The organism is Burkholderia sp. ABCPW 11, assembly GCF_001523445.1.
Taxonomy (GTDB): Bacteria; Pseudomonadota; Gammaproteobacteria; order Burkholderiales; family Burkholderiaceae; genus Burkholderia.
This window is the reverse complement of sequence record NZ_LOVM01000049.1, coordinates 55,432-169,431: the sequence shown is the minus strand read 5'-3', so window position 1 is coordinate 169,431 and position 114,000 is coordinate 55,432. Positions and strand designations below refer to the sequence as shown.

The following is a 114,000-nucleotide window of genomic DNA, read 5'->3' as shown; positions in this document are numbered from 1 at the left end:
CGGCCTGGCGCTCAGGCCGCGGCGGCGGCCAGTTCGGCGCGCGCGGCGGCGGCCTTGCGGGTCTTGCCGGCCCGCGACGGCGGCTGGCACAGCCCGCACACGAAACCTTGATGCGGATCATGCGCATGCGCGACGAAGTGGCCGCCGCAGCGCGTGCACGGCGTCATCTGCAGCATCCCCGAATCGAAGAAGCGCACCAGCGTCCATGCCCGCGTGAGGCTCAGCGCGGCCTCGTCGCCGGACAGGTTCACGTGCTCCAGATAGAGCCGGTACGCCTTCACGATCGACTGGATCGGCTCGCAGCGGCCGTGGTCCTGCATGAACCGGTAGATGTTGTAGAACAGCGACGAGTGGATGTTCGGCTGCCACGTCATGAACCAGTCGGTCGAGAACGGCAGCATCCCCTTCGGCGGCGACACGCCCTTCAGTTCCTTGTACAGCTTGATCAGACGGTCCCGCGACAGGCTCGTCTCCGCCTCCAGCAGCTGCAGCCGGGCGCCCAGTTCGATCAGTTCGATGGCGAGGGTGATTTCCTTCACCTCGATCACGACGCTTTTGCTTGCCATGGTGATAACCGTCCGCTTGACGTTGTTCGAATGAATAGCCGATACGCTGCCGGCCGGCGCGGCACGCCGGGACAGACGCAAGGCGGGATGGATCAGCGGACGCCTTCGACCTGCTGCCCGGCCATCAGGATGGCCGAGTGGGCGTGCGTGACGACGTCGCTGCGGCCCTTGTCGGCGAGCGACGACAGCAGCGCGTGATCATCGAAGCGGAAGCGGCACAGCATCTGGTTCGACGCAGCCAGCTTCACGGTCTGGGCGAGCGTGAGGTTGGCGAGCACGTCGGCGAGTTCCTGGGAAATGCCCATGCGGAACATGCCCATCGCCTTGTCTTCCCGCAGCAGGCGCTGCGCGAGGAGGAGGTACGACAGGTTGACCTCTTTGATCTCACTGAGCATTTCGCTGGTGGCGCTCATGATTCCCCCGTTAAAAAACTTTGCTTTGGCCGTTCATGTTATGAAAACGTTTGCTCGATCAGTGCGCACCGGGCGCTCAGTCGGCTCGTTTATAGTCTTACAGGGCGAATTTTGGCCAAACGGGATTTATGTCGGTATCAGCGAAGTGGCGTATGCCATGCAGGATTTGTCTGTAAACCGTGTAGGAATTTTTCCGACAAGGCGAATTGAAAGGGACAGTCGGAAAACGGGTTGCAACGCGGATTCGGTTGCGAGGGGTCTAGTGGCCGCCGCGCGCGTGGCGCAAGGCTTGCCGGCAGGGCTGCCGACAATCGGATCGGTAAAAATTATAGTGGTTTTTCACGATAGCGCAACAATAGTTATGGCTGTGGCAATTCACGATTCCGCGCCCTTTTTCTCGGGGTTTTCGCGTATTTCATCGTGTAACAAGCCTTAAGTGTTTGAAAAAACACTCGAACCCCTCAGGGCGATATCGATAATGGACTCGAATGGGCGGCGGCGCGAGCCGTGCCGGCCCGCCCCGCAGCTTGCCGACCGGCGCCCCGCGCACTCCGCCCAAGGCCCGGCCACGCACCGCGTGCGTCGGCAAGTTCCGCAACCTTGTACGGATCCGCACCGGCGCCGTCGCGCCGTCGGATCGACACAGGAGAACACCCATGCGAATTGCCCAGATCGCGCCGCTTTACGAAGCCGTCCCGCCGAAACTCTACGGCGGCACCGAGCGTGTCGTGTCCTACCTCACCGAGGCGCTCGTCGAGCTCGGCCACGACGTGACGCTGTTCGCCAGCGGCGACTCCGTCACGTCGGCCCGCCTCGAGGCGGCGTGGCCGCGCGCGCTGCGGCTCGACCCGTCGGTCCGCGATTCGATGGCGCCCCATATGCGGCTCCTCGAGCAGGTCGCCCGGGTCGCGCACGAATTCGACGTGCTGCACTTCCACCTCGACTACCTGCCGTTCCCGCTGATGTCGCGCCTCGACACGCCGTACGTGACGACGCTGCACGGCCGCCTCGATCTGCCGGAGCTCCAGCCGGTGTTCGATGCGTTCCCGGATTCGCCGGTCGTGTCGATCTCGAACAACCAGCGCAAGCCGCTGCCGCAGGCCGCGTGGGCCGGCACCGTGTACCACGGGCTGCCCGACACGCTGCTCACGCCGCAGCCGGACGTGAAGCCCGAATATCTCGCGTTCCTCGGCCGGATCTGCCCCGAAAAGCGTGTCGACACCGCGATCCGGATCGCCGCGCAAAGCGGGCTGCCGCTGAAGATTGCCGCGAAGGTCGACAAGGCCGACGCGGACTACTTCAAGGAAGTGATCGAGCCGCTGCTCGACCAGGCGCATGTCGAATTCATCGGCGAGATCAACGAAGCGCAAAAGCCGGCGTTCCTGTCCGGCGCGAAGGCGCTGCTGTTCCCGATCGACTGGCCGGAGCCGTTCGGCCTGGTCATGATCGAGGCGATGGCCTGCGGCACGCCGGTCGTCGCGTTCAACCGCGGCTCGGTGCCGGAAGTGATCGAGGACGGCGTGACCGGCTTCATCGTCGAAGACGTGCAGGGCGCGGTCGGCGCGCTGCACCGGATCGACAGCCTGTCGCGCAGCGCGATCCGCGCGCGTTTCGACACGCGTTTCAGCTCGAAGGCAATGGCGCAGCGTTACGTCGAAACTTACGAATCGCTTTGCGCGGCAACCAAGCAACCGGCATTGCGCCGGGTCGCGGGCGCCTGACACGGAAATCCGCGCGGAAAATATTCCGGAAAATCCGCGCCGAAATCGGCGCGCAAAACAAAAGAGCCGCATCGTCGATGCGGCTCTTTCTATTTGGCGGGCGCTCACTCGATCAGGAAACGATCGCGGTTTTTGCCGGCGATCCAATTCGGCGGCTTGCCGCGCCCGCTCCAGGTTGCACCCGACTTCGGATCGCGGTATTTCGGCGGCAGCGGCGCCTTCTTCGGCGGTCGCCCGCGCCGCGCCCGCTCCGCGAAGCCCAGGTCCTGGGCCGTCAGGCCATACTCGGCAATCATTCGCTGGACATCGGCAATCACCGCTGCCACTTCCTGGCGGCGCACGTCGTCCGCCTGGGCCTGCAGATCGGCGATCTGCGCCTTGAGTTTCGCGTATTGAGACATTTTTCGACTCCCCTTTTCGATGATGCGGCCCCGGCGAATCCGGCCGGGACACCAACATCCGTTACGTCGTCCGCACTGCCGCCCTGCCCTTCGAAATAAATGCTGCCATCTTTAACCGAATCGCCTATATCGAGAATGCGGACTTATTCTAATAAAAGGCATTCGTCAGCCATTCAAATTTAACAATCGTTTACCCTCTTGGACCCGATTCATTTCCTATAATCCAGACCAATTCCAGACGACGAAATAAATTCGTTGCGTCGTCCGGGGTCTTCAACCCACTTGAACGAGGTCCTTAGATGAATCTTTCTCAGCGTCTCGCTGCAGAGGTATTCGGCACGTTCTGGCTGGTGCTCGGCGGGTGCGGAAGCGCCGTGCTGGCCGCCGCCTTTCCGGGCCTCGGCATCGGTTTTGCCGGCGTCGCACTCGCCTTCGGCCTGACCGTACTGACGATGGCATTCGCAATCGGCCACATCTCGGGTTGCCACCTGAATCCGGCGGTGAGCGTCGGCCTGACGGTCGCCGGCCGCTTCCCGGCGCGCGATCTCGCGCCGTACATCGTCGCGCAGGTCGTCGGCGCCACGCTCGGCGCGTTCGTGCTGTACCTGATCGCAACCGGCAAGCCGGGTTTCGATGTCGTCGGCAGCGGCTTTGCGACGAACGGCTTCGGCGATCGCTCGCCCGGCCACTACTCGCTCGCCGCATCGTTCATCTGCGAAGTCGTGATGACGGGCTTCTTCCTGTTCGTGATCCTCGGCGCGACCGACAAGCGCGCGCCGGCCGGCTTCGCGCCGATCGCGATCGGGCTGTGCCTGACGCTGATTCACCTGATCTCGATCCCGGTCACCAACACGTCGGTGAACCCGGCGCGCTCGACCGGCCCGGCGCTGTTCGTGGGCGGCGACGCGATCGGCCAGCTCTGGCTGTTCTGGGTCGCGCCGCTGATCGGCGCGGTACTCGCGGGGATCATCTACCCGCTGGTCGCCGGGCGTGACGACGCCGTCGACCTGCTGCCCGCATCAGCTCGCACAAGCGAATAAAACACTACGGGGTCAAGCGAGCAGAGCAGCGAGCCTCACGCTGTCGAAGAACATCGAGGCAGGCAATTTCGACGGGCGCCCCTGGCGCCCGTTTTTCATTTCCGCGCGGAAAACGCGCCCGGCGCGTGCGCTCAGGACGCGACGACGTCGCCTTCGAGCGAGAACAGCGTGCGCAGGTGGCGCGCGACGCCCGCGTCGAAGTTGTTGCCGATCCGCGGGATGTGCGGCAGTCGCGCCACCAGGTCGGGGTTCGCGTTGTTCATCATGAATGCGTGACCGGCGGTTTCGAGCAGGTCGATGTCGTTCATGTTGTCGCCGAACGCGATGCAGTGGCCGGCGTCGATGCCGAGCCGCGCGAGCACCGTGCGCAGCGCGCGCCCCTTCGACACGTTCGCGGTCATCACTTCGAGGCAGTCGGGCAGCGAGTACGTGACGTACAGCGTATCGCCGAACTGCACGCGCATCTGCTCGGCGACGACCGCCAGATCGGCCGGGTCGCCGATATACAGCACCTTCGCGATAGCCGCGCCGTCGTGCGCGGCCATGTCGATCACTTCGTACCGGAAGCCAGAATCCTGGTGGAATTCGAGCAGGTGCGGCGCTTCGCGGTCGATCAGCCAGCCGTCGTTGGTGAACAGGTTGACGATCACGCGGCCGTGCGCGCCGACGACTTCCGGCTGCACGAGGCTGCGCACGACCGCTGCGTCGATGTCCTGCGCGTGGATCGTCGTGTCGTCCGGCGCATGCACGCGCGCGCCGTTCGACGTGATCAGGTACGGCCGGATGCCGAGGACATCGCGAATGCCGGCGACGTCCGCGTAATGGCGCCCCGTGGCGATCACGAACTGCACGCCGTCGCGGTCGAGCCGGCGGACGGTGTCGATCGTGTACGGGTCGAGCTGGTGGTCGCTGTTCAGCAGCGTACCGTCGAGATCGGTGGCGATGACTTTGTACATGGGACGGGGGAGTGGCGCTCGCGGCACGGAGGAAGCGTCATTTTAACGTCGTGCCCGACAGCGCGCCGGACGGTTGCCAGCCCCGCGCCGCCCGAGGCGCTGCTGCGGCGCGGCATCTGCCGCACGCGCCGCTCACCTTGGCCGCCCTCCGCGGCCCCAGCCGACCTAGCTCCCCTAGCTCACCTAGCCGCCCTCCGCGGCCCGCAACGCCTGCAGCGCGAGCCGCAGCGCACCATGAGCAGAATCGTCGAGCGGCGCGCGCAGCCGCGCGGCGTGCCGCACCGGCACGGCCGGCGCGAGCGCGTCCGCCAGCCCGCCGCACAGTGCGACCGGCAGCGCCTGCTGCGGATCGAGCGCGTCGATCATCTTGCCGATCTCGTCGCCGGCTTGCGCGATCAGCGCGCTCGCGACCGGGTGCGCGCGGTGCGCGAACACGATCGGCGCGAGACGCGCGTAGACCGTCTGGTTCGCGTCGCACGACCACTGGACGAGCGCGTCGCGATTCTGCGCGCCCGTTTCCGCAAGGAGTGCGGTGGCGAACGCGTCGCGCGGCACGCGACCGTCGAGTGCCTGTTGCGCATAGGCGAGCGCGCGCAGGCCGAGCCACGCGCCGCTCGCCTCGTCCCCGGACGGAAAACCGAAACCGCCCGCGATCCGGCACGCGCCGGCCGCATCGAGCGCCGCGGCGATGCTGCCGGTGCCGAGCGCGACGATGAGCCCCGGCGCGCCGCCGTGCGCGCCGACGACGGTCGTGTACGCATCGCTCTCGATCGCGAGCGCGCCGAGCGGTGCCCGTGCGCGGAACGCGGCGAGCCACGCCGCGTTGTTGACGCCGGCGAGCCCGCAGCCGAGCGCGCACTGCGACCACTCGAACGCGAGACCGGCCTGCGTGAACGCGTCCGCGCAGGCCGCGCCGATCGACGCCCATGCGCGCTCGATACCGAGGCCGAGCCCCGACGGACCGCCACGCCCCTGCGCCAGCTCGCGCCCGTGCCGGTCTGCCAGCACCGCGCGCGTGCCCGTGCCGCCGCCGTCGATGCCGATCGCAAAAAGTAATGCCGCCATGCCTTCATCCCGCTGATTCGAACAGGCGCCAAGCTTAACCGGATCGGCGCCGCACGCCCATCTGCCGTTCGGCCGGCTATCCCGCCCAAAGGGCTTCCGCTATGCTGGCGCGATCGAATCGACACTGAAGACGAGGCAGACGATGTCGCAGCGGTGCAACTGGGTGAAGACGGAAGCGGACGCTCACTATCACGATACCGAGTGGGGCGTGCCGTCGCACGACGATCGCCACTTGTTCGAAATGCTGATCCTGGAAGGCGCGCAGGCCGGGCTGTCGTGGTCGACGATCCTGAACAAGCGCGCGGGCTATCGCGAAGCATTCGCCGATTTCGACGTCGACGCCGTCGCGCGCTTCACGCCCAAGCGCATCGAGAAATTGCTGGAGAACCCGGGCATCGTGCGCAACCGCGCGAAGGTCGAATCGGCGGTGATCAACGCGCGCGCGGTGCAGCGCATCCGGGAAGAGCACGGGTCGCTCGCCGCGTTCCTGTGGTCGTTCGTCGGCGACACGCCGGTTCAGAATGCGTGGCAGTCGTACCGCGACGCGCCCGCGTCCACCGAACAGTCCGACGCGCTCAGCAAGGCGCTGAAGGCGTACGGCTGCAAGTTCGTCGGCTCGACGATCTGCTATGCGCTGATGCAGGCGACCGGCATGGTCAACGATCACGAAGCCGGCTGCCCTTGCCACGCACGATGCGCGGCGCTCGGCGGCAAGCAGCCGGCACGCCTGCGCCAGGCGGGGTGACGGCGCCGGTGCAAACTCGGTCGGACGCCGCGCCGCCACCCTGCGGCGGTGGCACCGTCCGCCTGCCGCAGGTTACTTGCCGTTCGGCCTTTATCGCGCCGCGCGCGACGACGCCGATACGACCGCCCGCGCGCTTCGCGCAGCTCGCACGCGTGCGCTGCGCTTCTTCACCCAGATGTAGACGCCCGTCACGCTCAGCATCGCGATCACGATGCCGAGCATGCTCACGGCGACACGTCCGGCGACACCGGCGATCCGCCCCGAGTGCAGCGGAAACTGCGCCTGCATGAACAGGTCGCCGGCCGAACCTCGGCCCGGCACCTGCGCCGCGACGGGCTTGCCGGTCACCGCATTCCAGTACAGCCACGCGTTGCCGAGCCCGACGTCGCCATGGTCGTTGCCGGGCGTGAAGAACCCGACCGCGTAAGCGTTCATCGCAGGGGCGAACAGCAGCGCGCCCGGCGGCGCGGCGATCCCCGCGTCGCGGCCGGCCGAGCGCGCGATCTCGACGATCCGCTCGCGCGGCAGCACCGGGCTGCCCGGCGGGGCCGGCGGGAAATGTTCGGGATTCGTGTACGGCGTTTCGGCGAGCGGCGACACCAGCGAGACCAGCGGGCGCACGACGGGCACGGCAAGGTTCATCGAAATCGACGTGACCGCGACGACGAGCAGCAGCCCCCACACCCACACGCCACCCGAGCGGTGCAGGTCGAACACGAGCGGATAGCCGCCGCGCCGCACGCGGAACGCGAACGACTTGCGCCAGCTTTTCAGGTTCGGAAACGCGAGCACGAGCGCGATCAGGCTGTCGATCGCCCACACGATGCCGACGACGCCCATCACCCAGAACCCGAAATTGATCCCGCCGTACACGGGCAGGAACAGCGAGTAGTGCAGCCGGTAGATGAACGGCATCAGGTCGAGCCGCGCGAGCGACGGCGCGCCCCATTCGCGGCGGCCCTGCACCGTGCCGGTCGCGGGATCGACGGCGATCTGGCTGAAACCGAGTGCGTACGGCTGGCCGGTCGCCGGATCGGTACGCGGCATCACGCCCGCCTGCAGCGTGTGCCCCGGTTCGATCGCGAGCGGCAGGTAGGTCACCTGCACGCGCGGATCGGCGGCCTCGATGCGCGCCGCGAGCTCGAGCGGCGCAAGTGGCGCCGCGCCGCTGCGCGCGGTATAGAAATCCGGGTTCAGCGCCGCATCGAGTTCATGGTCCCACGCGATCAGCGCGCCGGTGAGCCCCGCGACGAACAGGAACAGCGCGATGGCGAGCCCGAACCAGCGGTGCAGGCGCACGAGAAACGGTCGCAGGAACGCGTTCATCGCGTGCGCGGCGCAAGAAAAGCGGGCCGGCACGAGCGGCGGCCCCGATTCGACGGGATGCAGTTCATTTCATGGCGAGCGCCGCGCAACGATCATCCGGTCGGGCCCGGCGAGGCCGGATGCCCTTGTACGCGGCATGGAATTGTTGCGCGGTTGGCGGGTTTTGATACGATGCGCGACATTTTAACGCAATGCGAATGATTCTTACTCGCATTTTTACTCGCTCGCCATGACCGTCTGCCTCGCCCGCCCGCCTGTCCGTCCACGCCGCGTGGCCGCCGCCCTCGCCTGCCTTGCCGCGTCGCTCGCGCACGCAGACGATTCGCCCGGCGACGCCGCGGTACTGCCCGCCCTCAACATCACGGCCGCGCATGATTCGCCGCAACACTTGACCGACACGATCTCGACGGGTGCGCTCGGCACCCGCCGCCAGCTCGACACGCCGTTCTCGACGACCATCGTCACGTCGGAAGAGCTCGAGGCCCGCCAGCCGTACAAGCTCGGCGACGTGTTCGCGAACGACGCTTCGGTGTCGGACAACAGCGGCGCCTACAGCGCCTGGGCCAGCTACATGACGGTGCGCGGCATGCAGCTCGACTGGCAGAACGGCTACAAGATCGACGGACTGCCGTTCGTCACGTACGGCATCACGATGCCGTACGAGCAGCTCGATCGCGTCGAACTGCTGAAGGGGCTCGGCGGCTTCCTGTATGGCTTCGTGACGCCGGGCGGCGTCGTCAACTACGTGACGAAGCAGCCGGGCGCCGAACCGGTGCGCAGCGTCGACATCGGTTACCGGAGCACCAACGTGTGGACCGAGCATGTCGATCTCGGCCAGCGCTTCGGGCCCGACCACATGTTCGGCGCGCGGCTGAATGCGACCCACGAGGAAGGCAAGACCTACAACGACGGCAACATCCGCCGCGACAGCGTGTCGCTCGCGCTGCAGGCGAACCTGACGCGCGACCTGTCCGTGTCGTTCGGCGCGCTGTACCAGGACCGCCGCACGACGGGCCAGACGCCGTCGATCTTCACCGGCAGCTATCCGGGCGGCGCGCTGCCCGCGACGATCAGCGGCGGATCGACGAACCTGGGCGGCAAGGACCAGTACCTGAACACGAACCTGCAGCTCTATACGACCGGGCTGCAATACCAGCTCGCGCCCGACTGGCAGCTCGACGTCACGTACAGCTACAGCAAGGCGACGCGCCGGCGTAACGAAAGCACGCTCTACCTGCAGGACGCGGCCGGCAACTACACCGACAGCCGCTACGTCGGCATGGAGGATCACCGCTTCAGCCAGTGGCGCGCGATGGTCGAGGGCAAGGTACGCACGGGCCCGTTCAGCCACCAGATCGTGCTCGGCGCGTCGTGGCAGAAGCAGGCGAACGACTATTCGGCGAACAGCGTGTTCGTGCCGCTCGGCGCCGGCAACCTCTATGCGCCGAATCCGTACCGCTACGAGAGTCCGCACGGTTTCATCCAGTACCGCACGAGCGAGATCGTGCAGAAATCGCTGTTCGCGAGCGACACCGTGCAGTTGACCGAGCGCTGGTCGGTGCTGGCCGGCGTGCGCTACATGAACTACGCGCAGCGCGCGTTCCAGGCGAGCGGCGCCGAGGCCCCCGGCTATCGCCAGAACGGCGTAGCGACGCCGACCTTCGCGGTGATGTTCAAGCTCGCGCCGACGACCACCGCGTACGCGAGCTACGCCGAGTCGCTCGAGCCCGGCAGCCGCGTGAACGACGTCTACGCGAACGCGGGCCAGGTGCTCAAGCCGTTGCGCAGCAAGCAGTACGAGCTGGGGATCAAGAGCGAGCACGCGCGCTGGAGCGCGACGGCCGCGCTGTTCCGCATCGAGCGCAGCGCCGAATACGCGAACGCCGCGAACGTCTACGTGCAGGACGGCGAATCGATCATTCAGGGGATCGAGGTCGGCGCGCGCGCGAAATTCGGCGCGCACTGGAACGCGGGCGTCGACGCGATGCTGCTCGACGCGTGGTACGCGAACGGGATCGGCAACAATGGCAACCGCGTGGCCGGCGCGCCGCGCTTCGTGCTCGCCGGCGACCTCGGCTATGCGGTGCCGGGCGTGCCGGGGCTGACGCTCGGCGTCGACGCGAAATTCACCGGCGCGACGCCGCTGCGCGCGGCCGGCGGTCTCGACGCACCGGGCTTTCTCGTCGTCAACGCGGGCGCGCGTTACCTGACGCGGGTCGGACGGCACGACGTGACGCTGCGCGCATCGATCGACAACGTGTTGAACCGCCGTTACTGGGAATACCAGTACGCGGACTACGTGAAGCCGGGCGACCCGCGCACGGTGAGCCTGAGCGCGAAGATCGATTTCTGAACGCCGCGGCCGGCGGCCGCAACCCGCTGGCCGCAGGGTCTCGCCAGCCGACGGGAACACCCACGCCGCAATGGCCTCGGGATTTTCCCGGCCCGCCAAAGCAAAACGGCGGAGCGGCCTCTTTCGAGGCACACTCCGCCGTTTTGCGGCGAACCGGCAGACGCTCTTAGTGGAGCTTCTTCGGCAGCATCTGGCTGCGCAGACGCTTGTGCAGGCGCTTGACGGCTGCTGCCTTCTTGCGCTTGCGGACTGCGGTCGGCTTTTCGTAAGACTGGCGTTCGCGCAGTTCAGCGATCAGGCCATTTTTTTCGATAGCGCGACGAAAGCGGCGAATCGCCACTTCGAACGGCTCGTTTTCTTTCAGAAGAATCGTCGTCATGTCGTTCCTAAATTGCTTAAACGGTCAAAAACGTAGCGGCCAAGCGCCACGCACCGGCCATCCGAGCGTCCCCACAACAGGCGAAACGAGCGGAAATACGGCCTCGGAGGCCGGAAAAGAGAGGCGGAAAGCACCGCGAGTACGCTTCACAACCGCGTGCAGCGCCGCGTTTGACTGCCAGCAGACATGCCGAAACCGGCAAAGGCGTGACAGAAAATCTCAATTCAGCCCGCCATCATAGCAGGGAATCACAGACAAAACCACCCTTTTGTCGGTCGTGTGTGCACAGCGTCGCGACTGCGTCTCAGCGCCGGTTTCTGCCCCGTTTAACTCGGCGCCGCGCTGCGCCGGTCCGAATTGACAAAGAAGGATAAAAAATCGGGCCGAATCTGCAAGCGCCCCTCAAGTTTTGTTTTGGTACGCCGAAATCCTGCTCTGAGGCGGCCAGCAATGAACGAGTGCTTCCGCCGACGCCAAAACGGCTTTCCAGGGCTTTCGGCTTACACAGGAGATTTTTCCATGCTCGGAATTAACAGCAACATCAACTCGCTGGTTGCACAGCAGAACCTCAACGGCTCGCAAAACGCCCTGTCCCAGGCCATCACGCGCCTGTCGTCGGGCAAGCGCATCAACAGCGCAGCGGACGACGCAGCAGGCCTCGCGATCTCGACCCGGATGCAGACCCAGATCAACGGTCTGAACCAGGGCGTGTCGAACGCCAACGACGGCGTGTCGATGATTCAAACGGCTTCGAGCGCACTGTCGTCGCTGACGAACAGCCTGCAGCGTATCCGCCAGCTGGCCGTCCAGGCGTCGACGGGCACGATGTCCACGACCGACCAGGCAGCACTGCAGCAGGAAGTTTCGCAGCAGATCCAGGAAGTGAACCGTATCGCGTCGCAAACGACGTACAACGGCACGAACATTCTCGACGGCTCGGCAGGCATCGTGTCGTTCCAGGTCGGCGCGAACGTCGGCCAGACGATTTCGCTGGACCTGAGCCAGAGCATGTCGGCTGCGAAGATCGGCGGCGGCTTGGTGCAGAAGGGCCAGACGGTTGGTACGGTAACGGGTCTGTCGCTCGACAACAACGGTGCGTACACCGGTTCGGGCGCAACGATCACCGCGATCAACGTGCTGTCCGACGGTAAGGGTGGCTACACGTTCACCGACCAGAACGGCGGCTCCATCTCGCAAACCGTTGCACAGTCGGTGTTCGGCGCAAACGCAACCACCGGCACCGGCACGGCAGTTGGCAATCTGACGCTGCAGACCGGCGCAACCGGCGCGGGCACCTCCGCGGCACAACAGACGGCAATCACCAACGCGATCAGCCAGATCAACGCCGTCAACAAACCGGCTACCGTGTCGAACCTCGACATCAGCACGGTCAGCGGTGCGAACGTCGCGATGGTGTCGATCGACAACGCGCTGCAGACGGTGAACAACGTGCAGGCGGCACTGGGCGCGGCACAAAACCGTTTCACGGCAATCGCCACGGCGCAGCAGGCAGAATCGACCGACCTGTCGTCGGCACAGTCGCAGATCACCGACGCGAACTTCGCGCAGGAAACCGCGAACATGTCGAAGAACCAGGTGCTGCAGCAAGCAGGCATCTCGGTGCTCGCACAGGCAAACTCGCTGCCGCAGCAGGTCCTGAAGCTCCTGCAGTAATCGCGTAGCAACCCACGGCCGGGCCCCGCGTAACGCGCGGCCCGGCCGCAGTCACTTGGCGCGCGGGGCCTCGCTCCGCCGCCAGGTCTTCATCCAGAATTTCCCGGATCACCCGCCGCACGGAGCAACACGATGTCGACGATCAATTCCGCCGTCACTGCCGCCAACAACTCGGCCAACAGCCAGCTGCAACAGGCTGCCCAATCGATCATCAGCGGTTCGACCGGCAACTCGTCGATGGACGTCAACTCGCTCGTGACGGCACTCGTCAATGCGAAAACCGCCGGTCAGGCCGCCGCGCTCAACGCGCAGCAAAGCAGCGACAACACCCAGATTTCCGCGTACGGCGCGCTGTCGGCCGCACTGAGCGCACTGCAGGCCAGCCTCACGACGCTGTCGAACGGCTCGCTGCAGAACACCTTCACCGCGACCGCGAGCGGCACCGGCCTCACCGCGACCGCGGGCGCCGGCGCGGTGGCCGGCAGCTATTCGGTCGGCGTCACGCAGATCGCGACGTCGCAATCGCTGTCGTCGGCCGCGTTCGGCGCGTCGACCGCGCTCGGCACCGGCACGATGACGCTGTCGCTCGGCAGCCAGTCGTTCACGGTCGACGTGAACAACACCAACAACACGCTGTCCGGCATCGCCGCCGCGATCAACACCGCGACCGGCAACCCGGGCATCGTCGCGTCGGTCGTCAACGGCAGCGACGGCGCGCACCTCGTGCTCAGCTCGACGCCGACCGGCGCGGCGAGCACGATCGGCGTCGCGCTCAGCAACGTCGCGGGCGACAACGGCCTGTCCAGCCTCGGCGTCACGTCGACGGCCAGCACGACGGGCGGCCAATCGACGATCACGTCCGCGAACGGCAGCGCCGCGTGGAAGCAGAGCACGGCCGCGCAGGACGCCGCGTTCACGATCAACGGGATCGCCGGCACGAGCGCGAGCAACACCGTGACGAGCGCGATCACCGGCGTCACGCTGAACCTGACCAGCGCCGCCGTCAGCGCCACGCAGCCGCAAACGTTGACGGTCGCGACCGACACGAAATCCCAGGCCGCCGCGATCAACAACTTCGCGACGCTCTACAACACGCTCGTCACGACGATGGGCTCGCTGTCGAGCTTCACGTCCGGCGCGTCGTCGCAAGGCCCGCTGCTCGGCGACTCGACGCTCAACACGATCAAGAACGCGCTCGCGTCGATCGTCGCGAGCGGCGTGAACACCAACGGCTCGACGGTCAACCTCGCGTCGATCGGCGTCACGCTGCAGGCCGACGGCACGCTGAAGGTCGACAGTACCGCGCTCAACGGCGCGCTGCAGAACAATCCGACGGGCGTCGCGTCCCTGTTCAACTCGACGAACGGGATCGGCGAGCAGTTGACGACGAATATCACGAACTACACGAAGACGAACGGATTGATCGCCGCGCGCACGACCGCGCTCAGCAACGATCTGAAGAACGTCGCCCAGCAGCAGACGACGCTGACGAACTACGCAGCACAGCTGACCACCCAGTACCAGGCGCAGTTCACCGCGCTCAACACGCTGATGGCGACGATGAACACCAACTCGCAATACCTGACCCAGCTGTTCGGCGGCGCGAACAGCGGCGGCGCGCTGGCGAACAACAAGAGCTGACCGCTAGCCGGACAGGAGAGCCCCGATGGAACAGACCGAACTGATCGCCCGGATCGACGCGCTGACCGACTCGATCGAACATGCGGCCACGATGGCAGATTGGGCCGAGGCCGTGCGCCTCGCCGATGCGCGCTGGCAGCTCGTCGCGCTGCTCTCGACCGACCAGCCGCCCGTCGGCATCGCCGCAATCCGCCGCATGCAGGTCAGCAACGACCGCATCTTCGCCGACGCGCAACGCGCGCAGCAGGAGCTGACCGACGAATACCAGGCGGCGATGAGCCGCGTGCAGGCCGTCGGCCAGTACCAGAGCATCGCGAGCCGTTAAGACGCGCCGCGCGGCGTGCTCGACATGCGCGCCGCCCACCCGACAACAAGAACTACGCGCTGATGTGAGGGCGTGCTCGTTCGCCTCCCCGCCCGCCTCGTGCGGGCGTTTTTTTAGGCACTGCCGGCAGCACCGCCCGGCTTGAGCCGACCGGTCAATCGGCCAAACTGACCGGGCTTTTCCCGTCACCTCGCGGCATCGGCGCGACGACCCGCTACCGATAATGGTATCGACCGACTTTCCGCAGATTTCATCATGTTCTCGACCGAACCGCCCGCCTCCGCCGCGCTCACGCCTGAACAGCAGCTTGCGCAGGACATTGCGCTCGTCATGGAGAACGCGCTCGAGCGCCAGCGCAGCGGCGCGTTCGACGACGCCCGGGCGCTGTACGAGGCCATCCTCGACGCGGTGCCCGCGCATGGCGATGCACATTACAACCTCGCGGTGCTGATGGTCGATACGGGCCGGGCGGCCGACGCGGTGCCGCATTTCGAAGCCGCCATCGGCGCGAACCCGGACAACGGCTACTACTGGGTCAGCTACATTCATGCGCTGCATCGCACCGGGCAAACGGCCGCCGCGTGGATCGCGGTCGAAATCGCGCAGCAGCGCGGCGTGCACGGCCCGGCGCTCGACGGGCTGATCGCGCAATTGGCGTCGCCCGCCGTCGTGCTCGCGACGGCAGCGGTCACGGCCCCGAGCGACATCGACACGGCGATCGTCCTGGAAATCGCGGCCGGCGCGACGGCCGAACAGCGCGACGCCGGCAAGCCGATCCGTCGCCCCAATCAGACGCTGCTGCAAAAGCACGCGGCGCTGTTCGACAGGAACAAGCACGCGGAAGCCACCGCGCTTGCGCGGCAACTGGTCGCCGACTACCCGAAAGACGGCGCATGCTGGCGCGCGCTGTCCGCATCGCTTCATCGGGAAGGCCGCTTCGCAGAGATGATCGAGGCCGGCTTTCGTACGATCGAATTGCTGCCGGATGAATTACTCGTGCGCATGCTGCTCGCCGATACGCTGCGGATGATGAACCGTCTCGCGGAGGCCGACGAGCAGTGCACGCGCCTGCTCGAGCTTCAGCCCGATCACCCGGAGGCCTTCCGGATTCGCGGTCTCGTGCTATTCGCGCTGCGCCGCACGGATGAAGCGATCGCGGCCTGCCGACGGGCGGTCGAGCTTGCGCCCGGCGCCGCTGCACCGTGCGGCACGCTCGGCTTCGTGCTGCTCGAACAGGGCGCAACGCAGGAAGCGATAGGCTGGCTGAAGCGCTCGATCGAAATCAACCCGACCGACAGCATCACCCACAGCAGCATGCTGTTCTGTATCGCGCACAGCAGCGACTTCGATCCGCAGACGCTCGTTGCGGCACACCGCAAGTTCGGCGAGCGCTACGGCAATCACAAGCGCAAGCGCGCGGCGGTGTTCTCAAACCCGCGCGACCCGGCGCGCAAGCTGCAGGTCGGCTTCGTGTCGGGCGACCTGTTCAGCCACGCGGTCGCCTCCTACGCGGTGCCCGTGATCGAGCATCTCGCGGCCGATCCCGGCGTTGCGATGCACTTCTACCACAATCACTTCGAGGAAGATCACACGTCCGAGCGTTTCAAGGCCCACGCGACGACCTGGCGCAATGTCGCCGGCATGAGCGACACGGCCTTCCTCGAACGCGTGCGCAACGACGGCATCGACATCGTGATCGACCTGTCGGGCCATACCGGCCGCAACCGGCTCGTTGCGCTCGCGCAGCGCGCGGCGCCGGTTCAGGCATCGTGGATCGGCTATCCGGCCACGACCGGGCTCGCCGCAATGGACTACTACCTGACGGACCGCTTCGTCGCGCCGCACGGCGCATTCGACGACCAGTTCGTCGAGCAGCTCGTGCGGCTGCCGGCGATCGCGCCGTTCATGCCGCCGCCGAACTGTCCGCCCGTGAACGTGCTGCCGGCGCTGCACAACGGCTATACGACTTACGCCAGCTTCAACCGCCTGAACAAGCTGAGCCCGCACGTGATCGAGGTTTGGGCGCGCGTGCTGCACGCGGATCCGGCCGCCCGCATGGCGCTCGGCGCAATCGGCAATGCCGGCGACCAGCGCGTCCTGACCGAATGGTTCGCCGCGGCGGGCATCGACGCCAACCGCCTGACGTTTCACCGGCGCTCGAACATCCCCGTCTACATGCAGCAGCACCACGGCGTCGACCTCTGCCTCGACGCGTTCCCGTACACCGGTTCGACGACGACGCTGAATGCGCTATGGATGGGCGTGCCGACCGTGACGATCCCCGGCGCGACGATGGCCGGGCGCGGTAGCGCGGGCTGGCTGCAGCATGTCGGGCTCGATGCGTACATCGCGACGGACGAGGACGATTTCGTCGCGAGGGCGCTGGCGCTCAGCCGCGACACCGCCGCGCTACAGGCGCTTCGCGCCGGCCTGCGCGCGCGCTGCGGAGCGTCCGCCGCGTTCCGCCCGGCCGTCGTCGCGGCCGGGCTGTCGTCGGCGCTGCGCACGATGTGGGCCCGCTGGTGCGCGGGAGAGCCCGTCACCGCATTCGACACGCCGCTGTTCGACGACGTGACGACCGCACAGGCCGCGGCCGACGCCTGAGCGCCGCGCGTTATCGAGAGAGACCACCATGACCGCCAGCCTGCCCGCATCGTCCGTCGCGCAACTGCCGCACGAACGCATCTACGTCACGCAACCGCACCTGCCGCCGCTCGCGGAATTCCTGCCGTATCTCGAGAAGATCTGGGAAAGCCGCACGCTGACGAATGGCGGCCCGTTCCACCAGCAGTTCGAGCGCGCGCTGTGCGACTATCTCGGCGTGCCGTACCTGTCGCTGTTCGCGAACGGCACCCTCGCGCTCGTCACCGCGCTGCAGGCGCTGCGCATTACCGGCGAGGTGATCACGACGCCGTACTCGTTCGTCGCGACCGCCCATTCGCTGCTGTGGAACGGCATCAAACCGGTATTCGTCGACGTCGCGCCCGGCACGCTCAATCTCGACCCCGCGCGCATCGAGGCGGCGATCACGCCGCAAACCACCGCGATCATGCCCGTGCATTGCTACGGCAACCCGTGCGATGTCGACGCGATCCAGAAGATCGCCGACAACTACAACCTGCGCGTGATCTACGACGCGGCGCACGCGTTCGGCGTGCAGAACGCCGACGGCAGCGTGCTCGCGCACGGCGACCTGTCGGTGCTGAGCTTTCACGCGACGAAGGTGTTCAACACGTTCGAAGGCGGCGCGATCATCTGCCCCGACGCGAAGACCAAGCAGCGGATCGACCACCTGAAGAACTTCGGTTTCGTCGACGAGGTCACCGTCGTCGCACCTGGCATCAACGGCAAGATGAGCGAAATCAACGCCGCGTTCGGGATGCTGCAGTTGCAGCATATCGACGGCGCACTCGCACGCCGCCGCGAGATCGATGCGTTGTACCGCACGCTGCTGGCCGACGTGCGCGGCATCCGCTGCGTGCCGCGCGGCGGCCAGACCGTCGCGAACCACGCGTATTTCGCGATCCTCGTCGACGAAGACTATCCGCTCGACCGCGATGCGCTGTACCAGAAGCTGCGCGACTACGACGTGTACGCGCGCCGCTACTTCCATCCGCTGATTTCGGAATTTCCGATGTACCGCGGGCTGCCGTCCGCCAGCCGCGACAACCTGCCGGTCGCAACGGAGGCCGCGCGCAAGGTGTTGTGCCTGCCGATCTACCCGGCGCTCACTGACGACATGGTCCGCCGCATCGTCGAGCTGATCGCCCTCTGACCCGCCGCATCTACAGGTAACGCTCGTCGGCCGCGCGCGCGCGGATCCGGCGCGCCGGGTTGCCGTACGCCACCGTGTACGGCTCGACGTCGTGCAGGACGACCGCGCCCGCGCCGACGACGCTGTGCTCGCCGACCGCAATCCGGTGCCGCAGCATCGCGCCGAGGCCGATCGCCGCGCCGCGGCCGATCCGGCAGTTGCCGCCCGTGACGACGCCCGGTGCGAGGCTCGAGAAATCCGCCATCACGCCATCGTGGTCGAGCGACGCGTTCGTGTTGACGATGCAGCCTTCGCCGATCGAACAGCTCGGGTTGATTGCCGCGCCGGCCATCACGACCGTGCCCGCGCCGATCGTCGACGCCTTGCCGACGCACGCGGCCGGATGCACCGCCGACACGCGCGGCAGGCCCGGCACGAGCGCCGCAAGCCCGGCCGTCACGGCCTCGCGTGCATGATTGTCTCCAATGGCGACCAGCAGCCCGACGATCCCGTGCCGGTCGACCAGTTGCGGCAAATCGCGCTCGGCGCCCAGCACCGCGTAGCCGAGCGTCTGCTCGCCGGGAGTCCGGAACGAATCGACCAGCCCGGCGATCCGGTACCGGCCGGCCTGTTCGACGATGTCGATCACGACCTTGGCGTGACCGGAGGAGCCGACGATGATGATGTTTTCCACGAGGGCCTCGATTGATCTGATAAGCAGCGGCAGCACGGTCGCGTTTCGCGCAGTATGCCGTGTCGTCGCGCCCGTGCCGCGCGTGCCGTCACGTCAGACGCTACGCGCCGTTTCGTCCGCCGTCACGCGTGCGACTGCAAAATGCGCAGCAAACGCCCCCCTCAGCCGCTCGGCCAGCCGAATCCAGCTTTCTTCGCGCCCGCGCCGGAACAGCCGCACCGTGCCCGGATACCACGGCGAATCCTCACGGTCGTGCATCCACCGCCAGTCCACGTCCTGATTCGGCAGCAGCACCCAGCAACGCTTGCCGAGCGATGCGGCCAGATGTGCGGTCGACGTGTCGACGGACACCACGAGATCGAGTTGCGCGACGATCGCGGCCGTATCGGCGAAATCGTCGATCTCCGAGCCCAGGTGCAGCAACGGCAAGCTGCCCGGCGGATGCCGCGCCTCGTCCTCGCCCTGCCCCTTCTGCAAGCTCACGAAATTCACGCCCGGCACGCTCCACAGCGGCGTCAGCAACGCCAGCGACGGCAGCGAGCGGTGCGCATCGTTGTGATGCTTCGGATTGCCTTTCCACACGAGGCCGATACGCGGGCCGGCCGGCAGCACATCGAGTCGCGCTCCCCAGCGGGCGACGCGCGCCGGATCGGGGACGAACCGCACCGGCGGCGGGATCGTGTCGAGCGTCGTGCCGGCGTGCATCGGCGCGCTCAACAGGCTCGTCCAGTAATCGAATTGCGCGACCTGCGCGGTGGCCGTCTCGTGATCGAGCACCGCGTCGACGCCGTCGACCGTCTCCATCAGCCGATGCAGCGCCGGCTGGCACGCGAACACCACGCGCGCCGCCTGCCGCGCGCGAAATTCCGCGAAATAGCGGCTGAACTGCAGCATGTCGCCGAGGCCGTCCTCCTGCCAGACCAGCAACGTCTTGCCGGCCAGCGGCTCGCCTTGCCATTGCGCGCACCGCAGCACCTCGCGGGTCCGGCGATGCACGAACGTCGACTGCTCGTAGCGGGATTCGTAGCGGCGCCATCCTTCCTCGAACCGTCCGCGGCTGAGCAGCAGCGTCGCCAGCCCGAAGCGCGCGTCGTCGTAGTCGGCGCGCAGCTCGAGCGCGCGGCGGTATTCGCGCTCGGCTTCGTCGAGGCGGCCCGCATGCGCGAACGTCGTGCCGAGGTTGTAGTGCGCTTCGGCCATCTGCGGCGCGAGCGCCAGCGCGTCGGCGAACGCGATGGCCGCTTCGTCGTGGCGGCCCTGCGCACGCAGGACGCAGCCGAGATTGTTGTGCGCCTGCGGCAGGTCGGGCCGGCAGCGGACGGCGTCGCGATAGGCCGCTTCCGCTTCGGGCAGGCGGTCGAGGTTCTGCAGCGCGATGCCGAGGTTGTAATGCGCTTCCGGATGATCCGGACACAGCGCAAGGGTCTGCCGGCTGGCCGCCTCCGCTTCCGGCAGCCGCTGCATGTCGACGAGAATCGCGCCGAGATTCGCGTGCGCGAGTACGTGATCGGCGCGAACGGCGATCGCGAGCCGATACGCGAGCTCCGCCTCCGCCGGCCGGGCAAGGACGCGGAGCAGGTTGCCGAGATCGGTCAGCACGTCGGGCGAGCGCGGCTCGATCGACAGTGCCTGTCCGAATGCCTGTTCGGCCTCGTCGAGCCGGCCGAGCGCTTCGAGCACCTTGCCGAGCCGGTGATGGTGCGACGCGCGTAGCGGCGTGACGGACGCCAATTGCCGGCGGCCGACCGCCTCCGCCTCGGGCAGCCGCCCCTGCGACACAAGTAGCGCGCCAAGGCCTTCGTACGGCGGATCGAACGCCGGCATGGCATCGATCGCGCGCCGCCACCACGCCTCGGCGTCGGCCAACCGGTTCAGGCCCAGCGCGCACACGGCCGCGACGTGCAGCGCCGCGACGTCCGCCGCGGGCGCATCGAGCAGCGGCGCGACGCGCGATAGCGCGTCGGCAAACCGTCCGCTCTGGCACAAGGTCGCGGCGTGTTGAACGCACGCGGATTCGTCGGAAGCAAGCGTCGTCATGAAAGGCTGGGCAAGGCGGCGGACATTCATCGCGTCCGGCCGTCGAGGCGGCGGCCCGGCACGCGCGTCGCATGTCGCGACCGGACAACCGTTTCGGCACGGGAAGCGTCGATCGACAGGTTACCGAAGCGCGCATGCATGTGATGCGGTGATGTGAGCCCATTCCGCGCGGCTGTTCGGGCGATGGACCGCCGCCCTGCGCGTGCCCGGCCTCCGATGCGTCGTCTCGCCGTACCGAAGTTGTATGTCCCGCTCGGCGAATCAGGGAAGCACATCGATTCAGACATCGCGTCTCTCGTACAAAAGGGACTGAGGCCCAAGATCCAGCGCGCCCCGGACATTGTCCGCGTAATCGGAAACGAAAGTGTGCACCCTGGTGAACTTGACGTTCGGGACGACGATGATCACGGATCCGCGTGAAGTCGACGCGCTCTATGAACGACTGCCGGAGAGCAAACGAGAGGCTATCGAACGACGAGACACGGCAAAACCCGCAAAGTGACCAGCCGGAAAACCAGCATTGGATTGTGGCGCGAGCAACGCTATCGAGACTGCATAACCAAGGCGCATAAAAGTACGTCAAGGAATCGGCCCGCCAATCTCCGCGCAGCCCGCGCCAGACGGCCCCCGAGCGCCGGGCGCATGAGTGCATAAAAATCGCTCGTTTTTGCGGGCAGACGAGGCGGGTCACAATTGCGCATATGGGTTCCGCGCCGACGTCGCCAAGGGCTCGGCTGCGTCCCGCAGGCCGCAGGCATAGTCCACATCTCGGCGTCTGCACCTGGTCGCAACAAGCCAAGCCTCGATTCAAAAACCCCCGGCCACAGGGGGACCGTGACCGGGGCAAGGAACCGTCCGTACTCAGGCACGAGGAGGACGTATGAAGAGTCTAGGAGGCCAATTTTCTTTCCCAAATAATGGAAAACTAGCATTTAAAACGCCCATTATTCGCCGACAGGAAGCAGTGGCAAGCCTGTGGCGTGACGATTCAAACGCGGGGAACTGCAACATGCCGGTCCAGAACGACATCGCCGCCTCAAGCGGCCGAGTCTGCATAAACAGTGTCGCCCAACGCGGCACGCCGCTACAGGTGTTGAAGGAACTGGGCGGCTGGGAAACGCTGGAAATGGTGCAGCGGTACGCGCACCTGTCAGCCGATCACTTGGCGCATTGGGTCAGGCCGTTGACGGCCGAGCGGCGCCGATGCTAGCTGCAATTTAGCTGCAATGAGTCTGTCCGACGAAGGGAAGAAACCGCTGAAAGCCTGACTAGGCTTGGCGCGCCCGGCTGGGATCGAACCAGCAACCCCTGCCTTCGGAGGGCAGTACTCTATCCATTGAGCTACGGGCGCGTGAGACAGTGAAGCGACCCCATATACAGGCCGCCCACGATTGGCAAGACGGCAAGGATACCCGGTTTCCCATGACGCGTCCACCTCGCCCGCCGAATCGCCGTCGGGCGAGCCTGCGTGCGGGTAAACACGCGCCATCGCATCGCTCGCCGTGATGTAAACGTTCCGTCTATAATCGTCCGTGCTTCATTGGACTGCCATTTTGCCGTTGCACCGCGCTCACAATTCCTATTCACGGAGACGAGGCAAGCATGAGCGAAGCACCCCACGAATCTCCCGTCAAAACCCCTGGGCAGCTGATTGCCGTCATCATCGCGTCGTTCGCGATTCCGATCGTCCTGATCGTCCTGTTCGCCAATTACGCGAACCATGCGTTCCGTTCCGGCGCCGGCACGGACGCGCTGTCCGACGAGCAGGTCGCCGCACGTATCGCCCCGATCGCGAAGGTCGACGTGAAGGACGCCAACGCGCCCCGCACGTACAAGACGGGCGAGGAAGTCTACAAGGCCGTCTGCGTAACCTGCCACGGCACCGGCGCCGCCGGCGCGCCGAAGTTCGGCAACAAGGACGACTGGGCGCCGCGCATCTCGCAAGGCTTCGACACGCTGCTGAAGACGGCCCTCGCGGGCAAGGGCGCGATGCCGGCGCGCGGCGGCACGAGCCCCGACGACGTCAGCGACTATGAAATCGCGCGCGCGATCGTCTACATGGCGAACAACGACGGCGCGAACTTCCCCGAACCGGCCGCACCGGCCGCCAATGCGGCGCAGCCCGCCAGCGGCGCACCCGCGTCGGGCGCCGACGCGTCGAACGCGCAGGCCGCCGCCGCCATGGCGGCGATCGCCGCGATCCCGAAGGCCGGCGAAAAGCCCGCGGCCGCCCCGGCCGGCGCCGATGCGGCAACGGCCGGCAAGGCGCTGTACGCGTCGACCTGCCAGGCCTGCCACGCGGCCGGCGTGCTCGGCGCACCGAAGTTCGGCAGCAAGGAAGACTGGGCGCCGCGCCTGAAGGATTCGATGGATACGGTCTACAACTACGCGCTGCACGGCAAGGGTGCGATGCCGCCGAAGGGCGGATCGAACGCGTCGGATGCCGACGTGAAGGCGGCCGTCGATTACATGGTCAACGCGGTGAAGTAACGCTCCCGCTCGGCCATCCGTAAAAAACCCCCGCGACGCACGCGCTTCGCGGGGGTTTCGTTTTCGTGCGGCCGGTTCGTCGCGCCGTCGGGCGCACAGCGGCGCCGCGTCACTTCTGCAGCAACGCTTTCAGGCTCGCGAGCCGGTCCTTCGGCGACATCGGCGCCTCTTCCGGCGTCGGCGGCGGCGCTTCGTCGAGCCCCATCTCGGGAATGAACCGCGACGGTTCGCACACGACCGTCTCGCGCGCCCGCTTGCGCTTCTTGCACCAGTTCAGGTGCAGGCTGCGCTGCGCGCGGGTGATCGCGACGTACATCAGCCGGCGCTCCTCCTCGATCCGTTCGTTGTCGATCGGGCCGTCGTCCTCGCTCCCGCCGCGGTGCGGCATGATGCCTTCCTCGACGCCGACCAGGAACACGTGCGGATACTCGAGCCCCTTCGACGCGTGGACGGTCGACAGCCGCACGGCGTCCGGATCCTCGTCCTTGCCTTCGAGCATCGACATCAGCGCGACGGTCTGGATCAGGCCGAGCAGGTTCTTGCCGGTATCGGCGAGCCCGTCCGCGTTGTGGAAGCCGTCGGCCTCGCCGTCGACGGCTTCCGTCTCGGGCTTCGTGCCCTTGCGCTTCAGCCATTCGAGGAATTCGAGCACGTTCTGCCACTTCGACTGCGCCTGCCGCTCGTCGAACGCGTCGTACAGGTACGCCTCGTAGTGGATCGCCTCCATCATGTCGTCGAGCACGACGGTCGCGGGCTCCTTGTCCGCGCGCTCGGTCAGGCGCTGGATGAAGTCGCAGAACATGCGCAGCGGCTCGATCTGGCGCGCCGACAGCCGCGCCTCGATCCCGCCCATGTACACGGCCTCGAACAGCGACACCTTCGCCTGCCCCGCGAACGACCCGAGCGCCTCGAGCGTCGTGTTGCCGATGCCGCGGCGCGGCGTCGTGACCGCGCGGATGAACGCGGGATCGTCGTCGGCGTTCGCGATCAGCCGCAGGTACGCGCACAGATCCTTGATCTCGGCTTTGTCGAAGAACGACTGGCCGCCCGACAGCACGTACGGGATCCGCTCGCGCCGCAGCACCTGCTCGAAAATCCGCGCCTGGAAGTTGCCGCGGTAGAGGATCGCGTAGTCGCGGAACTGCGCGCGCCGCTCGAACTTGTGCGCGGACAGCCGGAACACGACCGATTCGGCCTCGTGTTCCTCGTCATTGCACGCCGTGACGGTGATCGAATCGCCCATCCCGTGCTCGGACCACAGCTTCTTCTCGAACAGCTTCGGGTTGTTCGCGATCACGTTGTTCGCGGCGGTCAGGATCCGCACCGTCGACCGGTAGTTCTGCTCCAGCTTGATCACGTGCAGCTTCGGGAAATCCTTGCCGAGCTGCGCGAGGTTCTCCAGCGTCGCGCCGCGCCAGCCGTAGATCGCCTGGTCGTCGTCGCCGACCGCCGTGAACGCGGCTCGCGGGCCCGCGAGCTGCTTCAGCAGCTCGTACTGGCATGCATTGGTGTCCTGGTACTCGTCGATCAGCAGGTAGCGCAGCTTGTTCTGCCAGCGGTCGCGCACCTGCTCGTTCTTCGCGAACAGCTCGGCAGGCAGGCGGATCAGGTCGTCGAAATCGACCGCCTGGTACGCATGCAGCGTCGCCACGTAGTTGCGGTAGACCAGCGCGGCCTGGTGCTCGTCCTCGTTGGCCGCGATCGCCATCGCCTCGTCGGGCATGATCAGGCCGTTCTTCCACAGCGAGATGATGCTCTGGATCTTGCGGATCAGGCCCTTGTCGGTCGTGCCGAGCTGCTCCTGGATCATCCCGAAGCAGTCGTCCGAATCCATGATCGAGAATTGCGGCTTCAGGCCGACGTGCTCGGCCTCCTGGCGCAGGATCTGCACGCCGAGCGAGTGGAACGTGCAGACGGTGAGCTGGTTGACGGGCACCTTGCGGCCTTCCTTGCCGGGCGTGGTGAGCGTCTTGCCTTCCAGCAGCTTGGACACGCGCTCGCGCATTTCGGCGGCGGCCTTGTTCGTGAACGTGACGGCGGCGATATGGCGCGGCTCGAAGCCTTTCGCTTCGATCAGGTGCGCGATCTTCTGCGTGATCACGCGGGTCTTGCCGCTGCCCGCGCCGGCGAGCACGAGGCAGGGACCGTCGAGGTAGCGCACCGCTTCATTCTGAGCGGGATTGAGGCCTGCGGACATGATGGCGGATGGTGTTGCTGGTTGACGGCGGAACGCCGGGGAGGATGCCGTGCGCGGCAGGCTGGCGAAGCTAGCGGACACGCGGGCAGGACGCGCATGTTAACACGTCGGCGGCGTGTATTTCGGGTGCGCCGCAGGGCAGGGGCCGGCAGGCTTGCCGGGCGGGCACCCACTGTCCGTTCGCCGTGGTCGCGCCTGTCCGTTCGGCCAATCCGGCCCCGTCCGCGCTGCGATCGGACACAATACGCACTCCCCGGCGCCACCCGCCGGCCCGCTTCAATTCACCTGAGCGTCACCGGATCGATCTCATGGAATACCTGCTCGCCGCCGCCAGCGTCGGCCCGCTGCTGTCCGTGCGAGGGCGTTACATGCGCCGGCGCCGCGTCGCGCCGCGGCAGCCGGAGGCGGCCAGCCCGCGCGACGGCGTAGCCGGCGACGGCCCACTCCGGGGCAGGCTGGCCGCCCCGGCTCGCCGCGCACCGCGCGCCGGGCGGTCACGCCGTACGGCGCCCAATCCGCGCAAAATGCCGGCACTTCTTGTGCAAACGCCGCATCGCTTCGCGCGTTTCGCCCGGCGCGTCTGTGCAAGCGGCGGCGCCATGCCAAAATAGCCGGTCGTCTTCGTGCCGTTTCGGCGCGCCATCCTTTAATTTCCTTCGCAGCCAGGAATTGCCATGTCGTCATTGCTCAGGATTGGTTTGATGGGTTTCGGTTTCGCCGGCGCGACGTTCCACGCGCCCGTGATCGCCACGAGCGGCCGCACTGAAGTCGCCGCGATCGCGACGAGTCAGTCCGATCGCGCGCACGCCGCCTACCCGGGGGCGCGCATCGTCCCCGACCTCGACACGCTGCTCGGCCTCGACGACATCGAATGCGTAGTGATCGCCACGCCGAACGACACGCACTTCACGCTCGCGCGCCAGGTGCTCGAAGCCGGCCGCCACGTGGTCGTCGACAAGCCGGTCACGCTCACCGCCGACGAGGCGCTCGCGCTCGCGCGGCTCGCGAACGCACGCAGCCGGCTGTTCGCGCCGTTCCACAACCGCCGCTGGGATGGCGATTTCCTCACCGTGCGCCGGATCGTCGATTCGGGCGAGCTCGGCCGCATCACCTGCTTCGCGTCGCACTTCGACCGCTTCCGGCCGACGCCGCGCACGCGCTGGCGCGAGGAGCCGGCCCGCGGCGGCGGCCTGCTGCTCGACCTCGGCCCGCACCTGATCGATCAGGCGCTCGCGCTGTTCGGCACGCCGGACACCGTGAGCGCCACCGTCAAGACGCGCCGCGACAACGGCACGGCGCCCGATTTCGTGCACCTGCTGCTCGGCTATCCGGACAAGGACGTCGCGCTGCATGCGAGCGCGCTGTCGGCGATCGAGCCCGCGCGCTTCACGCTGCACGGCACACGCGGCAGCTACCAGAAGTTCGGGCTCGACACGCAGGAAGACCAGCTCAAGGCGGGCCTCACCGCCGACGACGTCGAATTCGGCGGCGGCAATCCGCCCGGCCTGCTGCGCGTGCTCGACGGCGACGTCGAGGTCGAACGTCCGGTGCCGACGCTCGACGGCCAGTACGCGGAGTTCTACCGCGCGCTCGCCGCATCGATTCGCGACGGCGCGCCGTTCCCCGTCACCGCGCAGGACGCGGTCGACGTGATGACGATCATCGAGCTCGCCGCGCAGAGCGAGCACGACGGCCGCCGGCTGCCGTTCGTGCGCCGTATCGTCTGATCGTTGCCGGCCGGGTCGGCGCCGCCGCGGCCGGCATCCCGCGCCACGCGCCACGCACCGTAGCGTCTGCCGCCCACGGCCCCGTCGGCTCGGTGGCTCGATGGCTCGATGGCTCGATGGCTCGGTGGCTCGGTGGCTCGGTGGCTCGGTGGCTCGGTGGCATGGCGTCTCAACATTCCGTTACAAATGGTGCGGGAACGAAAGTCAGCGGTCGCCCGGTCTGACGCGTTTCTCGAAAATCGATCCGACACCCATCCGTCAGGAGAATTTGATGCAACGGTTGATTCGCGCAGCGGCATGCTGCGTCCTGGTTTCCTCGCTCGCGGCCTGCATCGTGCAGCCGCAGCGGCCGGCCCGGCAGGCGCCTCCGCCCCGACCGAATCCGCAGGTCGTCACGAACGACCGCATGCAGGAGGTCCAGGGCCGGATCGACAACCTGCACCGGCGGATCGACGCGCGCGTGAACGGCGGCTACTACCCGCCGCCGTATGGCGCGCAGTTGCACCACCGCCTCGACGTGATCCGCCAGGAAGCGAGCGACATGGCGGCCCAGCACAACGGCGGCCTGTCCGGCGACGAACAGCGGGTGCTGAACCAGGAACTCGACACGGCCGCACGCGCGATCGGCGAGTAACACGCCGGCACCTGCCGGAGCGAATGACGCGGCGGCGCCCAGGGCCGCCGCTTGTCGCGAAGCGACATTCTTTTGCCCAAATTGACAATGCCCACCCGCTCGCGTACAGTCGCCCGCACGCGTCGGGAGAGCGTGCGACCGGGTGTTCCGACACCGGTTGCGCCGCCGAAGGGGCACACCCGCAAACTCTCAGGCAAAAGGACCGACCGCGTCGGGGAACCGCGTCCGCGCACTGCGCGCGCAATACGTTCCCCGCACTCTGGAGAGCGGCAGTAGCCCGCAGCACATTGGCTGCGCGGGCAAGCTGCCCACCGAAGGGGCGCGCGCTCGCCGGGCTTGGCCCGCAGCGCAATCTCTCAGGTATCGAGGACAGAGGGGCATGTACCGGATTGCTCGAGGCCATCGGCCGCGGCGGTCGGCACATGGCCGTTCTGATCCGCGCGCAAGCGCCTTGCCTGAGGCCTCGATGACTGCACTGAATCACACCCCGCTCAACGCCGCGCACCGCGCGCTCAATGCCCGCATGGTCGACTTCGGCGGCTGGGACATGCCCGTCAACTACGGCTCGCAGATCGAAGAACACGCGGCCGTGCGCACCGACGCCGGCATGTTCGACGTGTCGCACATGTGCGTCGTCGATTTCACCGGCAGCCGTGTGCGCGCGTTCTTCGAGCATGCGATCGCGAACCACGTCGGCAAGCTCAAGACGCCCGGCAAGGCGCTCTACTCGTGCCTGCTCAACCCGCAGGGCGGCGTCATCGACGATCTGATCGTCTATTACTTCACCGAAGAATTCTTCCGCGTGGTCGTCAACGCCGGCACCGCCGAGAAAGACATCGCGTGGTTCAACCAGCTGAACGAGCAAGGCGGCTACGGCCTGACGATCGCACCGCGCCGCGATTTCGCGATCGTCGCCGTCCAGGGTCCGAACGCCCGCGAGAAGGTCTGGGCGACGGTGCCGTCCGTACGCGCGGCCACCAGTGAGCTCAAGCCGTTCAACGCCGCGCAGGTCGCCGGCACGCCGTTCGGCGATCTCACCGTCGCGCGCACCGGCTACACCGGCGAAGACGGCTTCGAAGTGATCGTCCCGGCCGTGCACGTCGTAGCGCTGTGGAATGCGCTGCAGCAAAACGGCGTGCGCCCGTGCGGGCTCGGCGCGCGCGACACGCTGCGCCTCGAGGCCGGCATGAACCTGTACGGCCAGGACATGGACGACACCGTCTCCCCGCTCGACGCGGGCCTCGCCTGGACGGTCGACCTCAGCGCGCCGCGCGACTTCGTCGGCCGCGCCGCACTGGAAGCCAACGGCACGCGCGCCGCGTTCGTCGGCCTGATCCTGCAGAAGGAAAACGGCAAGGCGGGCGGCGTGCTGCGCGCGCACCAGAAGGTCGTCACGCCGCACGGCGAAGGCGAGATCACGAGCGGCACGTTTTCGCCGTCGATGCAGGAATCGATCGCGTTCGCGCGCGTGCCGGCGGCCGTGCAGATCGGCGACACCGTCCAGGTGCAAATTCGAGACAAGAATCTTCCCGCGCGCGTGGTAAAACTGCCGTTCGTGCGCAACGGCAAGGTCCTCGCTGCGTAACGACCGAGAAGCGGCCGGGGCCGCCTCCCGGCAAGCCGGGAGATGGCGCCCGGCGCAACCCCATCCGGCGCACCATGGCGGCGCGCCAGCAGAACGAACACACCTTTTTATCCAGGAGCATCCGATGAGCAACGTCCCGGCCGATCTGAAGTACACCGACGAACACGAGTGGATCCGCACCGAAGCCGACGGCACGCTGACGGTCGGCATCACCGATCACGCGCAGAGCACGCTCGGCGACATCGTCTTCCTCGAGCTGCCCGAAGTCGGCAAGTCGGTGACGGCGGGCGACGCCGTCGGCGTCGTCGAATCGGTGAAGGCGGCATCCGACATCTACTCGCCGGTGTCCGGCGAAATCGTCGAAGTCAATGGCGCGATCGTCGACGCGCCGGATCAGGTCAACAGCGACGCGTACGCAAGCTGGCTCTTCAAGATCAAGCTCGCGGACGGCGCATCGACCGACAAGCTGATCGATGCCGAAGCGTACGGCAAGCTGATCGACTAATTTCCCTTACCCGAACCGCGCGCGGCCGGTCGGCCCGCGCGGGACCAGAGTCACGCCATGAAGCTCGAACACCCGGACCGCCTGATGAACCGCACGCCCCTCTCGCTCGCCGCGCTCGAAACGCACGACGCGTTCGCCGAACGCCACATCGGCCCCGACGCCGCCAGCCAGCAGGCCATGCTCGACACGCTCGGCTTCGCGTCGCGCGCCGCCCTGATCGACGCCGTGATCCCGGCGTCGATCCGTCGCGCCGAAACGCTGCCGCTCGGGCCTTTCGCGCAGCCGAAGAGCGAGGCCGAAGCCCTCGCCGCGCTGCGTGCGCTCGCGGACAAGAACCAGGTGTTCCGCTCGTATATCGGCCAGGGCTATCACGACACGCACACGCCGGCCGTGATCCTGCGCAACGTGCTCGAAAACCCGGCGTGGTACACGGCCTACACGCCGTACCAGCCCGAAATTTCCCAGGGCCGCCTCGAAGCGCTCCTGAACTTCCAGCAGATGGTGGCCGACCTCACGGGTCTCGCGATCTCGAATGCATCGCTGCTGGATGAAGCCACCGCCGCGGCCGAAGCGATGACGCTGCTGCAGCGCACCGGCAAGCCGACGTCGAACGTGTTCTACGTGGCCGACGACGTGCTGCCGCAGACGCTCGAAGTGATCCGCACGCGCGCGCTGCCGGTCGGCATCGAGGTCAAGACGGGCCCGGCCGCCGACGCGGCGCAGGCAAACGCGTTCGGCGTGCTGCTGCAGTACCCGGGCGTGAACGGCGACGTGCGCGACTACCGCGCGCTCACCGAAGCGATCCATGCGGCCGGCGGCCACGTGGTCGTCGCGGCCGACCTGCTCGCGCTCACCGTGCTGACGCCGCCCGGCGAATGGGGCGCGGACGTCGCGATCGGCAACACGCAGCGCTTCGGCGTGCCGATGGGCTTCGGCGGCCCGCACGCCGCGTATCTCGCGGTGCGCGACGAATTCAAGCGTCAGATGCCGGGCCGCCTCGTCGGCGTGACCGTCGACGCACAGGGCAAGCCCGCGCTGCGCCTCGCGCTGCAGACGCGCGAACAGCACATCCGCCGCGAGAAGGCCACGTCGAACGTGTGTACCGCGCAAGCGCTGCTCGCGATCATGGCGAGCATGTACGCGGTCTACCACGGCCCGCACGGCCTGAAGACGATCGCACTGCGCGTGAACCGCATCGCGGCGCTGTTGGCCGCCGGCGTGAAGCAGCTCGGCTTCGCGACCGTCAACGATACGTTCTTCGACACGCTGACGATCGACACCGGCGCACGCACCGCGCAGGTCCACGAATTCGCGAAGGGCAAGCGCATCAACCTGCGCCGCGTGAGCGACACGCAAGTCGGCGTGTCGGTCGACGAAACGACGACGCGCGACGACCTCGCCGATCTGCTCGACGTGTTCGCGCAGGCCGCGGGCGGCACCGCACCGGCCGTCGATGCGCTGGATGCAGGTCTCGCCGGCGTCGCCGCGCTGCCGGCCGGCCTCGAGCGCACGAGCGCGTACCTGACGCACCACGTGTTCAACCGCCACCATTCCGAAACCGAAATGCTGCGCTACCTGCGCAGCCTGTCGGACAAGGATCTCGCGCTCGACCGCTCGATGATCCCGCTCGGCTCGTGCACGATGAAGCTGAACGCGACGTCGGAAATGCTGCCCGTCACGTGGCCCGAGTTCGGCCGGATCCACCCGTTCGCGCCGGCCGAGCAGACCGTCGGCTACCGCGAGATGATCGACCAGCTCGAACAGATGCTCGTCGCGGCCACCGGCTACGCGGCCGTGTCGCTGCAACCGAACGCGGGCTCGCAGGGCGAGTACGCGGGCCTGCTGATCATCCACGCGTACCACGCATCGCGCGGCGAAGGCCATCGCGACGTGTGCCTGATCCCGGCATCCGCGCACGGCACGAACCCGGCGTCCGCGCACATGGCCGGCATGAAGGTCGTGGTCGTCGCGTGCGACGCACAGGGCAACGTCGACATCGCCGACCTGAAGGCGAAGGCCGAGCAGCACTCGAAGAACCTGGCGGCGATCATGATCACGTATCCGTCGACGCACGGCGTGTTCGAGCAGAACGTCCGCGAGATCTGCGAGATCGTCCACGCGCACGGCGGCCAGGTGTACGTCGACGGCGCGAACATGAACGCGATGGTCGGCCTGACCGCGCCGGGCCAGTTCGGCGGCGACGTGTCGCACCTGAACCTGCACAAGACCTTCTGCATCCCGCACGGCGGCGGCGGCCCGGGCGTCGGCCCGGTCGCGGTCGGCGCGCACCTCGCGAAGTTCCTGCCGAACCAGCGCTCGACCGGCTACGCACGCAGCGAAGACGGCATCGGCGCGGTGTCGGCCGCGCCGTACGGCTCGGCGTCGATCCTGCCGATCTCGTGGATGTACATCGCGATGATGGGCGCGAAGAACCTGACCGCCGCGACCGAAACCGCGATCCTCAACGCGAACTACATCGCGAAGCGCCTCGCGCCGCACTACCCGGTGCTGTATTCGGGCCCGGGCGGGCTGGTCGCGCACGAGTGCATTCTCGACCTGCGGCCGATCAAGGAATCGAGCGGCATCAGCGTCGACGACGTCGCGAAGCGCCTGATGGACTACGGCTTCCACGCGCCGACGATGAGCTTCCCGGTGCCGGGCACGCTGATGGTCGAGCCGACCGAATCGGAATCGCAGGAAGAACTCGACCGCTTCATCGCCGCGATGATCGCGATCCGCGAGGAAATCCGCGCGGTCGAGGAAGGCCGCGCCGATCGCGAGGACAACCCGCTGCGTCACGCGCCGCACACGGCCGCCGTCGTCACCGCGAACGAATGGCCGCACGCGTACTCGCGCGAGCAGGCCGCGTACCCGGTCGCATCGCTCGGCACGAACAAGTACTGGCCGCCGGTCGGCCGCGCGGACAACGCGTACGGCGACCGCAACCTGTTCTGCTCGTGCGTGCCGGTGTCGGACTACGCATAACGCGCGTCACGCCCGGAGCCGGCCAACGGTGACCGCACCGCACGCAACCCCGGTTGCGTGCGGTTTTTGCGTTCGTCGGGCCGACCGGTTCACGTTCATCCGCCAATCCGGCTAACATCACACGCGATCCAGCCAATGAAGGAGTTCCGCATGGTGCGTCCGATGTTTCCGGGCCATGGTGCAACAGAGCGGCGGCCGCGCACGCGCACAGGCCGTTCCGTGCCGATGCTCGTCGCGTCGCTGTCGCTGGCCGCCGCCGGCCTCGGCATGTCCGGCCGTGCGCACGCGGCGATGAATTTCTGCGCGGCGCCGGCGCTGCAGGCGAGCGAGACGACGCAGGCCGAGCCCGGCGTGCAGGCGCTGATCCGCAGCGTCGACGCGCGCATCGGCGAGCAGCCGAAGGCGATGGCGCGCGTGCACACCGAAGGCACGCTGCCGCACGAAGGCATCTACGACCAGAGTGCCGCCGCGCTCAAGGACATGGACCTGATGCGCGATGCGGCGCTCGCGTGGCGCGTGACGAACGCGCCGCGCTACCTGCAACTCGTCGACCGCTTCCTGTCCGCATGGGTCTCGACCTATCAGCCGAGCTTCAACCCGATCGACGAGACGCGCTTCGACAGCCTGATCGTCGCGTACGACATGACCGCGAGCGCGCTGCCGGTGAAGACGCGCAACGCGGCGGCCACCTTCATCGCGAAGCTCGGCGCCGGCTATGTTGCGCAGGTCGACGCGCAGAAGCGCCCGCTCACCGGCACCTGGCGCAACAACTGGCAGAGCCACCGGATCAAGCTGATCGCGCTGTCCGCGTTCACGCTCGGCGACCGCAAGATGATGAACGCCGCGCAGCGGCTGTTCGTCGAGCATCTCGCCGACAACATCGGCCCGGACGGCAAGACCTGGGATTTCGAGGAACGCGATGCGCTGCATTACGCGGTCTACGATTTGCAGCCGCTGGTGACGGCCGCGCTCGCCGCGCGCCGCTTCAACCGCAACTGGCTGCGCGAGCGCGGCGCGAACGGCGCGACGCTCGCGGCCGCGCTCGACTGGCTCGTGCCGTATGCGCTCGGCGAGAAAACGCATGAGGAATTCGTGAATTCGCCGGTGCCGTTCGACGCGAAGCGCCGCGAGGCCGGCCTGCCGGGTTACACGGGGCAGTGGGACCCGAAAAACGCCACCGAACTCTTTCATCTGGCCGCGCGGCTCGACGGGCGCTATGCCCGCGTCGCGCAGCAGCTTTCCCCAACGCCGCCCGCATGGCTCGCCGCGTGCCTGCCATTGCAGGCGCGCTAGCTTCATTCTTATCGCAAGGCAGGTATCGAAATGGCAGTCAGCGTGTTTGACCTCTTCAAGATCGGCATCGGTCCGTCCAGTTCGCACACGGTCGGACCGATGCGCGCGGCGCTGATGTTCGTCCAGGGCCTCGAGCGCGACGGGCTGCTCGACGCGACGGCCCACGTGAAGGTCGAGCTGTACGGCTCGCTCGGCGCCACCGGCAAGGGTCACGGCACCGACCGCGGCGTGATGCTCGGCCTGCTCGGCGACGCGCCCGACACGGTGGATCCCGACACGATCGACGCGCGGCTGGAAGACATCCGCAAAACGAAGCAGCTCGCGCTGCTCGGCACGCATCCGGTGCCGTTCGTGCTGAAGGAGAACATCGCGTTCTACCGCCAGGCGCTGCCCGAACATCCGAACGGGATGAAGCTGCGCGCGAGCGACGCGAACGGCGCGGTGCTGGTCGAGCGCACTTACCTGTCGGTCGGCGGCGGCTTCGTCGTGACGGCCGGCGCGCCGAACACCAAGGTACTGAGCGCGGCCGAGCAGATGACGCACCCGTTTCGCACCGGCGCGGAGCTGCTCGCGCTGACCGCATCGACCGGCAAGTCGATCGCGCAGCTGATGTGGGAAAACGAGCGCGCATGGCACACCGAGGAAGAAACGCGCGACGGACTGCTGAAGATCTGGGCCGTGATGCAGTCGTGCGTGTCGCGCGGCTGCGGGATCGGCAATCCCGATGCCGACGGCAACCTGCCCGGCCCGTTCCAGGTCAAGCGCCGCGCGCCGCAGCTGTACCGCACGCTGACGGGCAGCCCGGAGCGCGCGCTGCAGGACCCGCTGTCGATGATCGACTGGATCAACCTGTACGCGATCGCGGTCAACGAGGAAAACGCGGCCGGCGGCCGCGTCGTCACCGCGCCGACCAACGGCGCGGCCGGCATCATCCCGGCCGTGCTGCATTACTACACGCGTTTCACGCCCGGCGCGAACGAACAGGGCGTGATCGACTTCCTGCTGACGGCCGCCGCGATCGGCATCCTGTACAAGCTCAACGCGTCGATCTCGGGCGCGGAAGTCGGTTGCCAGGGCGAAGTCGGCGTCGCGTGCTCGATGGCCGCCGGCGCGCTCGCGGCCGTGCTCGGCGGCACGCCGCAGCAGGTCGAGAACGCGGCCGAGATCGGGATGGAACACAACCTGGGCCTGACCTGCGACCCGGTGGGCGGGATGGTGCAGATCCCGTGCATCGAGCGCAACGCGATGGCGTCGGTGAAGGCCGTCAACGCGGCGCGCATGGCGCTGCGCGGCGACGGCTCGCACTACGTGTCGCTCGACTCGGTGATCAAGACGATGCGCGAGACGGGCGCCGACATGAAGACGAAGTACAAGGAAACGTCGCGCGGCGGCCTGGCGGTGAATATCGTCGAATGCTGATGCCGGACCCGGCGGCGACGCGGGATGGACCGATGTCCCGCATTGCCGCCGGCATGGCGCCCGGCGCTAGTCGTTCAGCCAGTTCTCCAGCCGCAATCCCGGATAGCTGACGAAATCCCGCTCGTTGTTGGTGACGAGGACGACATCGAGCGACACCGCATGCGCGGCGATCAGTTTGTCGAGGTGATCCTTCTTCCGCTCGCGGGTGGCCTCGCGGACCGGGCCATACGCTTGCGCGGCCGCGGCGTCGAAAGGCGCGACGGGAATATCCTCGATCAATGCGGCGAGATTGCGGCGCTCCCGGGCCGGGCTCGCACATGCGCTCACGCCGTACTCGAGTTCCGCATAGGTGATCGCCGACATGACGACGTCGCCCGTGTAGCACTGCGCGAATCGTTTCGCGACCTGCTCCGGCTGATTCTTCATCAGATAGATGCACATGTTGGTGTCGAGCATGAAGCGCGGCATCACAAACCCTCGCGTTCGGCCTGCTCCTGATCGCCACGCCCTTCGGCCATGAAGTCCGGCCCGAATTTCGCGAATTTCTCCAGTACCTGCGTCAGCGGCCGCCGCATCGGCCGAATCCGGATTTCATCACCGACGCGCTCGATTTCCAGTTCGATATCGCTGCGCTCGTAGGCGAGGTCCGCCGGAATCCGCACGGCCTGCGAGTTGCCGTTCCGGAATACCCTCGTGGTATGCATGTCGATCTCCGCATGGATGTACGTTGTATGTACATTATACGATGCGGTCTTAGATGTAAATCCATGTGTGTACATAACAGGTCTTCCGTTGACTGCCGAGCCGGCCACGCGGGCGACGCGCACCGCGCCGGCTTCGACCGGCTCCGTCAGCGTCTTTTGATCGATCGCCTGCTTTCCGCGTCGAGGCAAGCGCCTGGGTCGCCCGTAAGCGCTTACTTTTCACCGTCGCGCAAGCAGGCACAAGCCGGCCGTTCGGCCAGCCGAAGCCGACGCGCATTCCCCGACCCCGCCCAGCGTTCCGACACTTTTCAGCGGCCGGCGTACCGGCGCCCGGCCAACCGGCGTAAGCTGTACGTCCCGCTACCCAAGGGAGACGGCTGCCCATGTCGCATTCCAAGGATCTCGAGCCGCGCGCCACCACCGGTGCGCGACTGCTCGTCGATGCGTTGCTCGCCAATCACGTCGAACGCGTGTTCTGCGTGCCGGGCGAGAGCTTCCTCGCCGTGCTCGATGTGCTGGCGGACGACACCGCCCGCATCCAGACGGTCGTCTGCCGCCACGAGGCGGCGGCCGCGAACATGGCCGAAGCGGTCGGCAAGCTGACCGGCCGCCCCGGCATCGCGTTCGTCACGCGCGGGCCGGGCGCGACGCATGCGTCGATCGGCGTGCACACCGCGTTCCAGGATTCGACGCCGATGATCCTGTTCGTCGGTCAGTGCGCACGCGAGCACCTCGACCGCGAAGCCTTCCAGGAAATCGACTACCGCCGGATGTTCGGCCAGATGGCGAAATGGGTCGCGCAGATCGACGACCCGCGCCGCATCCCCGAATACCTGAGCCATGCGTTTCACGTCGCGACGTCCGGCCGGCCCGGCCCGGTCGTGCTCGCGTTGCCGGAGGACGTGCTGTCCGACGCATGCGCCCCGCAGCCCGTCGTGCCGGCCGCGAAACGCATCGCGGCGGCGCCGTCCGCCGCGCAGATCGACGAGCTGCGCGAACGGCTTGCGCGCGCGGAACGGCCGTTCGCGATCGTCGGCGGCAGCGGCTGGACGCCGGACGCCTGCGCGAACCTGCGCACCTTCGTCGAACGCTGGCAATTGCCGGTCGCGTGCGCGTTCCGCTTCCAGGACACGATCGACAACGCACACCCGAACTACGCGGGCGACGTCGGGCTCGGGATCAACCCCGCGCTCGCGAAACGCATCCGCGACGCAGACCTGCTGCTCGTGATCGGGCCGCGCCTCGGCGAAGCGACGACCGGCGGCTACACGCTGCTCGACATCCCGAAGACGCGCCAGACGCTGATCCACGTGCATCAGGGCGCGGACGAACTCGGGCGCGTGTACGCCGCCGACCTGCCGATCGTGTCCGGCATGCCCGAGATCGCCGCGCCGCTGGCCGCGCTCGAACCGCCCGCGCGGCCCGCGTGGGTCGGCGCGGCCGCCGACGCGCACCGCGCGTACCGCGAATGGCATGCGCCGCTGCCGATGCCCGGCGACGTGCAACTCGGCGACGTGATGGTGCAGTTGCGCGAGCGCCTGCCGCACGACGCGATCCTGACCAACGGCGCGGGCAACTATGCGATCTGGCTGCATCGCCACTTCGCGTACCGGCACTTCCGTTCGCAGCTCGCGCCGACGAGCGGCGCGATGGGCTACGGGCTGCCGGCCGCGCTCGCCGCGAAGTCGCTGTATCCGCAGCGCGCCGTCGTCGCGCTCGCCGGCGACGGCTGCTTCATGATGGCCGGCAACGAGCTCGCGACCGCGATGCAATACGGGCTGAACATCGTGGCGATCGTCGTCAATAACGGTCATTTCGGCACGATCCGCATGCATCAGGAGCGCAACTACCCGGGGCGCGTGCACGGCACGGGACTCACGAACCCGGATTTCGCCGCGTATGCACGTGCGTTCGGCGCGCATGGCGAGACGGTCGAGCGCACCGCCGATTTCGCGCCCGCGCTCGAGCGCGCGCTGACCTGCGGGCTGCCCGCGGTGATCGAGATTCGCATCCCGCAGGACGCCAGCACGCCGGCCGCGACGCTCGAGCAGATTCGCGAGCAGGGCCGCCGCGCACGCGGCGCATGACGATGGACATGCGCACCACGCCGCCCGCTGCCGCGCTGTCGCCCGACGACGCGCTGGCCTGCCCCGGCACGCTGCTCGCGCCCGACGGCATGCTCGTCGCGCCGTACGACCTCGAGCATGGCGACGCGCGCGCCGAAGGCTACGTGCCGGCCGCGCCGGCGCTCGGCCTGCTGCACGCCGCCCACCGGCCGTTTCGCCTCGATTACGGCGAGGCACGGCACGTGCACGTGATCAACGGGATGGGCGTCACGCTCGGCGATTCGGTGATCGGGCTGACGGCCCTCGCCGCGCTGCGTGCGGCCCATGCGGACCTGCGCTTCACGCTGTACCGGCCGGCGCGCGCGCCGCGCTATGTCGAAGCGCTGTACGCGCTCGCGGCAGACGTCGTCGCGCCGTCACGCACGCTGCCGTGCGCCGCCGACGCGCTGCCCGCCGGCGCGCACTGCATCGACGTCGGCAATCACCTGTACTGGCCCGCATTCGCGCGGCTGCCCATGATCGATTTCTTCCTCGACGCGCTCGGCGTCGATCCGGCCGCCGTGCCGGCCGCCGCGAAGCGCAACCGCTGGCTCGCGCGGCTGCCGCTGCCCGCGCTGCCGGCCGCGTGGCAGCGGCCGTACGTGCTGTTCTGCCCGAATGCGAGCACCGCGGTGCGCAGCGTGCCGCCCGCGCTGTGCGTCGCGTTCGTGGAACGGCTCGCGCAGCGTTACGGGTTGCCGGTGGTCGGCTTCGGCCCGCTCGCGCATCCCGCTTACGTGGACGTGAGCCGCGACGCGACCGACACCGCACGCTTCATCGCCTGGATCAAGGGCGCGAGCCTGCTGTTCGCGCCGGACACGGCGGCCGTGCATCTCGCCGACGGTTTCGACGTGCCGACGCTCGCGTGCTTCACGACGATCGGGCCGGCATGGCGCGTGCGCGACTATCCGCACTGCGTGCCGGTCACGCTCGACGTGCCGGCCGAATTGCACGGGCTGCATCGCAGCGAGCGGCCGGACGATCTGGCGGCGGTCGAAGCCGCTTACCGCGCAATCGACTGGGACGCGCTGGCGTGGCCCGCGCCGCGCGACGCGGCGACGACGGCCATCTGAGCGAAGCCGGCGCGGCGGCGAGCGGAACGACCGAATCGGCAGCACGCGCCCGGCGCCAGCCCCCGCCGCGCGCGCCGCACCGGCCGCCCGGCTCACCGGGCCGAGCATCTCACGCGCGATCGCGCAGCGTCTCCGACGGTCGCTTGCCGAACAGGCGCCTGTAATCGGTCGCGAACTGGCTGAGATGCCAGAAGCCCCATGCCTCCGCGACATCCTGCACCGAGCCGGCCGCGCGCCCGCACAGGTCGCGCCGCGCGCCGTTCAGCCGCAGCGTGCGCAGGTAGGTCGCGGGCGCCATCCCGAGTACGTCCTGGAAGCAGTACTGCAGCGTGCGCCGGCTCACGTGCAACTGCTCGCACAGCTCGGGTACGCCGACCGGGCGCGTGCGGTGCGCGAGCACGTAGTCGCGCGCCTGGTCGACGAGCCAGCGGCGCGTCGACGGCGCACTGCCGCTGCCGTCGTCGGCCGGCTGCGCGCACGCGTCGAACAGCGCGGCCAGCACTTCGGCCTGCAGGTCGTCGCGCTGCGCATCGGGCAGCGGGCCGGCCATCGCCACCGCACCGTCGAGCCGGCGGCCGAGCAGCGCGCACAGGCGCGCGAGCCGCGCGTCGCCGACCTGCATCACCCGCTGCGAGAACAGCCGCTCGTCGAGCGCGCGACGCTCCACTTCCTCCGCATAGCGGCGCAGCACGTCACCGCGCACGACGACGCCGTAGATCGAGAACTGCGCGGGCGTCACGAGTTCGAATTCGACGTTGCCGGGCCGGAACGCGAGTGCGCCGGGGCCGATGCGGCACGCATCGACGCGCGCCGAGCCGTCGCACACGAGCGGGATGCCGAACCAGTACGCGTCGCCGCGCACTTCGCACGCCTGGCGAAGCAGGTGGCTGGTCGATTCGCGAAACAGCTTCATCGTGTCGAGCGGCAGCTCGGTCAGCGTGCCGACGAAGCGGCCGGCCGCGAGCTGGTCGTAGGTCTGCCGCCAGCCGATCAGGTTGCGCGCCTGCTCGTCCGCATCGTGCGCGACGCTGACGACGGCCTGCCCGGCGAACGCGTCGTCGCCCTGCGCACTGCGCCGCGTGTCTTCGGCGGTCGGTTCTTCCGTACCCGCCACGTGTTGATCCATCGTGTCCTCCCTCACCTGCGCGGAACCCTGCGTATCACGCAAGTCCCGTGCCGAACCGCACGGCCCGGCGCGCGCCCGCCATTCCACGCTGTCCGGCCGATGCGCGCCATGCGGGCGCACCCGAAGGCGGCATGTCGCGCACGCCGCCGGTGCGATCCGCGCGGCGACCGCGCATGCGCGCCGCCGCCCGCGCATGGATGCCGACGCCAGGATGCCGACGCCCGGACGCCCGCGCCCGGATGCCGGCTACCGGGCCGGCTTCAGCCGCACGACCCGCGTGCCGCAATTGCCGTATGCCTGCGCGATCGCCAGTTCGACGATCGCGCTGCCCGCCGCCCACGGCGCCGCGTCCGCTTCCGGCAAATCGGCGCGCAGCGTGGCGCGACCGTTGATCCGGTAGCGCAGGCCGCGCACGAAATCGACGAACAGCAACCCAACCCCGCTGCCGTCGCAGGCGGCCGCGTCGATCCAGCCGCCGCCATCATGCGCGGCGGGCAACGCGAACCGCAGCGTCTTCGTATCGATCACGCGCACCACCGGCAGCAGATCGCCGTTCGCGTCGCGCCGGCTCTGCACGATGTCGCAGATCATCGACGCACCCGCGCCGGACGCCGTGCCGACGAACATGAACGGTTGCGATTCGACGAACTGCCGTACGCCGATGCTCAGCCGCGTGGTCACGGCGTCGCTCATTCGCTCGGCTTCGTCGGCGACGCCGAAGCGGTGTTGCGCGTCGAGTTCGCCCGGATGGAATACCGGGTGACGCGGAAAGGATCGGGGTGGTTCTGCCATGCCGGGAGTCGTCACATGCGTCGGTGCACCGTGCCGTCGCGCATGCGCGACGGCCGGCAGCGTGGCCGGCGCCGGCCGCCGAAAACGCAACCGACGCCGACTGTCGAACAGGGAAATCGAACCGGGCGACGCGCCGGGCCCAACCGGCCCCCGGCACGCCGCCGCGGCAGCGGCGATCAGAAGAACCCGAGCGCCTCGGCCTGGTAGCTGACCAGCAGGCACTTCGTCTGCTGATAGTTCGACAGCGCCATCTTGTGCGTCTCGCGGCCGATCCCCGACTGCTTGTAGCCGCCGAACGCCGCATGCGCGGGGTACAGGTGGTAGCAGTTGGTCCACACGCGGCCGGCCTCGACCTCGCGGCCCATCCGGTACGCACGCGTGCCGTTGCGCGTCCACACGCCGGCGCCGAGCCCGTAGAACGTGTCGTTCGCGAGTTCGATCGCTTCCTGCTCGTCCTTGAACGTCATCACCGACGCGACCGGCCCGAAGATCTCTTCCTGGAACACGCGCATCTTGTTGTTGCCGAGCAGCATCGTCGGCTTCACGTAGTAGCCGGTGCCGAGTTCGGCGGCCGGCGCCGTGCGCTCGCCGCCGGTCAGGCATTGCGCGCCCTCGCCGCGGCCGATGTCGATGTACGACAGGATCTTGTCGAGCTGCTGCTGCGACGCCTGCGCGCCGATCATCGTCTGCAGGTCGAGCGGGTGGCCGGCCTTGATGCGCTCGACGCGCGCGACGGCCTTCTCGATGAAGCGTTCGTAGATCGATTCCTGGATCAGGATCCGCGACGGGCACGTGCACACTTCGCCCTGGTTCAGCGCGAACATCGCGAGCCCCTCGAGCGCCTTGTCGAGGAACGCGTCGTCCTGGTCGAGCACGTCGGCGAAGAAGATGTTCGGGCTCTTGCCGCCCAGTTCGACCGTCGACGGGATCAGGCTGTCGGCCGCCGCGCGCAGGATGTGCTTGCCGACCGGGGTCGAGCCCGTGAACGCGATCTTCGCGATCCGCTTGCTGGTCGCGAGCGCTTCGCCCGCTTCCTTGCCGAAGCCGTTCACGATGTTGATCGCGCCGGCCGGGAACAGGTCGCCGATCAGTTCCATCAGCACGAGCACCGATGCGGGCGTCTGCTCGGCCGGCTTCATCACGACGCAGCAGCCGGCCGCGAGCGCCGGCGCGAGCTTCCACGCGGCCATCAGCAGCGGGAAGTTCCACGGGATGATCTGGCCGACCACGCCGAGCGGCTCGTGGAAGTGGTACGCGACGGTGTTGTCGTCGATTTCGGAGATGCCGCCTTCCTGCGCGCGGATGCAGCCCGCGAAATAGCGGAAGTGATCGATCGCGAGCGGCAGGTCGGCCGCCATCGTCTCGCGCAGCGGCTTGCCGTTGTCGATCGTCTCGGCCACGGCCAGCAGCTTCAGGTTCTTTTCCATCCGGTCGGCGGCGGCGAGCAGCAGGTTCGCGCGCTCGGCGACCGACGTCTTGCCCCACTTGCGGCGCGCCGCATGCGCGGCGTCGAGCGCCAGCTCGATGTCGTCGGCGCCGGAGCGCGGCACGCGGCAGAACGGCTGGCCGTTGATCGGCGACACGTTCTCGAAATACTCGCCCTTCACGGGCGCCACCCACTTGCCGCCGATGTAGTTGTCGTATTGCTGCCGGTACGGGTATTCGACGTCGAGGCCCAGTTGCTTCAGGTCAAACGGGTTCATACATGTCTCCTGTTCATCGTGCTTGTGTGAGTACAGCGCCGGTTGGAATGCGCTGGTCCCGTTTACGCAACATGCGTGCCAAACGGAACGGGTGCACGTCGATCGCGGCCGGCGCGCGCTCGCTCCGTGCGGTGTTCACGCACGCAACACGGCAGGTGTACCGATTCTGAACACCGCGGTTGCGCAGCGATGGGGCCGGTGTTCGGAATTTCCACAGTGGATGGCGGTGCGTTGCCGCGAATGCGCGCCGCACCGCATGGCATGTCGCTTGCGTGCGGATCGCGGATCCCCACGCACGGCGCACACGCCGACCGACACCATGACCGATCGTGGCCCCCTGACCGACGACGCCATCGCATTCATCCGCGAGCAGGCTTTCCTGATCGTCGCGACCGCCGACACGGCCGGCAACGCCGACTGTTCTTACCGCGGCCGCCAGCCGCGCGCCGACGGCTCGTTCGCGCCGCTCGTCGATATCCCGGACCGCCGCACGCTGGTGCTGCCCGACTTCGCAGGCAACAACCTGCTCAACACGATCGGCAACCTGCTCGTGAATCCGGCCATCGCGCTGCTGTTCGTCGATTTCGTGCGTCAGACGACCTGGCTCGTGCAGGGCCGCGCGACGCTCGACGAGGATGCGCAACGGCACGCGCGCCTGTGGCCGGATGCGTTGCGCTATCTGGTGATCGACGTGGAGTGCGCGCAGGCGCGCGCGGATGCAACCCTGCCGCCGCTCGTGCTGGCGTGACGCGCGGCGGGTGATGCGCTGACCGACGGACCACGCGGGCACGGCGGCTGCGCCTACTGGAATGTCGAGGTGCCGAAGCGCCGATGACCCGAAGCGTCGAAGCGCCGACGTGCCGACGTGCCGACGTGCCGACGTGCCGACGTGCCGACGTGCCGACGTGCCGACGTGCCGACGTGCCGATGCGCCGATGGCCCGAAGCACTGAAGCACTGAAGCACTGAAGCACTGAAGCACCGAAGCGCCGAAGCGCCGAACCGCCGAACCGCCGAAGCACCGAAGTGCCGATGTGCCGATGTGCCGAAGCGCCACGATGCAACGTCACCGCCCGTGCGTCTGCGCACCGGCCGGTTCGACCCGGCTGCGTGCCGACGTATCGGCGTGCGCGCGGCCGTCCGCCTCGTCACCCGTTTCGTCGGCGGCCGGCCGTCCGCCGAGAAACCCGAACACCACCGCCGCGCACAGCACCGTGACGACGGCCAGCCCGTTCAGCAGCCGGTCGAACGCGTGCGCGTAGCTCGCGACCAACGCCGCACGGCCGACGGCCGGCAACGCGGCAGCCGCGCCCGCGAGATCGCCGGTCGCAAGCCGCGCGGCGGCCCGCAGCGTCGCGTCCGGCGTGCCGGCCGCTCCTGCCGCGTGCGCCAGCCCCCCGTGCGCGAGTGCGGCCAGCACCGCGCCGACGATCGCCAGCGCGATCCCCTCGCCGGCCACGCGCGTCGTGCTGAAAATGCCCGTCGCCATCCCCGCGCGCTCTTTCGGCACGACGCTCACCGACAGCCCGTCCATCAGCCCCCACGGCATGCCGGCGCCGACGCCGATCGCGAGCATCGGCGCGATCGCCGCCGGCCCCGCGCCGCCGCGCAGCGCGATGCCGAGCCATACGAGCCCGGCCGCCGCGACCAGCAGCCCGAGCCCCGAAATCACGCCGGCCGACAGCCAGCGCGTGAGCGTCGCCGCGCCGAGCGGCACCACCAGCATCGGCGCGGAGATCGCGAGCATCAGCCAGCCCGCGTCGATCTCGCTGAAGCCGTCGATGCCGATGAAGCGCAGCGGCAGCACGACGAGCAGCACGATGTAGCAGCAGCAGGTCGACACCGGCAGCACCTGCACGCCGACGAAGCGCGCGATGCGGAACAGCGACAGGTCCAGCATCGGCCGCGCGACGCGCGTCTCGATCGTCACGAATGCACACGCGCCGAGCGCCGCGCCGGCCAGCAGCGCGATCACGAGCGGGCTCGACCAGCCGCGCGCGGGCGCCTCGATCACGCCGAACGTGAACAGCGTCAGCGCGGCCGTGAACGCGGCCGTGCCGGGCCAATCGAGCCCCGTCGCGTGCGGATCGCGCGACTCGTGCATGCGCGGCAGCCCGAACGCGAGCGACAGCACGCCGGCCACCGCGCTCGTCACGAAGATCGCGCGCCAGCCGTAATGCCCGATCAGGCCGCCGGCGAGCACCGGCCCGAACGCGAGGCCGATCCCGAACGTCGTGCCGAGCAGGCTGAATGCACGCGTGCGCGCCGCGCCGTCGAACTCCTGCGCGAGCGCGGCCGTGCCGCCGGCCAGCGCCGCGGCCGCCGCGAGCCCTTGCGCGGCGCGCAGCAGATCGACCGCGAGCATCGACGGCGCGAACGCGAGCGCGACCGACATCAGCGTGAAACCGCCGACGCCGATCGCGAACAGCCGCTTGCGGCCGAACTGGTCGGCGAGCGCGCCCGACGCCATCAGGAAGCTGCCGAACGCGAGCATGAACGCGTTGGTGATCCAGTTCATCGCAACCGGGCTGCCGTGCAGGTCGCGGCCGATCGCCGGCGTCGCGACCGCGCCGCCCGAAAACGACAGCGGCAGCGCGACGGCGGCCATGCAGACGGCGGCCAGCACCCACGCGCGCCGGCGCGCCGCCAGCGCCGAATTGGCCGAAACAGGGTGATCCATCATCGCTCCTTCAAAAGCCGGCGCGGATGCGCCATCGGAGCGACAGAAGATAAATCCGATTCAATCTGCGAAAAACCACGCGAAGTTCCGCATATAACGGACTAAAATTCCGCAATTCACGTGGCCGCGTGCGTCGCCGCACGCCGTTCGATTCAATGGAAAACCTCACCGGCATCGTCGCATTCGTCCGCACCGCCGAAGCGCTGAGTTTCGTCGCGGCCGGCCGCGCGCTCGGCATCTCGGCGTCGGCGGTCGGCAAGACCATCGCGAAAATGGAGCAGTCGCTCGGCGTACGGCTGTTCAACCGCACGACGCGGCGCGTGACGCTCACCGACGAGGGGCGGCATTTCTACGAGCGCTGCCAGCGCATCCTCGAGGATTTCCGCGACGCGGAGGCGACCGTGACGGCGTCCGCGCAGCGCCCGCGCGGCAAGCTGCGCGTGAGCCTGCCGGTGATCGGCTACCGCTTCCTGCTGCCGGTGCTGCCCGAATTCCGGCAGCGCTATCCGGACGTCGAACTCGATCTCGATTTCAACGACCGGATGGTCGACGTCGTCGAAGGCGGTTTCGACGCGGCGATCCGCAGCGGCCCGCTGTCCGATTCGAGCCTGATGTCGCGACGGCTCGGCCCGTTCGCGTTCGTACTGTGCGCGACGCCCGCGTATCTCGCGCAGGCCGGCACGCCGCGCACGCCGCGCGACCTCGACGCGCACGACTGCGTGCGCTACTGCTTCCCGACCACCGGCAAGCTGCAGGACTGGGCGCTCGCGGCCGACGACGGCACGCCGCTCACGCTGCGCACCGCGATGACCTGCAACAACATGGAGGCGCTGCGCGGCGCCGTGCTCGCGGGGCTCGGCATCGGCTACATGCCCGACTTCCTCGCGCGCGACGCGCTCGAACACGGCGCGCTCGTCACCGTGCTCGACGACTATCGGATCGCGCCGGGGCAGTTCTCGATCGTGTGGCCGTCGAGCCGGCAGTTGTCGCCGAAGCTGCGCGTGTTCGTCGATTTCCTGTGCGAACGGCTGTTCAGGTAGTCGCGCCGATCCGCTCCGCTTCAGCCGGCGGCGGCAGCGCGTCGCTGTCGTCCTTCAGCCCGACGCCCGTCAGCCCGAGGCGGCGTGCATGCGTCATCAGGTAATGCAGCTTGTGCGCGGCGGCCGCGTGCGGCAGCCCTTCGGGCCGCACGTTCGAAATGCAGTTGCGCAGCGCGTCGTGACAGCCGACCTTCGGCGCCCACGTCAGGTACACGCCGAGGCTGTCCGGCGAGCTGAGCCCGGGCCGTTCGCCGATCAGCATCGCGACCACCTTCGCGCGCAGCAGCTCGCCGATCTCGTCGCCGAGCGCGACCCGCGCCTGCGTCGCGACCACCACCGGGCCGATCCGCCAGCCGTCCGCGTCGAGCCGCGGCCGCACGGCCTGCAACAGCGGCAGCGCCTGCTTCGCGGCCGCGAACGCCGACAGCCCGTCGCCGACCACGAACACGACATCGGGCGCATCGTCGAGCGCCGCCCCGTAGCCGGCCAGCAGCCCGCGGCTGTCGTCGGACAGCTTGCGGCCGAGATCGGGCCGGCGCAGGTAATGATCGCGGTCCGGCGCGGCGCTCTGCACGCCGAGCGTCGGCAGCAGGCCGGCCGCCTCGATCTCGCGCCGCAGCGCGTCCACGTCGAGCGGCTGGTGCACCGCGTCGCGCGCCTGCGCATGCGACAGGTTGAAAGCCAGCAGCGGCGCGGTCGGCAAGCTGTTGCCCGCGCGGCCGAGCGCGATCCGCGCGTTCGTGAACGACTTCAGCTGCGCCCACGGGTTCTTCTCGACGGCGTCGCTCATGCGGACACCCCCATCCAGTCGTTCGCGCCCGCGAGCAGCGGCACGCGTGCCGTCGCCGCGCGCAGCGTGCCGTGCGCGTCGGCGATCTCCATCGTCTCCAGCCATTCCTCGAACTCGGGCGCACGGCGCAGGCCGAGCACCTCGCGCACGTAGAGCTGGTCGTGGAACGACGTGCTCTGGTAGTTCAGCATCACGTCGTCCGCGCCCGGAATCCCCATGATGAAGTTGATGCCGGCCGCCCCCAGCAGCGTCAGCAGCGTATCCATGTCGTCCTGGTCGGCTTCCGCGTGGTTCGTGTAGCAGATGTCGCAGCCCATCGGCACGCCGAGCAGCTTGCCGCAGAAGTGATCCTCGAGCCCCGCGCGGATGATCTGCTTGCCGTCGTACAGGTATTCGGGCCCGATGAAGCCGACCACCGTGTTCACGAGGAACGGCTCGAACTTGCGCGCGACCGCATACGCCCGCACCTCGCAGGTCTGCTGGTCGACGCCGTGGTGCGCGTTCGCCGACAGCGCGCTGCCCTGGCCCGTCTCGAAGTACATCAGGTTGTCGCCGACGGTGCCGCGCCTGAGCGACAGCGCGGCCTCGCGCGCCTCGCCGAGCAGCGCGAGCGAGATCCCGAAGCTCGCGTTCGCCTTCTCGGTGCCCGCGATCGACTGGAACACGAGGTCGACCGGCGCGCCCTTCCCGATCGCCGCGATCGTGTTGGTCACGTGCGTGAGCACGCACGATTGGGTCGGCACGCCGTAGCGTTCGCGAAAACCGTCGATCATCGCGAGCAGCTTCACGATCGCCGCGAGGCTGTCGGTCGCGGGGTTGATGCCGATCATCGCGTCGCCGCAGCCGTACATCAGCCCGTCGAGCATCGATGCGGCGATGCCCTTCACGTCGTCGGTCGGGTGGTTCGGCTGCAGCCGCACCGACATCCGGCCGGCCAGCCCGACCGTGTTGCGAAAGCGCGTGACCACGCGACGCTTGCGCGCGGCCGCGATCAGGTCCTGGTTGCGCATCAGCTTCGACACGGCCGCGACCATCTCGGGCGTGAGGCCCGGCGCGATCCGTTCGAGCGCGGCGCCGTCGGCGGCGGGCGACAGCAGCCAGTTGCGGAAATCGCCGACGGTGAGATGCGAGATGTCCGCGAACGCCTGCGCGTCGTGATCGTCGATGATGAGGCGCGTGACCTCGTCGTCTTCATACGGGATCACGGCTTCGTTCAGGAACGCCTTGAGCGGCACGCCCGCGAGCGCGATCTTCGCGGCGACGCGCTCCTCCTCGCTCGCCGCCGCGACGCCCGCGAGCTGATCGCCGGAACGCAGCGGGCTCGCCTTCGCGAGCAGCGTCTTCAGGTCCGCGAAGCGGTACGTGCGCGGACCGATCGTCTCCGTATAGGACATCGTTCGAATCTCCTTGCCAAAAGCCGACGGCGCGCCCGTTCGACGGGGCGCGCCGGATGCCGTCAGGAACGGCCTTTCATGTTCGCCTGCACCGTCGTCACCGCGTTCACTCCTCCAGCAGCGCGTCGCCGGGCGCGCTCGCGCGCTGCGCGCGGGTCGCGAGGAAGTACGCGTAGCCGAGCGCGACGAACGCGACGAACACCATCGCCACCAGCCCGTTGAAGTACACCATCGTGCCGAGGCAGACCAGCGCCGCCAGGATCGCGAATGCCGGGAAGATCGGGTACAGCGGCGCGCGGAACGGCCGCGCCATGTTCGGCTGCGAGCGGCGCAGCTTGAACAGCGACGCCATGCTGACGATATACATCACGATCGCACCGAATACCGACATCGTCACGATGTTCGCGGTGAGCGTCTGCCCGCCGAACTGGATCAGCTCGTCGCTGTAGATCGCCGCGATGCCGACCACGCCGCCCGCGAGAATCGCGCGATGCGGGGTCTTGAAGCGCGGATGCACCTTCCCGAGCCACTCCGGCAGGTAGCCTTCGCGCGCCAGCGCGAAGATCTGGCGCGAATAGCCGAGGATGATCCCGTGGAACGACGCGACGAGCCCGAACAGCCCGAGCCACACGAGCATGTGCATCCAGCCGCTGTTCGCGCCGACGATGTACTTCATCGCCTGCGGCAGCGGGTCGTTGATGTTCGCGAGCTTGGTCCAGTCGCCCGCGCCGCCGGCGAACACCATCACGCCGATCGCGAGCGCCACGAGGGTCAGGATCCCGGCCACGTATGCGATCGGAATCGAGCGCTTCGGGTTCTTCGCTTCCTCGGCGGCCATCGCGACGCCTTCGATCGCGAGGAAGAACCAGATCGCGAACGGGATCGCCGCGAACATCCCGTGGAACGCGCCCAGGCTGAAGTGATCGGCGCCCGACCAGCCGCCCTTCGTGAAATTGCTCCACGCGAAGCCCGGCGACACGACGCCCATGAACACCAGCAGCTCGAAGATCGCGAGCAGCGTGACGACGAGCTCGAAGGTCGCGGCGATCTGCACGCCGACGATGTTCAGCGCCATGAACACGAGATACGCGCCCATCGCCGCGTGTTTCGGTTCGAGCCCCGGAAACTGCACGTGCAGGTACGCGCCGATCGCGAGCGCGATCGCGGGCGGCGCGAACACGAACTCGACCAGCGTCGCCGCGCCGGCCAGATAGCCGCCGGTCGGGCCGAACGCGCGGCGCGCATACGCGAACGGGCCGCCCGCGTGCGGGATCGACGTCGTCAGCTCGGTGAAACTGAAGATGAAGGTGGTGTACATCGCCGCGACGAACAGCGCGGTGATCACGAAACCCAGCGTGCCGGCGCTCGCCCAGCCGTAGCTCCAGCCGAAGTATTCGCCGGAAATCACGAGGCCGACCGCGATGCCCCACAGTTGCCATGTCCCGAGCGTCTGCTGCAGCGCGGGCTGGCCGGGCGACCTGGCGCCGGCGGCGGGCCGGCCATTCGACTCTGCTTTCATCGGACTCTCTCCTCAAAGGCGCCGGGCCTGCACGCCCGCGCGACTGAGAATCGATGCTAGAGAGTCATTAAACGACGTGTTATCGAAATTCGGCAAAGATCGCGGCTGACGTTTCGCTTGCGAAAACGCCGGCCGCGCGCGTGGCCGCGCCGATCCGGCCGTGCTTACTGGCCGCCGCCGCGCTGGTTGAACCAGCGGTCGAGCAGCTTGCCGGCCGCCTCGCGGCCGCCGAGGCCGAACGACAGCGCGACCGCCACCGCGATCGCGCCGAGCACGAGGCCGAACGCGAGCTGGACGATTTCGTTCGCGATGCCCATCGCGCGCAGCCCCATCGCGAACACGAGGCCGAGGATCGCGAATTGCGCGATGCGCGCGAACAGCACGCTGTGCTCGCGGTCGGCCTGCTCGATCACGCGGCGCGCGAGGCCCGCGAGCCACACGCCGATCACGAGGATCACGCCGCCCATCAGCACGTGGCCGCCGAATTCGATGAACAGCGTGACGACGTCGCGCACCTGCGAGAAGCCGAGCCGGTTCGCGGCCTCGACCGACGCGAACAGCATCGCGAAGAACACGATCAGCCGCGCGACCAGCACCGACGGCTGCAGGATGCCCGAGAACACGCGCTCGACGCCGAGCACGGCCGGCAGCCCGTCCGCGCCGGCGGCTTCCAGCAGCTTCTGCGCGAGCGACGCGACGAAGCGCGCGAAGTAGAACGTGGCGAGCACGATCACGATCGCCGCGACGATGTCCGGCACCGCGCCGAGGAACTGGTTCAGCATGTTGGTCGCGGGAATCGAGATCGCGTCGATCTTCAGCGCGTCGAGCGCGGAGATCAGCGTCGGCACGAACACGAACACGTAGACGATCGTGCCGATCAGGCTCGACACGCGCACGGGCGTCGGGCTGTCGATCCCTTGCGTGAGGCGGTCGGCGCCGGCGGCCACCAGCAGGTTCGTCACGAGGCCGCGCAGCACGCGCGCGACGATCCAGCCGACGAAGCCGATCACCGCGGCCGCGAAGAGGTTCGGCACGATCGCGAGCAGCTTGTCGACCATCCCCTGCACCGGCGAGAGCAGGCCCGACAGCGCGAACGACGCGAGGATCGCCGGCAGGAACATCAGGATCACGAGCCAGAACAGCACGTCGCCGAGATAGCCGCTCATCGGCTGCATGCCGGCGCCTTCGGACAGCTTGTCGTCGATCTTGCTCGCCTTCAGCGCGCGGTTCGCGAGGCTGCGCAGCAGCGACGCGATCAGCCACGCGATCAGCGTCAGCGCCGCGCCGCCGATCAGGTTCGGCAGGTAGTTGACGATGTGCGTGACGAGCAGCGAGAACGGATTGGAGACCGCGTACAGGTTGAGCACGTTGAAGATGCCCACCGCGGTGACGAGCAGCACGAGCCAGAACAGGCCGCCGGCGATGATGCGTTCGACGCACGCGCCCTGGCCGGTACTTTCGCTGATCCGCTGATCGACCTTCAGTGCGTTGAGCAGGCGCAGCGCGCCGGCCCGCACCGCCACGGCGATCAGCCAGCCGATCACCAGGATGCCGATCGCGCCGGCGATCTTGGGCAGGTATCCGCCCAGCGTGGTCTGCAGCGACGTGATGAAGCTGGAAGCATCCATTTCTTCTTCTCCCGAAAACGTGGTGGTGCGATTGAACATCGACGAACGACCTGCGTACTTCGAAAAAGCGTGCTGCCCCGTCCGAGCAACTTACCCGAGAAAAATGACGCAATCACCCGATTTCACCGTCTTTAACTTTAGTTCTAGATTGCAGCAGGGCAAGACCCTATTTCGATGAAATAGAAAGGGAGCGGATTTCGGACCGCTACGCATTTCCGCAAGATTTGTCCGTTCGGGCCGTGCTACCGTGGCGTCGGTTCTTGCCCCGGACACGCCGATGCCCCCAGCCGAAGCGAAGACCGAGCCGCCCGCGTGGGTCCGCTACGCAGCGAGCGTGGCGCGCGTTCACGCGTACATCGGCGCGCATCTCGACGGCCCGCTCGACCTGAACCGGCTTGCGGAAATCGCGTGCCTGTCGCCGTATCACTGGCAGCGCGTCTATCGCGCGCTGTACGGCGAGTCGATCGTGTCGACGGTGCGGCGGATGCGGATCGTGCGGGCGTCCGAGGATCTGGTCTGCACCGCGCGGCCGCTCGACGAGATCGCGCGGCGCGCGGGCTACGGTTCGACGCACGCGTTCGCGCGGGCGTTTCGCGACGTGTACGGCGTGCTACCCGCGCAGCACCGGCGCACCGGCAGCCACCGGCCGATTTATCCCCTGCAGCGAGGAGAGGAAGACATGTTCAAGCACGAGGTCGAAATCCGGCGCCTGCCGGCACTGCGCGGCTACGCGGTGACGCACACCGGCGCGTATATGAAAGTGGGCGACGCGTTCGGACGCATCGGCGCGTGGGCCGGGCAGCACGGGCTGATCGGCCCGGGCGCGAAGATGATCGGGATTTTCTACGACGATCCGGACACGACGCCCGAAGCGCAGTTGCGCGCGAAAGCGTGCTGGATGCCGGCCGACGGCGCGCCGGACGTGGCGCCCGCGCCGCCGGTCGAGCGGGTGACGATCGCCGGCGGCGAATACGCGGTGCTGCTGCATACGGGGCCGTATGCGGACCTGAAGACGGCCTACCAGTGGCTCTACGGCGACTGGCTGCGTCACTCGGGCCGCGAAGCCGCCGATGCACCGCCGTTCGAGCTGTACCTCAATACGCCGATGGACACGGCGCCGGCCGACCTGCTCACCGAAATTCACCTGCCGCTGCGCTGAGCGACGGGCCGGTGCGTTTCGTTCGCCGGCCGTCGAATGAAACGCGCCGGCCCGTGCGTATGCGCGGCCGGCGCGAACTCGCGGAGAAGCTTAAGCCGCCTGCGTCCCGCAACCGGGACAGAACCGCGCGTCGGCCGCCAGCGCCGCATGGCAGCGGCTGCAGGCCTTGCCGCGTTGCGCCGCGCCGCACTGCGCGCAGAAGCGCGCGTCTGCCGCGTTGAGCGCACCGCAGCCCGCGCACGCGAGCTGGCTCAGCGGCATGTTGCCACCCTGGCCGCCTCGCCCGCCATGGGTATCGGCCGGCGCCTGCCAGCCCCAGCCGTGGCGATCGCAGCCGCGCGCATCGTGGCCGCCATGGCCGCCCGGGCGCGACCCGCCGTGATATCCGCCGTGATGCCCGCTACCGGGGCCGCCGGGGCTGCCCTCACCCCGGTTTCCGCCGTGGCCGTGGCCGTGGCCGCCGAAAATCCGTTTCAGAAAGCCCATCGCCCGCTCCTCAACGCGCGGCCCGGGCGCTGCCGAACGCCCCTGAGGACGACAGCAGCCGCAAGCCGTTGGCCACGACGAGCAGGCTCGCGCCCGCGTCGGCGAAGACCGCCATCCACATCGTGCCGAGCCCCGCGACCGTCAGGCCGAGGAACACGACCTTCACGCCGAGCGCGAAGCCGATGTTCTGCACCAGCACGCGGTGCGTCGCGCGCGACAGCCGCACGAACGCGGGAATCTTGCGCAGGTCGTCGTCCATCAACGCGACGTCGGCCGTCTCGATCGCCGTGTCGGTACCCATCGCGCCCATCGCGAAGCCGATGTCGGCGCGCGCGAGCGCCGGCGCATCGTTGATCCCGTCGCCGACCATCCCGACCGCGCCCGCGCCGCCCGCCGACAGTTCCTCGACCGCCGCGAGCTTGTCTTCCGGCAACTGGTTGCCGCGCGCGTCGTCGATGCCGGCCTGCCGGGCGATCGCCTGAGCGGTATGCGGGTTGTCGCCCGTCAGCATCGCGGTGCGGATGCCGAGCGCATGCAGATCGGCAATCGCGTCGCGGCTCGTGTCCTTGATCGTGTCGGCCACCGCGAAGAGGCCGAGCACGCGCGTGTCGTCGACCAGCACGACGACGCTCTTGCCCTGCCGCTCCAGTGCGTCGAGCTTCGCCTCCAGCGCCGCCGAGCAGCGCCCGAGTTCCTCGACGAGCCGGTGATTGCCGAGCCAGTAGCGCGTGCCGTCGATCGTGCCGCGCACGCCGCGCCCGACGATCGCTTCGAAGTCCTGCACGTCGGCGAATGCCGTCGTGCCGGCGTCGCGGGCCGCGGCGGCGAGCGCCTGCGACACCGGGTGATCGGAGCGCGCGGCGAGGCTCGCGCCGAGGTGCCGCACGCGCGCCGCATCGGCGCCGTCCGCATGCACGTCGAAGTCGGTCTGCACCGGCTTGCCGTGCGTGATCGTGCCGGTCTTGTCGAGCGCGAGCCACGCGAGCTTGCGCCCTTCTTCCAGATAGACGCCGCCCTTCACGAGAATCCCGCGCCGCGCCGCGGCCGCGAGGCCCGACACGATCGTCACCGGCGTCGAGATCACCAGCGCGCACGGGCACGCGATCACGAGCAGCACGAGCGCGCGGTAGACCCAGTCGTGCCACGCGCCGCCCATCACGAGCGGCGGCACCACCGCGACCAGCAGCGCGACCGCGAACACGATCGGCGTGTAGACGCGCGCGAACTGGTCGACGAAGCGCTGCGTCGGCGCCTTCGCGCCCTGCGCTTCCTCGACCGCGTGGACGATCCGCGCGAGCGTCGAGTTGGCCGCAACGGCCGTCACGCGGTATTCGAACGAGCCCGATTCGTTGATCGTGCCCGCGTACACCGCGTCGCCGGTCGTCTTTTCGACGGGCAGGCTCTCGCCGGTGATCGGCGCCTGGTTGACCGTCGAGCGGCCCGCGACGACTTCGCCGTCCAGCCCGATCCGCTCGCCCGGCTTCACGCGCACGACCGCGCCGAGCGCGACCTGCGCGGCCTCGATCGTGCGCCACGCGCCGTCGGCCTGCCGCACGGTCGCGGTATCCGGCGCGAGCCGCATCAAGCCCTGGATCGCATTGCGCGCACGGTCGAGCGACTTCGCCTCGATCAGCTCGGCGATCGTGAACAGCACCATCACCATCGCGGCTTCCGGCCACTGGCCGATCGCCATCGCGCCCGTCACCGCGATGCTCATCAGCGCGTTGATGTTCAGGTTGCCGTTGCGGATCGCGATCCAGCCCTTCTTGTACGTGGTGAGCCCGCACGCGAGCACCGCGGCGAGCGCGAGCGCCGCCGACAGCCACACCGGCAGCCCGGCCCAGGTCGCACCTTCGGACGCGAGCGCGGCGACGCCGGCGAGCGCCAGCGGCCACCATGGCTTCGCGGGCGCAGCGGCGGCGCGCGCCGCCGGGGCGCCGGCCGTGGCGGCCTCCGGCGTCATGCCGAGCGTGCGGATCGCGCCTTCGATCGCCGGCTGCGCACCGGGCACGTGCTCGACGGTCAGCATCCGCTGCATCAGGTTGAATTCGAGCGCCGACACTTCGCGCATCCCGCCGAGCTTCTTGCGGATCAGCGTTTCCTCCGTCGGGCAGTCCATCTGCATGATCCGGAACGCGGAGCGCACGTGGCCCGACGCGGTCGCCTGCGCGACCGGCAGCGGCGCAAGCGTCAGCGAGGCCGGCGCGCAGCATGCGCCGGCCGCGTGGTCGTGGTCGTGGTCGTGGTCGTGGTCGTGGTCGTGGTCGTGGTCGTGGTCGTGGTCGGCATGGTCATGCGCGGCGGGGTCGTGCGAGCACGTGGCGCCGTGCACATGCTCGTCGTCGCCGGCATGGTCGTGATCGTGGTCGTCACCCGCCTCGCCGCGTGCTGCGTGAGCGTGCGCGTGGCCGCGATCGTGGTCATGGCCGTGCGCGCGCTCGCCGGCCGCCGGCGCCGCGTCGGCAACGGTCGCCGTCTGCGTGTCGCACGAATCGGCGCAGCAGGCATCGGCGCCGTCGGCCTGACGGTGTCGCGGGTCGTGGGGACGCTGGGCGTCGGTCATGACAACCTCCTTTGTGGCTTGACGGTGTAGAGTTAACACCCTGAAGCCACTACAAGGTCAACCCTTGCACGGGAGAAAGGCATGAAGATTGGCGAACTGGCCAAAGCGGCCCGCTGCACCCCCGAGACGATCCGTTTCTACGAGAAAGAGGGGCTGATGCCGGACGCGGAGCGCACCGATTCGAACTACCGCAACTACACCGACGTGCACGTCGAACGGCTGCGCTTCATCCGCAACTGCCGCGCGCTCGACATGGCGCACGACGAAATCCGTGCGCTGCTGCAACTCACCGACACGCCGGCCGATCGCTGCGATTCGATCAATTCGCTGCTCGACGATCACATCGGGCACGTCGATGCGCGCCTCGCGGAATTGACGCATCTGCGCGACCAGCTCACCGAATTGCGCCGCCGTTGCGTCGGCGAGCATTCGGTCGAGGATTGCGGAATCGTGCACGGCCTCGCAACGATGGAAACCGTCGCTCCCGCCGCGAAGCGCTCGCACCTCGGCTGAAATCCTTGTCAAACAAGATACTCTGATTAAGAATAGTTATATTCTTACTAGATATATTTTAACTATTCATGTCTACGAGCCGCCCGTCCCCGCTCGCGCTGGCCGTCCTTGCGACGCTCACCGAAACGCCGATGCATCCGTACGGGATGCTGCAGCAACTGAAGGCCCGCGGATACGACGAAGTCGTCAACGTGCGGCAGCGTACGAGCCTGTACCAGACGATCGACCGGCTGTTGCGCGACGGGCTGATCGCCGTGCACGACACCGAGCGCGACGGCGCGTTTCCGGAGCGCACGCTGTATGCGCTGACCGAAGCCGGGCACACGGCCGGGCAAGCGTGGTTGCATACGCTGCTCGCGGAGCCCGCGCGTGAATTCCCGGCGTTCGGCGCCGGCCTCGCGTTCCTGCCGTTGCTCGACGCGGAAGATGCGCGCCATCAGCTCGAACTGCGAATCGCACGGCTCGACGCCGAGCGCGAGCGGCTGGAAGCGCTGCGCGCCACCGCGCAGGCCGACCAGGTGCCGCGCCTGTTCCTGCTGCACAACGAACATGCGCTCGTGCTGCTCAATGCGGAACTCGACTGGGCGCGCAGCGTGGTCGAACACCTGAAGATCGGCGCGCTGCGCTGGGTGGACGGCTGACGCGTCGCGCCGGCCGCTTCCCGTCGGCAACGGGAATCGCCCCGTCAAAGCACCTTGCCAGGATTCAGGATCCCGCGCGGGTCCAGCGCGGCCTTCAGGCGCCGCATCAGCCCGATTTCCGCGTCGCTGCGCGTGTGCGCGAGATAAGGCCGCTTGAGCACGCCGATCCCGTGCTCGGCCGACACCGAGCCGCCCATGTCGCGCACCACCGCATACACGCAGTCGTCGATCGCATCGGCGTGCGCATCGGTCATCCCGGCCAGCGACACGCCGATATGCACGTTGCCGTCGCCGACATGGCCGAAGAACAGGCACGTGAGCGCCGGCCAGCGCGCCCGCAACGCCGCCTCGCAGCGTTCGGCGAACGCGCCGAGTTCGCCCGTCGGCAGACTCACGTCGAAGTTGACGAGATGGGGCAGCGCATCGATCGCAAGGCCTTCGCGCAGCGTCCACAGATCGCGCGCCTGCCGCTCGGAGCTCGCGAGTACCGCATCGTCGACGAGCGCCGCATCGAACCCCTCGGCCAGCGCCGTTTCGAGCGCATGGCGCGCATCGCCGCCCGGCGCGCTCGTCGCGCATTCGATCAGCACCGCGAAACCGCCGTCGCCGACGAACGGCGCCGACACGCCCGGCGTATGACGCGCGACGTAGTCGTAGAACGCCGGCCACATCGCCTCGAAGCTGACGACCTCCGGCAGCGCGCGCACGCGGTTCCACAGCCCGACCACCGCATCGTAGTCGCGCACGCGGCAGAGCGCCGTGGCCGGCGCCGCGAGCAACGGATGCAGCCGCAGCACCGCGCGCGTGACGACGCCGAGCGTCCCTTCGCTGCCGACGAACAGTTGCTTCAGGTCGTAGCCCGCGTTGTTCTTCAGCATCCGGTTCATCGACGACACGACCGTGCCGTCCGCGAGCACGACCTCGAGCCCGAGCACCTGCTCGCGCATCATCCCGTAGCGGATCGCGCGCGTACCGCCCGCATTGGTCGCGAGCATGCCGCCGATCTGGCACGAGCCGCGCGCACCGAGATCGACACCGAACGTGAAGCCCGCCGCTTGCGCGGCGTCCTGCACCGTCTGCAGCGGCGTGCCCGCGCGCACGGTGATCGTGCCGGCCGCCGCGTCGAGCGCTTCGATGCCGGCGAAGCGCTCCATCGACAGCACGACCTCGCCGCCCAGCGCGACCGCGCCGCGCGCGAGCCCCGTCAGCCCGCCTTGCGGCACGACCGGCTGGCCGAGCCCCGTGCACACCGCGAGCGTGCGGGACACGTCGTCGACGCTGCGCGGGCGCACCAGCGCACGCGGCCGCACGCCGGCCGGCTCGTTGTACGCGGTGAAGTAACGCGGCTCGATATCGGCCGCGCGCGTGACGAGGGCGTCGCCCAGTTCGGCGGCGAGCACGGCATCGACGGCATCGTCCGGTTCGCGGCCCGCCGCGCTCGGGTTCGGGGTGGGCATCGTGCGCGGCCCCGCTTACTTCGTCGAAATGTCGATATCGCCGAAATACTTCAGGCCGAGCGACTTCACCGTGCCGTCCGCCTTCAGTTTGTCGATCGCCGCGTCGAGCTTCGCTTTCAGCGCATCGTCGCCCTTGCGCAGGCCGAACGCGATGCCGCTGCCGAGAATCTTGTCGTCGTGCACCGGCTGCCCGACGAACGAGAAGCCCTTGCCGTCCGGGCGCGACAGGAAGCCGCGCTGGCCGGACGGCGCGAGCACGAGCGTCGCGTCGAGGCGGCCCGCGACCAGATCCGCATACGCCTGGTTCTGGTCCTGGTACGCGACGACGGCGACGCCGGCCGGCTCCCAGTGCGCCTTCGCGAAGGTTTCCTGGATCGACGCCTGCAGCACGCCCACGCGCTTGCCCTTGAGCGACTCCGGCGTCGGCAGCAGGCCGCTGCCGGTGCGCGCGATCAGTTGGGTCGGCACGCGATAGATGATCGTCGTGAAATCGATCGCCTGGCGCCGTTGCTCGGTGGCGTTCATCGCCGAGTTGATCGCGTCGAACTTGCGGCCCTTCAGCGCCGGAATCAGCCCGTCGAACGAGGTCTCGACCCATTTGCACGACAGCTTCGCCGTCTGGCAGACGGCATTGCCGACGTCGATGTCGAAGCCCTGCAGGTCGCCGTTCGGCGCCTTCGATTCGAACGGCGGGTATTGCGCTTCGAGGCCGAAACGCAACGTCGGCGCATCGGCGAACGCCGCGCCGGAGCCGATTGCGCACGCGAGTGCGAACGCGAGTTTCAGGGTGGCCGTGTGCTTCATCGTGATCTCCTGTGTCTGGTCGATGCGGGACGCCCGTCGCCGGATGCCCGTCCCCATTTTTTACAGCGAACGCAGCCGCCGCGCGCCTTCGACCAGCGTCGCGTCGTCCTTCGAAAAACTGAGCCGGATCACGCCGGCATCGGTGCCGTCGGTATAGAACGCCGACAGCGGAATCGTCGCGACACGCGCGTCGCGGATCAGGCGCAGCACGAAATCGCTGTCGCTTTCATCCGAGAAGTGGCGAAAGCGCGCGAGCATGAAGAACGAGCCTTCGCTCGGCAGCAGCTCGAAACGCGAATCGGCCAGCTCGCGCGCGAGCAGGTCGCGCTTGGCCTGGTAGAACGCCGACAGGCCGAGATAGCTGTCCGGCCGCGCGAGAATCTCCGCGAACGCGACCTGCATCGGCGTGTCGGCCGAGAACACCATGAACTGGTGCACCTTGCGGATCTCGTCCATCAGCTCGGCCGGCGCGAGGCAATGGCCGACGCGCCAGCCGGTCACGTGGAACGACTTGCCGAACGACGACACGATCACGCTGCGCTCGGCCAGCTCGCGGTGGCGCGCGACGCTCTGGTGTCGCGCGCCGTCGAACACGACGTGCTCGTAGACTTCGTCGGACAGCACCACGATGCCCGTGTCGCGCGTGATCTGCGCGAGCCGCTCGAGATCGTCGGCGGAGAACACCGTCGCGGTCGGGTTGTGCGGCGTGTTGACGATGATCATCCGCGTGCGCGGCGTGACGGCCGCGGCCACCTCGTCCCAGTTCACGCGAAAATGCGCGGGCGACAGCTTGATCGCGACCGGCGTCGCGCCCTGCAACCGCACGATCGGCGCATAGCTGTCGAACGACGGCTCGAAATAGATGACCTCGTCGCCGGGATGCACGAGCGCGCTGATCGCCGCATAAAGCCCTTCGCTCGCGCTCGCGATCACCGTGATCTCGGTGGCCGGGTCGTAGCGCGCGCCGTACAGCGCCTCGGTCTTCTCGGCGAGCCGCTCGCGCAGCGCGATCACGCCGGCCATCGGCGCGTACTGGTTGTGGCCGTCGCGCATCGCGCGCGCGACGCCTTCGACGAGCGCCGGATCGGGCGCGAAATTGGGGGCGCCCTGCGACAGGTTCAACGCGTCGTGTTGAGCAGCCAGTTGGCCGATCACCGTGAAGATCGTCGTCCCGACGTCGGGCAGTTTCGAACGGGGCGCGGTGGCGCTTCGCATGACTCCTCCTCCTGATGTCCTTCGGGCGGGCCGCGCCATGTGCGGGCCTGCATCTGCCGCATGATTTAGCCCCAGCCAATATCGATGGACAATCGAAAGTTCGTCATGGCGGCCATGCATTTTTCTCATGGCCTGCGGCGATAAGCCCTCGACGGCAAGGCCCGCCCGGGCGCCCGATATGCGGATCGGGCATTTCCCTACGGCACGCTACGCGTGCGCCGCCGCGAGGTACGCGAGCAGCACGGCCCGCAGTTCGCGGCGTTGCGCGGCGAAATCGAGCGCCGGCCCGAGCGTCAGCAACGCCTGCGACAGCCCGCCGTAGCAGATCGTGTGGGCCATCCGCGCGAGCCCGTCGAGCCGCACGGCCGGCGGCGGATCGGCCGCGTGGGCGAACGCGTCGCGCCACAGCGCGACATAGGCGTCGTAATGCCGGCGATAGGCGGCCAGCGGCGACACCTGCCGCTCCAGCACGAACAGCGCGCTCCACAGCGCCGCGTCGGCGGCGATCGCATCGACCTGGAGGTCGACCAGCGCGGCGGCGAGCTCGGCCCGCGGTGCGCCGCGCAACCGCTGCACCGTGTCGCGCAGCCGGTCGGCCAGCGCCAGCACGCGGCGGTGGATGCAGAGCGCCGCGAGGCTCTGCTTGTCGCCGAAATACTCGTAGAAGGTGCCGATGCTGACGCCCGCGACGGCCGCGATCTCGCGGATCGTCGCCTTCGCGTAGCCGCGTTCGAGCAAAAGCTGAACGAACGCCTGTTGTAGCGCGTCGGAGCTCGCCTGCGCGCGCGACTGGCGCGGCCGGCGGCGCAACGCGGGCGCGGGTTGCGCCGCCGGCGAGCCGGGCGGCGCCGGAACCTGAACATGTCGCGGCGGCATATTTGCTACTCTGAATTCAGCAGGGGATACGTTTCACCGGAAGCCGGAACCCGCGCCGACGCGCCCTCCGTGCGGCACGACGCCGGCCGACCGCGAAGCATGAGACCGGAGACCATCGCGATGACCGACTCGACTCACGCCGTCACGAACCAGTTCGACGAACTCGTCGACTATAACCTCTTCGCGACGGATCTCGCGTTGCGCGACGCGCTCGCCCGGGCGGGCGCCGACTGGGCCGTGCCGCAGCTCGACGCGTACGGCGCGTGGCTCGGCAGCGCCGACGCCGCGCGGCTCGCCGACGAAGCGAACCGCCACACGCCGGAACTGAACGCGTTCGACCGGCGCGGCCGACGCATCGACCGCATCGATTTCCACCCTGCCTGGCACGCACTGCTCGGCCGGTATCGTCACGAAGGCTTCGTGTCGCTCGCATTCCGCGACGCGCGCCGCGGCCGCTGGGCCGCGACCGCCGCCGGCTTCTACCTGCACGGCCAGATCGAGGCCGGCACGCTGTGCCCCGCGACGATGACGCAGGCCGCGATCCCCGTGCTGCAGAAGGAGCCGGCGCTGTGGGACCTACTGCGCGACAAGCTCTACAGCGACGACTACGATCCGCGCGACGTGCCGATCGCCGACAAGCGCGCGATCTGGTTCGGCATGGGCATGACCGAGAAACAGGGCGGCTCCGACGTGCGCGCGAACACGACGCTCGCCACGCCGGCCGGCGCGGGCGGGCGCGGCGGCGAATACCGGCTGCGCGGCCACAAGTGGTTCTTCTCCGCGCCGATGTGCGACGCGCACCTCGTCGTCGCGCGCACCGAAGCCGGCGGCCCGTCGTGCTTCTACGTGCCGCGCTGGCGGCCGGACGGCACGAAGAACGCGGTCGAGATCCAGCGGCTGAAGAACAAGGTCGGCAACCGCAGCAACTCGAGCAGCGAGATCGAGCTGAACGATGCATGGGGGATCATGCTCGGCGACGAAGGCCGCGGCATTCCGACCATCATCGAGATGGCCACCTATACGCGACTGAACTGCGTGCTCGGCAGCGCGGCGATGCTGCGCCAGGGCGTCGTGCAGGCGATCGCGTACACGCGCCGGCGCCACGCATTCGGCCGCGCGCTCGCCGAGCAGCCGCTGATGCGTACCGTACTCGCCGATCTCGCGCTGGAGAGCGAAGCGGCGCTGTCGCTCGCGATGCGGCTCGCCGACGCGTTCGAGCGCGACGATTCGCCGCGCGAACGCGCATGGAAGCGGATCGTCACGCCCGCCGCGAAATTCTGGGTCTGCAAGCGCGCGGTCGAGCTGACCGGCGAGGTGATGGAAGTGTTCGGCGGCAACGGCTACGTCGACGACGGCCCGATCGCACGCCTCTTCCGCGAGGCACCCGTCAATTCGATCTGGGAAGGCTCGGGTAACGTGATGTGCCTCGACGTGCTGCGCGCGGTATCGCGCGAGCCCGACGCGGCCGCCGCGCTGTTCGACGAACTGGCCGGCCTCGGCGCGGGCGAACCGCGCATTCGCGCGGCGCTCGACGCGTTGCGCGCGATGCTCGCCGCCCCGGCCGACACGCTCGAAGCATCGGGCCGCGTGTTCGCGCAACGGCTCGCGATCGTCGCGCAGGCGTGCCTGCTGCGCCGCGATGCGCCGGCGGCCGTCGCCGACGCGTTCGTCGCGACGCGGCTCGCCGCGCCCGACTGGGGCCGCGTTGCGGGCGGCTTCGATCCGCACGCGATCGACGTCGCCGCGCTGCTGCAACGCGCGTACCCGGCCTGACCCCAGCCCGCTCACCCGAATCCGCAGTCGTCCGCCCGCCCCGGAGCCTCGATGAACCTCGTCGCCGCCCTCGACCGCGCCGCCCGCGCAACCCCCGACAAGCCCTTCCTCGTCAACGAATCCGCGACGATCACGTATGCGGTCGCACGCGAGCGTTCGCACCGCGCGGCGGCCGTGCTGAGCGCGCTCGGCGTCGCGGCCGGCGATCGCGTCGCCGCGATGTGCTTCAACACGCCGGCCTTCGTCGACCTGATGTTCGGCGCATGGCGCCTCGGCGCGGCATTCGTGCCGATCAACCACAAGCTGCAGGCGCCGGAAGTCGACTACGTGCTCGAACACAGCGGCAGCAAGGCCCTGCTGTTCGACGTGGCGCTCGCGCCGGTGGTCGAGCGCATCGTGCATCCGGCGCGGCGCCTCGTGACCGAGGGCGAACTCGACGGCGTGCCGAACTTCGACACGATGTGCGCGACGATGGACGGCCTCGCGGGCATCGAGCCGGCCGACGACGACATCGCGCAGATCCTCTACACGTCCGGCACGACCGGCCGCCCGAAGGGTTGCGTGCACAGTCATCGCACGGTGACGCTCGCGGCGATGCAGGCGGCGCTCGCGACCGGGATCGGCCGCCACGAGCGCACGCTGATGGCGATGCCGATCTGGCATTCGTCGCCGCTGAACAACTGGTTCGGCGGCACGCTGTACGCGGGCGGCACCGTCGTGCTGCTGCGCGAATACCATCCGCTGCGCTTCCTGCAGACCGTCGAGCGCGAGCGCGTGACGCTGTATTTCGGCGCGCCGGTGTCGTATACGCTGCCGCTCGACACGATCGACGGCTTCGCGGCATTCGACCTGTCGAGCGTGCGCGCGTGGCTGTACGGCGGCGGCCCGATCGGCGCCGCGCAGGCCGAACGGCTCGCCCACGCGTACCGCAGCCACGCGTTCTTCCACGTGTACGGGATGACGGAAACCGGGCCGGCCGGCACGACGCTGTATCCGGACGAGCAGATCGCGAAGGCCGGCTCGATCGGCCGCCAGGGCGGCCCGGGCGTCGACCTGCGGGTCGTGCGGATGGACGGCGTCGATGCGCGGCCGGGCGAAACCGGCGAGATCTGGCTCAAGGCCGACAGCATGATGCTCGGCTATCTCGACGACGCGGCCGCGACGCGCGCCGCGTTCGCGGCGCACGGCTGGTATCGCACCGGCGACCTCGCACGGATCGATCAGGATGGCTATCTGTTCATCGTCGACCGGCTGAAGGACATGATCGTCACCGGCGGCGAGAACGTCTATTCGAAGGAAGTGGAGGACGTGCTCGGCGCGCACCCGGACATCGCCGAAGCGGCCGTCGTCGGCGTCCCGCATCCGGACTGGGGCGAGACGGTCGTCGCGCACGTCGTGTTGCGGGCGAACGCGGCGCCCGATGCGGATGCGCTGCGCACGTTCTGCGGCGAGCGGCTCGCCGCGTACAAGGTCCCGCGCGAATTCACGTTCGTGCAGGCGCTGCCGCGCACGCCGACCGGCAAGCTGCAGAAGTTCCTGTTGCGCGTGCGGAGGGACTGAGTATCCGCGGTGGAGCCGGCGCATTCGCGCGCGCGCGGTCAATGCAAAAGGCAGAACGGAACAAGTAATAGAAGTTACCAGCGCTGAATCATATTCGTCCGATTGATCGACGTTTCTTATCAGGAATAGCGTCTCAAGGCAGCCATTCCATTTACTGAGACAGGGAAGCCGGATGAAAAACGAACGCGAAGCACCGACCCATTTTTTTGCCACCGTTGGCGCACTTACGGAACGCGGTGGACGCGTCACCACCGCAACCAGCGGCCTGACCCTGGCTGGATTGGAAGTCGCCTGCGTGGGCGACGTAGTGACCTATGACGACGGCAGCGAGGCCGCGATTATCGACGGCGCGGGAAACAACCATAGCGGCGGCAAGCCGTTCGCGTTGGTCGGCAGCCGGTTGAGCAACGGTGACCGCATTACCGAAACGCTGCGCACGTCATGGGGCATTCATGTGCGGGATGGGCAAGGCGTTGCGGGCCTGTTCGATCCGAGCTATGTGCCGCCGCCCGCGCCGCCCGCCTACAGATTGGCGGTATGTGGCGCGACAACAGCGCGAGGGGGTGCATTGCGCGAGCCGTCCGGCACATGGGAGGTCGCGCCGCACTTGGGCAAGGCTGCCACGGTGGGCGACCTGATCCACTATCCGGACGGTTCAACCGCGCGCGTTGTGAGCGGTCTTGGATTGGCCGACAGACCCGACTTCGCACCGCTCGCATTCGTTGGCAGCGAACTCGATAACGGCGACACGATCACCGATAGTCCCGAGCGACAAGGCATAGCGTCGTCCGTCGTATTTAGCGTCGTCACCCGCTCGTCCGTGCCCCGCTGAGGTAGCGCCCATGATTCGCTACTTTCTTGCCAAAGGCGACCGCGCCAGGGAAGCGGTGATTGTCGAAGGCCTCGACACCGTCACCTGTTCCAATCCGCCGCCGAGGGTTCATATCGCGACGCTGGATATGAAGACCTACTGTTCGGCCTGCAAGCGTGAAGGGTACATCGCACCGCAAGGGCCGCGCTGGCCAGGTACGGGCCCGAACGGCAAACAGTGGGCATTGAGTGGGGATATCAATGTCTGCGGATGCAACCCACCGCCGATCTTCTACGCTGAGCGCAGCATGCGGATGACTTTTACTGCGGGAGAGGTTGCGACGCTGAGTGGGCGCCAACCGGATGCAATCAAGCGGTCATTTGTTCGATCGGCTGTCGTACACGACGAGCAATTCACCTTGCTCGATGACTCCCGTCGCCCGCTCGTGAACATTCGCTACCGAATCGTTACCGATACCGGGCAAATTTTCACTGGCACCACGGACACGGCCGGACAAACACATCGAATCGCCACCGACGCCTCGGCAACGCTGAAAATCTATACGATGGAACATTGAAACAATGAAAGATTTTGATGTGAATAACAGCGGAGAATGGTTTCTCGTACACTCAGGTGCAGTCACTAATACCAATCCTGGCTCGATGGTGGAAGTAACGATCAATACCGAAAAAATATGTCACAACATGACAAACAAGGAATTCCGGGAAATGGTATTGAGTAAACGCGATCGAGCCGCTTCTCTCGTCGACAAAAGAATCGATGATTTGCAGCGCTGGTCCAGCGCTGATAAGGCACGCGTCTTACAGTGGTTCGGCAGAACTGACGAAGGCACCCGCATGACGCTATTAACAGGCCTGACTGCAATCGCCCAAGTACTGAAGGCGCTCACGGGATACAATTTCACGCGATGGGATAGCGCGCGATTCAAACATATTGGATGCGTTCCAAATCCAAATAAATCGGGAGTCGCAGCATCAGTGTGTTCTCCGGATACCGCAACTCATACGATCGCAATACACCCCGATTTTTGTACAATGCGGGACTTCTCGTGGGAAAAAGATTCCATAGTTTCCACTCTGATTCATGAGGTGAGCCATTTTGACGACACAATGGGAACCCGGGATCACAGATATTTCATGGAGGAGTGTTTGACGTTTGGAGCCGAAAACCCGAATCAGGCAATCAACAATGCCGACAGCGTTACAGGATACGTCATTTACGATGCTTAAGTTTATTCTTTGCCTAAGCCTTCTCACCTCCAATTCGGTATTCGCATGCATCGCCAGCGAGAACTTCGACATCTACTTTTCGAGAGATAGCTCGCACATATCGAATGCCGAGATCGTCCGCATTGCAAAATGGACAGCCGACCAAAAGCTCAATTACGCAAATCACCTAACCAAAGAGACAACACTGATCAGTGGCCATGCCGAGGAAAGTGAACCGGAAGCACTGGCCCTTGCGCAATCAAGATTGCAAACCGCGTATGCGCTGTTGGAGCAACTCGGTTTTTTACGCGGGACGATCAAGAAGAGCGCCCGCGTCTATTCGCATGGCGACGTGGACAATGGGCGGCGTGTGGAAATTTCCTTCCTCCCCGATTGCCCTAACAAGTGCTGCGACGGCAAGTAACGTCACACTGCCGCCGATCACGGCGATGCGGTATCGACGTACGCATGCGGCGCCCCTGCTGTACCACTGCCTGCAAGATCCCCATGCCCTATCGGCCGTGTTCCACCAAAGAAAAGCCACCGGACCCGGTGGCTTTTTCGCATGAGGCGCGGGACGACGCGTTGCAACACCGCCCGCACGTCACATCAGCCTGCTTACTTCCCGCCGATGCTCTTCAGCGGCTTCCAGTCGCCCTTCTCGACCTTGTACATCGTGATGCCGCCGTTCTTCAGGTCGCCCTTCGCGTCATACGCGACGTGCGTCGACGTGACGCCGGCCATGTCGGTCTTCGCGAGCACCGGCAGGTACTTCGCCGGATCGGTCGAATCGGCCTTCTTCATCGCGTTCAGCATCGCCATCGCGCCGTCGTACGCGTAAGGCGAGTACGTCTGCACGTCTTCGCCGAAGCGCTTCTTGTACTTGTCGGCGTATGCCTTGCCGCCCGGCATTTCTTCCAGCGGCAGGCCGGCCAGCGACGCGATCGTGCCTTCGGCCGCGGCACCCGCGATCTTCAGGAACGTCGGCGTCTTCACCATTTCGCCGCTCATCAGCGGTGCGGTGATGCCGAGCGCCTTCATCTGCTTGACCATCGGCGCTGCCTGCGAATCCGCGCCGCCGTAGTAGACGAGGTCCGGCTTCGCCGCCTTCAGCTTCGTCAGAATCGCCTTGAAGTCGACTGCCTTGTCGTTCGTGAATTCACGGTCGACGATCGTCGCGCCGCCGGCCTTCGCGGCCTTCTCGAACTGGTCGGCGAGACCCTGGCCATAGGCCGTGCGGTCGTCGACGATCGCGATCTTCTTCATGCCGAGATCCTTCGACGCGAACGTGCCGGCCACCGAGCCCTGCTGCGTGTCGGACGTCATCATGCGGAAGGTCGTCTTGTAGCCCTGCTGCGTGTATTCCGGCGCCGTCGCCATCGCGATTTCCGGAATGCCCGCGTTCGCGTAGATGCGCGATGCGGGAATCGTCGTGCCCGAGTTGAAGTGGCCGAGCATGCCCTTGATGCCGTCGTCGACCAGCTTCTGGGCGACCGTCGTGCCCGTACGCGGGTCAGCCTGGTCGTCCTGCGTGTCGAGCACAAACTTCACGGCCTTGCCGCCGATCTTCGGGTTCGTCGCGTTGAAGTCTTCCAGCGCGAGCACGATCCCGTTCTGCATATCCTTGCCGTAGTGCGCCTGCGCGCCCGTCATCGGCCCTGCGTAACCGATCTTCACGTCATCCGCATGGGCCGTCCCCGCCAGCGACATGACCGCGACGAACGTCGCGCCTGCCACCTTTTTCATCGTGTGTTGCATAGCATCTCCTTGGTACCAGGGTAAATGGAGCGGCTTCGGGATCGCCTTGCCGCTTCCTTTGTTTGATCCGAACGGCAAGGATGATCAGCCGATCGTCATCAAATTCGCATTGCCGCCCGCCGCGGCCGTGTTCACGCTCACCGAGCGCTCCGTCAGGAGCCGTTCGAGCGCGTAGTCCTCCGCGTCGCCGTTCTCGAACGCGCCCACCGACACGCCCTGCACCGACACGATCGGGCCCGGCCGCTGCGCGACGTCCTTCACGAGCGTCTGCAGCTCGTCGCTGTCGCCTTCGAACAGCACCGCGTCGAACGGCGCGTCGGCCTGCTTGCGCACGGCCGCGTGCGCCTTCAGCGACGCCGGCAGCGCGGCAACCAGCGCCTCGCCCGCCGCGCCGGCGAACAGTGCGCGGTTGCCCGTCGCCAGCACCGCCGCGAACTGCGCACGCGCGCCGCCCGGCGTGGCCGCGACACACAGCACCGTGCCGCGCGGGCCGAGTGTATACGTGTTTCGCTCGCCCGTCGGGCCGGTCAGCACGGCGGTCGCGCCGGCCGGCACCTGCGCGAGATAGCCGTCGCAACGCGCGGCCAGCGCCGGCTCGCGCTGCTCGATCAGCCAGTCGCGCAGCGTCGTGAGCGCCGCCGCCGGGTTGCCGCGCGCATCGCTTTCGGTCGCGCCGTCCGCCATCAGCGACTGCGCGAGCGAACGCGGCAGGCCCGACGGACGCGTCGCGAGCAGGCGCTGCAGGTACAGCGCGCCGCCGGCCTTCGGGCCCGTGCCCGACAGCCCCTCGCCGCCGAACGGCTGCACGCCGACCACCGCGCCGATCACGTTGCGGTTCACGTAGATGTTGCCCACGTGCGCATTCGAGATCACGTGCGCGATCGTCTCGTCGATCCGCGTGTGGATACCGAGCGTGAGCCCGTAGCCGGTCGCGCGGATCTGCTCGAGCAGCTTGTCGAGCTGGTTGCGGCGGTAGCGCACCACGTGCAGCACGGGGCCGAACACTTCGCGCTTCAACTCGTCGATGCTGCCGATCTCGATCAGCGTCGGCGGCACGAACGTGCCGTGCGCGCAGGCATCGGGCATCGGCAGTTGCGTGACCGCGTGGCCCTTGTCCTTCATCGCCGCGACGTGCGCGTCGATCGTCTGCTTCGCTTCGGCGTCGATCACCGGGCCGACGTCGGTCGACAGCCGGTCGGGGTTGCCGAGCGCCAGCTCGTGCATCGCGCCCTTGAGCATCGTCAGCGTGCGGTCCGCGACGTCGTCCTGCAGACACAGAACGCGCAGCGCCGAACACCGTTGACCGGCCGAGTCGAACGACGACTGCATCACGTCCGCGACGACCTGCTCCGCGAGCGCCGACGAGTCGACGATCATCGCGTTCTGGCCGCCCGTTTCGGCGATCAGCGGGATCGGCTTGCCGTCCGGGTCGAGGCGCGCGGCGAGCGTCTTGTTGATCAGGCGCGCGACTTCGGTCGATCCCGTGAACATCACCGCACGCGTGCGCGGATCGGCGACCAGCGCCGCGCCGACGGTTTCGCCCGTGCCCGGCAGCAACTGCACCGCACCGGCCGGCACCCCGGCCTCGCGCAGCAGTCGCACGGCTTGCGCGGCGATCAGCGGCGTCTGTTCGGCCGGCTTCGCGAGCACCGTGTTGCCGGCGGCGAGCGCCGCGGCTACCTGGCCCATGAAGATCGCGAGCGGGAAGTTCCACGGGCTGATGCAGACCACGGGGCCGAGCGGACGGTGCGTGTCGTTCGAGAATTCGCCGCGGATCTGCGCCGCGTAGTAGCGCAGGAAGTCGACCGCCTCGCGGATCTCGGCGATCGCGTTCGGCAGCGACTTGCCGGCTTCGCGCACGATCAGGCCCATCAGCGTGTGCATCTGCGCTTCGAGCAGATCGGCCGCGCGCACCAGGCAATCGGCACGCGCGTCGACCGGCGTCGCCTGCCAGATCGGCGCGGCGGCCACCGCGTGCGCGAGCGCCGCGCTCACGTGTTCGGCCGTCGCTTCGCTGACCGTGCCGACCACGTCGCGCAAGTCGGCCGGGTTGCGCACGTCGCGCGCCGGTGCGTCGGCGAGCGCGTCGTCGGCGAGCATCGGCGCCGCGCGCCACGGATGGTGCGCGCTCGCGAGCAGCGCGGACGACAGCGACGCGAGACGGTGTTCGTTCGACAGGTCGAGGCCCATCGAGTTGGGACGCTCGTCGCCATACAGGTTGCGCGGCAGCGGAATCTTCGCGTGCGGCGCGCCGAGCGGCACGACCTTCGATGCCTCGTCGACCGGATCGGCGACCAGCTCCTTCACCGATACCGTCTTGTCGGCGATGCGGTTCACGAACGACGTGTTCGCGCCGTTTTCCAGCAGACGGCGCACCAGATACGCGAGCAGCGTCTCGTGCGTGCCGACCGGTGCGTACACCCGGCACGGACGGTTCAGCTTGTCGCGGCCCGTGACTTCCTCGTACAGCGGCTCGCCCATCCCGTGCAGGCACTGGAATTCGTACTGGCCCGGGTAGTAGTTCTGGCCGGCCAGGTGATAGATCGCGGCCAGCGTGTACGCGTTGTGCGTCGCGAACTGCGGATATACGGCGTCCGGCGCGGCGAGCAGCTTCTTCGCGCACGCGAGGTACGACACGTCGGTGTAGATCTTGCGCGTGTAGACCGGATAGCCTTCGAGGCCGTCCACCTGCGCCCGCTTGATTTCGGTATCCCAGTACGCGCCCTTCACGAGGCGGATCATCAGGCGGTGACGGCTGCGGCGCGCGAGGTCGATCAGGTAGTCGATCACGAACGGGCAGCGCTTCTGGTAGCCCTGCACGACGAAGCCGATGCCGTTCCAGCCAGCGAGCTCCGGATCGAAGCAGAGCGCCTCGAGCAGGTCGAGCGACAGTTCGAGGCGGTCGGCTTCTTCCGCGTCGATGTTCAGGCCGATGTCGTAGCGGCGCGCGAGCAGCGCGAGCGCGCGCACGCGCGGCAGCAGCTCGCTCATCGTGCGGTCCTGCTGCGAGCGCGAGTAGCGCGCGTGCAGCGCCGACAGCTTGATCGAGATGCCCGGGCCTTCGTAGATGCCGCGGCCGCCGGCCGCCTTGCCGATCGCATGGATCGCCTGTTCGTACGATGCGTAATAGCGCTGCGCATCCTCTTCGGTCGTCGCCGCTTCGCCGAGCATGTCGTACGAATAGCGGAAGCCGCGCGCTTCGTACTTGCGGCTGTTCGCGAGCGCCTCGGAAATCGTTTCGCCGGTGACGAACTGCTCGCCCATCAGACGCATCGCCATGTCGACGCCCTTGCGGATCAGCGGCTCGCCGCCGCGACCGATCAGGCGCGTGAGCGCCGACGACAGGCCCGCTTCGCTGTTGGTCGTCACGAGCTTGCCGGTGATCATCAGCCCCCAGGTCGCCGCGTTCACGAACAGCGACGGCGCGTGGCCGACGTGCGAACGCCAGTCGCCCTTGCTGATCTTGTCGCGGATCAGCGCATCGCGCGTCGCGCGATCGGGAATGCGCAGCAGCGCTTCGGCGAGGCACATCAGCGCGACGCCTTCCTGGCTCGACAGCGAGAACTCGTGGATCAGCCCTTCGACGCCGCCGCCCGAGCTCTTCTCGCGCAGCGCCTCGACCAGCTTCGTCGCGAGCGCCTGCACGTCCGCCTGCAGGTTCGCGGGCAGACGCGCCTGGCCGAGCAGGAACGGCACGCATTCCGGTTCCGGACGGCGGTACGCGGCCGTGATCGCCGCGCGCAGCACCGATTGCGGCTGCACGTTCTGCGCGAACTCGAGGAACGGATGCGGCGAGTTGTCGTCGTCGCCGTCCGCGGCCTGCCCGTCGGCGAGCTCCGTCACCCCGCTGTGGCCCGACAGCTCGGGCGGCAACTGGCCGTGCTCGATCCGCTCGAGATACGCGAAGATCGCCTGCTTGATCAGCCAGTGGGGAGTGCGCTCGAGACGCGCGGCGGCGTCCTTGAGGCGCGAGCGGAGAAGATCGTCGACTTTGACGCCGAGAGTCGTGCTTGCCATGGTGGGTTCGTGCGCCGGTGCGAGCCCGGCTGTGTGGTGTAAGAGGATGCGCGAAATCCTACGGCACGCAATAAAAAGGTGCAACCAAATTGAGAGATAGGTTGCACCCATAAGTTAGTCAATATAATCAGACACTTATGCAGTTGCAACTTAGGGGTTGCCCGTGGTCTCGGGATCGGTGTTTTCCCTGATCGGGCAAATTCGACGGGCGCGTGCAACCGTCGGCCTGCGCGAGAGCGGCCGAAAACAGGTTGCACTGGGGTGACAGGGTGCGGTGCCGGCCCAGCGTCGAGCCAAGCGACGGGAGACGACGATTCGGGGCCGCCCGGCGGCCCGGGTTACCGGCATTCGGCCGCGTGGATGCCGTTCAGATATCGAGCGGATCGACCTCGACGCTCCACCGCAGCACGCCCTTCAGCGCGCGCAGCGTCGGCTGCCACGCGCGCAGCGCATGCTGCAGCGCCGCCCGCGACGCGCTTTCGAGCAGCAACTGCGCGCGGTGGACGTTCGCAACCTTCACGATCGTCATCGGCACCGCGTCGTACACGGTCACGCGATCGGCACCCGGCAGCCCCGGCAACGAGGCCGCGGCCTGCAGCAGGAACGCGAGCGCCGCGTCGAGCGTGCGCCCTTCGGCGCGCAGCAGTGCCTGGTAGACGAACGGCGGCAAGTGCGCGTCCCGACGCTCGCCGAGCGTCGAATTCGCGAAGCCCACGTAGTCCTGCCGCCCGAGCGCGTGGTACAGCGCGTGACGCGGATAGCGCGTCTGCACCAACACCTCGCCCGGCAGCCCGGCGCGCCCCGCGCGGCCGCTCACCTGCATCAGCTGCGCGAACAGCCGCTCGCTCGCGCGGAAGTCGTGCGAGAACAGCGCGGTATCGGCATTGAGCACGCCGACGAGCGATACGCGCTGGAAATCGTGCCCCTTCGCGATCATCTGCGTGCCGACCAGGATATCGACCTCGCCCGCGTGCACGTCGGAAAAAAGCGCCTGCGCGCTGCCCTTGCGGCGCGTGCTGTCCGCGTCGATCCGCAGAATCCGCGCGCCCGGCACGGCCTCGGCGAGCGTCTCCTCGATGCGCTGCGTGCCGCGCCCGAGGGGCGCGATGTCGACGTTCCCGCACTCCGGGCACGACCGCGGAATCCGCGCTTCCCAGCCGCAGTGATGGCAGCGCAGCGCGTGCTCGGGCTTGTGCAGCACGACGTACGCGCTGCAGCGCGGGCAGCCGGCCACCCATCCGCATGCGTCGCACGCGAGCTGCGGCGCGTACCCGCGCCGGTTCAGGAACACGAGGCTCTGTTCGCCGCGTTCGAGCCGCGCCTTCAGCGCCGCGACGAGCGGCCCCGAGAGGCCCCCCATCGACGCGCGCCCGCGCCGCCGCTCTTCTTCGAGATCGATCAGCCGCACGGTCGGCAGCGTCGCGTCGGCCACCGCGCGGCGCGACAGCGTGAGCCGCGTGTAGCGTCCCTGCTCGGCCTGCCACCAGCTTTCGAGCGACGGCGTGGCCGAGCCGAGCACGACCGTGATGCCGAGCTGTTTCGCGCGCCACACGGCCAGATCGCGCGCCGAATAGCGCAGCCCTTCCTGCTGCTTGTACGCGGGCTCGTGCTCCTCGTCGACGACGATCAGCGCGAGCGTCGGCATCGACGCGAGCACCGCGAGGCGCGTGCCGAGCACGATCCGCGCGCGGCCCGTGTGGGCGGCGAGCCAGTTGCGCGCCCGCTCGCCTTCGGCGAGCCCGCTGTGCAGCGTGACGATCGCGTCGTCGGCGAGCGCGCCCGCGAAGCGTGCGCGAAACGCGGCCTCGAACTGCGGCGTCAGGTTGATTTCGGGCACGAGCACGAGCGCCTGTGCGTCCGGCCGCGCGTCGAGCAGCGACGCGAGCGCATGCAGATAGACCTCGGTCTTGCCGCTGCCCGTCACGCCGTGCAGCAGGAACGGCGCGAAGCCCTGCGCGGCGCGGAGCGCGTCGAGCGCCTCGGCCTGCTGGTCCGTCAACGCCGGCGGCACAGTCCGTCCACCGCTTGTCGACAGGTTATCCACAGGTTTGGCCACAGGCGCATCGGCCCAGCCGATCTCCTCGACGTCCACCCAGCCGCGCACCGCCCAGTCGTCGAGCGTCGCGGCCGCCTTCGGATGCAGCGTGCGCGCGTCGGGCAGTGCCAGCGAGCCGGTATCGACCAACGCCTGCGCGAGCCGGCGCAGCGCGGCGCCGCGCGCGGGCAACGCATCGGGCAGCGCCGCGCGGCCGGCTTCGGTCGGCCGGTAGCGCACTTCCGGCGCGAGCAGCCGGCCCCAGCGCCCCGCGTCGCGCAGCGCCTGCGGCAGCGCCGGCAACGCGACTTCGCCGCGCCCGCGCTGATAGTAGTCGGCCGCGAACGACACGAGCGCGAGCCAGTCCGCCGACAGCGGCGGCAGGTCGGCGCAGACCGCCTCGACCGCGCGCAGCCGCGACGGCGGCACATCGGTGTGAGTGGCGACTTCGCAGACGAGCCCGACGGCCTGCCGCTTGCCGAACGGCACCTGCACGAGCGTGCCGGGCGCGGGCGCCGGCTGCGCGTCGCAGCGGTAGTCGAACAGGGTCGCGAGCGGATGGTCGAGCGCCACGCGCAGGTAGACGCCGCTCATCGACACGCTCCGGCAGCGGCGACACGTAGCGGACGGACGGCTTGCACCCGCGCCCGCATCGCGGTGGCGAACTTAAAGTAAAACTTCAGATTCGGCGCTAAGTTTTGGATTCGCATTAGGAATCGCCGTATACCCTGCCCAGCCTGTGGATAACTTTGTTGAGAACTCGCCGCTCAACGGCCGCAACGCGCGCGGGGCCGTGCTTTCCGCTGTTTTTCACCGTTTGTCGCTGGCCCCCGCGAAGCCTTATTCCATAAGGCTGCTATTCAAATCACCGAACAATAGCGAGACAAATCGACCGATACGGGGCTCTACCGCGGTGCAACGTGGAAAATGTGTATAAGTCAAGTCTTGACAAGCACCGAATCGGCGACGGGAGCGGGGTTGCGTCCTGTTTAGTTTCAACGACGAAACGCCGTCATTGCGCGGCGCAGCATGACGGCGCTTGCATTCAGCCCGCCGCTCCGCTACGGATCGCGCGGCTGTGGGTATGCACTTCGTCGACGAGTTCGGCGACGTGATCGGGCGACGTGAATTGCGAAATACCGTGCCCGAGGTTGAACACGTGGCCCGGATGGTTGCCGTAGCTGTCGAGCACCGCGCGCGCCTGTTCGCGCACCGAGGCCGGCGGTGCAAACAGGATCGTCGGGTCGAGGTTGCCCTGCAGCGCCACGCGCCCCGCGACGCGCTCGCGCGCGGCACCGAGGTTGACCGTCCAGTCGAGCCCGACCGCGTCGACGCCGGTCGCCGCGATCTCCTCGAGCCACAGCCCGCCGCCCTTCGTGAACGTGATCACCGGCACGCGCTCGCCGTCGTGTTCGCGCTTGAGCTGCGACACCACGCGGCGGATGTAATCGAGCGAGAAGCGCTGGTACGCGCCGTCGGCCAGCGCGCCGCCCCACGTATCGAAGATCATCACGGCCTGCGCGCCCGCATCGATCTGCGCGTTCAGGTACGCGGCCACCGCCTGCGCGTTCACGTCGAGGATCCGGTGCATCAGGTCGGGGCGCGAATACGCCATCGACTTCACCGTGCGGAAATCGTCCGAGCCGCCGCCTTCGACCATGTAGCACGCGAGCGTCCACGGGCTGCCCGAGAAACCGATCAGCGGCACGCGCTGACGGCCCTGGCCGTCGGTGAGCGCGCGACGGATCTCGCGCACGGCGCCCGTCACGTAGCCGAGCGTCTCCTCGATGTCCGGCACCGCGAGCTTCGCGACGTCGGCCTCGGTGCGCACCGGATGCGCGAACTTCGGCCCCTCGCCGACCTGGAAGTCGAGGCCGAGCCCCATCGCGTCGGGAATCGTCAGGATGTCCGAGAACAGGATCGCGGCGTCGAGCGGGAAGCGCTCGAGCGGCTGCAGCGTCACCTCGGTCGCGTAGTCGGGATGCTTCGCGAGGCCGAGGAAGCTGCCGGCACGCGCACGCGTCGCGTTGTATTCGGGCAGGTAGCGGCCGGCCTGGCGCATCAGCCAGATCGGCGTGTAGTCGGTCGGCTCGCGCAGAAGCGCACGCAGGAAGGTGTCGTTGAGCAGGTTATGGGCCACGGTAGGAGCGACGATGCGAAGGCAAAGCGGCATTTTACCGGACAGCCGCGATCGGACTGCGCATGCCGACGCGATGGCGGCCATATGACGCGCGCGATGGCTCCGCTATGATCGGACGCTGATATCGAACCGAACCAAGGAGGAGACCGATGAAGACATTCGCCACGCTCGCAGCGGCCGCATTGCTGTGCTGCACCGCCGCGCACGCGCAGACCGCGGCCGGCACCGCCACGACTGCACCGGCCGCCGGCACGCGGCTCGACGACGTGCTCGCGCGCGGCGCGCTGCGCGTGTGCACGACGGGCGACTACAAGCCGTATTCGTACTACCGCGCGGACGGCCGCTTCGAGGGCATCGACATCGACATGGCGGAATCGCTCGCGAAATCGCTCGGCGTGAAGACCGACTACGTGAAGACGAGCTGGTCGAACCTCACCAACGACTTCGTCGCGAAGTGCGACATCGCGGTGGGCGGCGTGTCGACGACGCTCGAGCGCCAGAAGCGCGTGTTCTTCACGCAGCCGTACGTGGTCGACGGCAAGACGCCGATCGTGCGCTGCGCGGATGCCGACAAGTACCAGACCGTCGCGCAGATCGACCGGCCCGAGACGCGCGTGATCGTGAATCCGGGCGGCACCAACGAGCGCTTCGCGAAGCAGTTCTTCACGCATGCGAACCTCGCCGTGTATCCGGACAACGTGACGATCTTCAAGCAGATCCTCGCGGGCAAGGCCGACGTGATGGTGACGGACGCATCCGAGACGCTGTTGCAGCAAAAACTGAATCCGGGCCTTTGCTCGGTGCATCCGGACAAGCCGTTCCAGTTCGGCGAGAAGGCGTACATGGTGCCGCGCGGCGACGTCGTGTTCCAGCAGTACGTCGACCAGTGGCTGCATCTTGCGCTGTCCACCGGCGAATATCAGGCGATTTCGGACAAGTGGCTGAAGTAGGCGCGCCCGCGCCACGGCGGCCGGTCACGGGCATCGCCCCCGCGGCCGCCGGGCGCCGACCTCTCGCCAGGAGCGGCGCCGGCGTGCCGCCGTTACATCTTCCCTTCGCGCCGCGGCGCTCGCCGTCGGCGCAGCATTCGCGGGATTGGCCGAACGGCCGACTTTCGCGCATTCCGATCACGTTTCAAAATCTTTCTGACGAATGAATCGTCATGCGCGGTATCGATCGCGCCATGCACTTTCTCGCGTGAAAATCGGCAATTCGTCGCGCCCGATACGCGTGAAAAACGCATCGCGCGCATACCTTGAAAACGCGATGGAAAATATGGGTAAAAATGACCTTTTTCAGGACCCCGAAAACAGCAAAAAATCCCGGAAAGCCTTATCTGGCGGGCGTTACAACCTGAAACACTTTGTTACCGCGACGGGTCATTAATTCGCCCACAATGGCCTCAACGGTTTCAACACGGATGCGGTCTCGTGTGCCAAGTGTGAGCGGACGCGAAGCGCTGCGAGCCAGTCGGTCACGTACCGAAGCCCTTCCGAGGGGCATCCCTGTTGGAGTCGTTTCCGGCCCCCCGCCGGATCCGGTTTCATCTTTGGTCTCCTCGCGCTAACCCCGTAGCGTGTGGTTTTTAGCGGGCTAATAAGCCCGCTTTTTTTCGTCCATCGAAAACGTAGCGACCTGCACAGGACGGCCCGCAGGCCGCCATGTTTCCTCCGCATTTTCCCGTATCGTCTTGCTTCACGCGGTCTTCTGCACGTCGAGCTTCAGCTCCTCGATCATCCGCTCGCGCATCACGAACTTCTGCACCTTGCCCGTCACCGTCATCGGCAGTTCGTCGACGAAGCGGATATAGCGCGGAATCTTGTAGTGCGCGATCTGCCCGTTGCAGAACGCGCGCACGTCGTCCTCGGTCATCTGCTCGCCCGCGCGCAGCACGATCCACGCGCACAGCTCCTCGCCGTACTTCGGATCGGGCACGCCGAACACCTGCGCGCTCTGGATCTTCGGATGCCGGAACAGGAATTCCTCGATCTCGCGCGGATAGACATTCTCGCCGCCGCGAATCACCATGTCCTTCAGGCGGCCGACGATATTGCAGTAACCGTCCTCGTCGAGCGTCGCGAGGTCGCCCGTATGCATCCAGCCGTCGACCAGCACCTCGCGCGTCTTCGCATCGTCGTCCCAGTAGCCGAGCATCACCGAATAACCTTTCGTGCACAGCTCGCCCGTCGCGCCGACCGGCACGATGTCGCCAGCCGGATCGACGATCTTCACTTCGAGATGCGGCTGGATGCGGCCGACCGTCGTCGTGCGCTTTTCCAGCGGATCGTCGGTCGAGCTCTGGAACGACACGGGGCTCGTCTCCGTCATCCCGTACGCGATCGTGATTTCGGAAAGATGCATCTGCGACACGACACGCTTCATCGTCTCGATCGGGCACGGCGAGCCGGCCATGATCCCGGTACGCAGCGTCGACAGGTCGAATTTCGCGAATTCCGGATGATCGAGCTCCGCGATGAACATCGTCGGCACGCCGTGCAGTGCGGTGCACCGTTCCTCGGCCACCGCCGCGAGCGTCGCGACCGGGTCGAACGCTTCGCCGGGGAACACCATCGCGGCGCCCTTCGACACGCACGCGAGCACGGCCAGCACCATCCCGAAGCAGTGATAGAGCGGCACCGGGATGCAGAGCGAATCCTGTTCGGTGAAACGCATCGCCATCGCGATCGAGCGCGCGTTGTTGACGACGTTGCGGTGCGTGAGCGTCGCGCCCTTCGGGCTGCCGGTCGTGCCGCTCGTGAACTGGATATTGATCGGATCGTTGGCCGCGAGCGTCGCGCCGATCGCATCGAGCAGCGCCGGATCGACGGCCTGGCGGCCGCGCGCCATCACGTCCGCGAAGCGGAACATGCCGGCGGGCGCCACCTCGCCCATCGACACGATCGTGCGCAGGCTCGGCACGCGCGCCGCGTGCAGGTCGCCCGGTGTCGCGGTCGCGAGCTCCGGCGCGATCGTCTGCAGCATCTCGACGTACGCGGACGTCTTGAAGCGCTCGGCCGAGATCACGGCCTTGCAGCCGACCTTGTTCAGCGCGTATTCGAGTTCCGACAGCCGGTAGGCCGGATTGATGTTGACAAGCACGGCGCCGATCCGCGCGGTCGCGAACTGCGTGAGCAGCCATTCGCTGCGGTTCGGCGACCAGATGCCGACGCAGTCGCCCTTCACGATCCCGAGCGCCGCGAGCCCGGCGGCCAGCACGTCGACTTCGTCCGCGAACTCGCGCCAGGTCCAGCGCACCTGCTGCTCGCGGAACACGACGGCCGGACGGTCGGGAAAGCGCCCCGCCGTGTCGAGCAGGAACCGGCTGATCGTCGCTTCGGATAGCGGCACGTCGGTTGCGCCGCGCACGTAGGACAGTCCGCTTTCGGGCGCGATCAGCGCCCCCTTGCCAAGGTCTGCTGCCATCGATGTCTCCGTCCGTTTTTGTCCGATCGGCCCGCGCGCGCACCGCGCCCGCCGCCGCAACAATCGCGACGGCCGGCCTCACCGCGGATGATGCCGCGCTCCGCTGACGATACTCTGACATCGAATCGCGGCGGACGGGTGAAATAGCACGACCGGACGATACGATCCGGCCCGCAAAAACGGACGAAAACGGCGGACGAAAAAAAAGCAGCCCGAAGGCTGCTTTCTTTCGCGGGATACGCGGCGCGGCTCAGTGCCGGCTGCGGATCTTCGCCAGACGCTGGATCGCCTCGAGCTGCGCCATCGCGGTCGCGAGCTCGGATTGCGCTTTCGCGAGGTCGAGATCCGACTTCGCGTTCTGCAGCGTTTCCTCGGCACGCTTGCGCGCTTCCTCGGCTTTCGCCGCATCGAGGTCCTTGCCGCGGATCGCGGTATCGGCGAGCACCGTCACGGCGCCCGGCTGCACTTCGAGAATGCCGCCCGCGACGAACACGAATTCGTCGTTGCCGCCCTCGACTTCGATGCGCACCGCACCCGGACGAATCCGGGTGATGAGCGGCGTGTGGCCCGGCAGAATGCCCAGCTCACCCGTTTCGCCCGGCAGCGCGACGAATTTCGCCTCGCCCGAGAAGATCTGCTCTTCCGCGCTGACGACGTCTACTTTGATGGTTGCCATATCGACTCCAATCTCATCCACGGGTTGAGCGTATTGCGGCCGACGGTGGCGGCCGGTATGTAAGTCATCGCTGACTTATTGCTCCGGCCGGCACACGCCGGCTTGCGACTCACTCAAGCCGTTACTGGATCTTCTTGGCCTTTTCGAAGGCTTCGTCGATCGTGCCGACCATGTAGAACGCCTGTTCCGGCAGGTGGTCGCACTCGCCGTCGACGATCATCTTGAAGCCGCGGATCGTTTCCTTCAGCGGCACGTACTTGCCCGGCGAGCCCGTGAACACTTCAGCGACGTGGAACGGCTGCGACAGGAAACGCTGGATCTTACGCGCACGCGCGACCGACAGCTTGTCTTCCGGCGACAGTTCGTCCATGCCCAGAATCGCGATGATGTCGCGCAGTTCCTTGTAGCGCTGCAGCGTCTGCTGCACGCGGCGGGTGATCGTGTAGTGCTCTTCGCCGATCACGTTCGGGTCGATCTGGCGCGACGTCGAGTCGAGCGGGTCGACCGCCGGGTAGATACCCAGCGAAGCGATGTCACGCGACAGAACGACGGTTGCGTCCAGGTGGCCGAAGGTGGTCGCCGGCGACGGGTCGGTCAAGTCGTCCGCAGGGACGTACACGGCCTGAACCGACGTAATCGAGCCCTTCTTGGTCGACGTGATGCGCTCTTGCAGCTTGCCCATTTCTTCAGCCAGCGTCGGCTGATAGCCCACTGCCGACGGCATACGGCCGAGCAGTGCCGACACTTCGGTACCGGCCAGCGTGAAACGGTAGATGTTGTCGACGAAGAACAGCACGTCGAGGCCTTCGTCACGGAAGTGCTCGGCCATCGTCAGGCCGGTCAGCGCGACGCGCAGACGGTTGCCCGGCGGCTCGTTCATCTGGCCGTACACCAGCGCGACCTTGTCGAGAACGTTCGAGTCCTTCATTTCGTGGTAGAAGTCGTTCCCTTCACGGGTACGCTCGCCCACGCCCGCGAACACGGAATAACCGCCGTGCTCCTTCGCGATGTTGTTGATGAGCTCCATCATGTTGACGGTCTTGCCCACGCCTGCACCACCGAACAGGCCAACCTTGCCGCCCTTCGCGAACGGGCAGATCAGGTCGATGACCTTGATACCCGTTTCGAGCAGTTCGGTCGACGGCGACAGTTCGTCGAACGCCGGTGCCTTCTGGTGGATCGAACGCGTATGTTCGCTTTCGATCGGGCCAGCTTCGTCGATCGGACGGCCGAGCACGTCCATGATTCGGCCGAGGGTCGGCTTGCCGACCGGCACCGAGATCGGCTTCGCCGTGTTCTTCACGGTCAGGCCGCGGCGCAGGCCGTCGGATGCACCCAGACAGATGGTACGGACCACGCCGTCGCCCAGCTGCTGCTGGACTTCGAGCGTCAGTTCCGAGCCATCGAGAATGAGCGCGTCGTAGATCTTCGGCATGCTGTCGCGCGGGAATTCCACGTCGATAACGGCGCCGATGCACTGTACGATCTTGCCTTCTACCAAAGCAGCAGTACTCATCGCTTTTCCTTTAAATACCTGATTCTTTACTCGCGCAAAGGCGCAGTTGTCGTCCCGGGCGCGCGCTTAAACAGCGGCTGCGCCGCCGACGATCTCCGACAGTTCTTTCGTGATCGCGGCCTGACGGCTCTTGTTGTATACGAGCTGCAGTTCGCTGATCACCGTCTTCGCGTTGTCGGACGCGGCCTTCATCGCGACCATGCGCGCCGATTGCTCGGACGCCATGTTTTCCGCGACGGCCTGGTACACCAGCGCCTCGACGTAACGCACGAGCAGTTCGTCGACCACTGCCTGCGCGTCCGGCTCGTAGATGTAGTCCCACGACGTCGCCGGCGTACCGTCATCGGCTTCGAAGTGTTCCGACGACAGCGGCAGCAGCTGCTCGATCACGGCTTCCTGCTTCATCGTGTTGACGAAGCGCGTGTAAGCGATATAAACCGCCGACAGCTTGCCTTCCGAGTACAGATCGAGCTGCGTCTTCACGGCGCCGATCAGCTTGTCCAGGTGCGGGGTGTCGCCGAGGTGCACGACCTGCGACATCACCTTCGCGCCGAAGCGGTTCAGGAACCCGAGGCCCTTGCCGCCGATCGCAGTGGCTTCGACCTTCTGGCCCTTCTCTTCCAGCTCCTTGAACTTCTGCACCGTCGCACGCAGCACGTTGGTGTTCAGACCGCCGCACAGCCCCTTGTCCGTCGTGACGAGGATGATGCCGGCCGTCTGCGCGCCGTCGTTCGCCACCATGAACGGGTGGCGGTACTCCGGGTTCGCACGGCTCATGTGCGCGGCGATGGCACGGACCTTGTCTGCATACGGACGAGCGGCGCGCATGCGTTCCTGCGCGCGACGCATCTTCGATGCAGCCACCATCTCCATCGCCTTCGTGATCTTGCGCGTGTTCTGCACGCTCTTGATCTTGCCGCGAATTTCCTTCATTCCAGCCATAGCTTGCTCCTTTGCGCCCCGAGTGAGCGCTTCAGCGCTTTACTCGGGGCTCATGCATCGCTCACCGAAGCGGCGCGGGCGCATCGGCACCCGCGCGGCCTCGGTGTGTCACTCGCGGATCAATAGGCACCGGACTTCTTGAAGGATTCGATCGCCGCGCGCAGCGCGCCTTCGTCGTCCTTCGAGAGATCCTTGGTGTCTTCGATGCGCTTGATGAGGTCAGCGTGGCTGGTCTTCAGGTTGTCGCGCAGGCCCTTCTCGAACGGCAGCACTTGCTTGACGTCGAGATCGTCGAGGTAGCCGTTGTTCGCGGCGTACAGCGACACGGCCAGTTCCCACACCTGCAGCGGCTGGTACTGCGGCTGCTTCAGCAGTTCCGTCACGCGGCGGCCGCGCTCGAGCTGCTTGCGGGTCGCTTCGTCGAGATCCGATGCGAACTGCGCGAATGCGGCCAGTTCACGGTACTGCGCGAGGTCGGTACGGATACCGCCCGACAGCTTCTTCACGACCTTCGTCTGAGCGGCGCCGCCGACGCGCGACACCGACACGCCGGCGTTGATTGCCGGGCGGATGCCTGCGTTGAACAGGTCGGTTTCCAGGAAGATCTGGCCGTCGGTAATCGAGATCACGTTCGTCGGAACGAACGCGGTCACGTCGCCAGCCTGCGTTTCGATGACCGGCAGTGCCGTCAGCGAACCGCTCTTGCCCTTCACTTCGCCGTTCGTGAACTTCTCGACGTACTCTTCCGACACGCGAGCCGCACGCTCGAGCAGACGCGAGTGCAGATAGAACACGTCGCCCGGGTACGCTTCGCGGCCCGGCGGGCGGCGCAGCAGCAGCGAGATCTGACGGTATGCCCAAGCCTGCTTGGTCAAGTCGTCATAGATGATCAGCGCGTCTTGGCCGCGGTCGCGGAAGTACTCGCCCATCGTGCAGCCGGCGTACGGCGCCAGGTACTGCATCGCGGCGGAATCCGATGCCGAAGCGGCGACGACGATCGTGTATTCCAGTGCGCCCGTTTCTTCGAGCTTGCGCACCACGTTCATGATCGACGAAGCCTTCTGGCCGATCGCGACGTAGATACAGATCAGGTCCTTGCCCTTCTGGTTGATGATCGCGTCGAGCGCCACCGCGGTCTTGCCGCACTGACGGTCGCCGATGATCAGCTCACGCTGGCCACGGCCGATCGGCACCATCGCGTCGATCGACTTGATGCCCGTCTGCACCGGCTGCGACACCGACTTGCGCCAGATCACGCCCGGGGCGATCTTTTCGATCGCGTCGGTCAGCTTCGCGTTGACCGGGCCCTTGCCGTCGATCGGGTTGCCGAGCGCGTCGACCACGCGGCCGACGAGTTCCGGGCCAACCGGGACTTCGAGAATGCGGCCCGTCGTCTTGACGACGTCGCCTTCCGAGATGTGTTCGTATTCGCCGAGAATCACCGCGCCGACCGAGTCGCGCTCGAGGTTCAGCGCGAGACCGAACGTGTTGCCCGGAAACTCGAGCATTTCGCCCTGCATCACGTCCGACAGGCCGTGGATACGCACGATACCGTCGGTCACGGAGATCACGGTGCCCTGGTTGCGAACGTCTGCGCTCGCTTCAAGGCCCTGGATCCGGCTCTTGATCAGCTCGCTGATCTCAGAGGGATTGAGTTGCATTATTCGCTCCTGATAGTCAATTCTGTTGCGTGCCGGCGTGGCGCTCAGGCGGTCAAGGCAGCCTGCATCGATGCGAGGCGCGCGCGAACCGAGGTGTCGAGCACTTCGTCGCCGACCGTCACGCGCACGCCGCCGATCAGCGACGAATCGACTTCGACCGTCGGTTTCAGCTTGCGCTTGAACTTGCGTTCGAGGCCCGAGACGAGACTGTCGAGATCCGCGCCGTTCAGCGGGAACGCGCTCACGATCTCGGCGTCGGCTGCGCCTTCACGTTCGTTCTTGAGCGCCTCGAACTGCTCGGCGATTTCCGGCAGCAGCGCGATGCGATGATTGTCGACCAGCATCTGCACGAAGTTCTTCGCTTCGGCGCCGGCCGCGAGCGGCGACTTCACGGCAGCAAGCAGCAACTCGGCTACTTGCGTGCGCGTCACCTTCGGGCTCGACGCGACCGACAGCACTTCCGGCAGACGCGCAACCTGGGCCAGCTCTTGCACGAGCGTGGACCAGGCGGCGATGTCACCGCCCTCGGCCACGCGGAACAGCGCTTCTGCGTAAGGGCGGGCGATGGTTGCAAGTTCGGCCATGATCAGAGCTCGGCTTTCAGTTGATTCAGCAGTTGGGCGTGGGCCGTTTGATCGACTTCGCGCTTCAGGATCTGCTCGGCGCCCTTCACGGCCAGCGCGGCGACTTCGCCACGCAGCGCTTCGCGCGCCTTCACGATTTGCTGTTCTGCTTCCGCCTTCGCCTGGGCGACGATGCGGGCGGCTTCAGCCTGGGCGTTGGCCTTGATTTCCTCGGCGACCGCCTGTGCACGCTTTTCGGCGTCGGCGATGCGCTGCTGGCCGTCGTTGCGGGCCTGCGCGAGTTCCTGGTCCACGCGCTTGTGCGCTGCGTCGAGTTCCGCCTTGCCCTTCTCGGCGGCGGCGAGGCCGTCGGCGATCTTCTTCGAACGTTCGTCGAGGGCGTTGATCAACGGCGGCCACACGAATTTCATCGTGAACCACGCGAGGACCAGGAACACGACCATTTGCGCAAACAGAGTTGCGTTGAGATTCACGGTGTTTCCTTATCTGCTATTCCGGAAAAATGAAACGGTAAGGCGCTCATCGAGTTGCATTCGATCAGCGCCCCAAGTCTCCGTTCCGCCCTGCGCCGGCTCGCGCCGGACGCATATTTCCGAGGAACCTTAGCCTGCGAGCTTCGACAGGAGCGGGTTCGCGAACGCGAACAGCATTGCGACACCAACGCCGATCAGGAATGCAGCGTCGATCAGACCAGCCAGCAGGAACATCTTCGTTTGCAGCGGGTTGATGAGTTCCGGCTGACGTGCGCAGGCTTCGATGTACTTGCCACCCATCAGCGCGATACCGATACAGGCGCCGATTGCACCCAGGCCGATGATGATGCCGATACCGATGGCGGTCAGACCCTGGATGTTGGCGATGTAAGCTTGCATGATCACTCCTTTGTGAAAAGACTTGGAACTGAGATTTAAAAAACTAAAACGAAGACTCTTTCTTGCACGCCGCACTTAGTGCTTGTCGTGCGCCTGGCCGAGATACACCAGCGTCAGCATCATGAAAATGAATGCCTGCAACAGAACAATCAGAATGTGGAAGATTGCCCAGACGCTACCCGCGATCACATGACCAACGAAGCCGAGGAACGTTGCGTCGCCACCGAAGCTCCACATGCTGCCGAGCAGGGCGATCAACAGGAACAACAGCTCACCCGCGTACATGTTGCCGAACAGCCGCATGCCGAGCGAAACGGTCTTTGCAACGTATTCGACGATGTTGAGCGCGAGGTTCGGGATCCACAGCAGCGGGTGGCCGCCGAACGGGGCCGACAGCAGCTCATGCGCAAAACCGCCCGCGCCCTTGATCTTGATGCTGTAGTAGATCATCAGGACGAACACGCCGAGCGCGATGCCGAGCGTGCCGTTCAGGTCGGCCGTCGGGACGATGCGATGGTGGGAAATCACGTCCGACAGACCGAGCAGGCCGATCACGCGGCCCGGCAGGTCGACCGGGAGGAAGTCGAGGGAGTTCATCAGCGCGACCCACACGAACACCGTGAGGGCGAGCGGCGCGATGAAGGTACGATTGCCGTGGACGATGGCCTTCGACTGGTCTTCGACCATTTCGACGAGCATCTCGATCGCGCATTGGAAACGGCCCGGCACGCCCGACGTCGCCTTGCGGGCGGCCAGACGCAGCAGGATGATCGTCACGATGCCGCAAACGATCGACCAGAACAGCGTGTCGAGATTCCAGACGTGGATGTCGAAAATCGACGTCTGATGCGAGGTGGAGAAATTCTGCAAGTGGTGCGCAATGTACTCGGACGGATCCGGACCGCGCGTGCCTTCGCTAGCTGCCATATCGTTAATGCCACCCAAATTGTCGAAAATCGTTTTGCCCGTTCCCGCAACACGCTATTGCGGGAACGAGCCGGTGCGGTTCGTTGTCGAAACCGCACGCTGCTTGTTCCTTACCGCCAGGCCAGCGCGATCCAGTACGTCTTCAGCACGACGAGGTACGTGACGAGGAACGGCACCCAGTGCACGCCGGCCCAGCCGAACGCCACTGCGGTGAACATCCCGATCGTCAGGGCTAGCTTCAGGGCTTCGCCCATCACCCAGCTCATCACGGTGGCCGAGCCACCGGCCTTCAGTCGCGCCACGAATACCGCACTTGGCACCCAGCCGATCGCTCCGCCCAGAAACGCGGATTGCGCAGCGGCGCCCGGCGACTTCGAAAACAGCCACCACGCCAGCGTTGCAACCAGGGACAGGGCCACTTGCGCGAACACCACCTTGTAGGGGGTCACGCGCGAGGGCTTGCTCACGTTCGGGCCGAACAGCCTTTCGGCCTCGGCCCGCGTCAGCGGAACGATGTTGTTATCTTGTTGCTCGACATCCCAGTCATCGTCGGATTCACGCCGCTCGCCGGCCGCCGAAGCGGTGCGTTGCGTGCGCTGATCATCGTGCCTGTCGTCCGGCGCCTGACCCGCCATCGCAATCTTCCGCAGAATCCTTGAACCCGACCCCAAGCTTTCCGAAAGCTTTCAGGGGTGCCTAGCTAACAAATCCGGGCGATTGTAAGCGATAGTTGCAAGTGATTCAAGGCTTTAGACGCGACAAAAACCTGCATAAAACGACGCCTCATGATGTGAAAAAACACCCGATTCGACGACGTACGATGACAGTTGTAAGGTCGATTTTTTGCACCGGTATTTCTTGCGCGAAAAAGTCCGGCGACGGCGGAAATGACGGGAAGCGATGCCCGACGCAGGCCGGGAGGACGCCGCCGCGAATGCGCTGCAATGCAGCCGTCGAGAACGGCTCGGTGCGACGCTGCGGAAGGAGCACGACATCGTGACCGAACCGCCGCACGCGACGCGAAATTCGACCGGATGTTCGCGCATCGATTCATCCAATCAGTTGTCGCGCCGCCACAGAGGTTCGATTGTAGGTTGCAGCACTTATCAACAGCCGTCGATCACCCCGAACGCTGTGCGCCCCGCCACTGCCCGAACGATACGCCTGTGCCGCACACACCGGCCTCGCTCAACCGTGCATGAGCAGCCATGCGCCGAGCGCCGCGCTCACCAGCGCGAACGGAATCGAAACGAGGTGGAACGGCAGCCACATGCGTGGCTCCTTCGCGAGACGCACCGCGATCAGGTTCGCGAGCGAGCCGATCGCGAAGCCGAAGCCACCGACCGATACGCCGAATGCAAGCGCGCGCCAGTCATGTGTGAATTCCGACAGCAGGATCGCGGCCGGCACGTTGCTGATCGCCTGTGACAGTACGGCGCCGGCGACATAGACGCGCAGCGGCGAATCGAGCTGCGCGTGCGCAATCGCGTCGTGCACGACGGGCAGCGCAGCCGCACTGCGCAATACGACGAACATCAACACAAAGATCAGCAGCAGCAGCCAGTCGATCTTCAGGACTGCATCGCGTTTGACGGCCAGCAGCACGATCGCGACGCCGACGAGGCCCGGCAGCGGATGATGCGCATCGGCAAGCAGCACGAACGCGGCGAACAGCACCGCCGCGATCAGCGCGTGCATGCGTTGTACGGGGAAGGCGGCAGCATCGCCGGACAGGTCAAGCGGCTTCGCGCGAAACATCAGTGCGGTCAGCACGAGCAGCAGCGCCATCGTCGCGACGGCGAGCGGCCCGAGCGTGACCACGAAGCGGCCGAACGACACGCCGCTCAATTGCCACAGGAAAAGATTCTGCGGATTGCCGAGCGGTGTCGCAACGGACCCCGCGTTGACAGCCAGCGCGACGACGATCACGAGCCGCCGGAACGGCAGCGGTGTCAGCGCGCGCAGCGACACCATCAACGGCACGACGACGAACAGCGCGACGTCGTTGGTGAGCCACATCGACAACACCGCGGCGAAGCCGACGAGCAGCATCGCGAGCCCGCGCTCGGAGTGCACGTGATGCACGATGCGATGTGCGAGCCACATCAGGCAGCCGGACAGCTCGAGCGCCTTGGTCAGCATCAGCAGGCCAGCGAGCGTCGCGACCGTCTGCCAGTCGACGCGATCGGCGAGCACCCAAAATGGTTGCGGACGCACCCATTGCAGCACGATCAGGCCAAGCGCGAGCACCGACAGTACCGGTTCCTGCGCAAGCCAGCCGAGCCACCGGCGCGGCGCCGGTGTGCCCATCTGTTCCATGGATTGCCCGTTACTCTTCGGTCGCGACGTTGCCGCGCAGTCGCGCGAGAATGCCCTCGAGCGCGTCGAGGTTGCCGAAGTCGATCAGCACCTGCCCTCGCCCGCGGCGGCCGAGCTTGATCTTCACCGTCGATGCGAGCAGGTCGGACAACTCCTCTTCGAGGCGACGCGTATCGCGGCCGCCATCGTCCTTCGCACGCGCCTTCACGGCCGGCGCTTCCTTCGTCGTGTGCGCGACGAGCTTCTCGGTCTCGCGCACCGACATGCGCTTGTTGACCACCTGATGCGCGAGCGTGATCTGCGTGGCCGCATCGACGGCGAGCAGCGCGCGTGCGTGCCCCATGTCGAGATCGCCGGCTAGCAGCATCGTCTGCACCGGCGACGCGAGGTTCAGCAGGCGCAGCAGGTTCGACACCGCGCTGCGCGAACGGCCGACCGATTCGGCGGCCTGCTCGTGCGTGAAACCGAACTCGTCGAGCAGGCGCTGGATACCATGCGCCTCTTCGAGCGGATTCAGATCCTCGCGCTGGATGTTCTCGATCAGCGCCATCGCAGCGGCAGCCTGATCGGATACGTCCTTCACGAGCACCGGCACTTCGTCGAGGCCGGCCAGACGCGCGGCACGGAAACGCCGCTCGCCCGCGATGATCTCGTATTTGTCTGACGAAATGGGCCGTACCAGGATCGGCTGCATCACGCCCTGCGCGCGAATGCTTGCCGCGAGCTCCTGCAGGCTGCCCTCGTCCATCCGCGTGCGCGGCTGGTACTTGCCGGCTTGCAGCTTGCCGAGCGCGAGCGTGTTCGGCGCCCCTTCGATCTTCACCGCTTCGGTGATATCGGCACTGCCGCCGAGCAGCGCTTCGAGGCCACGTCCCAAGCCCTTCTTCTTTGGTACCGCGTTCATGTCTTTCTTCCTCGCTTCGCTCATGTCCGGATCACGACACCTCGAACGCGCGCACGCGCTCGATCATCTCGGCACCGAACTGGATATACGCCTGCGCGCCGCGCGAACTGCGGTCGAACACGACGCCCGGCAACCCGTAGCTCGGCGCTTCGGCCAGGCGCACGTTGCGCGGAATCACCGCGTCGAACACCTTGTCGCCGAAGTGCGCCTTCAGTTGATCGGAGACTTGCTGCTGCAGTGTGATGCGCGGATCGAACATCACGCGCAGCAAGCCGATGATCTTCAGGTCGCGGTTCATGTTCGCGTGAACCTGCTTGATCGTGTTGACGAGGTCCGACAGCCCTTCCAGTGCGAAGTACTCGCACTGCATCGGGATCACGACGCCATGCGCCGCGCACAGCCCGTTCAGCGTCAGCAGCGACAGCGTCGGCGGGCAATCGATCAGCACGAAATCGTAGTCGTCGGCCACGCGCTCGAGCGCGGCCTTCAGGCGGCGCTCGCGGTTGTCGATGCTAATCAGTTCGATCTCGGCACCGGACAGCTCGCGGTTCGCGGGAAGCACGTCGTAAGTGACGCCTTCCGGACGCACACGCGCATCGGCCACCGACACGCCGTCGACCAGCACTTCGTACACGGTCGCTTCGCAGGCGGCCTTGTCGATCCCGCTGCCCATCGTCGCGTTGCCCTGCGGGTCGAGATCGATCAACAGGACTCGTTGCTCCTGCGCTGCAAGGCTTGCGGCGAGATTGACCGATGTCGTCGTCTTGCCGACGCCCCCCTTCTGGTTCGCAACGCAGAAGATCTTTGCCATCGTTGGTGTGTTCCCTTTACCTTCAAACAAACGGCGCGCTACCGCGCGCCTTCAATTCGCGTCGTCGACGGCCACTTCGAACAGATGCCGCTCCGCATCGAGCATCGGCACCGCCAGCCGGATCGTCTGCTTCACGCGGCTGCCTTCCGGCAACCGCGCAATCTCGTCATCCGGATGAACGCCCTTCATCGCCCAGATCGCCCCGCCCGGCGCGACCAGATGTCGAGCAAGTTTAACGAAGTCGGACAGGTCCGCGAAGGCGCGGGATACGATCATGTCGAATTTTTCCGGCACTTCGACACCCGGCTGCAACGACTCGACCCGCCCGGTGACGACCGACAGGTTCGCGAGCTTCAGCTCCGCCCGCATCTGCGTCTGGAACGCAGACTTCTTCTGCACGATATCGTTCAGCGTGACCTGCCAGCCCGGCTCGACGATCGCCAGCACGATACCGGGCAGCCCGCCGCCCGAGCCGACGTCGAGCACGCGTGCCGACGTACGACCGCGCAGATGCGGGACGATGGAAAGCGAATCGAGGATGTGCTGGATTAGCATCTGCTTCGGGTCGCGGATCGCGGTCAGGTTGTAGACCGCGTTCCACTTGCCGAGCAGCGCAACATAGTCGAGCAGCTGGTTGCGTTGTGTATCCGTCAGCGTGAGGTCGAGTGCTGCCGTACCTTCGACGAGCATCTGTTCCAGTACGTCCCGATTCACCGCCGGCGCGCGACGCGCCGTCATTGTTGCGTCGGGACGCTGCCGTCCCCCTGCTCCGCGGCTTCCGCGACCGTGCCGTTACGGCGGCCCAGGCCGCGACGCTTCAGATGCACCATCAGCAGCGAGATTGCCGCCGGCGTGACGCCGGAAATGCGCGACGCCTGCCCGATCGTTTCCGGCCGGAACTCGTTGAGCTTCTGGCTCACCTCGAACGACAGGCCGCGAACGTCGCGGTAATCGATACCGTCCGGCAGGCGCGTGTTCTCGTTCGCGTCGTTGCGCTCGATCTCGGATGCCTGCCGCTCGATATAGCCCTGATACTTGATGCCGATCTCGACCTGCTCCTTGATCTGCTCGAGCAGCACCGGATCGTCGGTCAACGGCTCCGCAGGGCCGCACTCGCCGCCCTTCAGCCCGCACACACCGTCGTAACTCACGCCCGGCCGGCGCAGTAGCTCGGCGAGGCTGTATTCGTGATCGATCGCCTTGCCGAGGAGCGCGGTCGCCTCTTCCGCAGGCAGCGTCTTCGGCGTCACCCACGTCGATTTCAGGCGTTCGGTTTCACGTGAAACAGCGTCACGCTTCCGGCTGAAGGCGTCCCAGCGTGCGTCATCGACCAGTCCAAGCTCGCGGCCGATCTCGGTCAGGCGCATGTCGGCGTTGTCTTCGCGCAGGCTCAGACGATACTCGGCCCGGCTCGTGAACATCCGGTACGGCTCGGCCACGCCACGCGTGACGAGATCGTCGACCAGCACACCCAGATAGGCTTGATCGCGGCGCGGGCACCACGCGTCCTTTTCCTGCACGTAGCGGCCCGCATTGAGGCCGGCCAGCAGACCCTGCGCAGCCGCTTCCTCGTAGCCGGTCGTACCGTTGATCTGGCCCGCAAAGAACAGCCCGTTGATCGCCTTCGTCTCGAGCGACGCCTTCAGCGCGCGCGGGTCGAAATAGTCGTATTCGATCGCGTAACCGGGGCGCAGGATATGCGCGTTCTCGAGGCCGCGCATCGAATGCACGAGCTCGAGCTGGACATCGAACGGCAGGCTGGTCGAGATCCCGTTCGGATAGAACTCGTTGGTCGTCAGCCCTTCCGGCTCCAGGAAGATCTGGTGCGATTCCTTCGACGCGAACCGGTGGATCTTGTCCTCGATCGACGGGCAATAGCGCGGCCCGACCCCTTCGATCACGCCCGTATACATAGGCGAACGATCGAGACCGCCACGAATGATGTCGTGCGTGCGCTCGTTCGTATGCGTCACCCAGCACGGCAGCTGTTGCGGATGCTGCTCCGCGCGGCCCAGGAACGAGAATACGGGGATCGGATCGAGGTCGCCCGGCTGCTCATCGAGCTTCGAGAAATCGATCGTGCGACCGTCGATACGCGGCGGCGTACCGGTCTTCAGCCGGCCCTGCGGCAGCTTCAGCTCCTTCAGGCGCGACGACAGCGACACGGCCGCCGGATCGCCCGCGCGGCCGCCCGTGTAGTTGTTCAGGCCAACGTGGATCTTGCCGTCGAGGAATGTACCGGCCGTCAGCACGACTGCGCGAGCGCGGAAGCGGATGCCGATCTGCGTGACGGCGCCCACCACGCGGTCGCCTTCGACCATCAGGTCGTCGACGGCCTGCTGGAACAGCCACAGGTTCGGCTGATTTTCGAGCCGATGGCGGATCGCGGCCTTGTACAGGATACGATCAGCCTGCGCACGTGTCGCGCGCACGGCTGGGCCCTTCGACGAATTGAGGATCCGGAACTGAATACCGCTTTCATCCGTCGCGGCGGCCATTGCGCCGCCCAACGCGTCGACTTCCTTGACCAGATGGCCCTTGCCAATGCCGCCGATCGACGGATTGCAGCTCATCTGCCCGAGCGTTTCGATGTTGTGGGTCAGCAGCAGTGTCTTTGCGCCCATACGGGCGGACGCCAGCGCGGCTTCCGTGCCGGCATGACCGCCACCGACGACGATGACGTCAAATTCTGTGGGAAAAAGCATGGTGGATTCCGTACGCAGAGCAGCGCACGAACCTATCTGAGAAATGTATAGGCCGAATTATAGCGGGTTCGCTTTTCACTCGAAGGCCGTCCGAATGGTAGGGTCTGTGTATTTCGGCGATTTTTTTGCTGGGGGCGGGCGGATTTGGTGTGCCGGGCCGGCTTCGGCGGCGCTCACAACCGGTTAAACGCGCGTCATCTTGCCTGTGCCAAGCCGGTTAATCGCCACGCCAGCATGCGCGGAACCTCTGACCTCACCGATGTCTGTGCCCAGCGCAACCCACCGGCCGCGACGTCCTGCGCCCTCTTCTACACAGCATTTCTGAAGGTCGTCCGGTGACTTGTCCCCTGAAGCGCAACGCATCGTCGACCTGTGGAACAAGCCTGCGCGGCATCTGCACAGAGCTTCCGACTATTCCTGCTCGACTTATCCTCCGGTTCCGAACCAGCGATGCATCGAAACCTCGCGATCTCGCAAAACAAAAACGGCGTGTTTCACGTGAAACACGCCGCTCGCTCCCCGCCCACCCCTTCGACGATCAAGCCGTCTTTTTCGCCAGCCCGAGATATGTCTCGATCACACGCGGATTCCGGGCGAGCTCGGCCGCAGGCCCTTCCAGTGCAAACTCGCCCGTCTCCAGCACGTAGCCGTAGTCGGAAATCTGCAGCGCCGCCCGTGCATTCTGCTCGATCAGCAGCGTCGCCACGCCGGTACCGCGCAACGCGCTGATGATATGAAAGATCTCCTTCACGATCAGCGGCGCCAGCCCAAGGCTCGGCTCGTCGAGCATCAGCAGGTCGGGCTTGCCCATCAGCGCACGTCCGACCGCCAACATTTGCCGCTCGCCGCCCGACAGCGTACCGGCCGCCTGCCTGCGGCGCTCCTTCAGCCGCGGAAACAGCGCGAACACGTGATCGAGCTGGTCGAGGAAGTTCGCTTCCCCTGCCTGCTTGCGCCGATATGCGCCCAATATGAGGTTGTCCTCGACCGTCATCGTGCCGAACAGCTCGCGCTTCTCCGGTACGAGACACATCCCGCGCGCGACGCGCTGCTCGACCGGCAGCGCACCGACATCGCTGCCGCGATACACGACCGCGCCCGACGCGTGCCCCGTTATCGGCAGCGCGCCCATGATCGCGTTCAGCAGCGTCGATTTACCGGCCCCGTTCGGACCGATCACGCTGACGATCTGCCCCGCTCCGACCTTGATGGCAGCACCGTGCAGCGCCTCCACCTTCCCGTACCGCACCGCCAGGCCGCGTACTTCGAGAATCGGCATCGTCGTGTCCGTCATCACTCCACCCCGCCCAGGTACGCTTCGAGCACGGCCGGATCCTGCTGCACATCCTGCGGCAGCCCTTCCGCGATCCGCGTACCGAACTCCATCACCACCAGCCGGTCGGTGAGGTTCATCACGAAATCCATGTCATGTTCCACGAGCAACACGCTCATGCCTTCGGCCTTCAGCCGCCGCAGCAGGTCGGCGAGTTGCTGCTTCTCCTGGTAACGCAGGCCGGCCGCCGGCTCGTCGAGCAGCAGCAACGTCGGATCGCAGCACAGCGCCCGTGCGATTTCGAGAATCCGCTGCTGACCGAGCGCAAGGCTGCCCGCTTCGTCGTACATGTGCTTCTCGAGCCCGACGCGGCGGATCTGGCGTGCGGCTTCGGCCAGCAACTGCGCTTCCTCGTGCGCATTGAGCCGCGCGATGCTGCGCCACACGCCCGTATGACCGCGCAGATGGGCGCCGATCGCGACGTTCTCGAGCACCGTCATCGCCGGCAACAGCTTCACGTGCTGGAACGTGCGACCGATGCCGCGACGGACCACCTGACGCGACGTCAGCCCGTCGATGCGCTCGCCGCGAAACGTGATCGCACCGCCGGTCGGCTTCAGCACGCCGGTCACGAGATTGAACGTGGTCGATTTGCCCGCGCCGTTCGGGCCGATCAGCCCGACGATCTGCCCCGCTTTCACGTCGAAGCTGACGTCGTTGACGGCCACGAGCCCGCCGAACTGCTTGCGTGCGCCGTCGACGACGAGCAGCGGCTCGCCGGGCACGGGCTTCGCGCGCTGCGGCAGCGGGTCGGCCTGCTCCGGCACATGCGCACGCGGCCCGCGCGGGAACAGTCTCGCGACGAACGGCCATACGCCCTGGCGCGCGTACTGCAGCAGCAGCACCATCAGCACGCCGAACACGATGATCTCGAAGTTGCCTTCCGAACCGAGCAGCTTTGGCAGCAGCGTCTGCAGGTAGTCCTGCAGCACGGTGAGGATCGCCGCGCCCAGCACCGCACCCCATACGTGCGACACGCCGCCCACCACCGCCATGAACAGGAATTCGATCCCGTGGTTCAGCCCGAACGGCGTCGGGTTCACCGCGCGCTGCAGGTGCGCGTACAGGAAGCCCGATACCGCCGCGAGCACGGCTGCGTAGACGAAGATCACCACGCGCATCCACGCGGTGTTCACGCCCATCGCCTCGGCCATCACGCCGCCGCCGCGCAGCGCGCGGATCGCGCGGCCGGGTCGGCTGTTGAGCAGGTTCTGCACCGACACGATCGCGGCCAGCACCACGGCCCAGATGAGGAAATACAAGCTGCGGCCGCTGTCGAGCCGGATGCCGAACAGGTTCAGCGCCGGAATCCCGTTGATCCCGTCGTACTTGCCGAGCAGTTCGAGGTTGCCGAACAGATAGAACAGCGCGAGGCCCCACGCGATCGTGCCGAGCGGCAGGAAGTGCCCGGACAGCCGCATCGTCACGGCGCCGAGCATGAGCGCGACGAGCGCCGTCAGCACGACGCCGACGATCAGTGCGAGCCACGGCGACACGCCGTACCGCGTCGTCAGGAACGCGGTCGCATATGCGCCGACGCCGACGAACGCGGCCTGCCCGAAGCTCGTCATCCCGCCAACGCCCGTCAGCAGCACGAGCCCGATCGCGACGATCGCATACAGGCCGATGTAGTTCAGCAGCGTGATCCAGTACTCGGGCACCTGTAGCGCACCGGGCAACACCGGCAGCGCGAACAGCACGACGAGAAACAGCCAGAAGGTCTTGTTGCGTACCATCGTCTTCATCGCGTCACTCCTCTTCCTCTTCCGCATGCGGCGTCACGAAGCTCCGCCACAGCAGCACCGGAATGATCAGCGTGAACACGATCACCTCCTTGTATGCGCTCGCCCAGAACGACGAATACGATTCGAGCACGCCGACGAGCAGCGAGCCGGCGGCCGCGAGCGGGTAGCTGACGAGCCCGCCGATGATCGCGCCGACGAAGCCCTTCAGGCCGATCAGGAAGCCCGAGTCGTAGTAGATCGTCGTCAGCGGGCCGACGAGGATCCCCGACAGCACGCCGAGCCCTGCCGCGAACGTGAACGCGAGCCGCCCGGCTTCGGTCGTGCCGATGCCGACGAGCCGCGCACCGAGCCGGTTCACCGACGTCGCGCGCAGCGCCTTGCCGGCGATCGTGCGGCCGAAGTACACGTAGAGCGCGCCGATCAGCACGAGCGCCGTGACGACGACCAGGATGCTCTGCACCGATACCGTCATGCTGCCGATCGCGAGCGACGCGTCCGAAAATCCGGCGGTGCGCGAGCCCTCCGCACCGAACATCACGAGACCGAGGCCGACCATCGCGAAATGGACGGCGACCGACACGATCAGCAGCAGCAGCGTCGTACCTTCGGCGATCGGCTGGTACACGAGCCGGTAGACGAACGGCCCCATCGGCACGACGATCGCGAGCGTCAGCGCGATCTGCGCGAGCATCGGCAACGGCTGCGCGGCAAAGCTGCGCGTGAGCGCGAACACCGCGAGCGGCAGCAGCACGTAGCGGCTCGCCAGCGTCGCGAGCGTGCGGCCGAGCGGGTGACGACGTTCGCGATGGTGGATCAGGCCGCCGACTTCCAGCAGGAAGCACGCAATGCCCATCACGAACAGCAGCCAGCAGGTGGCGGGGAATTTCTGCGCCTGCAACGCGGCCAGCGTCAGCGCACCGTAGGCGACGAATTCGCCCTGGGGAATGAAGATCACCCGCGTGACGGAAAACACCAGCACGAGCGCCAGCGACAACAATGCGTAAATGGCGCCGGTCGTGATGCCGTCTTGCGCGAGGATCGCCGCAATCGAGAGATCCATACGTTTCGTGTATCGAGAGAATGCTGCGGAGAAACGAAAGGCGAAAACGCTCGGGGCGCGCGCGAAGCGATCGGCACCTCGCGCGCCATGCGGCGAGCCCCGGCGGTTCCAGGCGGCACGGGTGCGGCCGTCTCAGGCGCGCCACCCCGCCGACGGCACGCGCGGCGCCGTTCGCGCCGCGTGTGCCGGTTTCACGTGATGCTTACTCGGCCTGCAACTTCCACTTGCCGTCGACGATCTGCACCATCACGCGCGCACGCGTGTCGAAGCCGTTGTGATCGGTCGCCGTCATGTTGATCACGCCGTGCGAGACGGGCAGATCCTTCACGCTTTCGAGCGACGCGCGCAGCGCTTCGCGGAACGCCTCGGTGCCCGGCTGGCCCTTCTTCAGCGCTTCCGGGATCGCCCGCTGCAGCAGCAAGCCCGCATCCCACGCATGGCCGCCGAACGTCGACAGCGAACCCGCGCCGTAGGCCTTCTCGTACGCGGCCTTGTAGCCGAGCGCCGGCTTCTTCACCGGATTCGAATCGGGCAATTGGTCGGTCACGAGCACGGGGCCGGCCGGCAGGATCTCGCCTTCGCAATCCTTGCCGCACACGCGCAGGAAATCGTTGTTCGCGACGCCGTGCGTCTGATACACCTTACCCTTGTAGCCGCGCTCCTTCAGCGTCTTGGCCGGCAGCGCCGCCGGCGTGCCCGAGCCCGCGATCAGCACCGCATCCGGGTTCGAGCCCAGCAGCTTCAGCACCTGCCCCATCACCGATGCATCGGTCCGGTTGTAGCGCTCGTTCGACACCAGCTTCAGCCCGTTCTTCGCGGCCGCCGCGTCGAACGTCTTGTACCAGCTGCCGCCATAGGCATCGGCGAAGCCGATGAAACCGACCGTCTTCACGCCGTGCTTCGCCATGTAGCCGGCGATCGCGTCGGCCATCAGCTGATCGTTCTGCGGCACCTTGAACATCCACGCGCGCTTCGCGTCCATCGGCGCGATGATCTGCGCGCTCGCCGCGAGCGAAATCGCCGGCGTCTTGCCCTGCGACACGGGATCGAGCATCGCAAGCGAGTTCGGCGTGACGGAGGAGCCGATGATCGCGTCGACGTGGTCCTCGTCGATCAGCTTGCGCACGTTCTGCACCGCGCGGCTCGTGTCGGAGGCGTCGTCGAGCACGATGTACTGCACGCTCTTGCCCGCGATTTCCTTCGGCAGCAGCGCGATCGTGTTCTTTTCCGGAATCCCGAGCGAGGCAGCCGGGCCCGTAGCCGACAGCGTCACGCCGATCTTGACCTGCGCCGACGCCGTGGCCGCCACACACACGAGGCCCGCGGCAAGCATGGCCTCCATCCATCGATTCATCTTCATTTACGTTGTCTCCAAACGCTGCTCGAAAAAACCACGGGTCGCTCGGGCGGCTCCCGGTCCCCATAAACAAGTTAATATCTTAATTATCCAGTCCATCCGCGCCCATGCTCGTTTTCCCGTGACGCCGCCCCCATGGGCCGCATGCCGGCCGAAACGGTCATTCGGCCATCACGATGCGCAGCAGCAATGTCGTCAGGATGAAGAAAGCGAATAAAGGCGGGATCGCGCGGAAAATCGGTGCGTGCGCAACGATGGCGGAAACGGCCGCCGTACCGGCCCGATGCGGCCCGGTACGCACGCGATGAAACGTCGGAAAGCCGGCGGCTCATGACGATGCGGATACGGATGCGAGCACAACGACCCGCGCTGGCGCCGGGGCGCGCATACAGGCCGCAGGACGGCTCGGGAATGCCGCGACGACCCATCGCGCACCCGATGACGAACGAGCGGCGCCCGCCGCCTCTCCTGCCCCGATCCACCGCGCTGCGCTGCTCATCCAACCGTACTCCCTCTTCTGCATTGTGCGTGTAGGAGAACTGCCGACCGATTTTCCCGACCGCACGGTCGGCGAAAGCCGAGTGTAACGGACGCCTTTCGCGCACGCCAACCGGGTAAGCCCGAAGCGCCTGTGCAGGATTGCGCATCGTGTGTTAACGATCGCGGAAAGGGAAAAACGGGGGGACGCGGCGAAGCGCGGAAAAGACGCGGTGCGAATGCAAACGCGGAAGATGGCCGTCACGCGGGCCGATGCACCATCGATGGAATCCGTGCACGGAAATGAAAAAGCGCTGTTGGATTCCGTCCAACAGCGCTTTGGGGTCCGGGCACTTTGTGCCTCGATTGTCTCCTCGTTCTCCACCTGCAAATTCGTTTCGCGGTGCATCAGAACTAAGGTGAATCTTAAAGAGGCTTAAGCACCACGACAACTTAGCATTTACCCCTATGGTGCATCGCCGCACGAAAATGGGGCACCAGCCTGCCGCGCGGCGCCTGCCCGAACCCGCCGCAACGCCCTTGCCGGACGCGCCGGATGGTGCTTCGCATCAACGCGCGGCGTTGCGCACGGCCTGCTCACGACGAGGCTCTCAACGGCTTGATCCGCGCGACCATCTCGCCGACGATACCGCGCCGGAAGGCCAGCACGCATGCGATGAAGATCAGCCCGGTGACGATCGTCGCCGATTCGCCGAGCGAATGGAACCACGCGACGCCCGTCGTCGACGCGAGCCATTCGCCGATGTCGCCGAGCCGGTCTTCCAGCGCCACGATCAGCGCGGCGCCCAGCAGCGGCCCGAACAGCGTGCCCATCCCGCCGACGAGCGTCATCAGCACGACGAGGCCCGACATCGTCCAGTACGCGTCCGACAGCGTCTCGAAGCCGAGCACGAGCACCTTCAGCGAGCCGGCCAGCCCCGCGAGCGCGGCCGACAGGATGAACGCGAGCAGCTTGAAGCGGTCGGTGTCGTAGCCGAGCGAGATCGCGCGCGCTTCGTTCTCCTTGATGGCGACGAGCACCTGGCCGAATGGAGAATGGACGACCCGCACGATGAACGCGCACGCGGCGACGACCACCGCCAGCACGACGTAGTACAGCGCGACGTCGTTCGACAGGTCGAGCAGCCCGAACAGGCGGCCGCGCGGCACGCCCTGCAGGCCGTCCTCGCCGTGCGTGAACGGCGCCTGCAGATAGATGAAGTAGACCATCTGCGCGAACGCGAGCGTGATCATCGCGAAGTAGATGCCCTGCCGGCGGATCGCGAACAGCCCGACGACGAGCCCGAGCAGCGTCGCGACGACGGTGCCGGCCAGCACGCCGAGCTCCGGCGTGAAACCGAACGTCTGCATCGAATAGCCGGTCACATAACCGGCCGTCGCGAGGAACATCGCATGGCCGAACGACAGCAGCCCCGTATAGCCGATCAGCAGGTTGAACGCGGCCGCGAACAGCGCGAAGGCGAGCACCTTCATCACGAACACCGGATACGCGCCGATGAATGGCGCGGCGAGCAGTGCGGCGAGCAGCACGCCGTAGAGCACTTTTCTCTGCATCATTTTTCCTTGCCGAAGAGGCCCGCCGGGCGGAACAGCAGCACGATCGCCATGATCACGAACACGACGGTGGCCGACGCTTCGGGATAGAACACGCGCGTGAAGCCCTCGATCACGCCGAGCATCAGGCCCGTGACGATCGAGCCGAGGATCGAGCCCATCCCCCCGATCACGACCACCGCGAACACGGTGATGATCATCGGCTGGCCCATCAGCGGCGACACCTGGATCACGGGCGCGGCCAGCACGCCCGCGAACGCGGCGAGCGCGACGCCGAAACCGTAGGTGAGCGTGATCATCATCGGCACGTTCACACCGAACGCCTCGACGAGCTTCGGGTTCTCGGTGCCCGCGCGCAGGTACGCGCCGAGCCGCGTCTTCTCGATCACGAACCACGTCGCGAGGCACACCGCAAGCGACGCGACGACGACCCACGCGCGATAGTTCGGCAGGAACATGAAGCCGAGGTTGGTCGCGCCGGACAACTGCGACGGCACGTCGTACGGCTGGCCGGACGATCCGTAGATCGACCGGAACACGCCTTCGACCACCAGCGTGAGGCCGAACGTGAGCAGCAGCCCGTACAGGTGATCGAGCTTGTACAGCCAGCGCAGCATCGAGCGCTCGATCGCGATCCCGAACGCGCCGACGAGCACCGGCGCGAGCACGAGCATCGCCCAGTACGGCAGCCCGAAATACGACAGGCCCATCCACGCGAGCATCGCGCCCAGCATGAACAGCGCGCCGTGCGCGAAGTTGATCACGTTGAGCAGCCCGAAGATCACCGCGAGCCCGAGGCTCAGGATCGCGTAGAACGAGCCGTTGACGAGCCCGAGCAGCAACTGGCTCAGCATCGCCGGCAACGGAATGCCAAAGATTTCCATCGACTTAGCCGTCAGAATGAGTGTCGTTGCGTGCGCAACCTTCATGCGTCGCGCACGCGGGCGGCGCAGCGGGCACCTCGCCGCAGCCGCCACCGTGCGGCGCGCCCGGGCGCGCCGCTACGCGATGCTTACTTCCACAACGCGCAGCGCGTTTCCTGCTTGGTGCCGAACGCCTGCTCGCCCGGAATCGTCGCGAGCACCTTGTAGTAGTCCCACGGCTCCTTCGATTCCGACGGCTTCTTGACTTCCATCAGGTACATGTCGTGGATCATGCTGCCGTCCTGGCGGATATAGCCCTTCGCGTAGAAGTCGCTGATCTTGATCTTCTTCAGCTCGGCCATCACCTTGTCGGAGTCGGTCGTACCGGCGGCCTGCACGGCCTTCAGGTACGTCGTCACCGACGAGTAGTCGGCCGCCTGAAGGCTCGACGGCATCTTCTTCATCTTGCCGAAGTAGCGCTGCGCCCACTGGCGCGACGCCGCGTCGCGATTCCAGTACCAGCTGTCGGTCAGCACGAGGCCCTGCGTCGTTTCGAGGCCGAGGCTGTGCACGTCGTCGATGAACATCAGCAGCGCGGCGAGCTTCATCGTCTTCATGATGCCGAACTCCTTCGCGGCCTTGATCGAGTTGATCGTGTCGCCGCCCGCGTTCGCGAGGCCGAGGATCTGCGCCTTCGACGCCTGCGCCTGCAGCAGGAACGACGAGAAATCCGACGCGGACAGCGGGTGACGCACCGCGCCGAGCACCTGGCCGCCGTTCGCCTTCACGACGTCCGACGTGTTCTTCTCGAGCGCCTTGCCGAACGCGTAGTCGGCCGTCAGGAAGAACCAGCTCTTGCCGCCCTGCTTCACCACCGCCGAACCGGTGCCCTTCGCGAGTGCCATCGTGTCGTACGCGTAGTGGACCGTGTACGGCGTGCACTGCTCGTTGGTCAGCGTGTCGGCGCCTGCGCCGATGTTGATGTAGACCTTCTTCTTCTCGGCCGCGACCTGGTTCATCGACAGCGCGGTGGCCGAGTTCGTGCCGCCGACCAGCAGGTCGAGCCCGCCGCGGTCCATCCATTCGCGCGCTTTCGACGCGGCGATGTCGGCCTTGTTCTGGTGGTCGGCGTAGACGACCTCGATCGGCTTGCCGAGCACCTTGCCGCCGAAGTCCGCGACCGCCATGCGGATCGCCTCGAGACCGCCCTGCCCGTCGATATCCGCGTAAAGCCCCGACATGTCGGTGATGAAGCCGATCTTCACGGTATCCGCCGCGTGGGCGGCGCCGGCGGTGAACGCGGCGGCCGCGAGCGCGAGACAGGCCTGTGCGAGGGTCTTCATTTTCATTGACGTCTCCTGTTGTTCTGATGCGTTGTGGTTGTTCGAGAGCCGCCACGGCTAGCGGCAACGGAAACGGAGCGGCGTCACACGCCGAGCAGGTCGTGCAGGATCGGCATCTTGCCTTCCAGTTCGGATGCACGGAAATGCTCGACGATGCGGCCGTGCTCCATCACGTAGAAGCGGTCGGCGAGCGGTGCGGCGAAGCGGAAATTCTGTTCGACCATCACGATCGTGTAGCCGCGCGCCTTCAGCGCGACGATCATCCGTGCGAGCGCCTGCACGATCACCGGCGCCAGGCCTTCGGAGATCTCGTCGAGCAGCAGCAGGTTCGCGCCGGTGCGCAGGATCCGCGCGACCGCGAGCATCTGCTGCTCGCCGCCCGACAGCCGCGTGCCCTGGCTCTGCCGGCGCGACGCGAGGTTCGGGAACATCGCGTAGATCTCGTCGAGCGACATCGCGTGCTCGTGCGGCCCGATCAGCGGCGGCAGCATCAGGTTCTCCTCGCACGACAGGCTCGAGAAGATCCCGCGCTCCTCCGGGCAGTAGCCGATGCCGTAATGGGCGATGCGGTGCGTCGCGAGGCCGATCGTCTCGTGGCCCGCGACCTTGATCGATCCGGCGCGGCGGCCCGTGAGGCCCATGATCGCGCGCAACGTCGTCGTGCGGCCCGCGCCGTTGCGGCCGAGCAGCGTGACGACCTCGCCGCGATGCACGGTCAGATCGACGCCGTGCAAGATGTGGGATTCCCCGTACCAGGCCTCCAGGCCCGTGATCTCCAGCGCAGGCGTACCGCTCTCGACGCCGCTCAATTCGCGTTCCTCCCGTTCGCTGTGCTTCATGCGTGCGCCCCCGCGAGCGCTGCATCGGCGCTGCCCATGTAGGCCTCGATGACGAGCGGATTCTTCGACACTTCCGCATACGAGCCTTCGGCCAGCACCTCGCCGCGTTGCAGGACGGTGATCGTGTCGGAGATCCCCGCGATCACGTTCATGTTGTGTTCCACCATCAGGATCGTGCGGCCGCTCGCGACCTTCTTGATCAGCGCGGTCACGCGGTCGACGTCCTCGTGGCCCATCCCCTGCGTGGGCTCGTCGAGCAGCATCAGCTCGGGCTCCATCGCGAGCGTCGTCGCGATCTCGAGCGCGCGCTTGCGGCCGTAGGCGAGCTCGACGGTCGGCACGTGCGCGAAATCGGTGAGGCCGACCTGCGTGAGCAGATCCATCGCGCGATCGTCGAGCCGCTTCAGCGTGCGTTCGCTGCGCCAGAAATGGAATTCGGTGCCGAGTGCCCGCTGCAGGCCGATGCGCACGTTCTGCAGCGCGCTCAGGTGCGGAAACACGGCCGAGATCTGGAACGAGCGGATGATGCCGCGCCGCGCGACCTGCGCGGGCCGCTCGTCGGTGATGTCGATGCCGTTGAAGACGATCTGGCCGGCTGTCGGCGTCAGAAATTTGGTGAGGAGGTTGAAACAGGTGGTCTTGCCCGCGCCGTTCGGCCCGATCAATGCGTGGATCGCACCGCGCCGCACACGCAGGTTGACGCCATTCACGGCGGTGAAGCCCCTGAATTCCTTCGTCAGTCCGCGTGTTTCCAGAATCGTGTCGCCGAGAATCATGTTCCCTTCCGTACGAAGTCAGGCGAAGCACCGGGAAGCCTGGCGCGAGCGGCCGCGAACGGGTCAGCGGATCAGCGGGCTGCCCCCGGGCGCCGTGGTACGCCTCGAGGGTTGGTCTCCCGCGCCGACGCGTATGCACATTGCGCAACATTGTCGCGCCGTTGGTGCAGTGCAATCATCGGGATTTGCACTTATAGGGATGGCCGCCTTGTCGGACGCGGCTGCGCACGGTTTTTCACCGCGTTTTTTTGATACGTGCATCATCACGCGTTGACCTGTTGCAGGACGTGGCACCCACGCGCCGAAAAAAACCGCGCGACGGCGCGGCTTGCACGGATCTTGCCGTTCGAGCGAAAGCGACGGCAGCTTGTTTCGCATATCGAATCAGCGAGCGGGATTCGCATGACGGCCCGCTGGCGCGCGTCTCAGCGGGCCGTCATGCAGCCGTCACCGCGGCCTCGGTGCGCACCGGCGCCGTTTCCCGCGCCGCACGGCGGTCGGCACGAATCATGTCGCTCGCGCGCTCGGCGATCATCAGCGTCGGCGAATTGGTGTTGCCCGACGTGATGAACGGCATCACCGACGCATCGACGATCCGCAACCCGGCGATGCCGCGCACGCGCAGCCGGCTGTCGACTACCGCGCGCGCGTCGTCGGCGCGCCCCATCCGGCAGGTGCCGACCGGGTGGAAGATCGTCGTGCCGACGGCGCCGGCCGCATCGATCAGTTCGGCCTCGGTCCGGTACTGCGGGCCCGGCAGGACTTCCTCGGGACGATAGCGCGCGAGCGCCGGCGCGGACGCGATCCGGCGCGTGAGGCGCAGCGCGTTCGCGGCGACGTGCCGATCGTGATCGGTCGACAGGTAGTTCGGCGCGATCGCCGGTGCGCTGCCCGGATCGGCGCTCGTGACGTGCACGCTGCCGCGCGACGTCGGCCGCAAATGGCAGACCGACGCCGTAAAGGCGTTGAAGCCGTGCAGCGGCTCGCCGAAACGTTCGAGCGACAGCGGCTGCACGTGGTACTGGAGATCGGGGCGCATGAGTGCGGGATCGTCCGGGTCCGATTTCGCGAATGCGCCCAGTTGCGACGGCGCCATCGACATCGGCCCGCGCTGCAGCAGCGCGTATTCGGCGCCGATCATCAGCTTGCCCCACCAGTGCGCGGACAGCGTGTTGAGCGTGCGCACGCCGTCGACGCGAAACGCCATCCGCAATTGCAGGTGGTCCTGCAGGTTTTCGCCGACGCCCGGCAGATCCTGCACGACGTCGATGCCGAGCGCCTGCAGCCGCCGGCCGTCGCCGATGCCCGACAGTTCGAGCAGTTGCGGCGAATTCACCGCGCCCGACGTCAGCAGCACTTCCGCCCGCGCCCGCGCGACGTAATCGGCGCCGCCGCCGCGGTATTCGACGCCGACTGCGCGCCGCCCGTCGAAGATCACGCGCTGCGCGTGCGCGCCGGTGATCACGGTCAGGTTCGGGCGCGCCATCGCGGGCCGCAGGAACGCCTTCGACGTATTCCAGCGCACGCCGCGCTTCTGGTTCACTTCGAAGTAACCGACCCCGGCATTGTCGCCGCGGTTGAAATCGTTGGTGGCGGGGATGCCCGTCTGCTGCGCGGCCTGTGCGAACGATTCGAGGATCTCCCAGCGCAGCCGCTGCTTCTCGACGCGCCAGTAGCCGCCCGCGCCGTGCGCGTCGCTCGCGCCCGCATGGTGATCCTCGCTGCGCTTGAAGATCGGCAGCACGCTGTCCCACGACCAGCCGGCGTCGCCGGTTTCCTGCGCCCAGTTGTCGTAGTCCTCGCGCTGGCCGCGCATGTAGATCATCCCGTTGATCGACGAGCAGCCGCCCAGTACGCGGCCGCGCGGATACGACAGCGCGCGGCCGTTGAGCGCCGCTTCGGGCTGCGTCTTGTACAGCCAGTCGGTGCGCGGGTTGCCGATGCAGTACAGATAGCCGACCGGGATATGAATCCAGTGATAGTCGTCCTTGCCGCCCGCTTCGAGCAGCAGCACGCTGATGTCGGGATCCTCGGTCAGGCGGTTCGCGAGCACGCAGCCCGCGGTGCCCGCGCCGACGATCACGTAGTCGAATTCGCCCTCGAGCGTGCGTTGAGTACTCACGGCGTGTCTCCTTCCTTTTTTATGCGTCGCGGGCGACGCGATCGATGTAGCGTACTCCGGGCGCCAGCCGTCGATCCAATGAGTTATGCTGAACTGCGTTATAAGCCGCGCTCATATCACGACGATGGATCTCACCCTGCTCCGCGCGTTCGCGACGGTCGCGCGCGAAGGCAACCTGACGCGCGCCGCCGCGCAGCTGCACCTGACGCAGCCGGCCGTCAGCCTGCAGATCAAGCATCTGCAGGAAACGCTCGGCGTCGCGCTGTTCACGCGTACGTCGCGCGGGCTCGCGCTCACGCGCGACGGCCAGACGCTGCTGCCGCATGCGGAACGCGCGCTCGCCGCGGCCGCCGACGTGCAGCGCGCCGCCGCCGCGCTGCGGCACGAGGTGCGCGGCCGGCTGCGGATCGGCACGATTCTCGACCCGGAGTTCCTGCGGCTCGGCGGCTTTCTCCGCGCGCTGGTCGAGACCCATCCGCAAATCGAGACCGCGCTGCGGCACGGAATGTCCGGCTGGGTGATCGAACAGGTGCGCGCGCAGGCGCTCGACGTCGGCTACTACATCGGCCGGCCGGGCGAGGACGATCCGCTCGACGGCGCGCTGTTCCACACCCTCGCGCTCACCCATTTCCAGTACCGCGTGCTCGCGCCGGCCGGCTGGAAGGAGCGCGTGCAGCGCGCGCACGACTGGCGCGCGCTCGCCGCGCTGCCGTGGATCTGGACGCCGCCGGCGTCCGCGCACCACCGGCTGCTGTCGCGGCGTTTCGCGGACGCCGGTGCGCAGCCGGTGAAGGTCGCCGAGGTCGACCAGGAGCAATCGATGCTCGACCTCGTCAAATCGGGGATCGGGTTGACGCTCGCGCGCGATTCGACTGCGCTGGCCGAAGCGCACGCGCATGCGCTGACGATCGTCGAGCGCGTGACGGTGCCGACCGAACTGACGTTCGTGACGCTCGCCGAGCGGCGCGACGAACCCGCGATCGCGGCCGCGCTGCGGCTGATCGAAGCACAGTGGGCGATATGAGCGTTGCTGATGTCGACGCAGCCGCTCGCTCAGCGGGTTTCGGTGCCCGACGCATTCCGCGGGTCGCCGTTACGGATCGATCCCCGCCCCGCGTCGTGTCGCCGCGTGCCGTCCGCTCGTCACGCCGCCATCGCAGGCTTTTTGCTAGATTGTGCGTTCGCACACCGCGAGACCCCGATTGAAGGAGACCCGCATGGCCCGCAACATCGAGATCAAAGCCCGCGCCCGTGAATTCGACCGGCTGCGCGAACAGGCGGCTCAGCTCGCGACCGAGGCGCCGTTGTTCTACCGCCAGCAGGATTTCTTCTACGACGTACCGCGCGGCCGACTGAAGCTGCGCCGCTTCGAGGACGGCACGCCGGCCGAGCTGATCTTCTATCAGCGCGACGACCGCGACGGCCCGAAGGCGTCGTACTACACGCGCAGCCCGGTGACGAACCCCGATGCGATGCATTCGCTGCTCGCAACCGCGCTGACCACGCGCGGGATCGTGACGAAGGAGCGGCACGTGTACCTCGCGGGCCGTACGCGCATCCACCTCGACCGCGTCGACGGACTCGGCGATTTCATCGAGCTCGAAGTCGTGCTCGGCCCGGACGACGACGAAGCCGGCGGCGAAGCCGAAGCGCACGAGGTGTTCGCGAAGCTCGGCGTGGCGCAGGACGATCTCGTCGCGGTCGCGTACGTCGATCTGCTGAACGCCGACACCCGCCCCGAAACGGCCTGATCCGGCCCCACCGAGGGCGCCCCGCGCGGGCCGCCCTCGGCGCCGGCGCCGCGGCTCCTCCCCGTCACGCGGCGCCAGGCGCCAGATGCGCGAGCGGCAGCGCGCCGTTGCGCTTGAAGGTCGTCAGCACGATGTTCGAGCGCACGCTGTCGACGCCCGGTACGCGCATCAGCTTCTTCATCACGAACTGCGACAGCGCGTTGAGATCCGGCGCGACGATCCGCAGCAGGTAGTCGGCATCGCCGACCACCGCATGGCATTCGAGCACTTCCGGCAGCACGTCGATCTGCTGCTGGAACTGCTCGATGATCGAATCGCCGTGATGCTTGAGCTTCAGGCTCGTGAACGCGGTCACGCCGAGACCGAGCTTTTCGGGCCGCAGCATCACGCGGTAGCCTTCGATCACGCCGGCCGCCTCGAGCCGCTGCAACCGCCGGCCGATCTGCGACGGCGACAGCGGCACCTCCTCGCCCAGCTGCTGATGGGTCGCGCGACCGAAGCGCTGCAGCACGTCCAGCAGCGCGAGATCGAAGTGATCGAGTTCCAGCATGAGTATTCTCCGCATCGATTCCTGATTTGATGCGCGATTATCGCATTATCAATCAATTCAACGCCAACTATGCGCCCAATCCGCGCACAGCCCGCTCTACACTTGCATGATCCCAACCACAGCGTGCAGAGCCTGATCATGTCCACCGTCGTCACCGCGAAACTGCAGGAGCAGTTCGACGCGGGCCTCGAAACCCGCGCCGATTTCACCATCGACCAGCCGCTTCAGCGCTACGGCCGGGTCGACCACGCGGTGTGGAAGCAGCTCTATGCGCGCCAGTCAGCGCTGCTGCGCGGCCGCGCGTGCGATGCATTCGTCGCCGGGCTCGGCAAGATCGAGCTGCCGGCCGATCGCGTGCCGTCGTTCGCCGACGTGAACCGCCAGTTGAAGCCCGTGACCGGCTGGGAAATCGTGGCGGTGCCGGGCCTCGTGCCCGACCGCGTGTTCTTCGAGCACCTCGCGAACCGGCGTTTTCCCGTCACCTGGTGGATGCGCCGTCCCGACCAGCTCGACTACCTGCAGGAACCCGACTGCTTCCACGACCTGTTCGGCCACGTGCCGCTGCTGATCGATCCGGTGTTCGCCGACTACATGCAGGCGTATGGCCGCACCGCGCTCGCGGTTGCCGACGACGAAGCGGCGCTGGCGCGGCTCGCGCGCCTCTATTGGTATACGGTGGAATTCGGGCTGATCCGCGACCCGCGCGCGGTCAACGGGCTGTCGATCTACGGCGCCGGGATCGTATCGAGCAAGGGCGAAAGCCTGTACAGCCTCGAAAGCGCGGCGCCGAACCGGCTCGGGTTCGACCTCGAGCGCGTGATGCGCACGAAGTATCGGATCGACACGTTCCAGAAGACTTACTTCGTGATCGACGATTTCGCGCAACTGTTCGCGCTCGCCGACGTCGACGGCCGCGCACTGGCTGGCCGCCTCGCGGCATTGCCCGAATTCGCGGCCGGCGCGGTGCTCGAGACCGACCGCGTGCTGCATCGCGGCACGGGCGAAGGCTGGCCCGACGACGACGACGCGTGATGCGCTGGGCGCGCGGCACCCGCCGGTTGCCCGTCGCCGGCTGCCCGTCGCCCTTCCCGCAACTATGAAACAATGAACGATGCCGGCTTCGCCGCGCGGCGCAGCCGCGGGCGGACACCGTTACCGAACGAGAGGTGCAAGATGATCCACAAGCTCACATCCGAAGAACGCAAGACCCGGCTCGAAGGCCTGCCGCTCTGGACGGCCGTGCCGGGCCGCGACGCGATCCAGCGCCGCCTGCGCTTCGCCGATTTCAACGAGGCATTCGGCTTCATGACGCGTGTCGCGATCAAGGCGCAGGAGATGAATCACCATCCGGAATGGTTCAACGTGTACAACCGCGTCGACGTCACGCTGTCGACCCACGATGCCGACGGGCTGACCGAACGCGACATCGAACTCGCGCGGTTCATCGACGGCGCCGCCGCACACGCGCAACCGGGCGCCTGAGTATCGCCTCCACCGCCGCGCCTCCTGTCGATGCGCGGCGCGTCAACTTTTCATTTTGCTAAACGTTTTCTAGGATGTACTCAGCGAAAGCCTTCAGCTTTCCAAGCCATCCTTAAGGCGCACGTAAGTCTCGTACGCTTTCCGCGCCTTGGGGTCCAATCCTTCCAGTTGCAGCGCGCTTTCGCGCTGTACAATCAGCAGCGCATACGGCTTGGAGAGCGCGCTGGCCTCTTCGCAGAGTTTGAGTTCGTCGCCGCTCGACGGCGAGCGGGCGCGCCAGAAATTGATCGCGGCTTCTAGGTCGTGGATCGAAATATCGGACATGATTGGATCTAATCGTTCGCTGGCCGCCATGCTTGATGTCAGGCGATGCGGCGTCCCTGTGGAAACGGCTTCGTGCTGTCCGCGTGCCTGAACCGCCAACCCATTGTACTTGAGCGAACTTCATGCGACTCCTTCTGATCGAAGACGACCGCCCCATCGCACGCGGTATCCAGAGCAGCCTCGAGCAGGCTGGCTTCACCGTCGACATGGTGCATGACGGCATTTTTGCCGAACAGGCGCTGGCACAGAACCGCCACGAACTCGTGATCCTCGACCTCGGCCTGCCGGGCATCGACGGGATGACCCTGCTCACGCGCTTCCGCCAGACCAACCGTCACACGCCCGTGATCGTGCTGACCGCGCGCGACGAGCTGAACGACCGAATCCAGGGCCTGAACTCCGGCGCCGACGACTACATGCTCAAGCCGTTCGAGCCGGCCGAGCTCGAAGCGCGCATCCGCGCGGTGATGCGCCGCAGCGGCCCGCACAGCGACATGCCGCGTCCGGAAGTGTCGCTCGGCGGCGTCCGGCTGTCGGGCGTCGACCGCCGCATCTTCAACGACGACAAGCCGCTCGAACTGTCGCCGCGCGAATTCGCGGTGCTCGAGATGCTGCTGCTGCGTCACGGCCGCGTCGTCAGCAAGGCCCAGTTGCAGGATCACCTCACGCACTTCGGCGGCGATCTCGGCGACACCGCGATCGAAGTCTACGTGCACCGCGTACGCAAGAAGCTCGAACAGTGCCGGGTCGAAATCGTCACGGTGCGCGGTTTCGGCTACCTGCTGCAGGAAATCCGCCAGACGGCGAGCGTCTGAGCGACGCCGCGCGCCGGCCGGGCAGCGTGCCGCCGGCGCATGCGTGCTGCTCCGCATCGCCGCTCCCGGCGCACGACCGCGCCGCTCCCGGTGAGCGGCGCCTATCCATTTGCCCGTCGAAATGTCTTCTGATCCGGCTGTGACCACCAGCCTGCGCCGCTCGCTGCTCCGGCGCCTCGCCGCTCCGCTGTCGATGCTCGCGCTGATGAGCGGCCTGATCGCCTACTGGCTCGCGTGGCAATACACGCAGCACGTGATCGACCGCTCGCTCGCCGATCTCGCGACCGCCATCTCCAAACAGATCCAGATCGCCGGCCCCGACGCGCCGTTTACTGTGCCGCCGCTCGCGCAGGCGATGTTCTCCGATCCGGCCGAAGCGCTGATCTACCGGATCAGCGACGGCGAGCAGGAACTCGCCGGCGATCCGAAGCTGCCGCTGCAGGGCATCAACGTGCGCCGCATGCATCACGCGTACGTGTTCGAGGCCGAGTACGACAACCGCGCGGTGCGGGTCGCGCAGGTGCGCGTCGACAACGTCGAAGGCGGTCGGCCGATGGTCGTCGAAGTCGCGCAGCCGGTGCGGCACCGCTACCGGATCGCGGCCGAATTCCTCGTCGCGATCATGATGCCGCTGCTGCTGCTGCTGCTCGCGGGCTGGGGCATCGTGTGGCGCGTCGTGAACCAGCAACTGGGCCCGCTCACGCATCTGGCCGATTCGCTGAACCGGCAGACC

At 67.1% G+C, this 114,000-nt stretch carries 97 protein-coding genes, 1 tRNA gene, 2 pseudogenes and 2 riboswitches (1 of these 102 only partly in view); of the genes and pseudogenes, 40 read left to right on the top strand and 60 right to left on the bottom strand.

Annotation, left to right across the window (positions count from 1 at the left end):
* Positions 1-11: 11 nt before the first annotated feature.
* Both flhC and flhD read right to left on the bottom strand, forming a co-directional pair.
* Positions 12-566 carry a flagellar transcriptional regulator FlhC gene (gene flhC / locus WS61_RS21640; protein ID WP_034209584.1) on the bottom strand — a complete coding sequence of 185 codons (555 nt, stop codon included), beginning with the start codon at positions 564-566 and terminating at the stop codon, positions 12-14.
* Positions 567-658: 92 nt separating this feature from the next.
* Complete coding sequence (gene flhD, locus WS61_RS21635; protein WP_034209585.1) at positions 659-979, bottom strand: flagellar transcriptional regulator FlhD; 321 nt, start codon at positions 977-979, stop codon at positions 659-661.
* Between the two features lie 656 nt (positions 980-1,635).
* Here flhD and WS61_RS21630 point away from each other — a divergent pair.
* Positions 1,636-2,700: a glycosyltransferase family 4 protein gene (locus WS61_RS21630; protein WP_059503267.1), complete on the top strand. Its 1,065-nt coding sequence runs from the start codon at positions 1,636-1,638 to the stop codon at positions 2,698-2,700.
* Between the two features lie 104 nt (positions 2,701-2,804).
* Here the strand turns inward: WS61_RS21630 and WS61_RS21625 are convergent, their stop codons facing one another.
* A complete protein-coding gene (locus tag WS61_RS21625; protein ID WP_034183894.1) occupies positions 2,805-3,101 on the bottom strand; it encodes an H-NS histone family protein in 297 nt (98 codons plus the stop codon).
* Between the two features lie 299 nt (positions 3,102-3,400).
* Here WS61_RS21625 and aqpZ point away from each other — a divergent pair, with 299 nt between their 5' ends.
* Positions 3,401-4,141, top strand: coding sequence for an aquaporin Z (gene aqpZ / locus WS61_RS21620; RefSeq protein ID WP_059503265.1), 741 nt, complete (start codon positions 3,401-3,403; stop codon positions 4,139-4,141).
* Between the two features lie 131 nt (positions 4,142-4,272).
* Here aqpZ and WS61_RS21615 read toward each other — a convergent pair whose 3' ends face one another.
* Both WS61_RS21615 and WS61_RS21610 read right to left on the bottom strand, forming a co-directional pair.
* On the bottom strand, positions 4,273-5,097 hold the full coding sequence (locus WS61_RS21615; RefSeq protein WP_059503263.1) for a Cof-type HAD-IIB family hydrolase: 825 nt from the start codon (positions 5,095-5,097) through the stop codon (positions 4,273-4,275).
* 183 nt (positions 5,098-5,280) lie between these two features.
* Positions 5,281-6,162 carry a BadF/BadG/BcrA/BcrD ATPase family protein gene (locus WS61_RS21610; protein WP_059503261.1) on the bottom strand — a complete coding sequence of 294 codons (882 nt, stop codon included), beginning with the start codon at positions 6,160-6,162 and terminating at the stop codon, positions 5,281-5,283.
* A 142-nt stretch (positions 6,163-6,304) separates the two neighbouring features.
* On the opposite strand from WS61_RS21610, the gene WS61_RS21605 reads away from it, so the two are divergent.
* Positions 6,305-6,907, top strand: coding sequence for a DNA-3-methyladenine glycosylase I (locus WS61_RS21605; protein ID WP_059503259.1), 603 nt, complete (start codon positions 6,305-6,307; stop codon positions 6,905-6,907).
* Between the two features lie 90 nt (positions 6,908-6,997).
* Here the strand turns inward: WS61_RS21605 and WS61_RS21600 are convergent, their stop codons facing one another.
* Complete coding sequence (locus WS61_RS21600) at positions 6,998-8,233, bottom strand: PepSY domain-containing protein (RefSeq protein ID WP_059503257.1); 1,236 nt, start codon at positions 8,231-8,233, stop codon at positions 6,998-7,000.
* A gap of 229 nt (positions 8,234-8,462) precedes the next feature.
* Between WS61_RS21600 and WS61_RS21595 the strand changes: the two genes are divergently transcribed.
* Complete coding sequence (locus WS61_RS21595) at positions 8,463-10,586, top strand: TonB-dependent siderophore receptor (protein WP_059503255.1); 2,124 nt, start codon at positions 8,463-8,465, stop codon at positions 10,584-10,586.
* A gap of 166 nt (positions 10,587-10,752) precedes the next feature.
* Here WS61_RS21595 and rpsU read toward each other — a convergent pair whose 3' ends face one another.
* Positions 10,753-10,965 carry a 30S ribosomal protein S21 gene (gene rpsU, locus WS61_RS21590; RefSeq protein WP_006401410.1) on the bottom strand — a complete coding sequence of 71 codons (213 nt, stop codon included), beginning with the start codon at positions 10,963-10,965 and terminating at the stop codon, positions 10,753-10,755.
* Between the two features lie 519 nt (positions 10,966-11,484).
* Here rpsU and WS61_RS21585 point away from each other — a divergent pair.
* The 5 genes from WS61_RS21585 (at position 11,485) to vioA (ending at position 18,380) form a co-directional block, all read left to right on the top strand.
* A complete protein-coding gene (locus tag WS61_RS21585; protein WP_059503253.1) occupies positions 11,485-12,639 on the top strand; it encodes a flagellin in 1,155 nt (384 codons plus the stop codon).
* 132 nt (positions 12,640-12,771) lie between these two features.
* Positions 12,772-14,280: a flagellar filament capping protein FliD gene (fliD, locus tag WS61_RS21580; RefSeq protein WP_059503251.1), complete on the top strand. Its 1,509-nt coding sequence runs from the start codon at positions 12,772-12,774 to the stop codon at positions 14,278-14,280.
* Between the two features lie 25 nt (positions 14,281-14,305).
* The gene (locus tag WS61_RS21575) at positions 14,306-14,605 is read left to right on the top strand and encodes a flagellar protein FliT (protein WP_034209594.1); all 300 of its coding nucleotides are present in this window, start codon (positions 14,306-14,308) and stop codon (positions 14,603-14,605) included.
* Positions 14,606-14,860: 255 nt separating this feature from the next.
* On the top strand, positions 14,861-17,209 hold the full coding sequence (locus tag WS61_RS21570; RefSeq protein ID WP_059503249.1) for a tetratricopeptide repeat protein: 2,349 nt from the start codon (positions 14,861-14,863) through the stop codon (positions 17,207-17,209).
* A gap of 28 nt (positions 17,210-17,237) precedes the next feature.
* Entirely contained in the window at positions 17,238-18,380 is a 1,143-nt protein-coding gene (gene vioA, locus WS61_RS21565) for a dTDP-4-amino-4,6-dideoxy-D-glucose aminotransferase VioA (protein ID WP_059503247.1), read from the top strand.
* A gap of 10 nt (positions 18,381-18,390) precedes the next feature.
* Here vioA and WS61_RS21560 read toward each other — a convergent pair whose 3' ends face one another.
* On the bottom strand, positions 18,391-19,053 hold the full coding sequence (locus WS61_RS21560) for an acetyltransferase (RefSeq protein ID WP_059503244.1): 663 nt from the start codon (positions 19,051-19,053) through the stop codon (positions 18,391-18,393).
* 93 nt (positions 19,054-19,146) lie between these two features.
* Positions 19,147-21,120: a tetratricopeptide repeat protein gene (locus WS61_RS21555; protein WP_373557128.1), complete on the bottom strand. Its 1,974-nt coding sequence runs from the start codon at positions 21,118-21,120 to the stop codon at positions 19,147-19,149.
* Positions 21,121-21,273: 153 nt separating this feature from the next.
* On the opposite strand from WS61_RS21555, the gene WS61_RS36090 reads away from it, so the two are divergent.
* Both WS61_RS36090 and WS61_RS21550 read left to right on the top strand, forming a co-directional pair.
* Complete coding sequence (locus WS61_RS36090; RefSeq protein WP_218921212.1) at positions 21,274-21,510, top strand: DUF4145 domain-containing protein; 237 nt, start codon at positions 21,274-21,276, stop codon at positions 21,508-21,510.
* Positions 21,511-22,159: 649 nt separating this feature from the next.
* A pseudogene (locus tag WS61_RS21550) lies at positions 22,160-22,300 on the top strand (site-specific integrase); the annotation flags it as partial.
* A gap of 65 nt (positions 22,301-22,365) precedes the next feature.
* Here WS61_RS21550 and WS61_RS21545 read toward each other — a convergent pair.
* Positions 22,366-22,441, bottom strand: a tRNA-Arg gene (locus WS61_RS21545).
* 251 nt (positions 22,442-22,692) lie between these two features.
* On the opposite strand from WS61_RS21545, the gene WS61_RS21540 reads away from it, so the two are divergent.
* Positions 22,693-23,580: a cytochrome c5 family protein gene (locus WS61_RS21540; RefSeq protein ID WP_059503237.1), complete on the top strand. Its 888-nt coding sequence runs from the start codon at positions 22,693-22,695 to the stop codon at positions 23,578-23,580.
* A 109-nt stretch (positions 23,581-23,689) separates the two neighbouring features.
* Here the strand turns inward: WS61_RS21540 and WS61_RS21535 are convergent, their stop codons facing one another.
* On the bottom strand, positions 23,690-25,777 hold the full coding sequence (locus WS61_RS21535) for a UvrD-helicase domain-containing protein (RefSeq protein WP_059503235.1): 2,088 nt from the start codon (positions 25,775-25,777) through the stop codon (positions 23,690-23,692).
* Positions 25,778-26,085: 308 nt separating this feature from the next.
* On the opposite strand from WS61_RS21535, the gene WS61_RS35280 reads away from it, so the two are divergent.
* The 8 genes from WS61_RS35280 to WS61_RS21500 all read left to right on the top strand — a co-directional run bounded on the left by WS61_RS35280 (position 26,086) and on the right by WS61_RS21500 (position 35,925).
* Positions 26,086-26,388 (top strand): hypothetical protein, encoded by a 303-nt coding sequence (locus WS61_RS35280; protein ID WP_179949694.1) that lies wholly within the window; start codon positions 26,086-26,088, stop codon positions 26,386-26,388.
* 63 nt (positions 26,389-26,451) lie between these two features.
* On the top strand, positions 26,452-27,504 hold the full coding sequence (locus tag WS61_RS21530; protein WP_059503233.1) for an oxidoreductase: 1,053 nt from the start codon (positions 26,452-26,454) through the stop codon (positions 27,502-27,504).
* 271 nt (positions 27,505-27,775) lie between these two features.
* Positions 27,776-28,138 (top strand): hypothetical protein, encoded by a 363-nt coding sequence (locus WS61_RS21525; RefSeq protein ID WP_059503231.1) that lies wholly within the window; start codon positions 27,776-27,778, stop codon positions 28,136-28,138.
* Positions 28,139-28,251: 113 nt separating this feature from the next.
* A riboswitch (glycine riboswitch) is annotated at positions 28,252-28,354 on the top strand.
* Between the two features lie 33 nt (positions 28,355-28,387).
* Positions 28,388-28,521: riboswitch (glycine riboswitch) on the top strand.
* 83 nt (positions 28,522-28,604) lie between these two features.
* Positions 28,605-29,723, top strand: coding sequence for a glycine cleavage system aminomethyltransferase GcvT (gene gcvT / locus WS61_RS21520; protein WP_059503229.1), 1,119 nt, complete (start codon positions 28,605-28,607; stop codon positions 29,721-29,723).
* Positions 29,724-29,847: 124 nt separating this feature from the next.
* Positions 29,848-30,228: a glycine cleavage system protein GcvH gene (gene gcvH, locus WS61_RS21515; protein ID WP_059503227.1), complete on the top strand. Its 381-nt coding sequence runs from the start codon at positions 29,848-29,850 to the stop codon at positions 30,226-30,228.
* 57 nt (positions 30,229-30,285) lie between these two features.
* Positions 30,286-33,213 (top strand): aminomethyl-transferring glycine dehydrogenase, encoded by a 2,928-nt coding sequence (gene gcvP, locus WS61_RS21510; protein ID WP_059503225.1) that lies wholly within the window; start codon positions 30,286-30,288, stop codon positions 33,211-33,213.
* A 150-nt stretch (positions 33,214-33,363) separates the two neighbouring features.
* Positions 33,364-34,506, top strand: a complete 1,143-nt coding sequence (locus tag WS61_RS21505) for an alginate lyase family protein (RefSeq protein WP_059503400.1) — start codon at positions 33,364-33,366, stop codon at positions 34,504-34,506.
* A 30-nt stretch (positions 34,507-34,536) separates the two neighbouring features.
* The gene (locus tag WS61_RS21500) at positions 34,537-35,925 is read left to right on the top strand and encodes an L-serine ammonia-lyase (RefSeq protein ID WP_059503223.1); all 1,389 of its coding nucleotides are present in this window, start codon (positions 34,537-34,539) and stop codon (positions 35,923-35,925) included.
* A 66-nt stretch (positions 35,926-35,991) separates the two neighbouring features.
* Here WS61_RS21500 and WS61_RS21495 read toward each other — a convergent pair whose 3' ends face one another.
* Together WS61_RS21495 and vapB are read right to left on the bottom strand one after the other, a co-directional pair.
* Entirely contained in the window at positions 35,992-36,393 is a 402-nt protein-coding gene (locus WS61_RS21495) for a type II toxin-antitoxin system VapC family toxin (protein WP_059503220.1), read from the bottom strand.
* The gene (gene vapB / locus WS61_RS21490; protein WP_059503218.1) at positions 36,393-36,629 is read right to left on the bottom strand and encodes a type II toxin-antitoxin system VapB family antitoxin; all 237 of its coding nucleotides are present in this window, start codon (positions 36,627-36,629) and stop codon (positions 36,393-36,395) included. Before vapB ends, WS61_RS21495 begins: the two co-directional genes overlap by 1 nt.
* Positions 36,630-37,012: 383 nt before the next feature.
* On the opposite strand from vapB, the gene WS61_RS21485 reads away from it, so the two are divergent.
* Both WS61_RS21485 and WS61_RS21480 read left to right on the top strand, forming a co-directional pair.
* Complete coding sequence (locus WS61_RS21485; protein WP_059503215.1) at positions 37,013-38,716, top strand: thiamine pyrophosphate-binding protein; 1,704 nt, start codon at positions 37,013-37,015, stop codon at positions 38,714-38,716.
* An 8-nt stretch (positions 38,717-38,724) separates the two neighbouring features.
* The gene (locus WS61_RS21480; protein WP_373557129.1) at positions 38,725-39,807 is read left to right on the top strand and encodes a glycosyltransferase family 9 protein; all 1,083 of its coding nucleotides are present in this window, start codon (positions 38,725-38,727) and stop codon (positions 39,805-39,807) included.
* A 109-nt stretch (positions 39,808-39,916) separates the two neighbouring features.
* On the opposite strand, the gene WS61_RS21475 is transcribed toward WS61_RS21480, so the two are convergent.
* The 3 genes from WS61_RS21475 to WS61_RS21465 form a co-directional block, all read right to left on the bottom strand.
* Positions 39,917-40,933, bottom strand: coding sequence for a helix-turn-helix domain-containing protein (locus tag WS61_RS21475; protein WP_059503211.1), 1,017 nt, complete (start codon positions 40,931-40,933; stop codon positions 39,917-39,919).
* Positions 40,934-41,179: 246 nt separating this feature from the next.
* A complete protein-coding gene (locus WS61_RS21470) occupies positions 41,180-41,725 on the bottom strand; it encodes a hypothetical protein (RefSeq protein ID WP_059503398.1) in 546 nt (181 codons plus the stop codon).
* Positions 41,726-41,901: 176 nt separating this feature from the next.
* Complete coding sequence (locus WS61_RS21465; RefSeq protein ID WP_059503208.1) at positions 41,902-43,428, bottom strand: aldehyde dehydrogenase family protein; 1,527 nt, start codon at positions 43,426-43,428, stop codon at positions 41,902-41,904.
* 189 nt (positions 43,429-43,617) lie between these two features.
* Here WS61_RS21465 and WS61_RS21460 point away from each other — a divergent pair.
* A pseudogene (locus WS61_RS21460) lies at positions 43,618-44,176 on the top strand (pyridoxamine 5'-phosphate oxidase family protein).
* 317 nt (positions 44,177-44,493) lie between these two features.
* Here the strand turns inward: WS61_RS21460 and WS61_RS21455 are convergent.
* Positions 44,494-46,107, bottom strand: coding sequence for an MFS transporter (locus WS61_RS21455; RefSeq protein ID WP_059503207.1), 1,614 nt, complete (start codon positions 46,105-46,107; stop codon positions 44,494-44,496).
* Positions 46,108-46,262: 155 nt separating this feature from the next.
* On the opposite strand from WS61_RS21455, the gene WS61_RS21450 reads away from it, so the two are divergent.
* Complete coding sequence (locus WS61_RS21450; protein WP_059503204.1) at positions 46,263-47,147, top strand: LysR family transcriptional regulator; 885 nt, start codon at positions 46,263-46,265, stop codon at positions 47,145-47,147.
* Here WS61_RS21450 and eutC read toward each other — a convergent pair.
* The 4 genes from eutC to WS61_RS21430 all read right to left on the bottom strand — a co-directional run bounded on the left by eutC (position 47,140) and on the right by WS61_RS21430 (position 52,478).
* Complete coding sequence (gene eutC, locus WS61_RS21445; protein WP_059503203.1) at positions 47,140-47,937, bottom strand: ethanolamine ammonia-lyase subunit EutC; 798 nt, start codon at positions 47,935-47,937, stop codon at positions 47,140-47,142. The two genes, WS61_RS21450 and eutC, sit on opposite strands and share 8 nt — an antisense overlap.
* Positions 47,934-49,331: an ethanolamine ammonia-lyase subunit EutB gene (locus WS61_RS21440; RefSeq protein ID WP_059503200.1), complete on the bottom strand. Its 1,398-nt coding sequence runs from the start codon at positions 49,329-49,331 to the stop codon at positions 47,934-47,936. The genes eutC and WS61_RS21440 overlap by 4 nt, the downstream gene beginning before the upstream one ends.
* 106 nt (positions 49,332-49,437) lie before the next feature.
* Entirely contained in the window at positions 49,438-50,850 is a 1,413-nt protein-coding gene (eat, locus tag WS61_RS21435) for an ethanolamine permease (RefSeq protein WP_059503198.1), read from the bottom strand.
* A gap of 164 nt (positions 50,851-51,014) precedes the next feature.
* A complete protein-coding gene (locus tag WS61_RS21430) occupies positions 51,015-52,478 on the bottom strand; it encodes a mechanosensitive ion channel (protein WP_059503197.1) in 1,464 nt (487 codons plus the stop codon).
* Between the two features lie 277 nt (positions 52,479-52,755).
* Here WS61_RS21430 and WS61_RS21425 point away from each other — a divergent pair, with 277 nt between their 5' ends.
* Positions 52,756-53,637, top strand: a complete 882-nt coding sequence (locus WS61_RS21425) for a GyrI-like domain-containing protein (protein ID WP_059503394.1) — start codon at positions 52,756-52,758, stop codon at positions 53,635-53,637.
* Between the two features lie 90 nt (positions 53,638-53,727).
* On the opposite strand, the gene WS61_RS21420 is transcribed toward WS61_RS21425, so the two are convergent.
* Together WS61_RS21420 and WS61_RS21415 are read right to left on the bottom strand one after the other, a co-directional pair.
* Positions 53,728-54,123, bottom strand: coding sequence for a zinc ribbon domain-containing protein (locus WS61_RS21420; protein WP_059503195.1), 396 nt, complete (start codon positions 54,121-54,123; stop codon positions 53,728-53,730).
* Between the two features lie 10 nt (positions 54,124-54,133).
* Positions 54,134-56,686 carry a heavy metal translocating P-type ATPase gene (locus tag WS61_RS21415; protein ID WP_059503193.1) on the bottom strand — a complete coding sequence of 851 codons (2,553 nt, stop codon included), beginning with the start codon at positions 56,684-56,686 and terminating at the stop codon, positions 54,134-54,136.
* A gap of 81 nt (positions 56,687-56,767) precedes the next feature.
* Between WS61_RS21415 and cadR the strand changes: the two genes are divergently transcribed.
* A complete protein-coding gene (gene cadR / locus WS61_RS21410) occupies positions 56,768-57,199 on the top strand; it encodes a Cd(II)/Pb(II)-responsive transcriptional regulator (protein WP_027783182.1) in 432 nt (143 codons plus the stop codon).
* Between the two features lie 68 nt (positions 57,200-57,267).
* On the top strand, positions 57,268-57,840 hold the full coding sequence (locus WS61_RS21405) for a PadR family transcriptional regulator (RefSeq protein ID WP_059503192.1): 573 nt from the start codon (positions 57,268-57,270) through the stop codon (positions 57,838-57,840).
* 44 nt (positions 57,841-57,884) lie between these two features.
* Here WS61_RS21405 and WS61_RS21400 read toward each other — a convergent pair whose 3' ends face one another.
* From WS61_RS21400 to WS61_RS21385, 4 genes are all read right to left on the bottom strand, one after another.
* Positions 57,885-59,297, bottom strand: a complete 1,413-nt coding sequence (locus WS61_RS21400; protein ID WP_059503190.1) for an FAD-binding oxidoreductase — start codon at positions 59,295-59,297, stop codon at positions 57,885-57,887.
* 15 nt (positions 59,298-59,312) lie between these two features.
* The gene (locus WS61_RS21395; protein ID WP_059503188.1) at positions 59,313-60,101 is read right to left on the bottom strand and encodes an ABC transporter substrate-binding protein; all 789 of its coding nucleotides are present in this window, start codon (positions 60,099-60,101) and stop codon (positions 59,313-59,315) included.
* A 60-nt stretch (positions 60,102-60,161) separates the two neighbouring features.
* Entirely contained in the window at positions 60,162-61,316 is a 1,155-nt protein-coding gene (locus tag WS61_RS21390; protein WP_059503186.1) for a pyridoxal phosphate-dependent aminotransferase, read from the bottom strand.
* 207 nt (positions 61,317-61,523) lie between these two features.
* Complete coding sequence (locus WS61_RS21385) at positions 61,524-62,192, bottom strand: TetR/AcrR family transcriptional regulator (protein WP_059503184.1); 669 nt, start codon at positions 62,190-62,192, stop codon at positions 61,524-61,526.
* A gap of 120 nt (positions 62,193-62,312) precedes the next feature.
* Here WS61_RS21385 and WS61_RS21380 point away from each other — a divergent pair, with 120 nt between their 5' ends.
* From WS61_RS21380 to WS61_RS21365, 6 genes are all read left to right on the top strand, one after another.
* Positions 62,313-63,965: an acyl-CoA dehydrogenase family protein gene (locus WS61_RS21380; RefSeq protein ID WP_059503182.1), complete on the top strand. Its 1,653-nt coding sequence runs from the start codon at positions 62,313-62,315 to the stop codon at positions 63,963-63,965.
* A gap of 51 nt (positions 63,966-64,016) precedes the next feature.
* On the top strand, positions 64,017-65,525 hold the full coding sequence (locus tag WS61_RS21375) for a class I adenylate-forming enzyme family protein (RefSeq protein WP_059503180.1): 1,509 nt from the start codon (positions 64,017-64,019) through the stop codon (positions 65,523-65,525).
* 172 nt (positions 65,526-65,697) lie between these two features.
* Positions 65,698-66,357 (top strand): PAAR domain-containing protein, encoded by a 660-nt coding sequence (locus WS61_RS21370; RefSeq protein ID WP_059503178.1) that lies wholly within the window; start codon positions 65,698-65,700, stop codon positions 66,355-66,357.
* Positions 66,358-66,367: 10 nt separating this feature from the next.
* Complete coding sequence (locus WS61_RS33950; protein WP_095211799.1) at positions 66,368-66,913, top strand: hypothetical protein; 546 nt, start codon at positions 66,368-66,370, stop codon at positions 66,911-66,913.
* 4 nt (positions 66,914-66,917) lie between these two features.
* Entirely contained in the window at positions 66,918-67,586 is a 669-nt protein-coding gene (locus tag WS61_RS33945; protein WP_257127323.1) for a M35 family metallo-endopeptidase, read from the top strand.
* The gene (locus tag WS61_RS21365; protein ID WP_059503392.1) at positions 67,579-67,989 is read left to right on the top strand and encodes a hypothetical protein; all 411 of its coding nucleotides are present in this window, start codon (positions 67,579-67,581) and stop codon (positions 67,987-67,989) included. Before WS61_RS33945 ends, WS61_RS21365 begins: the two co-directional genes overlap by 8 nt.
* A gap of 194 nt (positions 67,990-68,183) precedes the next feature.
* Here the strand turns inward: WS61_RS21365 and WS61_RS21360 are convergent, their stop codons facing one another.
* The 4 genes from WS61_RS21360 to hemE form a co-directional block, all read right to left on the bottom strand.
* Entirely contained in the window at positions 68,184-69,323 is a 1,140-nt protein-coding gene (locus tag WS61_RS21360) for a branched-chain amino acid ABC transporter substrate-binding protein (RefSeq protein WP_034209639.1), read from the bottom strand.
* An 84-nt stretch (positions 69,324-69,407) separates the two neighbouring features.
* The gene (gene putA / locus WS61_RS21355) at positions 69,408-73,340 is read right to left on the bottom strand and encodes a trifunctional transcriptional regulator/proline dehydrogenase/L-glutamate gamma-semialdehyde dehydrogenase (RefSeq protein WP_059503176.1); all 3,933 of its coding nucleotides are present in this window, start codon (positions 73,338-73,340) and stop codon (positions 69,408-69,410) included.
* A 367-nt stretch (positions 73,341-73,707) separates the two neighbouring features.
* Complete coding sequence (locus WS61_RS21350; protein WP_059503174.1) at positions 73,708-75,969, bottom strand: primosomal protein N'; 2,262 nt, start codon at positions 75,967-75,969, stop codon at positions 73,708-73,710.
* 451 nt (positions 75,970-76,420) lie between these two features.
* Complete coding sequence (gene hemE, locus WS61_RS21345; protein WP_306459564.1) at positions 76,421-77,515, bottom strand: uroporphyrinogen decarboxylase; 1,095 nt, start codon at positions 77,513-77,515, stop codon at positions 76,421-76,423.
* A 149-nt stretch (positions 77,516-77,664) separates the two neighbouring features.
* Between hemE and WS61_RS21340 the strand changes: the two genes are divergently transcribed.
* Positions 77,665-78,465 carry a transporter substrate-binding domain-containing protein gene (locus tag WS61_RS21340; RefSeq protein WP_059503170.1) on the top strand — a complete coding sequence of 267 codons (801 nt, stop codon included), beginning with the start codon at positions 77,665-77,667 and terminating at the stop codon, positions 78,463-78,465.
* A gap of 745 nt (positions 78,466-79,210) precedes the next feature.
* Here the strand turns inward: WS61_RS21340 and WS61_RS21335 are convergent.
* From WS61_RS21335 to WS61_RS21215, 27 genes are all read right to left on the bottom strand, one after another.
* Positions 79,211-80,938 (bottom strand): AMP-binding protein, encoded by a 1,728-nt coding sequence (locus WS61_RS21335; RefSeq protein WP_059503168.1) that lies wholly within the window; start codon positions 80,936-80,938, stop codon positions 79,211-79,213.
* Positions 80,939-81,188: 250 nt separating this feature from the next.
* Positions 81,189-81,614, bottom strand: coding sequence for a F0F1 ATP synthase subunit epsilon (locus tag WS61_RS21330; RefSeq protein ID WP_006477288.1), 426 nt, complete (start codon positions 81,612-81,614; stop codon positions 81,189-81,191).
* Positions 81,615-81,735: 121 nt separating this feature from the next.
* Positions 81,736-83,130: a F0F1 ATP synthase subunit beta gene (atpD, locus tag WS61_RS21325; protein ID WP_011882816.1), complete on the bottom strand. Its 1,395-nt coding sequence runs from the start codon at positions 83,128-83,130 to the stop codon at positions 81,736-81,738.
* Positions 83,131-83,196: 66 nt separating this feature from the next.
* Entirely contained in the window at positions 83,197-84,072 is an 876-nt protein-coding gene (gene atpG, locus WS61_RS21320; RefSeq protein WP_034209645.1) for a F0F1 ATP synthase subunit gamma, read from the bottom strand.
* A 119-nt stretch (positions 84,073-84,191) separates the two neighbouring features.
* Entirely contained in the window at positions 84,192-85,733 is a 1,542-nt protein-coding gene (atpA, locus tag WS61_RS21315) for a F0F1 ATP synthase subunit alpha (protein ID WP_059503166.1), read from the bottom strand.
* Between the two features lie 44 nt (positions 85,734-85,777).
* Entirely contained in the window at positions 85,778-86,317 is a 540-nt protein-coding gene (locus WS61_RS21310) for a F0F1 ATP synthase subunit delta (protein ID WP_034188172.1), read from the bottom strand.
* A gap of 2 nt (positions 86,318-86,319) precedes the next feature.
* Positions 86,320-86,790: a F0F1 ATP synthase subunit B gene (locus WS61_RS21305; RefSeq protein ID WP_006477283.1), complete on the bottom strand. Its 471-nt coding sequence runs from the start codon at positions 86,788-86,790 to the stop codon at positions 86,320-86,322.
* A 129-nt stretch (positions 86,791-86,919) separates the two neighbouring features.
* Positions 86,920-87,189, bottom strand: coding sequence for a F0F1 ATP synthase subunit C (gene atpE / locus WS61_RS21300; protein WP_006482730.1), 270 nt, complete (start codon positions 87,187-87,189; stop codon positions 86,920-86,922).
* A gap of 75 nt (positions 87,190-87,264) precedes the next feature.
* Positions 87,265-88,116, bottom strand: a complete 852-nt coding sequence (atpB, locus tag WS61_RS21295; protein ID WP_034209647.1) for a F0F1 ATP synthase subunit A — start codon at positions 88,114-88,116, stop codon at positions 87,265-87,267.
* A gap of 110 nt (positions 88,117-88,226) precedes the next feature.
* Positions 88,227-88,751, bottom strand: a complete 525-nt coding sequence (locus WS61_RS21290) for an ATP synthase subunit I (RefSeq protein WP_059503164.1) — start codon at positions 88,749-88,751, stop codon at positions 88,227-88,229.
* 114 nt (positions 88,752-88,865) lie between these two features.
* The gene (locus WS61_RS33930) at positions 88,866-89,162 is read right to left on the bottom strand and encodes a hypothetical protein (protein WP_257127322.1); all 297 of its coding nucleotides are present in this window, start codon (positions 89,160-89,162) and stop codon (positions 88,866-88,868) included.
* A gap of 142 nt (positions 89,163-89,304) precedes the next feature.
* Positions 89,305-90,435, bottom strand: coding sequence for an SLC13 family permease (locus tag WS61_RS21285; RefSeq protein WP_059503162.1), 1,131 nt, complete (start codon positions 90,433-90,435; stop codon positions 89,305-89,307).
* Between the two features lie 10 nt (positions 90,436-90,445).
* Positions 90,446-91,339: a ParB/RepB/Spo0J family partition protein gene (locus tag WS61_RS21280; protein ID WP_006482728.1), complete on the bottom strand. Its 894-nt coding sequence runs from the start codon at positions 91,337-91,339 to the stop codon at positions 90,446-90,448.
* Between the two features lie 31 nt (positions 91,340-91,370).
* Positions 91,371-92,150: a ParA family protein gene (locus tag WS61_RS21275; protein WP_011546804.1), complete on the bottom strand. Its 780-nt coding sequence runs from the start codon at positions 92,148-92,150 to the stop codon at positions 91,371-91,373.
* Positions 92,151-92,201: 51 nt separating this feature from the next.
* Positions 92,202-92,888, bottom strand: coding sequence for a 16S rRNA (guanine(527)-N(7))-methyltransferase RsmG (rsmG, locus tag WS61_RS21270; RefSeq protein WP_059503160.1), 687 nt, complete (start codon positions 92,886-92,888; stop codon positions 92,202-92,204).
* Complete coding sequence (gene mnmG / locus WS61_RS21265) at positions 92,885-94,855, bottom strand: tRNA uridine-5-carboxymethylaminomethyl(34) synthesis enzyme MnmG (RefSeq protein ID WP_034209651.1); 1,971 nt, start codon at positions 94,853-94,855, stop codon at positions 92,885-92,887. Before mnmG ends, rsmG begins: the two co-directional genes overlap by 4 nt.
* 538 nt (positions 94,856-95,393) lie before the next feature.
* Complete coding sequence (locus WS61_RS21260) at positions 95,394-96,149, bottom strand: ABC transporter ATP-binding protein (RefSeq protein WP_059503158.1); 756 nt, start codon at positions 96,147-96,149, stop codon at positions 95,394-95,396.
* Positions 96,149-97,933, bottom strand: a complete 1,785-nt coding sequence (locus WS61_RS21255) for an ATP-binding cassette domain-containing protein (RefSeq protein ID WP_059503155.1) — start codon at positions 97,931-97,933, stop codon at positions 96,149-96,151. Before WS61_RS21255 ends, WS61_RS21260 begins: the two co-directional genes overlap by 1 nt.
* Before the next feature lie 4 nt (positions 97,934-97,937).
* Positions 97,938-98,993, bottom strand: a complete 1,056-nt coding sequence (locus tag WS61_RS21250) for a branched-chain amino acid ABC transporter permease (protein ID WP_059503153.1) — start codon at positions 98,991-98,993, stop codon at positions 97,938-97,940.
* A gap of 202 nt (positions 98,994-99,195) precedes the next feature.
* A complete protein-coding gene (locus tag WS61_RS21245) occupies positions 99,196-100,353 on the bottom strand; it encodes an ABC transporter substrate-binding protein (RefSeq protein WP_059503150.1) in 1,158 nt (385 codons plus the stop codon).
* 83 nt (positions 100,354-100,436) lie between these two features.
* Complete coding sequence (locus WS61_RS34965) at positions 100,437-100,997, bottom strand: hypothetical protein (RefSeq protein WP_157692763.1); 561 nt, start codon at positions 100,995-100,997, stop codon at positions 100,437-100,439.
* A gap of 427 nt (positions 100,998-101,424) precedes the next feature.
* Positions 101,425-102,402 carry a branched-chain amino acid ABC transporter permease gene (locus WS61_RS21240; protein ID WP_059503390.1) on the bottom strand — a complete coding sequence of 326 codons (978 nt, stop codon included), beginning with the start codon at positions 102,400-102,402 and terminating at the stop codon, positions 101,425-101,427.
* On the bottom strand, positions 102,402-103,286 hold the full coding sequence (locus tag WS61_RS21235; protein ID WP_059503148.1) for a branched-chain amino acid ABC transporter permease: 885 nt from the start codon (positions 103,284-103,286) through the stop codon (positions 102,402-102,404). The genes WS61_RS21240 and WS61_RS21235 overlap by 1 nt, the downstream gene beginning before the upstream one ends.
* A 128-nt stretch (positions 103,287-103,414) precedes the next feature.
* Positions 103,415-104,614: an ABC transporter substrate-binding protein gene (locus WS61_RS21230; RefSeq protein WP_059503146.1), complete on the bottom strand. Its 1,200-nt coding sequence runs from the start codon at positions 104,612-104,614 to the stop codon at positions 103,415-103,417.
* 77 nt (positions 104,615-104,691) lie between these two features.
* A complete protein-coding gene (locus WS61_RS21225; RefSeq protein WP_059503144.1) occupies positions 104,692-105,447 on the bottom strand; it encodes an ABC transporter ATP-binding protein in 756 nt (251 codons plus the stop codon).
* Entirely contained in the window at positions 105,444-106,223 is a 780-nt protein-coding gene (locus WS61_RS21220) for an ABC transporter ATP-binding protein (RefSeq protein ID WP_027783147.1), read from the bottom strand. The genes WS61_RS21225 and WS61_RS21220 overlap by 4 nt, the downstream gene beginning before the upstream one ends.
* A 436-nt stretch (positions 106,224-106,659) precedes the next feature.
* A complete protein-coding gene (locus WS61_RS21215; RefSeq protein WP_059503142.1) occupies positions 106,660-108,345 on the bottom strand; it encodes a GMC family oxidoreductase in 1,686 nt (561 codons plus the stop codon).
* Between the two features lie 124 nt (positions 108,346-108,469).
* Between WS61_RS21215 and WS61_RS21210 the strand changes: the two genes are divergently transcribed.
* Complete coding sequence (locus tag WS61_RS21210; protein WP_059503140.1) at positions 108,470-109,369, top strand: LysR family transcriptional regulator; 900 nt, start codon at positions 108,470-108,472, stop codon at positions 109,367-109,369.
* A gap of 193 nt (positions 109,370-109,562) precedes the next feature.
* Positions 109,563-110,096, top strand: a complete 534-nt coding sequence (locus WS61_RS21205; RefSeq protein WP_059503138.1) for a class IV adenylate cyclase — start codon at positions 109,563-109,565, stop codon at positions 110,094-110,096.
* Positions 110,097-110,160: 64 nt separating this feature from the next.
* Here WS61_RS21205 and WS61_RS21200 read toward each other — a convergent pair whose 3' ends face one another.
* The gene (locus WS61_RS21200; protein ID WP_006408082.1) at positions 110,161-110,646 is read right to left on the bottom strand and encodes an Lrp/AsnC family transcriptional regulator; all 486 of its coding nucleotides are present in this window, start codon (positions 110,644-110,646) and stop codon (positions 110,161-110,163) included.
* A 138-nt stretch (positions 110,647-110,784) separates the two neighbouring features.
* On the opposite strand from WS61_RS21200, the gene phhA reads away from it, so the two are divergent.
* Both phhA and WS61_RS21190 read left to right on the top strand, forming a co-directional pair.
* The gene (gene phhA, locus WS61_RS21195; RefSeq protein ID WP_059503388.1) at positions 110,785-111,678 is read left to right on the top strand and encodes a phenylalanine 4-monooxygenase; all 894 of its coding nucleotides are present in this window, start codon (positions 110,785-110,787) and stop codon (positions 111,676-111,678) included.
* Positions 111,679-111,750: 72 nt separating this feature from the next.
* Positions 111,751-112,128, top strand: a complete 378-nt coding sequence (locus tag WS61_RS21190) for a 4a-hydroxytetrahydrobiopterin dehydratase (RefSeq protein WP_257127321.1) — start codon at positions 111,751-111,753, stop codon at positions 112,126-112,128.
* Between the two features lie 93 nt (positions 112,129-112,221).
* Here the strand turns inward: WS61_RS21190 and WS61_RS21185 are convergent, their stop codons facing one another.
* Positions 112,222-112,452 (bottom strand): DUF3717 domain-containing protein, encoded by a 231-nt coding sequence (locus WS61_RS21185; RefSeq protein WP_006401493.1) that lies wholly within the window; start codon positions 112,450-112,452, stop codon positions 112,222-112,224.
* 122 nt (positions 112,453-112,574) lie between these two features.
* Here WS61_RS21185 and WS61_RS21180 point away from each other — a divergent pair, with 122 nt between their 5' ends.
* The gene (locus WS61_RS21180; RefSeq protein WP_006401494.1) at positions 112,575-113,267 is read left to right on the top strand and encodes a response regulator transcription factor; all 693 of its coding nucleotides are present in this window, start codon (positions 112,575-112,577) and stop codon (positions 113,265-113,267) included.
* 121 nt (positions 113,268-113,388) lie between these two features.
* Positions 113,389-114,000 carry the beginning of a sensor histidine kinase gene (locus tag WS61_RS21175; RefSeq protein WP_059503136.1) on the top strand. It continues 873 nt past the right edge of the window, so only the first 612 of its 1,485 coding nucleotides appear in the window; it begins with the start codon at positions 113,389-113,391; the stop codon falls past the right edge of the window.

Excerpts from the sequence above, each read along its gene's own strand:
- WS61_RS21405 (WP_059503192.1), top strand. The coding sequence starts at position 57,268 with ATGTCTACGAGCCGCCCGTCCCCGCTCGCGCTGGCCGTCCTTGCGACG.
- WS61_RS21225 (WP_059503144.1), bottom strand. The coding sequence starts at position 105,447 with ATGAAGCACAGCGAACGGGAGGAACGCGAATTGAGCGGCGTCGAGAGC.
- WS61_RS21235 (WP_059503148.1), bottom strand. The coding sequence starts at position 103,286 with ATGGAAATCTTTGGCATTCCGTTGCCGGCGATGCTGAGCCAGTTGCTG.
- WS61_RS21340 (WP_059503170.1), top strand. The coding sequence starts at position 77,665 with ATGAAGACATTCGCCACGCTCGCAGCGGCCGCATTGCTGTGCTGCACC.
- WS61_RS33945 (WP_257127323.1), top strand. The coding sequence starts at position 66,918 with ATGAAAGATTTTGATGTGAATAACAGCGGAGAATGGTTTCTCGTACAC.
- WS61_RS21330 (WP_006477288.1), bottom strand. The coding sequence starts at position 81,614 with ATGGCAACCATCAAAGTAGACGTCGTCAGCGCGGAAGAGCAGATCTTC.
- vapB (WP_059503218.1), bottom strand. The coding sequence starts at position 36,629 with ATGCATACCACGAGGGTATTCCGGAACGGCAACTCGCAGGCCGTGCGG.
- WS61_RS21375 (WP_059503180.1), top strand. The coding sequence starts at position 64,017 with ATGAACCTCGTCGCCGCCCTCGACCGCGCCGCCCGCGCAACCCCCGAC.
- WS61_RS21370 (WP_059503178.1), top strand. The coding sequence starts at position 65,698 with ATGAAAAACGAACGCGAAGCACCGACCCATTTTTTTGCCACCGTTGGC.
- WS61_RS21555 (WP_373557128.1), bottom strand. The coding sequence starts at position 21,120 with ATGAATGTCCGCCGCCTTGCCCAGCCTTTCATGACGACGCTTGCTTCC.
- WS61_RS21630 (WP_059503267.1), top strand. The coding sequence starts at position 1,636 with ATGCGAATTGCCCAGATCGCGCCGCTTTACGAAGCCGTCCCGCCGAAA.
- WS61_RS21385 (WP_059503184.1), bottom strand. The coding sequence starts at position 62,192 with ATGCCGCCGCGACATGTTCAGGTTCCGGCGCCGCCCGGCTCGCCGGCG.
- WS61_RS21475 (WP_059503211.1), bottom strand. The coding sequence starts at position 40,933 with ATGGATCAACACGTGGCGGGTACGGAAGAACCGACCGCCGAAGACACG.
- WS61_RS21525 (WP_059503231.1), top strand. The coding sequence starts at position 27,776 with ATGCAACGGTTGATTCGCGCAGCGGCATGCTGCGTCCTGGTTTCCTCG.
- WS61_RS21585 (WP_059503253.1), top strand. The coding sequence starts at position 11,485 with ATGCTCGGAATTAACAGCAACATCAACTCGCTGGTTGCACAGCAGAAC.
- WS61_RS21210 (WP_059503140.1), top strand. The coding sequence starts at position 108,470 with ATGGATCTCACCCTGCTCCGCGCGTTCGCGACGGTCGCGCGCGAAGGC.
- WS61_RS21390 (WP_059503186.1), bottom strand. The coding sequence starts at position 61,316 with ATGCGAAGCGCCACCGCGCCCCGTTCGAAACTGCCCGACGTCGGGACG.
- putA (WP_059503176.1), bottom strand. The coding sequence starts at position 73,340 with ATGGCAAGCACGACTCTCGGCGTCAAAGTCGACGATCTTCTCCGCTCG.
- WS61_RS21275 (WP_011546804.1), bottom strand. The coding sequence starts at position 92,150 with ATGGCAAAGATCTTCTGCGTTGCGAACCAGAAGGGGGGCGTCGGCAAG.
- WS61_RS21230 (WP_059503146.1), bottom strand. The coding sequence starts at position 104,614 with ATGAAAATGAAGACCCTCGCACAGGCCTGTCTCGCGCTCGCGGCCGCC.
- WS61_RS21605 (WP_059503259.1), top strand. The coding sequence starts at position 6,305 with ATGTCGCAGCGGTGCAACTGGGTGAAGACGGAAGCGGACGCTCACTAT.
- WS61_RS21595 (WP_059503255.1), top strand. The coding sequence starts at position 8,463 with ATGACCGTCTGCCTCGCCCGCCCGCCTGTCCGTCCACGCCGCGTGGCC.
- WS61_RS33950 (WP_095211799.1), top strand. The coding sequence starts at position 66,368 with ATGATTCGCTACTTTCTTGCCAAAGGCGACCGCGCCAGGGAAGCGGTG.
- WS61_RS36090 (WP_218921212.1), top strand. The coding sequence starts at position 21,274 with ATGGACCGCCGCCCTGCGCGTGCCCGGCCTCCGATGCGTCGTCTCGCC.
- eat (WP_059503198.1), bottom strand. The coding sequence starts at position 50,850 with ATGAAAGCAGAGTCGAATGGCCGGCCCGCCGCCGGCGCCAGGTCGCCC.
- WS61_RS21350 (WP_059503174.1), bottom strand. The coding sequence starts at position 75,969 with ATGAGCGGCGTCTACCTGCGCGTGGCGCTCGACCATCCGCTCGCGACC.
- WS61_RS21440 (WP_059503200.1), bottom strand. The coding sequence starts at position 49,331 with ATGTCCTATACGGAGACGATCGGTCCGCGCACGTACCGCTTCGCGGAC.
- WS61_RS21400 (WP_059503190.1), bottom strand. The coding sequence starts at position 59,297 with ATGCCCACCCCGAACCCGAGCGCGGCGGGCCGCGAACCGGACGATGCC.
- WS61_RS21380 (WP_059503182.1), top strand. The coding sequence starts at position 62,313 with ATGACCGACTCGACTCACGCCGTCACGAACCAGTTCGACGAACTCGTC.
- WS61_RS21255 (WP_059503155.1), bottom strand. The coding sequence starts at position 97,933 with ATGAAGACGATGGTACGCAACAAGACCTTCTGGCTGTTTCTCGTCGTG.
- WS61_RS21470 (WP_059503398.1), bottom strand. The coding sequence starts at position 41,725 with ATGGCAGAACCACCCCGATCCTTTCCGCGTCACCCGGTATTCCATCCG.
- WS61_RS33930 (WP_257127322.1), bottom strand. The coding sequence starts at position 89,162 with ATGCGCGAACATCCGGTCGAATTTCGCGTCGCGTGCGGCGGTTCGGTC.
- WS61_RS21250 (WP_059503153.1), bottom strand. The coding sequence starts at position 98,993 with ATGGATCTCTCGATTGCGGCGATCCTCGCGCAAGACGGCATCACGACC.
- WS61_RS21610 (WP_059503261.1), bottom strand. The coding sequence starts at position 6,162 with ATGGCGGCATTACTTTTTGCGATCGGCATCGACGGCGGCGGCACGGGC.
- rpsU (WP_006401410.1), bottom strand. The coding sequence starts at position 10,965 with ATGACGACGATTCTTCTGAAAGAAAACGAGCCGTTCGAAGTGGCGATT.
- WS61_RS21310 (WP_034188172.1), bottom strand. The coding sequence starts at position 86,317 with ATGGCCGAACTTGCAACCATCGCCCGCCCTTACGCAGAAGCGCTGTTC.
- WS61_RS21280 (WP_006482728.1), bottom strand. The coding sequence starts at position 91,339 with ATGAACGCGGTACCAAAGAAGAAGGGCTTGGGACGTGGCCTCGAAGCG.
- WS61_RS21480 (WP_373557129.1), top strand. The coding sequence starts at position 38,725 with ATGCGCACCACGCCGCCCGCTGCCGCGCTGTCGCCCGACGACGCGCTG.
- WS61_RS21575 (WP_034209594.1), top strand. The coding sequence starts at position 14,306 with ATGGAACAGACCGAACTGATCGCCCGGATCGACGCGCTGACCGACTCG.
- WS61_RS21395 (WP_059503188.1), bottom strand. The coding sequence starts at position 60,101 with ATGAAGCACACGGCCACCCTGAAACTCGCGTTCGCACTCGCGTGCGCA.
- atpB (WP_034209647.1), bottom strand. The coding sequence starts at position 88,116 with ATGGCAGCTAGCGAAGGCACGCGCGGTCCGGATCCGTCCGAGTACATT.
- flhC (WP_034209584.1), bottom strand. The coding sequence starts at position 566 with ATGGCAAGCAAAAGCGTCGTGATCGAGGTGAAGGAAATCACCCTCGCC.
- gcvP (WP_059503225.1), top strand. The coding sequence starts at position 30,286 with ATGAAGCTCGAACACCCGGACCGCCTGATGAACCGCACGCCCCTCTCG.
- WS61_RS21495 (WP_059503220.1), bottom strand. The coding sequence starts at position 36,393 with ATGCCGCGCTTCATGCTCGACACCAACATGTGCATCTATCTGATGAAG.
- WS61_RS34965 (WP_157692763.1), bottom strand. The coding sequence starts at position 100,997 with ATGCGCAATCCTGCACAGGCGCTTCGGGCTTACCCGGTTGGCGTGCGC.
- WS61_RS21465 (WP_059503208.1), bottom strand. The coding sequence starts at position 43,428 with ATGAACCCGTTTGACCTGAAGCAACTGGGCCTCGACGTCGAATACCCG.
- WS61_RS21455 (WP_059503207.1), bottom strand. The coding sequence starts at position 46,107 with ATGGATCACCCTGTTTCGGCCAATTCGGCGCTGGCGGCGCGCCGGCGC.
- gcvH (WP_059503227.1), top strand. The coding sequence starts at position 29,848 with ATGAGCAACGTCCCGGCCGATCTGAAGTACACCGACGAACACGAGTGG.
- WS61_RS21535 (WP_059503235.1), bottom strand. The coding sequence starts at position 25,777 with ATGTCCGCAGGCCTCAATCCCGCTCAGAATGAAGCGGTGCGCTACCTC.
- atpA (WP_059503166.1), bottom strand. The coding sequence starts at position 85,733 with ATGCAACTCAATCCCTCTGAGATCAGCGAGCTGATCAAGAGCCGGATC.
- aqpZ (WP_059503265.1), top strand. The coding sequence starts at position 3,401 with ATGAATCTTTCTCAGCGTCTCGCTGCAGAGGTATTCGGCACGTTCTGG.
- WS61_RS21220 (WP_027783147.1), bottom strand. The coding sequence starts at position 106,223 with ATGATTCTCGGCGACACGATTCTGGAAACACGCGGACTGACGAAGGAA.
- flhD (WP_034209585.1), bottom strand. The coding sequence starts at position 979 with ATGAGCGCCACCAGCGAAATGCTCAGTGAGATCAAAGAGGTCAACCTG.
- WS61_RS21245 (WP_059503150.1), bottom strand. The coding sequence starts at position 100,353 with ATGAAGATGAATCGATGGATGGAGGCCATGCTTGCCGCGGGCCTCGTG.
- WS61_RS35280 (WP_179949694.1), top strand. The coding sequence starts at position 26,086 with ATGGAATACCTGCTCGCCGCCGCCAGCGTCGGCCCGCTGCTGTCCGTG.
- mnmG (WP_034209651.1), bottom strand. The coding sequence starts at position 94,855 with ATGCTTTTTCCCACAGAATTTGACGTCATCGTCGTCGGTGGCGGTCAT.
- WS61_RS21450 (WP_059503204.1), top strand. The coding sequence starts at position 46,263 with ATGGAAAACCTCACCGGCATCGTCGCATTCGTCCGCACCGCCGAAGCG.
- fliD (WP_059503251.1), top strand. The coding sequence starts at position 12,772 with ATGTCGACGATCAATTCCGCCGTCACTGCCGCCAACAACTCGGCCAAC.
- WS61_RS21200 (WP_006408082.1), bottom strand. The coding sequence starts at position 110,646 with ATGCTGGAACTCGATCACTTCGATCTCGCGCTGCTGGACGTGCTGCAG.
- WS61_RS21625 (WP_034183894.1), bottom strand. The coding sequence starts at position 3,101 with ATGTCTCAATACGCGAAACTCAAGGCGCAGATCGCCGATCTGCAGGCC.
- cadR (WP_027783182.1), top strand. The coding sequence starts at position 56,768 with ATGAAGATTGGCGAACTGGCCAAAGCGGCCCGCTGCACCCCCGAGACG.
- WS61_RS21185 (WP_006401493.1), bottom strand. The coding sequence starts at position 112,452 with ATGTCCGATATTTCGATCCACGACCTAGAAGCCGCGATCAATTTCTGG.
- WS61_RS21600 (WP_059503257.1), bottom strand. The coding sequence starts at position 8,233 with ATGAACGCGTTCCTGCGACCGTTTCTCGTGCGCCTGCACCGCTGGTTC.
- WS61_RS21290 (WP_059503164.1), bottom strand. The coding sequence starts at position 88,751 with ATGGCGGGTCAGGCGCCGGACGACAGGCACGATGATCAGCGCACGCAA.
- WS61_RS21415 (WP_059503193.1), bottom strand. The coding sequence starts at position 56,686 with ATGACCGACGCCCAGCGTCCCCACGACCCGCGACACCGTCAGGCCGAC.
- WS61_RS21530 (WP_059503233.1), top strand. The coding sequence starts at position 26,452 with ATGTCGTCATTGCTCAGGATTGGTTTGATGGGTTTCGGTTTCGCCGGC.
- rsmG (WP_059503160.1), bottom strand. The coding sequence starts at position 92,888 with ATGACGGCGCGTCGCGCGCCGGCGGTGAATCGGGACGTACTGGAACAG.
- WS61_RS21485 (WP_059503215.1), top strand. The coding sequence starts at position 37,013 with ATGTCGCATTCCAAGGATCTCGAGCCGCGCGCCACCACCGGTGCGCGA.
- WS61_RS21360 (WP_034209639.1), bottom strand. The coding sequence starts at position 69,323 with ATGCAACACACGATGAAAAAGGTGGCAGGCGCGACGTTCGTCGCGGTC.
- eutC (WP_059503203.1), bottom strand. The coding sequence starts at position 47,937 with ATGAGCGACGCCGTCGAGAAGAACCCGTGGGCGCAGCTGAAGTCGTTC.
- vioA (WP_059503247.1), top strand. The coding sequence starts at position 17,238 with ATGACCGCCAGCCTGCCCGCATCGTCCGTCGCGCAACTGCCGCACGAA.
- atpE (WP_006482730.1), bottom strand. The coding sequence starts at position 87,189 with ATGCAAGCTTACATCGCCAACATCCAGGGTCTGACCGCCATCGGTATC.
- WS61_RS21190 (WP_257127321.1), top strand. The coding sequence starts at position 111,751 with ATGAACGATGCCGGCTTCGCCGCGCGGCGCAGCCGCGGGCGGACACCG.
- WS61_RS21260 (WP_059503158.1), bottom strand. The coding sequence starts at position 96,149 with ATGACGGACACGACGATGCCGATTCTCGAAGTACGCGGCCTGGCGGTG.
- phhA (WP_059503388.1), top strand. The coding sequence starts at position 110,785 with ATGTCCACCGTCGTCACCGCGAAACTGCAGGAGCAGTTCGACGCGGGC.
- WS61_RS21365 (WP_059503392.1), top strand. The coding sequence starts at position 67,579 with ATGCTTAAGTTTATTCTTTGCCTAAGCCTTCTCACCTCCAATTCGGTA.
- WS61_RS21420 (WP_059503195.1), bottom strand. The coding sequence starts at position 54,123 with ATGGGCTTTCTGAAACGGATTTTCGGCGGCCACGGCCACGGCCACGGC.
- WS61_RS21430 (WP_059503197.1), bottom strand. The coding sequence starts at position 52,478 with ATGGATGCTTCCAGCTTCATCACGTCGCTGCAGACCACGCTGGGCGGA.
- WS61_RS21180 (WP_006401494.1), top strand. The coding sequence starts at position 112,575 with ATGCGACTCCTTCTGATCGAAGACGACCGCCCCATCGCACGCGGTATC.
- WS61_RS21335 (WP_059503168.1), bottom strand. The coding sequence starts at position 80,938 with ATGGCAGCAGACCTTGGCAAGGGGGCGCTGATCGCGCCCGAAAGCGGA.
- WS61_RS21205 (WP_059503138.1), top strand. The coding sequence starts at position 109,563 with ATGGCCCGCAACATCGAGATCAAAGCCCGCGCCCGTGAATTCGACCGG.
- gcvT (WP_059503229.1), top strand. The coding sequence starts at position 28,605 with ATGACTGCACTGAATCACACCCCGCTCAACGCCGCGCACCGCGCGCTC.
- WS61_RS21540 (WP_059503237.1), top strand. The coding sequence starts at position 22,693 with ATGAGCGAAGCACCCCACGAATCTCCCGTCAAAACCCCTGGGCAGCTG.
- atpD (WP_011882816.1), bottom strand. The coding sequence starts at position 83,130 with ATGAGTACTGCTGCTTTGGTAGAAGGCAAGATCGTACAGTGCATCGGC.
- WS61_RS21425 (WP_059503394.1), top strand. The coding sequence starts at position 52,756 with ATGCCCCCAGCCGAAGCGAAGACCGAGCCGCCCGCGTGGGTCCGCTAC.
- WS61_RS21240 (WP_059503390.1), bottom strand. The coding sequence starts at position 102,402 with ATGCAGAGAAAAGTGCTCTACGGCGTGCTGCTCGCCGCACTGCTCGCC.
- WS61_RS21285 (WP_059503162.1), bottom strand. The coding sequence starts at position 90,435 with ATGGAACAGATGGGCACACCGGCGCCGCGCCGGTGGCTCGGCTGGCTT.
- WS61_RS21570 (WP_059503249.1), top strand. The coding sequence starts at position 14,861 with ATGTTCTCGACCGAACCGCCCGCCTCCGCCGCGCTCACGCCTGAACAG.
- WS61_RS21500 (WP_059503223.1), top strand. The coding sequence starts at position 34,537 with ATGGCAGTCAGCGTGTTTGACCTCTTCAAGATCGGCATCGGTCCGTCC.
- atpG (WP_034209645.1), bottom strand. The coding sequence starts at position 84,072 with ATGGCTGGAATGAAGGAAATTCGCGGCAAGATCAAGAGCGTGCAGAAC.
- WS61_RS21505 (WP_059503400.1), top strand. The coding sequence starts at position 33,364 with ATGGTGCGTCCGATGTTTCCGGGCCATGGTGCAACAGAGCGGCGGCCG.
- WS61_RS21615 (WP_059503263.1), bottom strand. The coding sequence starts at position 5,097 with ATGTACAAAGTCATCGCCACCGATCTCGACGGTACGCTGCTGAACAGC.